The organism is Burkholderia sp. BCC0506 (genome assembly GCF_902833145.1).
Taxonomy (GTDB): domain Bacteria; phylum Pseudomonadota; class Gammaproteobacteria; order Burkholderiales; family Burkholderiaceae; genus Burkholderia.
Genome location: NZ_CADFEN010000003.1, coordinates 1 through 114030, shown reverse-complemented (window position 1 = coordinate 114030; position 114030 = coordinate 1). Strand labels below are relative to the sequence as shown.

Below are 114030 nucleotides of genomic sequence, written 5' to 3'. Positions count from 1 at the left end.
GGCCGCGAGCTACAGCGGCCCTGCCGCGATCCGCGTGCTGCGCGCCACTTGCGGGCAGGAGGCGCACGCGGACCTGTACAAGAGCGCGCCGCCGCAGTGCCACCTGTTCTCGCAACTGGCGGGCGCCGGCTACACGGTGCAGTCGCTGCTGAACCACGACGGCCATTTCGACAACTTCCTGCAGGTGATCCACGACAACATCGGCGTGGCCGATGCACCGATGATCTCGAACGCGGCCGCGCCCGTCGCGATGCACGCGTTCGACGGCTCGGCGATCAAGGACGACTATGCGACGCTCGCGAACTGGTACGCGCAGCGCGCGTCGGTGCCGGGGCCGGTCGCGCTGTACTACAACACGATCAGCCTGCACGACGGCAACCGCGTCGTCGGCAGCGCGCTGACGAGCCTCGACTCGTATCCGCAGCGCGCGACGAAGCTGATGACCGACTTCGATCGTCTCGCCGACCTGATCGCGCAATCGGGCCGCCGCGCGGTGATCGTGTTCGTGCCCGAGCACGGCGCCGCGTTGCGCGGCGACAAGAACCAGGTCGCGGGGCTGCGCGAGATTCCGACGCCGCGCATCGTGCACGGGCCGGTCGGCGTGCGGCTCGTCGGCTTCGCCGGCAACCACGGCGCGACGACCGTGATCGAGCAGCCGACCAGCTTCCTCGCGCTCGCGCAATTGCTGTCGAACCTCGTGTCGAACAGCCCGTTCAAGCCGGGCGCGACGCTCGCGCAATACGCGGCCGATTTGCCGGGCACGCGGATGATCGGCGAGAACGAGGGCACGGTGACGATGCAGACGGCCGCGGGTTACGCGGTGAAAACGCCGGATGGGGTATGGATCGACGAACAGTAACGATGGCAGGCGAAGGCGACGACGATCGCCTGTCGCAACCGAACGACGTGATCGGCCTCGCGCGGCATCTGCCCGCGCTCGATCCCGAGCGCTACGTCGACGAACAGGCGCGCCGCGCGTTCGACGCGTCGCTCGATCGCTGGCCGACGCTCGCGAAGCTGATGGGGCTGAAGCGGTAAACGCGCGGCGGCCGGCGCGATGGCCGGCCGTCGTCGCTGCGTCGGGCGAACCCGCTTATTGCGCTCTGCGTTCCGGCTGGCGTGTCCATTCGCCTTCTTCGCCCGGCACCTTGCCGAACGTCTGATCGGCCCACGCGGCACGCGCCGCGTCGATCTTCGCGCGCTCGCTCGACACGAAATTCCATTCGATGAAACGCTCGCCCGGCAGGTGCGCGCCGCCGAGCAGCATCGCGCGTGCACCGTGCGCGCTCGCGAGCGCGACGCTCGCGCCCGGTTCGAGCACGGCCATCGTCGCGGGGGCGAGCGGCGTGCCGTCGATCGTGAGGTCGCCGTCGACGAGATACACGCCGCGTTCCTCATGTTCGGCATCGAGCGTCAACGTGCCGCCTGCCGCGAATGCCGCAACCGCATAGAGCGTCGGCGAGAACACGGCGACCGGCGACGCGAGCCCGAACGCGGTGCCCGCGATCACGCGCACGGTTACGCCGTCGCGCGCGAACGACGGCAGCGTGTCGGCCGCATGGTGAACGAACGCGGGTGCGGTGTCTTCATGCTCGACCGGCAGCGCGACCCAGGTCTGGATCCCGTGCACCGGCTGCTCGCGCGGCCGGTCCTCGTCGGGCGAACGCTCCGAATGCACGATGCCGCGGCCGGCCGTCATCCAGTTCACGTCGCCCGGCACGATCTTCTGCCTGAAGCCGAGGCTGTCGTGATGCATCAGCGAGCCGTCGAACAGGTAGGTGACGGTCGCGAGCCCGATGTGCGGATGCGGCAGCACGTCGATGCCGCGGCCGGCCGGCAGCACGGCCGGCCCCATCTCGTCGAAGAAGATGAACGGGCCGACGAGGCGCGCGGCGCGAGCGGGCAGCACGCGGCGCACGACGAGGTTGCCGATGTCGCTTTCGCGTGGCGTGAGCAGGGTCTTGATCGAGGCGGACATGACGGGATTCTCGTGACGGTGGCGGTGGCGGTGGCGGGTGGCGCTCAGGCGATCGCCGTGTCGATCGCGATCGGATGCGTGAGGATCTTGTGCACCGGGCACGCGTTCGCGATCTGCAGCAGGCGCTCGCGCTGCTCGCCGGTCAGGTCGCCGTCGAGCGTGATGCGGCGCACGATCGTGCTGCCCGCGCTGCTCGATTCGTGCGCGAGCTTCACGTGTACTTCGTCGAGCGGCCAGCCTTTTCGTTGCGCAACCATCTTCAGCGTGATCGCGGTGCATGCGCCGAGGCTCGACAGCAGCAGCGCGACGGGCGTCGGCGCCGTATCGCCGCCGCCGAGCGACGCCGGTTCGTCGGCGCGCCACTGGTGGACGCCATCGGTGAAGTGGACGAGATAATCGACCGGGCCGATGCTCGCTTCGACGGTGAGTTCGCTCATGGCAGTTCCAGGAAAGGAGAGGGGACGGGCCGGCCGGGCATGGCCGGCAGGCCGGGCGTTACGGTTCGAGCAGGCGCTGCAGCCGCAGCTCCTCGAAATCGAGCTCCGATTCTATGCGGTGCAGCACCGCGTCGTCGACCCGCCCGTCGCGATGCAGGTCGAGCAGCGCGTCGCGCGACACGCCGACCAGCTCGAGCTCGACGCGCAGCATCCGCGCGCGCACGTCGGCGGGCGCCGCGCCGTCGCGGTGCGCGCGTTCGTTGAATGCGACGCGATTGCGGTATTCGGTTAGCAGCCGGTCGAGCGATTCACGTTCGAGGCCCGCGCCGCGCTGCCCGCGCGCGTCGAGCTCGGCGAGCGCCGCGCCGAACGTGTGCGCGCGCACCGCGTGTTCGGACATCGTGCGGCGCGCGGCCGGGCGCAGCTTCAGCACGCGGATCAGCGGCGCGAGCGTGCCGCCCTGCACGACGAGCGTCGCGATGATCAGCAGGAACGTGCTGAACAGGATCAGGTCGCGGCCGGGGAAGTTGGCCGGCAGCGCGATCGCGGCGGCGAGGCTCACGACGCCGCGCATGCCCGACCAGCCGAGCACGACGGCCTCGCGCCACGACCACGGCGAGCGGCCCGCCCGCCGTGCGCGCAGGCGGCCCGGCAGCCACATCGCGACGAACACCCACACGACGCGCGCGCCGATCGCGGCGGCGGTGGCCGGCAGCGCGACCCGCAGCCCGGCCATCAGCACCGCGCCTTCGTGGTTCACGCGCGCGAGGATCGCGTGCAGCGCGAGGCCGATCAGGATGAACACGAGCGCGTCGAGCACGAACACGATCGCTTCCCACGTCGCCTTCGCCTTGATCCGCATGTCGGCGCCGAACACGCGATGCTGGCGCACGCCGAGCACGAGGCCGCAGGCGACCACCGACAGCACGCCCGAGCCGCCGACCGCTTCCGCGATCCCGTAGCTGCCCCAGGCCATCGCGAACGTCACGACGATGCCGAGCATCGGCTCGCGCAGGCGTTGCAGCACCCAGCACATCGCATGGCCGCACGCGAGGCCGACCGCGATGCCGATCAGCGTGAGCGAGAAGAACAGGCCGGTGGCGCTCGCGGTCGTGATCGTGGCGGCGAGCGCGGCCGATACGGCCATCTGGTACAGCAGCAGGCCCGACGCATCGTTGACGAGGCTTTCGCCCTCGAGCACCGCGACGAGCCGCGCGGGCAGCGGGTGGCGCTGCAGGATCGCCTTCGCGGCGACCGCGTCGGGCGGCGACACGATCGCGCCAAGCGTGAAGCACGCGGCCCACGGCAGCGCGGGATTCGCCGCATGCACGGCGAGCGCGACCGCGACGGTCGTAAACGCGACGGCCCCGAGCGCGAGCGATGCGATCGACGCGAGCGCGTGCCGGAATTCCTTCCAGGCGGTGTAGAAGCCGCTCGACATCAGCAGCGGCGGCAGCACGGCCGCGAGCAGCAGCGCCGGGTCCATGTCGGGCACGCGCTTGCCGGCGACGGCGACCACGCAGCCGCCGAGCAGCAGCACGACGGCCGGCGGAATCGACACGCGCTCGGCGAGCCAGGTGAGGGCGCCCGCGCCGCAGATCAACAGCAGCAGGTAATGGAACAGCTCGACGTTGGTCATGCGCGGCAGGCGGCGATGGGGTGGATCAGGAAGGCTTGCGGTCGTTGGTGCCGCCCGGCAGCGTGCCGAACATGTGCCGGCTGCACTGCGCGTCGCGCCACGCGGTGTTCAGCCGATGGCCCGACAGCATCCGGCGCGCGACGGGCAGGATCTGTTCGCCGGCCAGCATGCCGAGCAGGCCCGTGAGCGCGATGATCGGCGGTGCGGGCGAATTCACGCCGAGCGCGCCGTAGATGACGCCCGCGAGGAGGCCGGCGAGCAGCGAGAAGACATACGGTTTCATGGGGGTGCGCCTCGTGATGGCCGAGCGGCACCGGAACGGCGCCGTCAGAGTCTTGAAAGCGTATCGGGTTTGCGTGAAGAAAAAAAGGGCGAACGGCCCCGAACGGGCATCCATTCGCGAATCGGATCGATTCCATTTCTTGGGTGTTCGCGCCGCGCGTTTGCGGCTTAAATATTTCGAGCCGGATGACGATCCGGCGCCGACACGCCACGCGCCTCCCGTTTGCACGGTCGAGGCAGGCTCCGCTTTTTTTCGTTCACAGGACCCATTCGCCATGAGCAACCCGAAGCTTGAAGTACTGACGCCGCAGAACAGCCAGCTGATCTTCATCGACCAGCAGCCGCAGATGGCGTTCGGCGTGCAGTCGATCGATCGGCAGACGCTGAAGAACAACGTCGTCGGGCTCGCGAAGGCCGCGAAGGCGTTCAACATCCCGACCACGATCACGACGGTCGAGACCGAGACCTTCTCCGGTCATACGTTCCCCGAGCTGCTCGACGTGTTCCCGAACCAGAAGACGCTCGAACGCACGTCGATGAACTCGTGGGACGACCAGAAGGTGCGCGACGCGCTCGCCGCGAACGGCCGCAAGAAGGTGGTCGTGTCGGGCCTGTGGACCGAAGTCTGCAATACGACGTTCGCGCTGTGCGCAATGCTCGAAGGCGACTACGAGATCTACATGGTCGCCGACGCATCGGGCGGCACGTCGCAGGCAGCGCACGATTTCGCGATGCAGCGCATGGTGCAGGCCGGCGTGGTGCCGGTCACGTGGCAACAGGTGCTGCTCGAATGGCAGCGCGACTGGGCGCGCCGCGACTCGTACGACGCGGTGATGGCGATCGCGAAGGAACATTCGGGCGCATACGGGATGGGCGTCGACTACGCGTACACGATGGTCCACAAGGCGCCGCAGCGCACCGCGACGCCGCACGAGTCGCTCGCGGCGGTGCCCGCGAAGTAACGGGGCCGCCGGCCGCGATCGCCGCGCCGGATGCGGCGCTCGCCTGCCGTCGGCCATGGCGCATTCAGGCAGCCGGCAGCGCCCACGGCGCATGCGCGAAGTGTTCCGCGAGGAAGTCGAGCAGCACCGTCACGCGCGCGGCGCGCAGCATGCCGGGCGGCGTGACGAGGTTCACGTTGATGTCCGCGATCTTCCAGTCGCTCATCACTTCCTCGAGCTCGCCGCGCTGCATCGCGTCCCACACGAGGAATTCGGGCTGCAGCGCCAGGCCGTGCCCGGCGACGAGCGCGGGGAGGATCACGTCCGCGTTGTTGGTGCGGATGCGCCCGTGTACGGACACGCCGACTTCGTCGCCCGACGCCGGGTGACGGAAGCGCCAGTGCTCGGGCGTCGGCAGGTTCGTGTACGTGAGGCACACGTGCTGTTCGATGTCGCGCGGATGCGTGGGGCGCCCGCGCCGGTCGAGATACGCGGGCGACGCGACGAGCGGCCGGCGCACCGCGCAGAGGCGGCGCGAGCGCAGCGTCGAATCGTTCAGCTCGGCGATGCGGATCGCGACGTCGAAGCCGCCCGACACGATGTCGACGATGTGGTCGGTGAGCACGAGATCGATGTCGACGCGCGGATAGCGCTCGAGAAACACGGGCAGCACCGGCGACAGATGGCGCAGCCCGAACGACATCGGCGCGTTCACGCGCACGAGGCCGTGCGGTTCGAGCGCCTGCGCGGACGCTTCGTTCTCGATCAGCTCCGCATCGGCGAGCAGGCGGATCGCGCGGTCGCGCAGCAGCTCGCCGGTCGGCGTGAGCGACAGCTTGCGCGACGTGCGGTACAGCAGCATCGCGCCGAGGCGCTTTTCGAGGCGGGCGATCGCCTTCGATACGGTCGGTTGCGACACGCCGAGCAGATCGGCGGCTTTCGCGAACGAACCGGTCTCCGCGACGCGCGCGAAGATGGCCCAGGCTTCGAGATCAGGAAGGTGTTGCATGGTCGGACGGGATGAAGGAAAGCGAAGTGGAGGCGAGGGCAGCCGAGCATGCGGCCGATGCGATGCGGATCATTCTAATCCGGCCGGGAGAAAAAACGTTATGGAATCTTATCTAATTTCACTGGGCGCCGGCGTGCTGATCGGCGTCGTGTACAGCGTGATCCGAGTGCGCTCGCCGGCGCCGCCGCTGATCGCGCTGGTCGGCCTCGCCGGCATGCTGGTCGGCGCGCAGGCCATCGCGCCGGTTCGTCACTGGCTCGGCTTCTGAGCACATCGAGGACATTTCATGAGCGCAACCGATACCTCACCCGATCTCATCCTGCACAACGGGCGCATCACGACGCTCGACCGTGCGAACCCCGTCGCCAGCGCCGTCGCGATCAAGGACGGCCGCTTCGTCGCGGTCGGCGGCAACGCGGAGATCGTGCCGCTCGCGGGCCGCGCGACGAAGGTCGTCGATCTCGGCGGCCGCACCGTGCTGCCGGGCCTGATCGACAACCACACGCACGTGATTCGCGGCGGCCTGAACTACAACCTGGAACTGCGCTGGGACGGCGTGCGCTCGCTCGCGGTCGCGATGGAGATGCTCAAGCGTCAGGTCGCGATCACGCCGGCGCCGCAATGGGTGCGCGTGGTGGGCGGCTTCACCGAACACCAGTTCGCGGAGAAACGGCTGCCGACGATCGACGAACTCAATGCAGTCGCGCCCGATACGCCCGTGTTCATCCTGCACCTGTACGACCGCGCGCTGCTGAACGCGGCCGCGCTGCGGGTGGTCGGCTACACGAAGGACACGCCCGAGCCGCCGGGCGGCACGATCCTGCGCGACGACGCGGGCAACCCGACCGGGCTGCTGCTCGCGAACCCGAACGCGACGATCCTCTACGCGACGCTCGCGAAGGGCCCGAAGCTGCCGTTCGACTACCAGTACAACTCGACGCGCCACTTCATGCGCGAGCTGAACCGGCTCGGCGTGACGGGCGTGATCGACGCGGGCGGCGGCTCGCAGAACTATCCGGACGACTACGAAGTGATCCGCAAGCTGCACGACGCGGGCGAGATGACGATCCGGATCGCATACAACCTGTTCACGCAGAAGCCGAATGCGGAGAAGGAAGACTTCGTGAACTGGACGAAGAGCGTCGTGTATCACGACGGCACCGATTACTTCCGCCACAACGGCGCGGGCGAGATGCTGGTGTTTTCCGCAGCGGATTTCGAGGACTTCCGCGTCGCGCGGCCGGACCTGCCCGCGCAGATGGAAGACGATCTCGAAGGCGTCGTGCGCGTGCTCGCGCAGAACCGCTGGCCGTGGCGCATGCACGCGACCTACGACGAAACGATCAGCCGCGCGCTCGACGTGTTCGAGAAGGTGAACCGCGACATTCCGCTCGACGGGCTGAACTGGTTCTTCGATCATGCGGAAACCGTCTCCGAGCAATCGATGGACCGCATCGCCGCGCTCGGCGGCGGCATCGCGGTGCAGCACCGGATGGCGTATCAGGGCGAGTACTTCGTCGAGCGTTACGGCGCGCAGGCCGCGGAGGCGACGCCGCCGGTGGCGAAGATGCTCGCCAAGGGACTCAAGGTGTCGGCCGGCACCGACGCGACGCGCGTGGCGTCGTACAACCCGTGGGTGTCGCTCGCGTGGCTCGTGAGCGGCAAGACGGTCGGCGGCTTGCGCCTGTATCCGCAGCGCAACCTGCTCGATCGCGAAACCGCGCTGCGGATGTGGACCGAGTACGTGACGTGGTTCTCGAACGAGGAAGGGAAGAAAGGCCGGATCGCGGTCGGGCAGCTCGCCGACCTGATGGTCCCGGATCGCGATTTCTTCACGTGCGCGGAGGACGATATCGTCGACACGAGCGCGTTGCTGACGGTGGTCGGCGGCAGGATCGTGTGGGGCGCGGGGCCGTTCGCATCGCACGACGCGCCGATTCCGCCGGCGATGCCCGACTGGTCGCCGGTGCGCGAATACGGCGGCTATGGCGGCTGGGGCGCGACGCAGCGCGACGGTGCGCCGTTGCAGCGCGCGGCGGCGCTCGCCGCGGCGTGCGGCTGTTCGAGCGCATGCAACGTACACGGGCATGCGCATGCGAGTGCGTGGGGCCGCGCGTTGCCGACGTCGGATGCGAAGGGCTTCTGGGGCGCGTTCGGCTGTTCGTGCTGGGCGGTCTGACATGACGACGCGCACCGTCTACGGCACCCCCGCGCGGGTCCGCGCGCTGCTCGCGCAGCCGTGGGTCCTGCCGCTCGCGCGCCTCGCGCTGGTGTCCGCCTATCTGCTCGGCGGCGTCGCGAAGGCGCTCGATTTCCAGGGCGCGGTCGCGGAGCAGGCGCATTTCGGCCTGCATCCGGCCGCGCTGTGGGCCGCGCTCGCGATCGCGGTCGAGATCGCCGGCTCGCTGTGCGTGGTGTTGCGCCGCTTCACGTGGCTCGGCGCCGGCAGCCTCGGCATGCTGACGCTGGTCGCGATGGTCGTGGCGAACGATTTCTGGAACCGTTCGGGCGCCGAGCACTTCATGGCGCTCAACAGCTTTTTCGAGCATCTCGGGCTGATCGCGGCACTCGTGCTCGCGACCGTGCTCGACGATGCGCGGCAACCGGCCGATGCTGGCCGCTCCATTCGATGACGATGCAACAATCAGGAAATCCCGTGATGAAATCCATTCGTTCCGTGCTGCTCGCCGCGATGCTCGCGGGCGGCCTTGCCGTCGCTCCCGTGACGTTCGCGAAACCGCCGGTGCCGCCGGCCGTCGCGCCCGCGGTGGCCGTCGGTCCGCAGTACGACACGACGCACGTGTGCGTCGCGCCCGAAGACTTCGACCGCTTCACCGACAGCTTCGTCGCGACTTTCGGCGGCAAGAAGTCGAAGCAGGGCGTGTTCCAGGTCACGCCGACGCCGAGCCAGACGATGTCGCAGCTCGTGCTCACGCCGGTCGGCACGATTTCGGTATTTGGCTTCAAGACGCCGATTCCATATCCGTTCTGCGCGGAGCGCACGGGTTATCTCGTGACCGACATGGACGTCGTCGTGAAGTCCGCGCGCGAGCACGGCGCCGACGTGATCGTCGACACGTTTCCCGATCCGATCGGCCGCGACGCGATCATCGCGTGGGCGGGCGACGTGAAGATGCAGCTCTACTGGCATACGCAGGCGCCGCAGTACGACGCGCTGCAGACCGTCCCCGAGAATCGCGTGTACGTGTCGCCGCAAAGCGTGCGCAAGTTCGTGCACGACTTCGTCAAGTTCTCGACAGGCAAGGTGGTGTCCGACGACCCGAAGGCGCCGGGCGTCGAAATCGGCCGGCCGGGCGATACGTATCGTCGCATTCGCATCGAATCGGGCTTCGGCAAGATGACCGTGCTGGTGACCGACGGCCATCTGCCTTACCCGTTCGGTCGCGAGATGACGGGCTACGAAGTGCCCGATCTCGCCGCGACGCTGAAGCAGGCCGAAGCCGCGGGCGTGACGGTGCTCGTGCCGCCGTTCAGGTCCGATGGCCGCGACGCGGCGCTCGTGCAGTTCCCGGGCGGCTACGTCGCCGAGATCCACGCGAGCGCGGCGCGATGAAGCACGAGGACACGATCCTTGCCGCGGTCGCCGGCTTCGTCGACACGCTGAGCTTCGTCGCGCTGTTCGGGCTGTTCACCGCGCACGTGACCGGCAACTTCGTGCTGATCGGCGCGGGCATCGCGGGCTTCGGCCAGGGCGTCGTGCTGAAGCTCAGCGTGTTTCCGGCGTTCGTGTGCGGCGTGATCGCGAGCAGCCTGATCGCGCGGTCGATGGCCGCGCGGCCGGCGTGGCAGGGCGCGCGCGCACTGCACGCGGTGCAGGCCGTGCTGCTGCTCGGCTTCTGCGCGGCCGGCGTGTGGGCGACGCCCGTCACGCAGCCCGACAGCCTGGCGGCGCTGGTGGCCGGCATCGTCGGGACGTTCGCGATGGGCGTGCAGAACGCGCATCCGCGCGTGATTGCGCGCGCGGGCGGCGTGCCGAACACGGTGATGACCGGCAACGTCACGCAGGCGATTCTCGATGCCGTCGACATGCTGTCGCCCGGCACGGCGGACAGCGTGCGCGCAACCGCGCGTGCACGCTTCGCGAAGATGCTGCCGGCGATCGTCGCGTTCGCGCTGGGCGCGGCATGCGGGGCGCTCGGCTTTCGCTACGTCGGGTTTCTCGCGCTGCTCGCGCCGGTCGGCGCGCTCGCGACGCTTGCCCTGTGCGCGGGGCAGGCGGCCGGCACTCGCACGCAGGAGCATGCATGATCGGCAGAGGGCAGGGCAGGCCTCACGGCCGTCGCTTCGAGCGGGCCGCGCGCGTGTCGATCATCGCGGGGCTGTTGTGCGCGGGCGCCGATGCCGCATTCGCGCAAACCGAGCCGACATCGGCTTCGGCCGCGTCGTCGGGTTCGGCTTCGACGTCGGCTTCGGCGATGCCATCCGGTTCGACGTCGACCTCGACATCGACGCCCGCATCCGCCACCGCATCGACCTGCACGGCCAAGCGGCCGGCGGTGCTGTTCAACCGCTGGCAGGAAGACTGGTCGGTACTCGCGAATCCTTGCGTGCCGCGTGCGCCGCTCGACGGATTGAAATACATCCCGCTCGGCAACGATCCGTCCTCCTATCTGTCGCTCGGCGTGAACCTGCGCGAGCGGCTCGAGACCAACGACGCACCGCTGTTCGGCATCGGCTCCGCGCAATCGGATACGTACCTGATCCAGCGCGTCGAAGTGCACGCCGATGCGCATCTTGGCCAGCATTGGCAGTTCTTCGCGCAGTTGCAGGACGCACGCGCATTCGGCAAGAACACGGTGTCGCCCGTCGACCGGAACCCGCTCGATCTCGAACAGGCATTCGCGACCTACACGGGCGCGCTCGGCAGCGGCACGTTCAAGTTCCGCGTCGGCCGGCAGGAGATGGCGTTCGACCTGCAGCGCTTCATCGCCACGCGCGACGGCCCGAACGTGCGGCTCGCGTTCGATGCGGTGTGGGCCGACTACGAATACGGCAAGTGGCGCTTCATCGGCTATGCGACGCAGCCGGTGCAGAACCGCAACGCGTCCGATTTCGACGACGTATCGAATCGCGATCTCACGTTCAGCGGCGTGCGCGTCGAGCGGCAGTCGGTCGGGCCGGGCGACCTGTCCGGCTACTGGTCGCGCTACAACCGCGGCAACGCACGGTTCCTCGATGCGAGCGGCCCCGAGCATCGCGACGTATGGGACGTTCGCTACACGGGCACGCACGGGCGTTTCGACTGGGATCTCGAAACGATGCTGCAGACCGGCACGGTCGGCCATGCGACGATCGGCGCGTGGGCCGTCGGTTCGATCGCCGGCTACAGGCTCGATGCGCCGTGGTCGCCGCGCATCGCGCTGCAGGTCGACGCGGCGTCGGGCGACCGGCATCCGCACGACGGCCGCATTGGCACGTTCAACCCGCTGTTTCCGAACGGCTATTACTTCACGCTGGCCGGCTATACGAGCTACGCGAACCTGATCCACGTGAAGCCGTCCGTGACGCTGAAACCGTCGCCGAACCTGTCGTTGCTCGGCGCGCTCGGTTTCCAGTGGCGCGAGACGACCGGCGACGCCGTCTATCAGCAGCCGAACATCCCGGTGCCGGGCACGGCGGGCAAGGGCGGGTCGTGGACGGGCATGTACGTGCAGTTGCGCGCGGACTGGACGATCGCCGCGAACCTGATCGGCGCGGTCGAGGCCGTGCATTTCCAGGTCGGTGACGCGATCCGGCAGGCGGGCGGGCACAACGCGGACTATGTCGGCGTCGAGCTGAAGTACGGGTGGTGACGCGGCCGCGCGGCAGCGCGTTCGGCATGAAAAAAGGACGGCCCCGCGGGGCCGTCCTTCGTTCGTCCGGGCCGGCCGTGCGACCGGCCCGTTCGAGTTGAGCGCGAGACGATTACAGGTTCGGCGACAGCGCGAGCGCGTTCGTCAGGTCGCCCATCGGCTGCGAACCGTTCGCCTTCAGCGCGTCGTCGCGTTGCTGCAGGCCCGCGAGGCGCGGCAGCGAGAAGCGGCGCGTGATGAAGCGCAGGATCGAGCCCGTGTCGTACTGCGTGTGGTCGACGAAGCCCTTCTTCGCGAACGGCGACACGATCAGCGCCGGAATGCGCGTGCCCGGGCCCCAGCGGTCCGCGGTCGGCGGCGCGGCGTGATCCCAGAAGCCGCCGTTTTCGTCGTACGTGACGACCACGACCATGTTCTTCCACTGCGGGCTGGCCTGCAGGTGCGCGATCACGTCGGCGATGTGCTGGTCGCCGGACGTGACGTCCGTGTAGCCCGGGTGCTCGTTCAGGTTGCCCTGCGGCTTGTAGAACGCAACTTGCGGCAGCGTGCCCGCATCGATCGCCTTGATGAACTCGGCCCCGTTCGCGCCGCCGTCGAGCAGGTGCTGCGCGCGGCTCGCGGTGCCCGGCGCCTGGTTCGCGAAGTAGTTGAACGGCTGGTGGTGCGGCTGGAAGTTCGGCGTCGACAGATCGGCGCCGTAGATCACGTTCGACGTGCCGTTCTGGCTCGCCTGCAGCGCCTGGCCCCATGCGCCGCCATACCATGCCCACGACACGCCGGCGTTGGTCAGCAGGTCGCCGATGTTGGTCGCCGTCTGCGGCGGCATCGTCGACGGATTGGCCGGGTCGGCGAGCAGCGGGTCGCCGCCCGCGGCCGCCTTGTTGCCGCTCGGCTGATACGCCGGCTGCATCGTGTTGACACCGTAGAAGTCGGGCGTCAGCGCGCCGTCGTTGACGAACTTCGGCGGGCCGCTCAGCGCGGAGGCCGGCGAATTCGTCGCGACCTTCAGCGACTTGCCGTCCGCGTTCAGCACCGCGATCTTGCCGGCCGCCGGGCTCTTGTCCGCGTTCGGGTAGTACGGCGCGCACGCGCAGATCAGGTACTGGTGGTTCAGGAACGAACCGCCGAACGCGCCCATGAAGAAGTTGTCGGCCAGCACGTACTGCTGCGCGATCTTCCACAGCGGCAGCTTCGACGGATCGGCCGTGTAGTGGCCCATCGTCAGGCCGCCCGCGTCGGTCCATGCGGCGTACATGTCGTTCTTGCCGCCGTTGATCTGCATCTGGTCCTGGTAGAAGCGGTGCACGATGTCGCGCGTCGCGATGCTCATCGACTGGTTGAAGCCGTTCGGATCGTCGATCGCGAACGGCGCGTTCGGCAGGTTCGCCGTCATCGCCTCGGTCACCGCCGGCGTGATGCCGGTCGCGGTCAGGCCGCCCCAGATCTTCGGCAGCGTCGCCATCGTCGAGCCGTCGCGATCCTTCTGCACCGAGTTCGCGGCCGTCGCGTTCTGCAGACCGTTCGCGCCGGGGAAGTTGCCGTACAGGTTGTCGAAGCTGCGGTTTTCCGCGTAGATCACGACGACGTTCTTGACGGCCGACAGGCCCTGCTGCGTGACGTCGTCGCCGCCGCAGGCGGTCAGGCTGAGCGCGGCCGCGAGGGCGATCGGCGTGTAGCGAATCCAGGCGTGCTTCTTCATGCGATGTTCTCTCTCATTCGTCGTTGGTCGCGTGTGGGAACCGGGTGGCGGGAGGGCCGGCGCACGAACCTCGCGGTCCCGCCCGGCTGCGCGCATTATCTGGAACCGATTTGACAGCGGGGTGTAGGGGCGCTTTCAATTGACTGTCGGTCGAACGTCATCCAGCGGTCACGGAACTGACATAAGCTCCGGCCGATTGCCCACCGCGACCAGAACAACGACGATGCACACCTTCCTGAAATCCTCCGCGTCCGCGCGCTCGCTGATCTCCTGCGCGGCGACGCTGGCGGTGGTCGCCGCGCTCGCCGGCTGCGATGCACGGCCCGGCACGAATGCGTCGGCCGTATCCGTCGTGCCGGCGGCCCAGGCCGCGCCGGCCGCCCCGGCGGTCGCGCCGGCCAACCAGCCGCAGACGCGCGCGCAGGTGCTCGAGGGCGTGAAGCAGATGACGGCGCTCGGCAAGCAGCTGTTCTTCGATCCGTCGCTGTCCGGGTCCGGCAAGCTTGCGTGCGCGTCGTGCCATAGCGCCGAGCATGCGTTCGGGCCGCCGAACGCGCTGTCCGTGCAGCTTGGCGGCGACGACATGCACCGTACCGGCTTTCGCGCGGTGCCGTCGCTGAAGTACGTGCGCGGTATCCCGCCGTTCAGCGAGCACTTCCACGATTCGCCGGACGAAGGTGACGAAAGCGTCGACGCGGGCCCGACCGGCGGGCTCACCTGGGACGGTCGCGTCGATACGCGCGATGCGCAGGCGCGCATTCCGCTCACGTCGCCGTTCGAGATGAGCAGTTCGCCGGCGCGGGTGGCCAAGGCGGTTCGCGCCGCGCCGTATGCCGACGCGTTCCGCAAGGCGTTCGGCGACCAGGTGCTCGGCGACGACCGGGCGACGTTCGATGCGGTGCTGCGCGCGCTCGACGCATTCCAGCAGCAGCCGGCGCTGTTCGATCCGTACACGAGCAAATACGACGCATATCTGGCCGGGCGCGCGCAGCTCACGCCTGCGGAGTTGCACGGGCTGCAACTGTTCAACGACGAGAAGAAGGGCAACTGCGCGAGTTGCCACATCAGCCAGCGCACGCTCGAAGGCGGCCCGCCGCAGTTCAGCGATTTCGGGCTGATCGCGATCGCGGTGCCGCGCAACCGCGCGCTGCCCGTCAATCGCGACCCGCGCTTTTACGATCTCGGCGCCTGCGGCCCGGAACGCACCGACCTGAAGGGGCGCGACGAATTCTGCGGGCTGTTCCGCACGCCGTCGCTGCGCAACGTCGCGCTGCGCAAGACGTTCTTCCACAACGGCGTGTATCACTCGCTCGAGGACGTGATGCGCTTCTACGTCGAGCGCGACATCCATCCGGAGAAGTTCTACCCGGTCGTGCACGGCAAGGTGCAGATCTACGACGATTTGCCGAAGCGCTACTGGCCGAACATCAACCGCGAGCCGCCGTTCGACCGCAAGCGCGGCGACCCGCCGGCGCTGAATGCGGCCGAGATCAAGGACGTGATCGCGTTCCTCGGCACGCTGACTGACGGATATCGGCAAACGGGTGCGCCGGCCGGGCACTAGTCTTACTGTGTCAATAAATTAATCTTTGGCGACGAACAAAACGGACATCGCTGGAGCCTGCGCGCGATGTATGCAGCGATACGCCAGCGCATCTTGGCGACATGAACCATACGTTCGAGCGTCGTGTCCGGGGGGCATAGTCGAAAGCCAATATTGGAGTGGCTCTGCATCACCTTCAGGCCATTCGATTAGCAGCCATTCCTCATCGCGCAGTGTGGACCGCCAGTAATCGCGGTGTGAAGCACACACACGCACGGCGGCAAAGCGGAGCCATCCTTTGTTATCAGGGGCACATCCTGATTGAAAACCGTTCGGGCTTGGTGGTTGGCGCTGTGGTCAACCATGCCGACGGTTTCGCTGAACGCGCAAGTGCGTTGAGCCTGCTCGATTGCGTACCGGGTCGTCGCGCCAAGCGGACGCGTCAACACCCTGTATGCGATATGGCGAGCAAGCGAGTCGGCACATCAGACCGAGAACCTTGCTGAATCCCTGACCGTTTGAACGATATCGCCGGACCTTGTCAGTTCGGCAATGGCGGCGGCAATTCTCTCGTTAGACCCGCGTCCGGCGCGTCGCGCGGGTCGTGTCTGGCTCTTCTTCGTGCTGACTCGTGACGGTGCCCCTCTTACAGAGGAAACACTACGCGCGGCACCAGTCAACCCGCAACCTGGAATGCTGCGGACCTCACGCCGCTTCTTCGCTCGGCCACCAAGGCTGCGGTACCCGGTCGATCCGGTAGTCGTCAAGGTTCTTGCCGACGAGCCACTTCGGCCGCGGGCCGCGCCCCGACCAGTTGCGACCCGACGGGTCGTAGAATTGGGCCGGCGCTCGACGGCGCTTCGGATGCAGATAGCCCAGCGCCGACAGCACTTCCTGCTGGGTAATGTCGTACAGCGCGACCTGTTCCTTGAAGGCGGCCAGCGCGGCCTTTTTCCTGCGCCCGGACGTGGGCCAGTTCGATATTCAGCGCATCGAGCTCGGCGCGGAGCTCGGGCAGGGTAGGGGCGTCCATGAATTTCAGTGGTGAACCGCGTTGGATCAAACGTCGATATACGAGACCGATTGCGAGGCGACCAGGCGAGGCGGTGTCGGGCACTGACACACGCACAGATCATCGCTCAACGCCGCTTCTCGTCCGTCCGGCCCCGTGGTGGATATCCGCGGACCGGTGCACTCGATTTTACCCAACGTCTTGCAGACAGGGCACCACACCGGATCGCGCTCGTAGGCCTGTTCGCGACCGCCGATCAGATCGGCACTATCGCCGCCTTGGACGATACCGCCGACGGTCGTCGTGTCACCTTTCACTATGTCGTATCGTCGCATGGCGGGCCCGCTTAGACTGCACCTGGTCGGAGACGTAGGCTGTTCAGCAACGTCTCCCACGTTTGCAGTGCGCCGGCTTCATCGACCGGTGACGTTGCCTCGTCGGGCTTCAAATCGGGGCTGCTCGCACCGAGCAGCAACTGAATAGCCGTATGCGGTTTCGCCAGTGTGCTCGGATCGCCCGGCGCGAGCAGGTAGAAGCGATAGGACGTAATCTCGCCTTCCTTCAGCGCGAACAGCACTTCCTCGGCATCCATCCCGGCCACCGTGCGCTTGCCTTGTCGCAGAATCCGGTAGCTGCCGCTCGAGATGCGATCCATCTTCGAGCGCAGCTCAGGAAGAGTCTTGGTCAGTGGCGACTTCTGGTCGACGTCGACGGCATCACGCATCTGGATCACCAGCAGCGCCGGTCGCCCTGGCATCAGCGCAAACGACTGGCTGACCTCCTCGGTGTAGGTTGACGACCCCGTGGCGATTCCGCCGTCGAAGCAGAATCCCGTTTCGGTTGGGACCGACCAGTTATCGCGTGTCTTGATGCGACGATAGAGGTCAGAATACACAGGCTCGAACTTGTCCAAGCCACCTGAGCCAAATGACCCAGTTGTATGGAACAAGGTGTTGTTTTCGTAAATATAACCATCCGTATCAAAAGGCAATTTCGCAGCCTTTGCGATTCCCTCTTGATAAGCGAAAACCTTTGAAGTCTTTGTCGGAGAAAATGCTTTCTCAAGCCAGGCAGGCCCCGATTGACTTCTTGGATTTGCAGGATCAAATCGTCTTTCAGTGCGATATTTCTTTTCCGCGGCGTCGACTTTGGCTTGATACTCGCCAGGAGATGCATTGTGCTGCGTCTCTAGTTTGTTCCCCCAAAATGCGTATCGTTGATTGGTAATTTTGCTTGCCACTGGCCGGTCAAATACGAAGCGCCCGATGCACCACGGGCGCGGCTTGGACAGCAAGGGATTCGTCATCGTTGGTTCACCTGAAAACGTTATCGAACAGGCGCACACGCCCGCCACTAAAACGAGGAGTCGGCCAATACGCGTCAGCATGCCGGTGCGTCCTTCGCGATTTGCACGATGCTGTAGAGCAGCGCCCAGCGCGCCCATGGATGTTTATAGCTGTCCTGATGCACATAGCCTCCTTGGTCAAAGACCATTTGTATTCCGCGGGCCGCGCCACCCTCCGCGCTGTGCGCGGGGGCTTCGGCCGACCAGACCGGCACAGTTCCATCACCCGGCACGATGCCATTTTTTTGGGGATCGGGCGCGTCGCTGCCTGGAGGGAGTTTCGCTACCTTCTGCACCTCGAATTCGATGGTGACATTGCGCGAGTCCAGGTGTACGCGCAGCGTGCCGGTGTGGGAGTCGTCGTGTTTCTCGCCCAAGAATCGCGCGGCGCGCAGTTCTTCCTCCGTCACGTCAGGCGGTATATTCCCTTTCCAGATCACCGTACCCCATGCCAACAGATCGTCGAGCTTCTCGCTTTTCTCCATCTTGGGTTTGGCGTTGCCCTCACTCGATGCGGTTGATGCCTTGGGTGTCAGTGCTCCATCCCCATATGCTACGTATGTTTTATCGTGGTATGTATCTTTTATTTTTTCCTGATTGCGCACTACAAAAAGCATCGTTTTCGCAAAGTTCTCAGAAAGGGACATTTTTACTGGCTGGTTATCGAGTCGCTTTTGGACGACGCCAGCCGGGTCGAGCAACGAAGTTGATTGCTCCGGTACTAAGCCGTACCATTTTTGGTTTATGTACACCTCGTTGTATGCGTCGCCCTGCTGGGGGAGCTTCATCACCGGGGTGCCATCGAGCCGGGCAAAGATCCACCACGGATCGCCATTGTGGTAGTCGGGCATCGGGAGCAATTCCAGCGGCCCTGGCGCATTCGCGGCCACTGCCACAAACTCGTCCGCATCACTTCCGAGCAGGGCGCCATTGATGAAACCGTTTATCCCGCCCTCGCTGCCGCCTCCGGTGCGGAACCGCTTCGCTGCAATCGGTGCGCCGGTCGCCGGCAGTACGTTATGGAAAACGCCGTGCATTAGGCCCGCTGCGCCGTGCATCGCAATTGCCATACGCGCGACTAGCCCGCCCATCGAGTGCGTCAGGATGATTGCCTTGCCGCTATGGTTTTCGGCGATGATCTCCTTGATGCCCATCAAGCGCATCTTCTTGCCGGTTTTCTTGTCCTCGACGTCCAATCCTTCGATCACGTCTTTTGCCGACTTCTCATTCGATTGCAGCCAGTTGTAGCCGATCGCATACACGCGGTACCGGTATTTCGCGAAGTGCTCGAACTCGGCACACTCTTCCGTGATCGCCTGGCCGCGTTTTTGCGCGCCGGCGTCGGTCGCCCCGTAGTCGGCCGGCTCGGTGCCGAGCACGGGCTTGAGCGTCCACTCCGTGCCGTCGGGGTCGGTTTCGATCCAAGCCCCCTTGTGCTTACCCATATACTTTGGCTCGTTCAGTTGCTCCTCGAGCCACGCCAGCATCGGTTGATAGCTCGATCGATACACCGAGCCCCAGCCGCGTCGACGTGCCTCTGCCTCGTCGACATACTGATCTTCCTTGTCATCCTTTTGGAGCTTGCCGGCGCGGATGGGACCAAACGGGGTCACCTGGGCTACGGTCGGATCGTACAGCGTTTCCCGTGTGGACGCGCCCCTGAACCACATGCCGAGCAGAGCCGGTAACGCGCCTGCTTTCCCGAGCATGCCGTCCGTGTTCGGCGGAAAAAAAATATCTTCGCCGGTGTCCTTGTTGACCAAGGGCGAGCCCATCACGCCCGGCAGGAAGATCACTGGAATGATCGGTCGTACGTCGCACAGCAGTTCCTTCTGCCGCGTGTCGCTCGCCGGCGTCAGCGTGAAGTGCCCGACCGACGCGCCGTCCTTGTCCGTGCGACCAACCTGTCGCACCACTTGTTCGGGGTCGTCGCTAAAGTCCGAGTTGCCGCCGGTTTGATTGGTGTTATCGCTCATTGTCGTTCGTCAAATTCGAGCATCGATTATCGGATTCATGCTGCAGGACCGGTCGGCGTCGGCCGCAACGCGCGCACCGCTAGCTTCTCGATATCCTCGCTCTTCTGCTCGGTGATTTGCCCCAGCTCGTTTGTCATCCCGGACAACTTTGTTCCATCGCCGCGGATCAGCTCGTACGGGTGGTTTTTCAGCACCTCGCCGCTGATGCGATCGCGCAGGACATACGGATCGTTGAACTTGGCCGTCGGCAAGCTATTCATGTGCTCGGCGACTGAGCTCGGTCCCTGTCGGCTGAACGATGCTGATTTGATGGTGCGGCCGCCGCGCGTGCCGTCCTCGATGCCATCCTTCGTGACTCGGATATACGAGCCGCCACACTTGAAGATCAGTTCCTCGGTCGCCTCGATCACGACCCGCTTTTTGCTGAACAGCGACGTATCCTTGGCCGAGTTCAGTTTGATTTCGTCGGTGTGCGCGGACACCTCGATCGGCCCCTTCGCAGCGAACAGCTTCATTCCGGCCTTCTGTACGAACAGGCTGATCTTCTCCGCAGCGGCCGCGATAAGCGACTTGCCACTCGCCAGGTGGGTGTTCTCGCCGCTGACCACGTTGATTTCCGCTTCCGCGACAACGTGCGCGGAACGATCCGCGAGGGCCGCAAAGTCCGCCGGCGTCGCGATCACGATCACGGGCTTCGCGAAGCTGTTCGCGTTGCCGGTGCCGCCACCGGCCGTGACGCCACCCGACGTCTGCCCTGACGCCGGCTTTTGTACCGCTGTCGCCAGGTCCTTCAGCGCATCCTGGCCCGCCTGTAGCGATTCGGCCTGCGCGGTCGTGCTGGCGCTCGACAGCGATTCCACCAGCATTCCGGCCTGCTGCAGCCGCGTGCGGGCTTCGTCGACGCAGAGCTGTTCGTCATCGTATCCTTTCGAGTGCGTGCTGATCGACAGGCCCTTGCTCGCACGCACTGCACCGTATTCGTCGGCGTGCAGTACGAACCCTTGGCCCAGGTACCGACCGCGCGTATTGCCGTCCTGCTGGATCAGGTAGCCCTGCGTGAGCGCCGCGTAGCTCTTGCCCGTATAGCTGATGAGCCGCGTTCCGCCCTGGTTCGTCGCGTCGTCGTGCACGAACGCGTTGTACGCGCCGGTGTTGCCGAAGCCCTGCGACTGGAACCCTGACAGCAGCACGTTCGTGTGCCATGGCGATGGTGTCGTGCCGCCGTTGACACGCCCCAAAATAAACGGCTTATCACAGTCATTGCTCCAGTAACCGATGAGCACCCATTCGCCCGCACGCGGCACGTGCACCGCGCCGTACCCGTTGCCCGTATCGGACTGCATCGACGACAGCAGGGGCGACGCATTGAACGCGCCGTCCGGATTTTTTCGGTCCCACGCAAAATGCACGCGGACCTGGTTCCTCTCGTTCGACCAGGCCTCGATGCCCTGCTGCGTAACGACGAGCGCATGCTCAATCGACATCGCCGGTTTCGGATGGTCGAACGGGCTGCGAAACTCGACCCGCGCGTCCTGCGCCTCGATCTCGAGCACGAAGAAGCCGGCCATACCGTCCTCGGCGTGGCCCGGCGTCGTGAAGCGCGCGCCGTGCGCCGCCTGTCGCTCGGCCAGCGTCGCACGCAGGCTGAGCGGAAATTCGGTTAGTGGCTGGCCGATCGGCACGTTGTTCTCGATGAAACAGCGCGCCTCGACGACCAGGAACGTTCTGTCGGCGTCGTCGCGTTCCGGATGGCGCGGGTGGTCGTTCAGCACGAAGCGCGACCCCGCATCGAGCCAACGCAGACCACCGATCCCAAAGTAGCGCCGGGCTCGCGCATCCCAGCCCTGGACACGCCGGCGCGCGCGGGCGCCGCCGCTGTCGGAATCGGGGTAGCCGTACGCGGTCGGCTCATAGACCGTCATCGGCGCATTCGGGATTCGGTTCTGCTGCGCCTGGTGCCGGCCGTCGTCCGTGACGTAACTGACCGACGCGAGCGTGCTCGCCGCTTCAAAGCGGGACGCGGGGCGTTTGTAGTCGAACGCGCTGGACTCGTACCGCAGGCTCTGCATCGTCTGCATTGCCGCCCAGTGCGTGAACCCGTTCACCGCCTCGTTGTCGCCGGCGCCGTGCACGAAGTCGGCCGGCTTCGCATCGGGCAGCGCCGCGACCTGGTCGACAATAACCAGCGTGGTCTTGGGTGTCTCGCCGTCCCGGACCGGCTCGTGTGCCCAGTAGCAATACCAGCCTTCGTCTTCGAGCAGGCGGTGAAAGAAATGAAGATCGGTTTCACTTTGCCGGCACCACGAGCGCACCGACGGCTCGCGATTCAGGTTGAAGCGGAATCTGCCCTGCAACTGCGGGTAGCGATTGAGGAGGTCGGATACGATGTCCTGCGCCGTCTGTTCGAGCCACCCCTCGTCATTACGCGTGCCGCCCAGGAACACCAGCGCCGACGAAAATTCGAGCTGGTAGGTTGAGAGCCCACCGTCCCCGCCCAGGTAGCCGACCCGGTGCACGAAGCCGTGGATTGGACGATAGACGGAATCGGCAAACGGGGCAGTGGCCTGCTGAATCCATAGCGTGACTGGCTGGTGCATCAACGACAGCAGGGCGGTGTCGTCACGCAGTGACGCGACATCGAGTGTCCAGTTATAGTCACGGCCGATCCGGGCCGTGCCTCGCGCACGCAGGGGAATCAGTGCGTTCTGGCCCAGCGGCGTGTCCAGCTTCAGCAGGCGGTTGCGCTGAAGCAAACCCCGATGAATCGCGTCGTACAGCTCGCGAAATTTGAGTTCCCCGAGCGCAGGTGGTTTGAGTACCATTTTTCTCTCAATATTGTTTGAGTTTTCCGCGCAGCGCGGAAGCGAAAGGGAACAGCTATGGCCATCGCCGTTCCCCCTCTGGGCATCGTGAACTCTATGGCTTGCTCCTAAAGCGAGCCGCAAGAACAAACCGGACGCCGATGCTTGACTCGATCGTAGCAGCCGGTATTGTAGCTGTCGTGCGCATTTAATGATCTTTCGTAATTAATTTTTTGAAAGAAAATAACGCTTGGATTCTCCAGAATGAGCGAACGCTCGAAAAGCGCATCATATGCTTCGATCGCAAATATCGGTTCGATTCGCGGTACATTCGGCGCAGCGTTGCGCGGGAGTAAGGGAAATATGGAACTGATGGACTGGATGCATGACGGTGACCGCTACGTTCGTCGGCTCGTTTGCGCATGCGGCCAGACGCGAGAGCAGCGATCTTCTGCGCGATGCGGCTCGTATGCACAAGTGAATGAGCTATTGGATCGAGCGGTCGCTGAGGAAAGTGGCGTGCCGGCCTCGCTCCAAAGTGCTTTTCAGGAAGGATCGATGGCAACGAGCACAGCGCTTGATCGGGCCATCGAGCACGGTGGGATGCCGCGTGCCGGCCGTCGGGTGCGCTACTCGATTCGTCGTTAATTGTTGCGTTGCTTGACGACTGGTTTCTACTGTGCGAATCCCGGCTGTGGGCATTGATCAGCCGTCGGCGAGACGCCGGAAAACGCAACACCGACAAACATACAAGTGTCAAAAAAAGGGGGGCGGCGGAATTCTTGGACTGTCTTGGACTGGTTTATGTCGTCATCCCGAGGCTTGCTCGATATTCGATCGGACTGAGCGAACCAAGCGAGATCTTGATCCGTTTCTCGTTGTACCAGCGAATGTACGAGTCAACGACCTCAATGAATTGGTCGGTGCTGACGGTCTGCCAGTCTCGAGGGTAAAACAGTTCCGTCTTCAGCCGTCCAAAGAAACCTTCGCACGCCGCGTTATCGGGCGAACAGCCCTTGCGCGACATTGAGCGCGTCAGATTGGACTCGCGTATCCGAGTAAGCCAGCCTGGCCAGCGATAGTGCGCGCCGCGATCTGAATGGACCACAGGCCGGCTGTCGCTACTCCCGATTGCTTCGATGGCGGCATCGAGCATCGTATTCACAAGTTCGGCGTCGGGGGCGTACCGATCGACCAGCTGATCACCAGTCCATCGAAGCAATCAATGACCGGAGGCAGATAGACTTTACCGGCAGGAATCTGGAACTCCGTGATGTATGTGAGCCACTTTTCATTCGGTGCTGCGGCCCGGAAATCCCGGTTGATCAGCCGCTCGTGAGCGGTCCAACTTCGACGATTCATCGGCAACTCAGCCGCCAAACGCATACGAATCCCTTTTAGACAGCGCCCTGGTCGTCAAAACGAGGCGCTTTTCAACAGCCTCCAGGACCTGTTCCCGCTAATAACGGAAACAGGTCCTGAAGGCGTTCATTGCAGCACGCATGCTATGCTCGCTCGCTGACGGGCGCGGTACGTGCCGGGGCGCCGGCCGCCGGAGCGCCGGCCGCCGGTTCGCCGGCATGCACCGCGCCGTTCGATCGAACATCCAAGGAGAAAAAACATGTCGATGCGTGCATCCCTTTCCGTCGTCACGCGTGTGCTGGCCGGCGCCGCGTGCGCAGCCGCGATGCTGCCCGCCCACGCGCAGAACAACCTGAACTTCCTGAACGACACGCCGATCAGCTATTTCAGCAAGGCCGACCGTGCGTCGCTCTCCAAGGCGGTCGTGCAGGCACGCGACGAAGGCAAGGACGGCGAAACCACGACGTGGCAGAGCAGCGGCCGCGGCACGCAGATCGACGCGAAGCTCACGCCGAGCACGACCGAGACCGACGGCAAGACCTGCCGCGAAGTCGCGACCGAAATCACCGCGAAGGGACAGACGATGACGCTCAAGCCCGTCTACTGCAAGACGGCCGCGGGCAAGTGGCAGCTGCAGAAGCGCTGAGCACGCACATGACGAAGCGGGGCGGCGCGCCGCGCACGGTGTCGTGCGGCGTCGTGATCCTCGATGCGGCCGGCCGCGTGTTCCTCGCGCACGCGACCGACACCACGCACTGGGACATCCCGAAGGGGCAGGGCGAACCGGGCGAGACGCCGGCCGACGCGGCGCTGCGCGAACTGCTGGAGGAAACCGGCATCGTGTTCGCGCCGGCACGCCTGCTCGACCTCGGCCGCTTCGCGTACCGGCACGACAAGGACCTGCACCTGTTCGCGGTGCAGGCGGCCGAAGGCGAGATCGATCCCGCGCAATGCACGTGTACGTCGTTGTTTCCGAGCCGTCGCGACGGCTCGATGATTCCCGAGATGGACGCGTACCGCTGGACCGTGCCGGGCGATGTCGATACCTACGCGAGCCGCAGCCTCGCGCGGCTGTTTCGCACGAAGCTGTCGCTCGCGGAACTGCATCGGCGCTTGTCGGGCGCGTGACGGGGCGCCGCGGCTTCCGCGCCGCCGCTTTCCGTCTTCAGGCGCACACCCATGAAAAAACCGGCCCTCGAGCCGGTTTTTTCATGGTCGGGCAACGGCGGCTTGCGCAGTCGCCCGCTGCCCGCGCGGCGCAGGCCGTCAGGCCGGCTTGCCCCAGCTGTCGCGCAGCCCGACGATCCGGTTGAACACCGGCTTGCCCGGCTTCGAATCGACACGGTCTGCCACAAAGTAGCCGTGGCGCTCGAACTGCAGACGCGTTTCCGGCGCGACGTCGCCGTTGCCCGGCTCGAGGTACGCGTGCACGATCTTCTTCGAATCGGGGTTCAGCGCCTCGAGGAAGTTCGCGCCGCCCGCGTCCGGGTGCGGCTCCTTGAACAGGCGATCGTAGATCCGCACTTCGGCCGGCTGCGCATGCTTCGCGCTGACCCAGTGGATGTTGCCCTTGACCTTGTACGTGTTCGCGCCTTCGGTGCCCGACTTGCTGTCCGGGAAGTAGTTGCAGTGCACGGCCGTCACGTTGCCGTCGGCGTCCTTGTCGAAGCCCGTGCACTCGACCACGTAGCCGTAGCGCAGGCGCACCTTGTTGCCCGGGAACAGGCGGAAATAGCCCTTCGGCGGATTTTCGACGAAATCCTCGCGCTCGATCCACAGTTCGCGCGAGATCGGGAACGTGCGCACGCCGCGGTCCGGATGATGCGGATGCACGGGCGCCGTGCACGCTTCCTCGAGGTCTTCCGGATAGTTGTCGATCACGAGCTTCAGTGGATCGAGCACCGCGACCGTACGCGCGGCCTTGTCGTCGAGATCGTCGCGCAGCGCGCCTTCGAAGACGCTCATGTCGATCCACGAATCGACCTTCGTCACGCCGATGCGCTCGCAGAACAGATGGATGCTCTCCGGCGTGAAGCCGCGGCGGCGGATGCCGACGATCGTCGGCATGCGCGGGTCGTCCCAGCCGTCGACGTGGCCTTCGGTGACGAGTTGCAGCAGCTTGCGCTTGCTGGTGATCGCGTACGTGAGGTTCAGCCGCGAGAATTCGATCTGTTGCGGCAACGGGCGCGCGAACACGCCGGCTTCCGCGAGTTCGTTCAGCACCCAGTCGTACAGCGGACGGTGATCCTCGAATTCGAGCGTGCACAGCGAATGCGTGATGCCTTCGAGCGCATCCGAGATGCAGTGCGTGTAGTCGTACATCGGATACACGCACCATGCGTCGCCGGTGCGGTAGTGGTGCGCGTAGCGGATCCGGTAGATCACCGGGTCGCGCATGTTCATGTTCGGCGACGCCATGTCGATCTTCGCGCGCAGCACGTGCTCGCCTTCCTTGAACTCGCCGGCCTTCATGCGGCGGAACAGGTCGAGGTTTTCTTCCGGCGTGCGCTCGCGGAACGGCGACGGCTTGCCGCCTTCGGTCAGCGAGCCGCGGTTCGCGCGCATTTCGTCGGCGCTCTGGCTGTCGACGTACGCCTTGCCGCGCTGGATCAGCAGCTCGGCGAATTCATACAGCTTGTCGTAGTAGTCGCTCGCGAAGTACTGGTGATCGACCGCGTCCTTGCGCCAGTCGAAGCCGAGCCAGCGCACCGCGTCGACGATCGAGTCGACGTATTCGACGCTTTCCTTTTCCGGGTTCGTGTCGTCGAAGCGCAGGTGGCACACGCCGCCGTAGTCGCGCGCGACGCTGAAGTTCAGGCAGATGCTCTTCGCATGACCGATGTGCAGATAGCCGTTCGGCTCGGGCGGGAAGCGCGTCTCGACGCGCCCGCCCCATTTGCCGGTGCGGTTGTCGTCGTCGATGATGTTGCGGATGAAATTGGAAGCCGCGGGGGCGTCGTTGCGTTCGGTGCTCATGCGGTTGGCGTCAGGGTTGTGTCGGCGCGTCGCGCCGGTTTAATCCTGCAATTCTACCTGACCGGGGTCCGTCCCGCGCGGCCCGGCGGTCGGGCGGCGTGCGTTCGCGATGCGTACCGCAATATATCCAGTGTGTGTCGGCTGTAACACGACGTAAATCGGATTGCCGGCGCCGTTCGGGTTTTCCTATGATGGCGTCACCGATTCAATGCCGCCATCCGCAATGTCTGCGTGGCGGGAGGAAGCCAATAATCATGATGAAGAAGACCACGTTTGTCGTTCGCACCGCGGTGATCGTCGCGGCCCTGTCGCAACTCGGCGCATGCGCGATGACGCATACGCAACGCAATGCCGGTATCGGCGCGGCCGCGGGCGGCGCGCTCGGCTACCTGATCACGGGCGGCCCGATCGGCACGGTGGCCGGCGCGGCGGCCGGCGGCCTGGTCGGCGCCGGCGTACGCTGATCCCCGCCGGCGGGCGCCCGCGACGCGGGCGCATCGGCCGCCGGCCCGGTCGTGACGCGTGACCCACCGCGTCACGACCCGCTCGAACGTCGCGCACATCCCCGGATTTTGACAGGCACCATCAGGGAGAGGCGGGTGTGCGACACTGCGTCGACGCTACAACACGATTCCATTCGTCGACGGTTCCCTTCATGAGCGATCCCCTCGTTTTCGTCTTGCCGGGCTACGCCAATTCGGGCCCGCTTCACTGGCAGAGCCGCTGGGAGCGCGCCGATGCGCGCTTCTCGCGGGTCGCGATGCCCGACTGGAGTCGCGCGGTCCGCAACGGCTGGTGTCTCGCGCTCGACCGCGCGGTCGAAGCCGCGCGCGGGCCGGTGCTGATCGCCGGTCACAGCCTCGGCACGCTGACCACCGCATGGTGGGCGACCCGCTACGCAAGGCCGGCCGCGCTCGCGAAAGTGCGCGGCGCGTTGCTCGTCGCGCTGCCCGACCCGGCCGGGCCGGCGTTTCCGGCCGACGCGCACGGCTTTGCCCCGGTGCCGCACGAGCGGCTGCCGTTTCCGACCTGCGTCGTCGCGAGCAGCGACGATCCGTACGGTTCGCTCGCGTTCGCACGCGGCTGCGCGCACGCGTGGGGCAGCACGTTCCATGACATCGGCCCGCGCGGCCACATCAACGCGGACAGCGGGCTTGGCGACTGGCCGCAAGCGCGCGGCTGGCTCGACGCGCTCGCGCGCTGACCGGTCCGTTCGCCGTCGTGCGCGCCCGACGCGTCAGATCGCCCGTTTCGCCTTCAACGCGGCAATCCGCGCGTCGTCGTAGCCGAGGATCTCGCGCAGCACGTCGTCCGTCTGCGCGCCGAGCAGCGGCGGGGCCGTGCGCGCGTCCGGCGGCGTCGCGCTCATCCGGATCGGGTTGCGCACGAGCTTCACGTCCGCGCCGCACGGGTGCGGCAGCGACACCTGCATCCCGCGCGCGATCACCTGCTCGTTGTCGAACACCTCGTCGAGATCGTTGATCGGCCCGCACGGCACGCCGGCCGCTTCGAGCGCGCCGATCCAGTCGGCCTTGCCGCGCGCCTTCACCATCTGCGCGAGGATCGGCACCAGCGTGTCGCGGTGGCGCACGCGCGACGGGTTCGTCGCGAAGCGCTCGTCGTCGGCCAGCTCGGGCCGCCCGCCGGCTTCGACGAACTTGCGGAACTGCCCGTCGTTGCCGACCGCGACGATGATCCAGCCGTCGCTCGTCTGGAACGTCTGGTACGGCACGATGTTCGGGTGCGCGTTGCCCCAGCGCACCGGCGGCTTGCCGCTCGCGAGGAAGTTGGTGTTCATGTTCGCGAGCAGCGCGACCTGCACGTCGAGCAGCGCCATGTCGATGTACTGGCCTTCGCCGGTGCGATCGCGGTGCGCGAGCGCGGCGAGCACGGCGATCGTCGAATAGAGGCCGGTCGCGAGATCGGCGATCGCGACGCCGGCCTTCTGCGGGCCGCCGCCCGGCTCGCCGTCGCGCTCGCCGGTGATGCTCATGAAGCCGCCGATCCCCTGCACGATGAAGTCGTAGCCCGCGCGGTGCGCGTACGGGCCGGTCTGGCCGAAGCCGGTGACCGAGCAGTAGACGAGATCGGGCTTCACCGCGCGCAGCGATGCGTAGTCGAGCCCGTATTTCTTCAACTGGCCGACCTTGTAGTTCTCGAGCACGACGTCGCTTTGCGCGGCGAGTTCGCGCACGATCCGCTGCCCGTCGGGCGTCGCGATGTCGATCGTCACCGAGCGCTTGTTGCGGTTCGCCGCGAGGTAGTACGCGGCCTCGGCGGTATCCGCGCCGTCCGCGTCCTTCAGGTACGGCGGCCCCCAGTGGCGCGTGTCGTCGCCGGCGCCGGGGCGCTCGACCTTGATCACGTCCGCGCCGAAATCGGCAAGGGTCTGCGCGCACCACGGGCCCGCGAGCACGCGGGTGAGGTCCAGTACGCGGATATGGCTCAGGGCACCCATCGTCGAATCGTCTCCTTTCATGGCTGGCCGGCCTTGCCGGGCAAGGCCGATTGGCATGCCGAGCATCTTAAGGCGAATCGGCCGCGCGGGTGGCCCGGGCCGGTCGTTCATCGCGGCGGGCCGCTGCCGCTTGGGCGGGCGGTCTGTATCGTATAATCGATCGTTTCCGAATCCATGCCGCCGCGCGCCCCGCCTGGGGCGCCGGCGTTTGAAGCCGTCTTTGCCAGACCGTCCCCGCACGCCATGAAAGCTGCCGAAATCCGCGAGAAATTCCTCAAATTCTTCGAATCGAAGGGCCACACGATCGTCCGCTCGTCGAGCCTCGTGCCCGGTAACGACCCCACGCTGATGTTCACGAACTCGGGCATGGTCCAGTTCAAGGACGTCTTCCTCGGCACGGATCCGCGCCCGTACTCGCGCGCGACGACCGCGCAGCGCAGCGTGCGCGCGGGCGGCAAGCACAACGACCTCGAGAACGTCGGCTACACGGCGCGCCACCACACGTTCTTCGAGATGCTCGGCAACTTCTCGTTCGGCGACTACTTCAAGCACGACGCGATCAAGTTCGCGTGGGAGCTGCTGACCACGGTCTACCAGCTGCCGAAGGAAAAACTGTGGGTCACCGTCTACCAGGAAGACGACGAAGCGTACGACATCTGGGCGAAGGAAGTCGGCGTGCCGACCGAGCGGATCATCCGGATCGGCGACAACAAGGGCGCGCGCTACGCGTCGGACAACTTCTGGACGATGGGCGACACCGGCCCGTGCGGCCCGTGTACCGAAATCTTCTACGACCACGGCCCGGACGTGTGGGGCGGCCCGCCGGGGTCGCCCGAAGAAGACGGCGACCGCTACATCGAGATCTGGAACCTCGTGTTCATGCAGTTCAACCGCGACGCGCAGGGCAACATGACGCGCCTGCCGAAGCAGTCGGTCGACACCGGCATGGGCCTTGAGCGTCTCGCCGCGGTGCTGCAGCACGTGCACAGCAACTACGAGATCGACCTGTTCCAGAACCTGATCAAGGCCGCCGCGCGCGTGACCGGGATCGGCGACCTCACGAACAACTCGCTGAAGGTGATCGCCGATCACATCCGCGCGTGCTCGTTCCTGATCGTCGACGGCGTGATCCCCGGCAACGAAGGCCGCGGCTACGTGCTGCGCCGGATCGTGCGTCGCGCGATCCGCCACGGCTACAAGCTCGGCCGCAAGGGCGCGTTCTTCCACAAGCTGGTGGCCGACCTCGTCGCCGAGATGGGCACGGCCTATCCGGAGCTGAAGGAAGCCGAGCAGCGCGTGACCGACGTGCTGCGCCAGGAAGAAGAGCGCTTCTTCGAGACGATCGAGCACGGCATGTCGATCCTCGAAGCGGCGCTCGCCGACGTCGACGCGAAGGGCGGCAAGGTGCTCGACGGCGAACTCGCGTTCAAGCTGCACGACACGTACGGCTTCCCGCTGGACCTCACGGCCGACGTGTGCCGCGAGCGCGGGATGACGGTCGACGAGCCGGCATTCGACGACGCGATGGCGCGCCAGCGCGAGCAGGCCCGTGCGGCCGGCAAGTTCAAGGCGACGCAGGGCCTCGAATACGCGGGCGCGAAGACCACCTTCCACGGTTACGAGGAAATCGCGTTCGACGACGCGAAGGTCGTCGCGCTGTACGTCGACGGCTCGGCCGTCAACGAAGTGAAGGCCGGCCAGGATGCGGTCGTCGTGCTCGACCACACGCCGTTCTACGCGGAATCGGGCGGCCAGGTCGGCGACCAGGGCGTGCTCGCGAACGCGGCGACGCGCTTCGCGGTGGCCGATACGCTGAAGGTGCAGGCCGACGTGATCGGCCACCACGGCACGCTCGAGCAGGGCACGCTGAAGGTCGGCGACGTGCTGCGCGCGGAAATCGACGCGCAGCGCCGCGCGCGCACGCAGCGCAACCACTCGGCCACCCACCTGATGCACAAGGCGCTGCGCGAAGTGCTCGGCTCGCACGTGCAGCAGAAGGGCTCGCTCGTCGACGCGGAAAAGACCCGTTTCGACTTCGCGCACAACGCGCCGATGACCGACGACGAGATCCGTCGCGTCGAGCAGATCGTCAACGACGAAATCCTCGCGAACGCGCCGGGCATCGTGCGCGTGATGCCGTACGACGAAGCGGTGAAAGGCGGCGCGATGGCGCTCTTCGGCGAGAAGTACGGCGATGAAGTGCGCGTGCTCGACCTCGGCTTCTCGCGCGAACTGTGCGGCGGCACGCACGTGCACCGCACCGGCGACATCGGCCTGTTCAAGATCGTGATGGAAGGCGGCGTCGCGGCCGGCATCCGCCGCGTCGAGGCGATCACCGGCGACAACGCGGTGCGCTACGTGCAGGAGCTCGACGCGCGCGTGAACGAAGCGGCGGCGGCGCTGAAGGCGCAGCCGTCGGAGCTCACGCAGCGCATCGCGCAGGTGCAGGACCAGGTGAAGTCGCTCGAGAAGGAGCTGGGCGCGCTGAAGTCGAAGCTCGCGTCGAGCCAGGGCGACGAGCTCGCGCAGCAGGCCGTCGAAATCGGCGGCGTGTACGTGCTGGCCGCGACGCTCGACGGCGCGGACGCGAAGACGCTGCGCGAAACGGTCGACAAGCTGAAGGACAAGCTGAAGAACGCGGCGATCGTGCTGGCGGCCGTCGAAGGCGGCAAGGTCAGCCTGATCGCGGGCGTCACGCCGGATGCGAGCAAGAAGGTCAAGGCCGGCGAGCTCGTGAACTTCGTCGCGCAGCAAGTGGGCGGCAAGGGCGGCGGCCGTCCGGACATGGCGCAGGCGGGCGGCACCGAGCCGGCGAACCTGCCGGGCGCGCTGGCCGGCGTGAAGGGCTGGGTCGAAGAGCGGCTCTGATCGTTGCACGACCGATGCGATGCCGTCGTGCCGACGGCCTCGCGTGAAGCGAAAAACGACCCGATCGGCGCAGGCCGGTCGGGTCGTTTCGTTTGTGCAGCTCATGCGCGTCGATCGATGCGGCGGCGCGCGAATACGGGTCAGGCCGGCACGGTCACCGTTGGCTTCGTCATGTCCCCAGGCTGCCGCGCGACGTCGGCGAGCGCATCGCGCAGCGCGGCGAGCGCCGCCGACGCATAACCGCGCCGCCACCCGAGCAGCGTGTCGATGCCTTCGAGTTCGGCAATCGTGTGCGCGGCGATGTTGCCGGTCTCCGGTTGCAGATCGAGCACCGAACGCGGCGCGACCGCGACGCCGGCGCCGGCCGCGACGCACGCGACGATCGCGTGATACGAGCCGAGTTCGAGCACGCGGGCCGGTTTCACGCCGTGCGCCGCGTACCACCGCTCGACGTACTTGCGATACGCGCAGCCGCGCTCGAACGCGATCAGCGTCGGCAGGATCACGTCGCGCGGCGTGCGCACCGGCGGATGGCCGCGCGGCGTGAGCAGCACGAGATCCTCGCGGAAGATCGGCACCGTCTCGAACGTGTCGGGCAGCGTGTCCGGCTCGGGCGGGCGCGCGAACAGCGCGGCGTCGATCTCGAAGTCGCGCACGCGGTCGATCAGGCACCCCGTCGTGCCCGTCAGCAATTCGAGCGACACGTCCGGCCACGCGTGGTGATAGCGCGCGAGGAGGGCCGGCAGCCGGCTCGCGGCCGTGCTTTCCATCGTGCCGAGCCGCAGCCGGCCGCGCGGCGTGTCCTCGCGCACCGCGTCGCGCGCCTCGTCGGCGAGCGCGAGCAGGCGCTCCGCATACGGCAGCAGCGTGTGCCCGGCCGGCGTCAGCACGAGCCGACGGCCGTCGCGCACGAACAGCGCCGCGCCGAGTTCCTCCTCCAGCTGCTTGATGCGCGTCGTGACGTTCGACTGCACGCGATTGAGCTTGGCCGCCGCGCGCGTCACGCCGTTCTCGCGCACGACCGCCCGGAAGATCGCCAGCGCCGCCAGATCCATGATTCTCTCCGAGGGATGAGTTGATTCTTGATTATTCATTTTTCGAGAACGTTTGGTCAAGCTAGGATGGACCCATTCCGATTTCCGATCCGCCGGCGCCCGACGCGCCGGCGCATGCCGCCATGTCCCGCTCCGATGCTTCGACCGCCGCTGCGCGCGTGTTTTCGTCCGACGAGGCTGGCCACGCCGGCCAGGCTGACCGCCGTGCCCGCGCGGCTGCGCTCGCCTGCATGGTCGGCCTGGCCGTCGTGCTCGGCGTCGGCCGTTTCGCGTTCACGCCGCTGTTGCCGCTGATGCTCGCGGACGGCTCGATCGGCCTGAAAACCGGCGGCTGGCTCGCGTCGGCGAACTACGCGGGCTACTTCGTCGGCGCGGTCAGTTGCGCGGCGCTGCACGTCGCGCCCGCGCGGATGGTGCGCTTCGGGCTCGTGGCGACCGTGTTGCTGACCGCCGCGATGGGCGTCGGTCAGTGGCTGCCGGGGTGGCTCGTCGTGCGTTTCGTCGCGGGTGTCGTCAGCGCGTGGACGTTCGTGTTCATGTCGCAATGGGGGCTGCGGCGCCTGGCCGAGCTGGCGGCGCCGGCGTGGAGCGGGGTGATCTACGCGGGGCCGGGCGTCGGCATCGTGGTGACCGGGCTGATCGGCAGTGCGCTGGCCGGCCAGCGCGCGGCGGTGGGTTGGCTCGGTTTCGCGGCGTTGTCGGCGGTGCTGTCGGTCGCGATCTGGCGCACGTTCGGTGCGGCGCCGGCCCCGGCGCACGCGCAGGCCGCGCCGCCGGTCGCTGCGCCGCAGGCGGCCGCCCGCGCGCCGGCCACCGCGACGGCACGGGCCGACACGCGAAGCCATCGCGCGGACGCCGCGTGGCTCGTCGTGCTGTACGGCGCACCGGGCTTCGGCTACATCGTCACCGCGACGTTCCTGCCGGTGATCGCGCGCGCCGCGCTGCCGGCCGCCTCACCATGGCCCGACCTGTTCTGGCCGATGTTCGGCGCGGCGCTGATCGTCGGCGCGATCGCCGCCGCGCGGCTGCCCGGGCACTGGGACAACCGGCTGCTGCTGGCGGCCGGCTGCGCGACGCAGGCGCTCGGCATCGCGGCCGGGATCGTGTGGCCGAACGCCGCGGGCTTCTCGGTCGGCAGCGCGCTGCTCGGGCTGCCGTTTACCGCGATCACGCTGTTCGCGATGCGCGAGGCGCGGCGCCTGCACGGCGAGCGCGCGGCCGGGCTGATGGGCTACGCGACCGCGTCGTACGGCGTCGGGCAGATCCTCGGGCCGCTCGTCGCGGCGCCGCTGGCCGCGCGCTTCGGATCGTTTACGCCCGCGCTGTGGGTCGCGGCGGCCGCGCTGCTGATCGGCGCCGCCGGCTTCGCGGCGACCGCCGTACGCGGGCGCCGGCCATCCTGACGCCGATGGGGCCGGATCGTCTCGGGCGCGGGCAAACTCGCTAGAATGAAGCCTTTCCCGCGCCGAGCGGGTGCGCGGACAGCCGGCAGACGGCCGTCCGGCGCCCGCCAGATCCCCATCGATGACCACCGCCGACTACCGCTTTTGCCCGCGCTGCGCGAGCACGCTGACCGAGCGCGCCGATCCCGACCATGAGGGCGGCCGCATCCGCCGGGCCTGCCCCGACGAATCCTGCGGCTACGTGCACTGGAACAACCCGCTGCCGGTCGTCGCGGCGATCGTCGAACTCGACGGCAAGATCCTGCTCGCGCGCAACGCCGCGTGGCCCGAAGGGATGTTCGCGCTGATCACCGGTTTCCTCGAAAACGGCGAGACGCCCGAGGACGGCATCGCCCGCGAGGTGTTCGAGGAAACCGCGCTGAAGGCCGAGCAGGTGTCGCTCGTCGGCGTGTACGAATTCATTCGCAAGAACGAACTGATCATCGCGTACCACGTGCGGGCGTCGGGCACGGTATCGCTGTCGCCGGAACTGCTCGAATACAAGCTCGTCGATCCGCCGCTGCTGCGCCCGTGGCGCGCCGGCACGGGCGTCGCGCTCGCCGACTGGATGCGCGCGCGCGGCCTCGATTTCGAATTCGTCGACCGGCCGGGGCAGTGACGGGCCGGCCGGCCCGCGGGGTATTGTCCTCGCCGTTTCCATCGTTCCCTTCGCTTTCCTCGTCCTGAGCGCCATCGCCATGTCCGACAAGCCGCAGCCGCGTCCGCGCGACGCCTATCGCCACTTCCTGCCGATCACGACCCGCTGGATGGACAACGACGTCTACGGGCACGTGAACAACGTCGTCTACTACAGCTACTTCGACACCGTCGTGAACGCGTACCTGATTCGCGCGGGCGTGCTCGACATCGAGCACGGGCAGACGATCGGGCTGGTCGTCGAGACGCAGTGCAACTATTTCGCGCCGCTCGTGTTCCCGCAGTCGGTCGACGCGGGGCTGCGCGTCGTGAAGCTCGGCACGTCGAGCGTGCGCTATGAAGTCGGGCTGTTCGCCCAGGGCGATGCGTCGCCTGCCGCGCAGGGGCACTTCGTGCACGTGTACGTCGATCGCGGCACGCGCCGCCCGGTGCCGCTGCCCGACGCGCTGCGCGCCGCGCTCGAACCGCTCGCCGCCTGACGAAACGCGGTGCACGCGTTCGCGCTCCAGGCCTTCAACGGCCTCAGCTACGGCTTGCTGCTGTTCATGCTGTCGGCCGGCCTCACGCTGATCTTCAGCGTGCAGGGCGTGCTCAACTTCGCGCACGCGAGCTTTTACATGCTCGGTGCGTATGTCGGCTACAGCATCGCGGCCTGGGCGGGCTTCTGGCCCGCGCTCGTGCTCGCGCCGCTGGCGGTCGGGCTGCTCGGCGCCGGCTGCGAGCGCGCGCTGCTGCGCCGCGTGCAGGCGCGCGGCCATACGAGCGAACTGCTGCTGACCTTCGGCCTCGCGTACCTGATCGGCGAGGGCGCGAAACTCGCGTGGGGCCTCGCGCCGCTGCCGGCGCCCGTGCCGCCGCTGTTCGACGGCGCGCCCGCGAGCGTGTTCGGTCTCGCATTGCCGCGTTACCGGCTGTTCATGATGGGGATGTCCGCGACGATGCTGGCCGCGCTCGGCGCGCTGCTGCGTACGTCGCGCATCGGGCTCGTCGTGCGCGCGGCGCTCACGCATCGCGCGGCCGTCGAGGCGCTCGGCTACGACGTGCCGCGCGTGATGACGGCGCTGTTCGGCGCGGGCACCGCGCTCGCGGCGCTGGCCGGCGTGATCGGCGCGCCGCTCGCGGTGATCGAGCCCGCGCTCGCCGAGACCGTCGGGTCGGTGGTGTTCGCGGTGGTCGTGATCGGCGGGCTCGGCTCGCTCGGCGGCGCGTTCGTCGCGTCGCTCGCGGTCGGCTTCGCGCAGACCTTCGCGGCCGCGAGCGACACGTCGCTGCGCGACCTCGCGCAATGGACGGGCATCGCGCTGCCCGACAGCGTGGCCGCGGTGTCGATCGCGCAACTGGCGCCGCTGGTGCCGTACCTGCTGCTCGTCGCGGTGCTGGTCGCGCGGCCGCGCGGATTGTTCGGCGAGCGTGTCGATGCGTAGCCGCACGCTGGCCGGATGCGCGCGCTGGGCGCTGTTCGTCGCGTGCTTCGCGCTGCCCGCGTGGCTGTGGCCGCACGGCGCGGTGCTCGGCTATCTCGCGCAGACGGCCGCGCTCGTCGTGCTCGCGCTGTCGTACAACCTGCAGCTCGGCACGACCGGGCTGCTGTCGTTCGGGCATGCGGCGTTTGCTGGCCTCGGCGCATTCGCGGCCGCGCACTGGTTCAACCACATCGGCGGCCCGCTGCCGCTGTTGCCGCTCGTCGGCGGCGCGGCTGGCGCGGGCTTCGGGTTCGTCGCCGGGCTGCTGGCGACACGCCGTTCCGGCACCGCATTCGCGATGATCACGCTCGGGCTCGGCGAATGCGTCGCGGCCGCCGCGTGGAGCGTGCCCGCGTGGTTCGGCGGCATCGGCGGCGTGCCGATCGATCGTGCGGGCGGCGCGCCGTGGGGCAACGGATATTTCGGCGCGCCGGCGCACGCGTATGCGCTGATCGCCGCGTGGTGCGTCGTGTCGGCGTGGGCGATGCATGCGCTGACGCGCACGCCGCTCGCGCGGCTCGCGAACGCGGTGCGCGACAACCCGGCGCGGGTCGCGGCGCTCGGCACCGATCCGCGCCGCGTGCGGCTCGCAATGGTCACCTGCGCGTCGTTCTTCGCGGGCGTCGCGGGCACGCTGACGCTGATCGACGTCGAAATCGCGACGCCCGACAGCGTATCGATGGCGCGCTCGGCGACCGTGCTGATCGCCGCGGTGATCGGCGGCACCGGCACGTTCTTCGGGCCGGCGGCCGGCGCGGCCGTGCTGACCGTGCTGAGCATCGTCGTCGCGGGCGTGTCGCGTGCGTGGGCGCTGTATCTCGGCGTGCTGTTCGTCGCGGTCGTCGTGGCCGCGCCGGGCGGGATCGCGGGCGTGGCGCGGACGCTCGCGCATGCGCTGCGGCGCGGCGCGCCGGCGGCCGAGCGGTGGCGCGTGCTGTGCGGCGTCGGCGCGTGCGTGTTCTGGGGCGTCGCGATCGTCTGCGCGGCCGAGCTCGGCTACGCGTGGCGCTTCGCGCAGGACGACGGCACGGGCTTCGCGTTCGGCGCATGGGGTATCGACGCCGATACGCCGATCGGCTGGGCCGTCGCATGCTCGGCGGCCGGCATCGGCGCGCTGCTGTGGGGCTGGCGCGCGCGCTTCGCGCATGGCGCGGCGGGCGCCACGCAGGAGGAGGGGCGATGAACGGCACCGCGATCGCGCTTCACGGCGTCGTGCACCGTTTCGGCGCGCAGACCGTGCTCGACGGCGTCGATCTGAGCATCGCGGCCGGCGAGCGCCACGCGCTGATCGGGCCGAACGGCGCGGGCAAGTCGACGCTGTTCGGCGTGATCGCCGGGGCGACCCGGCCCACGCGCGGGCGCGTCGTGCTGCACGGCGTCGCGTTGCGCGGGCGCGGGCCGGTCGCCGCGAGCCGCCTCGGCATCGGCCGCAGCTTCCAGCAGACGAGCGCGTTCGCGCGGCTGACCGTATTCGACAATCTGCGCTGCGCGGCGCTGCATGCGCCGGCCGAGCGGCGGCGCTGGTGGAACCGGCTGCGCGAATCGGCGTCGATCGATCGCGCGGCCGCGCGCGTGCTGCACGACATCGGTCTCGACGCGCGGCGCGATACGCCGGCCGGCGAACTGAGCTATGCGGAGCAGCGCGCGCTCGATCTCGGGATCGCGCTCGCGAGCGGCGCGCGCACGCTCTTGCTCGACGAGCCGACGGCCGGCATGAGCCGCGCGCAGGCCGCGCGGATGATCGCGCTGATCCGCGCGACGACACAGGGCCGCACGGTGCTGATGATCGAGCACGACATGGACGCGGTGTTCGGTTTCGCCGAACGCATCACGGTGCTCGTGCGCGGCGCGGTCGTCGCGACCGGCGCGCCCGACGCGATCCGGGCCGATCCGCGCGTGCGCGCCGCGTACCTGGGCGAGGGCGCGGCATGAGCGCGGCGCTCGACATTCGCGGGCTGCGCGCGTGGTATGGAAGGCAACCCGTGCTCGACGGCGTCGATCTCGCGCTCGCGCCGGGCGAGACGCTCGCGCTGCTCGGCCGCAACGGCTCGGGGCGCTCGACGCTCGCGAAGGCCGTGATGGGGCTCGTGCGTACGGCCGGCTCGGTGCGCATCGCCGGCGCCGAATGCGCGGGGGCGCGCACGTTCGAGATCGCGCGGCGCGGCGTCGCTTACGTGGCTGAAAGCCGCGACGTATTCCCGCTGCTGACCGTGCGCGACAACCTGCGGCTCGGTTTGCGCGGCACGAGCGGCGCCGCCGAACGGGCGGCGCTCGATCGCCTGTTCGTGCGTTTTCCGCTGCTGGCCGCGCGCGCGGACGTGAAAGCCGGGCGGCTGTCGGGCGGCGAGCAGCAGGTGCTCGCGCTGGTGCGCGCGCTCGCCGGTCGCCCGCGCGTGCTGATCGTCGACGAACCGGCCGAAGGGCTCGCGCTGCTCGCGGTCGACGACGTCGGCGCATGCCTCGCCGCGCTGCAGGCCGACGGCGTCGCGATCGTGCTGATCGAGCAGCGGTTGCAGCTCGCGCCGCGGCTCGCGCGGCGCGTGGCGGTGATGGGGCGGGGACGGATCGTCTACGACGGCGCGCTCGACGGGCTGGACGGCGAGGTCGCCCATGCATGGCTGAGCGCCGGCTGACGAAGTCCGCTCGATTGTTCGGCAAACGCCGCCAGTCAATTCGTGTCGAGCCGCTTTATCGCTGCGGTGCCGCACCGTACATTGCCAGTCAGGCCGGTCGCCATCGCAACGCGGCAACGCGGCAACGCCGCCACGCATCGTCGCGGCAACCGGCGCCATCCATCGAACGTCTTCGGACTGAGGAATGAAATCATGAGCAAGCTGGCAGGCAAGGTCGCGATCGTCACGGGCGCATCGAAGGGCATCGGCGCGGCCATCGCGAAGGCACTGGCCGACGAAGGTGCGTCGGTCGTCGTCAACTACGCGAGCAGCAAGGCGGGCGCGGACGCGGTCGTCGGCGCGATCACCGAAGCGGGCGGCCGCGCGGTCGCGGTCGGCGGCGACGTGTCGAAGGCCGCCGATGCGCAACGCCTCGTCGATACCGCCATCGAAACGTATGGCCGTCTCGACGTGCTGGTCAACAACTCCGGCGTGTACGAATTCGCGCCGATCGAAGCGATCACCGAAGAGCACTATCGCCGGCAGTTCGACACGAACGTGTTCGGCGTGCTGCTGACCACGCAGGCGGCGGTCAAGCATCTCGGCGAAGGCGCGAGCATCATCAACATCAGCTCGGTCGTGACGAGCATCACGCCGCCGGCCAGCGCCGTGTACAGCGGCACGAAGGGCGCGGTCGACGCGATCACCGGCGTGCTCGCGCTCGAACTCGGCCCACGCAAGATCCGCGTGAACGCGATCAACCCGGGGATGATCGTGACCGAGGGCACGCACAGCGCGGGCATCATCGGCTCCGATCTGGAGGCGCAGGTGCTCGGCCAGACGCCGCTGGGCCGCCTCGGCGAGCCGAACGACATCGCATCGGTCGCCGTGTTCCTCGCATCCGACGATGCGCGCTGGATGACCGGCGAGCACCTCGTCGTGAGCGGCGGGTTGAACTGAGCGGAATTGCCGTACGTACCGCGCGAACGGTGCGGGCCGTTCGCGCCGCTATGCGCTCATCGCCAGCGCGGTCGCGCCGACGTGCCACCGCAAGCATTCGACGACGAGCGCGTGATTGTCTTCGGAGCCGAGCCCCGCGATCGTCATCGCGCCGACGATCGCACCGCCGGCGATTCGCAACGGCACGCCGCCGCCGTCGAGCGCGTAGTCGTCGTCCGACAGGCCCTGCGAGCGCAGCGACCAGCCGGCACGGCGAAAGCGCGCGCCGACCGCGAGCGAACTCTGGCCGAAACGCAGCACCGTGTTCTGCCGGCGGCGGATCGCGTCGCTGTCGTGCGCGTCGCTGCCGTCGAGCGCGCAATAGAACAGCGGCGCCTGCTCGCCGACGATGCCGACCGCGATCGGCAGCCCGCGCCGCGACGCGAGGTTGACCGCGATTTCTCCGATCCGGCGAGCGACGGCCGCATTGAAGTGCGGCAGCGCGGGGTTCGACGCGTCGTCGTCGACGGCGTCGGGTTCGAGGCGAAAGAGGGGCGTCACCATGGCGGCTCCGTAGCGTTGCCGGCTCCGCAGGCGCGTGCCGGGCGTCGCATCGTCACGGGCCCGCGCGGGCCCGTCTTCCGTTCAGTGCTTCAGTGCGTCGGCGCTGCGGTACTTCGGCAGCTCAACGTTCAGGCGGCGCATCGAGCATCCACTCGTGCGCGGGATCGTTCTTGAACGCCCACGCGCGGCTGGGGCCCGCCATCACGTTCAGGTAGTACAGGTTGTAGCCGTGAGGCGCGACGACCGGGTGATAGCCGCGCGGCACCATCACGACGTCGTGGTTCTCGACCGCGCATGCCTCGTCGAGGCTGCGGTCGTCGGTGTACACGCGCTGGAACGCGAAACCCTGCGGCGGATCGATCCGGTGATAGTAGGTTTCCTCGAGCGAGGTTTCGTCGGGCGCCGCGTCGCGGTCGTGCTTGTGCGGCGGATAGCTGCTCGAATGGCTGGCCGGCGTGACGACTTCGACGACGAGCAGCCGGTCGGCGGCCGGGTTGTCGCCCATCAGGATGTCGCATACGTAGCGCGTGTTGGTGCCTTGCCCGCGCACCGAACGGCGCATCCGCTCGCCATCGAGGCGCTGCACGCGCTTGTCGCCGCTCGCGTACGGCGCGGTGCACAGCGCGATTTCCGCATCGCGCGTCGCGGCCAGCGTGACGCTCTTGCCGCCCGGCACGTACAGCGCGTCCGGCGACACGTCTTCGAACACGCTGTCGCGCTTGCCGAGCGCATCGTAGGTTTCGCCGTCGACTTCCGCGCGCACCGTGCCCGTCAACACGACGACGCACAGCTCGCGCGTACCGGTGTCGACCGTTTCCGAGTCGCCGGCCTTCAGGCGCAGCGCGCGAAAGCCGACGTGCTTCCAGCCGGCGGACTCGGGCGTGACGTTGCAGATTTCGCGGTCGGCGGACGCCTTGACCAGCAGGGGAGAAATCGTCATGAAGTGGGTCTCCGCAATGGGGTAGGACGCGAACGCTCGGGCGCCTTCGCGTGAGCTCACGCGCTCAACCGGTCGACGATCGCACGCAGCGAGTCGTAGCCCTTCTTCGCATACTGATAGCTCGGCGCGACGGCCGGATCCTGCTCGGCCTCGACGACGAGCCAGCCTTCGTAGCCGGCGTCCTTCAGCGTGCGCAGCGTCGCGTCGTAGTCGAGCGCGCCGTCGCCCGGCACCGTGAAGGTGCCGTTGATCACGCCGTTCAGGAAGCTCCAGCCGTCGTTGCGCGCCTGGCTCACGACCTGCGGCCGCACGTCCTTGCAATGCACGTGCGCGACGCGCGACACGTGCTTCTTCAAGAGCGCGACCGGGTCGGCCGCGCCGCCGAAATACGCATGGCCGGTGTCGAACAGCAGGAACACCTTGGCCGGATCGGTCAGCGCCATCAGGCGGTCGACGTCGTCCGGCGACTCGACGTACGCGCCCATGTGGTGATGGTAGGCGAGCTTGATGCCATACGTGTCGAGCAGGTGCGCGCCGAACGCGTCGAGGCGCGCCGCATAGCGCCGCCACGCTTCGTCGTCGACGAAACGCGGCCGCTTCGCGACCGGCGTGTCGATGCTGCCCTGGATCGTGCCCGCGCATTCGCCGTACACGACGACCTTCACGTCGTTGAACTGCAGCTTCGTCATGTGCGCGCGGCAGCGCTCGATCTCGGCCGCGACGGCATCGGCGTCGCTCATGCCCGGCGCGAGCTCCGCGAGGAAGCCCGAATACCAGCCGGATACGCAGACGAGCCCGAATTCGGCGAGCTTCGCCTTCAGTTCGGGGCCCGTTTTCGGAAACTTGTTGCCGAGCTCGAAGCCCGCATAGCCGATCTCGGCGCCTTCCTTCAGCGCCGTTTCGAGCGGCGTCTCGCCGCCGAGCGACGGCAGGTCGTCGTTCATCCACGACAGGGGGTTGATACCGATGCGAACGTTCCAGCTCATGACGTGCGTCCTTGGTTCGAATGTTGTTTGACGGGTGCGGCGGATGAACAGGGCACGCGCGTCAGCGCCGCTGCCGGGTTTTCTCGTCGAGATACGCGCGGTGCGCGCGTTCGACGTCCGCACGTTCGGACACCTGCGGCACCGCGACTTCCCACCACGCGCCGCCGTCGTCGGTCGTGCGGCGGTGCGTGGTGTCGATCACGAGCACCTGGCTCTTCGTCGCCGCGCGGGCACGCTTCATTTCGCGGCGCAGTTCGCCGATGTCGCGCACGTGCACGGCTTCGGCGCCCATCGCGCGCGCATGCATCGCGAAGTCGATCGTCGAGCGTTCGCCGCCTTCGGGCACGCAGTCGTCGAGCATGTTGTTGAAGCTCGCGCCGCCGCAATTGAGCTGCAACCGCTCGATGCAGCCGTAGCCGCGGTTGTCGAGGATCACGACGATGATCTTGCGCCCGAGCATCACGGAGGTCGCGAGCTCCGCGTTGAGCATCATGTACGAGCCGTCGCCGACGATCACGATCACTTCGCGCTCGGGCCGCGCGAGCTTCGCGCCGAGGCCGCCCGCGACTTCGTAGCCCATGCACGAATACGCATAGTCCATGTGGTAGTTGCCCGGCACGCCGCTGCGCCACAGCTTGTGCAGCTCGGCCGGCAGCGTGCCGGCCGCGCACACGACGAGATCGTCGCGCGCGCTGTCGCGCCCCGCGTCGGCCGCGGAGTCGCGCACCGCGCCGATCACTTCCGCGTCGTACGGCAGCGTGTCCTTCGGAATCCGCGTGGTCAGCTCCGTCACGCGCGCGTTCCATGCGGCGGCCTGGTCGCGGTTCGCGGCGGTCCACGCCGGATCGGCGCGCCAGCCGGCCAGCGCGGCCGACAGCTGGCCGAGGCCCGTGCGCGCATCGGCCACCAGTTGGCGGCCGCGTTTCTTGCCCGCGTCGAACGGCTGCACGTTCAGGCTCAACAGCGTCGCGCGGCCGTAGAGCGCGTGCGAACCGGTCGTGAAATCCTGCAGCCGCGTGCCGACCGCGAACACGACGTCGGCCTGCGCGGCCGCGCGGTTCGCGGCGGGCGAGCCCGTCACGCCGATCGAGCCGAGGTTCAGCGGGTGATCCCACGCGAGGCTGCCCTTGCCGGCCTGCGATTCGGCGACCGGCACGCCGTGCGTGTCGGCGAACGTGCGCAGCGCGTCCCACGCCTGGCTGTACAGCACGCCGCCGCCGGCGACGATCAGCGGCTTGTTCGCGGCTTTCAGCACGTCGAGCGCATCGGCGAGTTCGAGCGCGTCGGCCGGCGGCCGGCGCATCCGGATCACCGGCGGCGCGAAGAAGTCCTCGGGCCAGTCGTACGCGAAGGTCTGCACGTCCTGCGGCAGCGCGAGACACACGGGCCCGCACTGCGCGGGATCGGTCATCACCTGGATCGCGCGCGGCAATGCGACGAGCAGTTGCTCGGGCGTCGTGATGCGGTCGAAGTAGCGCGTGACGGGCCGGAAGCAGTCGTTCGCGCTGACGTCGCCCTGTTCGAAATCCTCGACCTGCTGCAGCACCGGGTCGGGCAGCCGCGACACGAACACGTCGCCGGGCAGCAGCAGCAGCGGCAAGCGGCCGACGTGAGCGAGCGCGGCGGAGGTCAGCATGTTGGTCGCGCCGGGGCCGATGCTCGACGTCGCGGCCATCATCCGCTGGCGGAAATTCGCTTTCGCGAACGCGACGGCCGCGTTGGCCATCCCTTGCTCGTTGTGCGCGCGAAACGTCGGCAGCCGGTCCTTCTCCGCATGCAGCGCTTCGCCGAGCCCGGCCACGTTGCCGTGGCCGAAGATCGCGAACACGCCGCCGCAGTACGGCAGGATCTCGGTGCGCCCGTCGGGCTGGACGACTTCGGCGCGCAGGGCGGCCAGGTAGCGCACGAGCGCCTGGCTGACGGTCAGTCTTACGGTGGTGGTCATCGTCGGTCGATAGAGAGAAGTCGGGTGGTCGTGACGAACACGGGCATCAGGCCGCTGCGGCGTCGCGCGCGGCGGCCCGGCGGCCCAGCCACGCGTCGACGAGTTGCGCGAAGTTGCCGGCCACTTCGTCGATCAGCGCCTGATCGTCGATCCGGCCCGCGAACCAGTTCAGCGACGCATCGGCCCACAGCGTGCGCCCGACCATGAAGCCCTTGACGATCGGGTTGGTCGCCGAGCGGAAGCTGTCGACCAGGTATTGCAGCGGCTGGTTCAGCCCGAGGATCACCGCGCCGCGGCAGTACGGGTCGCGCTCGGCGATCAGCGCGGCGAGCCGCGCCCAGCCGTCGGCGGTGAGCGGCGTCAGCTTCCACCATTCGGGCTTCACGCCGAGGTTGTAGAAGCGCGCGATCGTGCGCAGCACCGCGTCGTCCTCGGTGCCGGCCGGCGTGACCGCGCTTGGCGGAATCATTTCCAGCAGCAGCTCGTTGCCGCTCGCGCGCGTGGCTTCCCACAGTTCCAGCACGCGCTGCTCCTGCTCGACGCGCAGGTCGACGGGGTCGTCGGGGTGATAGTGAACGAGGCACTTCACGACCTGTTCGGTCGGCCAGTGCGTGAGCGACGAGCCGACCGAGCGCGTGTCGTCGAACCGCAGCGGGCGCGAGCCCGGCAGCTCGACCGGGCGGCCGACCCACCAGCCGCGCCCGGTGGCCGACGCGAGCGCGTCGCTGCCGTACGCGCCGCCGTCGATCAGCACGCCGACGTGGCCGGCGATGCCGCGCTCGCGCTCGACCTGTTCGACCGCGCGCACGAGCAGGCGCTTCAGCGTCTTGATCCGCGCTTCGTCCGCGCCGGCCTGCACCGCGAGCGCATAGAACTGGCTGCGATGGTCGAATGCCATCACGCAGAGGTCGTCCCATTCGCGGCGCGGCACCGTCACGCGATGCAGGTGCGCGAGCGTGCGATCGGCATCGACCACCGGATTGCGGCTGCCGTCGAACCAGTGCGCGAGTTCGGCCGGCGTCGGCATCGCGGCCGAGCATGCGTGGCGCGACACGACGATCGCGCCGCATGCGTTCGCGATGCGCGTCGATTCGGCCCAGTCGCGCCCGCGCAGCAACCCCGACAGCAGGCCCGACAGGAACGCGTCGCCCGCGCCGAGTACGTTCAGTACCTCGACGCGTTCGCCGACGAAGGTCGGCGCATCGTCGATGTGCGCGGGAATGTCGCCTTCGATCACGCAGCAGCCGAGCGCGCCGCGCTTGACCACCAGCGTCGCGTTCGCGATCGCGCGCACCGCCTGCAACGACGCGATCAGGTCGTGCGGCACGCCGCCCGCGATCAGGAATTCCTCCTCGGTGCCGACCAGCAGGTCGAATTCGCCGAGCACCTGCTGGAGCTGCCGCGTCACCTGCGCGTCGGGCACGTAGCGGTTTTCGCCGGCGCCGCGCGCGGTCAGCCCCCACAGCACCGGCCGGTAGTCGATGTCGAGGATGCGCACGACGCCGTGGCGGCGCGCGTAGCCGAGCGCGGTCAGCGACGCTTCGCGCGTGGCCGGCGTCGACAGGTGCGTGCCGGTGATCGCGAGCGCGCGGCACCCGGCGATGAAGTCCTCGCTGATCTCGTCGGCGCGCACGGCCATGTCCGCGCAGTTCTCGCGCACGAACAGCAGCGGGAACGTATCGCGATCCTTCAGCCCGAGCAGCACCAGCGCGGTGAGGCGCTCGCGGTCGGTCTGCAGCTGGCTCGTGTCGCAGCCTTCGCGCTCGAGCGTCTCGCGCAGGAAGCGGCCCATCTGCTCGTCGCCGACGCGCGAGATCATCGCGGTCTTCAGCCCGAGCCGCGCGACGCCGAACGCGACGTTGCCCGACGAGCCGCCGAGATACATCTGGAAGCTGCGCGCGTCCTCGAGGCGGCTGCCGTACTGCTGCGCATAGAGATCCACGGCCACGCGGCCGAGGCAGGCGAGATCGATGGGGCGGTCACTCGGAAAGTTCAGCTGGCTCATATCACGTGTCACGCTCGCGGCCGGCGATCGGCGCTGCCGGCAGATTAGGGGACCGATCCGGCGGGGCTGTCCGCGGCATGTGCCGCACGACGCAAGGCGGCCTGCCGCCGGGATTCGGGCTACGGACGCAGTCTAGACTTTTTGGAAATCCAGTTCCCTAGGTGAAATCACGTAGAAATAAATTTCCAAATTGTCGAGGAAGTGATCTACAGTTTCATCCGGATGCTTCAGTCCCGATCGGACCCGATCGGACTCGGCCCGGCGGCGCGCAACGCGCCGTCTTCCGCCCCCCGGAGATGAGGAGACAGATTGATCATGAAGACCAAGCTGATGGCCGTCGCGGCCGCCGCGATCCTGGCCGCGCCGCTCGCGCATGCCGAGAAGATCGGCGTGACGATGGCATCGTTCGACGACACGTTCCTGACCATCCTGCGCAACAGCATCGCCGATTCGGCGAAGAAGGACGGGGTGACCGTGCAGATCGAGGACGGCGGCAATGACGTCGGCAAGCAGTTGAGCCAGGTCCAGAACATGATCGCGCAGAAGGTCGACGCGATCATCGTGAATCCGGTCGATACCGACGCGACGCCGAAGATCACGAAGATGGTGGCCGCGGCGAAGATCCCGCTCGTCTACGTGAACCGCAAGCCGGTCGACTTCGACAAGCTGCCGGCCGGCGTCGCGGTCGTCGCATCCGACGAAAAGCAGTCGGGCACGCTGCAGGCGCGCCAGGTGTGCAAGCTGCTCGGCGGCAAGGGCGACATCCTCGTGCTGATGGGCGAGCTGTCCAACGAATCGGCGCGCGCCCGCACCAAGGACATCGAGGACGTGATCGCGACGAAGGATTGCTCTGGCATGAAGATCGTCGACAAGCGCGAGGGCAAGTGGAGCCGCACGCAGGGCCAGGACATTACGATGAACTGGCTGAGCTCCGGGACGAAGTTCGACGCGATCGTGTCGAACAACGACGAAATGGCGATCGGCGCGATCAACGCGCTGAAGGCCGCGCGCAAGCTGACGCCGAAGACGGTCGTCGCGGGGATCGACGCGACGCCGGACGGCCTCGCGGCGATGAAGGCCGGCGAGCTGAAGGTATCCGTGTACCAGAACGCGACCGGGCAGGGCGCGCAGGCCGTCGCGACCGCGCTGAAGCTCGCGAAGAAGCAGCCGGTCGATCGCTACGTGAACGTGCCGTTCGAGCTCGTGACGCCGGAGAACATGAACCAGTACGCGAAGCACTGACCGGTTTTTCCGCTGAACTGCGCGGGCCCGGCGCGGCCGGGTTCGCGCGCGACTTTCGAGGAACGTCCATGTTTACAGCCAGGATCGCGCGCTCGATGGCCAGCGAAAGTGCGCGGGCCGCGTCGTCCGCCGCGCCCGGTTCGTCCGGCGCACCCAGGGCCGATTGCGTGCTCGAGGTGCGCGGCGTCGGCAAGTCCTTTCCCGGCGTCGTCGCGCTCGACGGCGTGCAGTTCCGCGTGCGTCGCGGCACCGTGCATGCGCTGATGGGCGAGAACGGCGCCGGCAAGTCCACGCTGATGAAGATCATCGCGGGCGTCTACACGCCCGACCAGGGCGAAATCCTGATCAACGGCGAACCGGTCGTGCTGAACGGCCCGCTCGATGCGCTCGATCGCGGCATCGCGATGATCCATCAGGAGCTCAACCTGATGCCGTACATGACGGTCGCGGAGAACATCTGGATCCGCCGCGAACCGAAGAACCGCTTCGGCCTGATCGATCACGCCGAACTGCGCCGCCGCACGGCCGCGCTGTTCGAGCGGCTGTCGATCGACATCGATCCGGACACCGACGTGCGCACGCTGACGGTCGCGAGCCGCCAGATGGTCGAGATCGCGAAGGCCGTGTCGTTCGACTCGGACGTGCTGATCATGGACGAGCCGACCTCCGCGCTGACCGACAAGGAAGTCACGCACCTGTTCCGGATCATTCGCCAGCTGCGCGAGCAGGGCAAGGGCATCGTCTACATCACGCACAAGATGAACGAGCTGTTCGAGATCGCCGACGAGTTCTCGGTGTTCCGCGACGGCAAGTACATCGGCACGCATGCGTCGAGCGACGTCACGCGCGACGACATCATCCGCATGATGGTCGGGCGCGAGATCACGCAGATGTTCCCGAAGGAGGAGGTACCGATCGGCGACGTCGTGCTGTCGGTGAAGGATCTCTGCGTCGACGGCGTGTTCCGCGACGTGAGCTTCGAGCTGCGCGCGGGCGAGATTCTCGGCGTCGCCGGCCTCGTCGGCTCGGGGCGCTCGAACGTCGCGGAGGCGCTGTTCGGCGTCGTGCCGGCCACGTCGGGCGAGATCCGCATCGACGGCAAGCCGGTGCGTATTTCGACGCCCGCGCAGGCGATGAAGCACGGGATGGCGTTCCTCACCGAGGACCGCAAGGACTCCGGCTGCTTCCTGAATCTCGATCTGCTCGCGAACATGGAAGCGGCGGTGCTCAGCCGTCGCTACGTGAAGTTCAACTTCGTGCAGCACGCGCAACTGAAGCGCGACTGCGAGGAAATGAGCCGGATGCTGCGCGTGAAGTCGCCCGGGCTGCACGAGACGATCCAGAACCTGTCGGGCGGCAACCAGCAGAAGGTGCTGATCGGCCGGTGGCTGCTCACGCAGCCGCGCATCCTGATCCTCGACGAGCCGACCCGCGGCATCGACGTCGGCGCGAAGGCCGAGATCCATCGGCTCGTCAGCGCGCTCGCCGGCAAGGGCGTCGCGGTGCTGATGATCTCGTCGGAGATGCCGGAAGTGCTGGGAATGAGCGATCGCGTGATGGTGATGCACGAAGGGCGCATGACCGGCATCGTCGATCGCAAGGACGCCGACCAGGTCCGCATCATGGATCTCGCGTCGCGCTGAGCCGCAACAAGATTGGAGACAACTGAAATGGGCAACCTGAACCCGGTCGCGGATGCGCAGACCATGACCCTCAAGTCGCGGCATGCGAAGTGGCCGCCCGAACTGAGCATCTTCCTCGTGCTGGTCGGCATCAGCCTGTTCTTCGAGATCGTCGGCTGGGTCGTCGTCGGCCAGAGCTTCCTCTTCAATGCCGAGCGGCTCGAGATCATCGTGCTGCAGATGGCGGTGATCGGCATCATCGCGGTCGGCGTGAACCTCGTGATCATCACGAGCGGGATCGACCTGTCGTCGGGGTCGGTCGTCGCGGCGGCCGCCGTCGTGTCGGCGAGCCTCGCGCAGGTGTCCGACTTCCCGCGTGCGGTGTTTCCGCACCTCACCGACCTGCCGGTCATCTGGCCGGTGCTGGCCGGCGTGTGCGTCGGGCTGCTGGTCGGCCTCCTGAACGGCTCGCTGATCGCGATGACGGGCATCCCGCCGTTCATCGCGACGCTCGGCACGATGGTCGCCGCGCGCGGCTTCGCGAAGTGGTTCACCAACGGGATGCCGGTGTCGATGCTGACCGACCAGTTCGCGGCGATCGGCGCGGGCGCCAATCCGGTGATCATCTTCGTCGTGATCGCCGCGATCTTCCACGTCGTGCTGCGCTATACGCGCTTCGGCAAGTACACCTACGCGATCGGCGCGAACCGCCACGCGGCCGTCGTGTCGGGCATCAACGTCACGCGTCACCTGGTGTTCGTCTATGCGATCGCGGGCCTTCTGAGCGGGATCGCCGGCACCGTCACGGCCGCGCGCGCGATCTCCGGCCAGTCGGGCATGGGCGTGATGTACGAGCTCGATGCGATCGCGGCCGTCGTGATCGGCGGCACGTCGCTGTCGGGCGGGCTCGGCCGCGTGACGGGCACCGTGATCGGCGTGCTGATCCTCGGCGTGATGACGTCGGGCTTCACGTTCATCCGCATCGACGCGTATTACCAGGAGATGGTGAAGGGCGCGATCATCGTCGCGGCCGTGATCGCCGACCAGTACCGCAACAAGAAGTCGCGCCGCTGAGCTGCCGCGACGGAACACGCAACCTGACGGGAAGAAGATGAAAATCGCTCTGGATCCCTACATGATTCGCCATCTGCCGCTCGACCGGCTGCCGCACGCGGTGGCCGAGCTCGGCTACGACCAGATCGAGCTGTCGCCGCGCAGCGACTTTCTCGACTGGTGGGTGATGCCGCGCGCGACGCGCGAACGCATGGCCGCGTTCCGCCACGCGATGCGCGCGAGCGGCGTCGGCCTCGCGTCGCTGCAGCCGATGTACCGCTGGGCGAGCCCGTTCGAGGACGAGCGGCAATGGGCGGTGCGTTGCTGGAAGAAGGCGATCGAGGTCGCGCTCGAGATGGAATGCCGACTGATGGTGTCGGAGTTCGGGCGCGGCGCGTCGCCCGAGCGCTCGGTCGGCGAGCGGCCGGGCGCGAACCCGAAGGAGCTGTGCGAAGCCGCGTGGTTCCGGTCGATGGACGAGCTGCTGCCGATCCTCGAGCGCGAACGCATCGTGCTGTCGGTCGAGCCGCATCCGGAGGACTGGATCGAGCAGCTGCAGCCGGCGATCGACATCGTCACGAACCTCGCTTCGCCGTCGCTGAAGCTGTCGTATATCGCGCCGCACACGTTCTACTACGGCGACGACATGGCCGCGATGATCGCGCAGGCCGCGCCGATCCTCGCGCACGTGCGCGTGGCCGACACGTTCGACCACCGCAAGAGCAGCCAGCTGCGCTACATCGTGAACCCGCCGGGCTCGAACCAGATCCGCGTGCACCAGCATCTCGACATCGGGCAGGGCGAGATCGACTGGGACGTGTTTTTCGGCGCGCTTGGCAACGTTGGTTTCGACGGCGTGATGTCGTCGTGCGTATTCGCGTGGGAGGACCGCGCGGAAGCCTCGTCGCGCTACATGCGCGACACGATCCAGCGCTACGTCGATCGCCATTTCGAGCGGGCGGCCGCGCGCTGACCCGCTGTTGACCCATCGCTGACCGGCGCGGCATGGGGCCGCGCCGCTGATGAACGAACGACTGGAGACATCTGCATGACCTTGCAAATCGGCGTGATCGGCTGCGGCGCGATCGGCCAGGACCACATCCGCAGGCTCACGCGCACGCTGTCCGGCGCGCGCGTCGTGGCCGTCAACGACATCGATCCGCGGCAGGCGCGCGACGCGGTGACGAAGTACGGGCTCGACGCCGAGATCTACGGCGACGGCCACGAAGTCGTCGCGGCCGCCGACGTGCAGGCCGTGCTCGTCACGTCGTGGGGGCCGACGCACGAAGCGTTCGTGCTCGATGCGATCGCGCACGGCAAGCCGGTGTTCTGCGAGAAGCCGCTGGCCGTCACGGCCGACGGCTGCATGCGGATCGTCGAAGCCGAAGTCGCGCACGGCAAGCGGCTCGTGCAGGTCGGCTTCATGCGGCCGTACGACGAAGGCTATCGCGCGCTCAAGCGCGTGATCGACAGCGGCGCGATCGGCGCGCCGCTGATGCTGCATTGCGCGCACCGCAACCAGTCGGTCGGCGAGCGCTATACGACCGACATGGCGATCACCGACACGCTGATCCACGAACTCGACGTGCTGCGTTGGCTGCTCGGCGAGGATTACACGAGCGCGCAGGTCGTCTATCCGAAGAAGACGCGCCATGCGTCGGCGCATCTCGCCGATCCGCAGGTCGTGCTGCTGGAGACCGCGAGCGGCGTGCGCATCGACGTCGAGATCTTCGTGAACTGCCAGTACGGCTACGACATCCAGTGCGAGGTGGTCGGCGAGCAGGGCATCGCGAGGCTGCCCGACCCGCCGGCCGTCGGGCTCAAGCATGCGGCGCGGCAGTCGGTCGAGATCATGACCGACTGGAAGGAGCGCTTCATCGCGTCGTACGACGTCGAGCTGCAGGCGTTCATCGACGGCGTGCGGCAGGGCGCGCTCACCGGGCCGTCCGCGTGGGACGGCTACGCGGCGGCGGTCGCGGCCGATGCGTGCGTGCGCGCTCAGAAGAGCGGCGCGGTCGAGGCGATCGCGATGGCCGGCCGCCCCGCGTTCTATCGCGGCTGACCCGCGGCTGACCTACCGGAGCGACCGACATGACGATGAAGATTGGCTGCGCGCCATGCTGCTGGGGCGTCGACGACGTGAAGAACCCGCATCTGCCGCCGTGGCGGCACGTGCTCGCCGAGGCCGCGCAGGCCGGCTACTCGGGCATCGAGCTCGGGCCGTACGGCTATATCCCGCTCGAACTCGACGTGGTGAGCGCCGAGCTCGAGCGGCAACGCCTGAGCATCACCGCCGGCACGATCTTCGACGATCTCGTGTCGCCGGAGAACCTGCCGAACCTGCTGCGCCAGACCCGCGACATCTGCGCGCTGATCACGCGGCTGCCGAAGCTGCCGACCCAGGACGGCCAGCGCTACGCGGCGCCGTACCTGGTCGTGATGGACTGGGGCCACGAGGAACGCGACTACGCGGCCGGCCACGGCGATCGCGCGCCGCGGCTGTCCGACGCGCGCTGGGCGCGGATGGTCGACCATATCCGGCAGATCGCGACGATCGCACGCGATGAGTTCGGCGTGCGCGCGGTGATCCATCCGCATGCGGGCGGCTACATCGAGTTCGCGGACGAGATCGACCGGATCGTCGCCGACATGCCGGCCGACACGGCCGGCCTGTGTCTCGATACGGGCCACCTGTACTACTCGGGCATGGACCCCGAAGCGTGGCTGCGCCGCCATGCGGCGCGCCTCGACTACGTGCATTTCAAGGATATCGACGCGGCCGTGTACGACGCGGTGATGGGCGAGCACATCGCGTTCTTCGCCGCCTGCGCGCGCGGCGTGATGTGCCCGATCGGCACCGGCGTGCTCGACTACCCGGCGATTCGCCAGGCGCTCGTCGACATCGGCTATGCCGGCTACATCACGATCGAGCAGGAACGCGACCCGCGCAACGCCGGCACGAGCCTGCGCGACGTCGCCGCGAGCCGCGCGTTTCTCGCGTCGGCCGGTTTTGCATGATCCCCTGAACGCGCACCAGGAACACCACCATCATGATTGACGGACAGATTCTGCTTGGACATTCGATTCGCTGGGGCATGGTCGGCGGCGGCCTCGGCAGCCAGATCGGCTACAGCCACCGGTCGGCCGCGCTGCGCGACGGCAGTTTCCAGCTGGTTGCCGGCGCCTTCGACATCGATCCCGAACGCGGCCGCCAGTTCGGCGTGAAGCTCGGCGTCGCGGCCGAGCGCTGCTATCCCGACTACGCGACGATGTTCGACGCCGAGGCGCGTCGCGCGGACGGCATCCGCGCGGTGTCGATCGCGACGCCGAACAACACGCACTTCGAGATCTGCCGCGCCGCGCTGAACGCGGGGCTGCACGTCGTCTGCGAGAAGCCGCTGTGCTTCACGACCGAGGAGGCCGAGGCGCTGCAGCGCCTGTCGGTCGAGAAGAACCGGATCGTCGGCGTCGCGTACGGCTACTCGGGACACCAGATGATCGAGCAGGCGCGCGAGATGATCGCGCGCGGCGAGCTCGGCGAGATCCGCATCGTGCAGATGCAGTTCGCGCACGGCTTTCACAGCGAGGGTGTCGAGGCCGCGAGCGCGGCCGCGCGCTGGCGCGTCGACCCGAAGTTCGCGGGTCCGAGCTACGTGCTCGGCGACATCGGCACGCATCCGCTGTACATCTCCGAGGTGATGGCGCCGGACCTGAAGATCAAACGGCTGATGTGTTCGCGGCAGAGTTTCGTGAAGAGCCGCGCGCCGCTCGAGGACAATGCGTTCACGATCATGGAATACGACACCGGCGCAATCGGCTACGTGTGGTCGAGCGCGGTGAACGCCGGTTCGATGCACGGGCAGAAGGTGCGCGTGATCGGCTCGAAGGCGAGCATCGAATGGTGGGATGAACACCCGAACCAGTTGCGTTACGAAGTGCAGGGGCAGCCCGCGCAGGTGCTCGATCGCGGGATGAGCTACCTGCATCCGGCGGCGCTGCGCGAGGACCGGATCGGCGCCGGGCACCCGGAAGGGCTGTTCGAGGCATGGTCGAACCTCTACGCGCGCTTCGCGCTCGCGATGGATGCGGCCGATCGCGGCGACGCCGGCGCGTTGAAGGCCATCCGTTTCCCGGACGTCCACGCGGGTGTCGAGGGCGTGCGCTGGGTCGAGAATTGCGTGCGTTCGGCCGACGCGGGCGGTGTGTGGGTCGACTATCGTTGAACCGGCAGGCCGGTTGCGACACGCATCGGCGCGGCAGCCGGCGTCGGTAGACACCCTGATCTTTACGGCGCCGCGAGCGCGTTGGACAATCGCTCCCAGGCTTGCCGTGGAGCGTATGCCACCGATGATCGAGCGCGTGGGAGCGAGCGGGCGGCGCGGGCCGTGCCGCAAACGTGATTAAATTCGCCCTTCATGCATGTATCCAGTCGAGCCCCGGGCCGCGTCGGCCAGCATCGCGCGCGCATCGGGGCCGTCAACTTCGCGCTATCCGATGAGTTCATCCGAGAAACCTCCCGCCACCGTCGAGCAGTTCCTGCAGCACCTGACGCAGGAATACGACGGCCTCAGCAATCGTCTGAAGGTGATCGCGCGCCACGTGGAAACGCATCGGGACCAGCTTGGGCTGGAAGGTATCCAGTCGCTCGCGGAGGCCTGCGGCGTCCAGCCGTCGGCCGTCGTGCGCTTCGCGAAGCATTTCGGCTTCTCCGGCTTCTCCGAGATGCAGCGGCTGTTCCGCGAAGGGCTCGCGCAGCAGATCGCGCCGGGGCGCGCATACAACCTGCGGCTGCGCGACGTGATCGAGGCCGGCTCGTCGAGCCTGCAGCCCGAACAGATCGCCGACGAATTCATCAAGGGCAGCATTGCCGGGATGCAGCAGTTGCGGCAGACGCTCGACTCGCAGGCGCTCGCGCAGGCCGTCGACCTGCTCGCCGATACGCAGGCGATCTGGATCGCCGGGTCGCGGCGCGCGTTTCCGATCGCCGTGTATCTCGACTATGCGCTGCAGCACACCGACAAGCGCATCGGGCTGTTCAGCGCGCTCGGCAGCATGCATCTCGGCCAGATCCGCTCGGTGCGCAAGGGCGACGTGATGATCGCGATCTCGTTCATGCCGTATGCGGACGAGACCGTGCAGGTCGCGCAGCAGGCCGCGCAGCGCGGCGCGCGGCTGATCGCGATCACCGACAGCCGGATGAGCCCGCTCGCGCGGGAGGCGGAAGTCACGCTGATGGTGCAGGACAGCGCGACGTTCGGCTTTCGCGCGCTGACGGCCACGATGGGCCTCGCGCAGAGCCTGTTCGTCGCGCTCGCGTACCGGCTCGAGCTGTCCTACATGCCGACCGCCGACGGCGCGCACGGCAAGAAAGCCGGCTGATGCCCGCTGCCGGCGCGCCGCCCGCCGAACGGATCGGCGCACGGCGCGCCGGCCGGCTTACTTCGCGGTCGGCATCGCGAATTCGGCGCCCTTGCCGATGCTCGACGACCAGCGCTGCATCACCGACTTCTGGCGCGTGTAGAACCGCACGCCTTCCTCGCCGTACGCGTGCATGTCGCCGAACAGGCTCTTCTTCCAGCCGCCGAAGCCGTGCCATGCCATCGGCACCGGAATCGGCACGTTGATGCCGACCATGCCGACCTGGATGCGCCGCGCGAATTCGCGCGCGATGCCGCCGTCGCTCGTGAAGCACGACACGCCGTTGCCGAATTCGTGCGCATTGATCAGGTCGACCGCCTCGCCGAAATCCTTCACGCGCACGCAGCCGAGCACCGGCCCGAAGATTTCCTCCTTGTAGATCCGCATGTCGGGGCGCACGTGGTCGAACAGCGTGCCGCCGGTGAAGAAGCCGGCCTCGCGGCCCGGCACGCGCAGCCCGCGCCCGTCGACCACCAGTTGCGCGCCTTCGCTCACGCCTTGCTCGATATAGCCTTCGATGCGCTTCAACGCGTCGCCGGTGACGATCGGGCCCATCTCGACTTCCGGCGACATCCCGTCGCCGATCACCAGCTTGCGGGCGCGCTCGGCCACGGCCGGCACGATCTTGTCGGCCACGTCGCCGACCAGCACCGCGATGCTGATCGCCATGCAGCGCTCGCCGGCCGAGCCGTATGCGGCGCCGATCAGCGCGTCGACGGCCTGGTCGATGTTCGCGTCCGGCATCACGACGAGGTGGTTCTTCGCGCCGCCGAGCGCCTGCACGCGCTTGCCCGACTGCACCGCGCGCTGCTGCACGTAGGCCGCGATCGGCGTCGAGCCGACGAAGCTGACGGCCTGCACGTCCGGGTGGTCGAGGAGGGCATCGACCGCGCCCTTGTCGCCCTGCACGACGTTGAACACGCCGGCGGGCAGGCCTGCCTGCGTGAGCAGGTCGGCGATGAACAGCGCGGCCGACGGGTCGCGCTCGCTCGGCTTCAGCACGAACGTGTTGCCCGTCGCGAGCGCGACCGGGAACATCCAGCACGGCACCATGCACGGGAAGTTGAACGGCGTGATGCCCGCGACGACGCCGAGCGGCTGGCGCATCGTCCAGTTGTCGATGCCGGTGCTGACCTGGTCGGTGAAGTCGCCCTTGAGCAGTTGCGGCACGCCGCACGCGAATTCGATGATGTCGATGCCGCGCGCGACTTCGCCCTGCGCATCCGAGAACACCTTGCCGTGCTCGGCCGTGATGATCGCGGCCAGCGTGTCGCGGTGCTCGTTCATCAGCTGCAGGAAGCGGTGCAGTACGCGGGCGCGGCGAATCGGCGGCGTGTCGGCCCAGGCCGGGAACGCGGCACGGGCCGACGCGACGGCCCGTTCGACTTCGTCGTTGCCGGCGAGCGCCACGCGGCGCACCGCGCGACCGAGCGCCGGATTGAAGACGTCCTGGAAGCGGCCGCTGCGGCCGGCGACGGGCGCGCCGTCGATGTAGTGGCCGACGTCGGCATCGGACGTATAGGCGGGAACCGTGGTCATGCGTGTCTCCTAGGGATGTGGGGGTACAGCGCCTAGTCTAGGGAAGCCGGCAGCGCGGGAGAAGGCCGCGAAACTTGATTCACTGTTCAGAATTCTGAATAATCGGCGGATGAATCAGCAAAATGTCCAGGCGCTCTGGCCGCATATCCATTCGTTGACGGTGCTGGCCGCGGCGGGCAGTTTCACGGCTGCCGCGCAGCGGCTCGGCATCAGCAAGGCGGCGATGAGCCAGCGCATCGCCGATCTCGAGAAGGCGGCCGGCGTGCCGCTCGTGCGCCGCACCACGCGCAGCGTGCGGCTCACCGATGCGGGCCAGACGCTCGTCGACAGCACGCGCGACGCGTTCGAGTCGATCGGCCAGCATTTCGCGCGCGTGAAGGATCTCGCCGGCGAGCCGCGCGGGCTGCTGCGCCTGACGGTGCCGGTCGCCCTCGGGCGTCAGCAGGTCGTGCCGCACCTGCCCGATTTCCTGCGCCAGCATCCGGGCGTGCAGATCGAGCTCGACCTGTCGGACCGCCTGCATTCGCTGACGCAGGAGGGCTTCGACCTCGCGATCCGCCATACGACCACCGCGCCGCAGACTCACGTCGCGTGGAAGCTGTGCGACACGCGCTCGCTGCTGGTCGCGAGCCGCGACTATCTCGACGCGCGCGGCGCGCCGCGCCACCCGAGCGAACTCGTCGACCACAGCTGCCTGTGCTACCTGCGCGACAACGAGCCGGCCGCGTGGAGCTTCGAGCCGGACGGCCGCCGGCGCCAGCGCGTGAGCGTGCCGGTGCGCGGCAGTTTCGCGGCGAACAACAGCGAGGCGATGCGCGAGGCCGCGCTCGGCGGGCTCGGCATCGCGCTCCTGCCCGATTTCAGCGCGCGGCGCGATCTCGACGCCGGCCGGCTCGTCGCGCTGCTCGACGGCTGGCGGCCGTCGGGCGCGTTCGGCGACCACATTTTCGCGATCCGCCCGTACAGCCCGGTCGTGCCGAGCGCGGTGCGCGCGCTCGTGCGGCACCTGCGCGAACGGCTCGCGGGCGGCTTCTCCGGCGCGTAAGCGGGGCGCCGGCGGGCGTCCGAGCGTGGGCGGGCCGGGCAGGCGCGGCGGCGCTGCGGTAAAATCGCGGCTTCCTCCCGCGCCGTGTGTGGCGCGTCATTCGAAGGTCGACAGCCGATGCAGATTCACAAGGAAGTGGACGCGCGCGGGCTCAATTGCCCGTTGCCGATCCTGCGTGCCAAGAAAGCGCTAGCCGATATGGAAAGCGGGCAGATCCTCAAGGTGCTCGCGACCGACCCGGGCTCGCAGCGCGATTTCGCCGCGTTCGCGAAGCAGACGGGCAACGAGATCGTCGAATCGACGACGCAGGACAAGATCTTCGTGTTCCTGATGCGCCGCCGCTGAAGGCCCGCATCGCCCGTCCCGTCGCATCCCGCCGGCCGCGCCCGGCCGGCGCCCCTGGCAGGGCGCCCCTCCGCCGGGCGACCCTGAGCCGGGCGCTCCTCTCTGACAATTCTTAAACCTCGTTGCGCGACCGGCTGCGTATACTGGCCCGGCCGGTCGTCCGCTCCCAGCGGAGGCGCCGGCCACGGTACGTCGTACGGCGGGCTCGGGGGCCATGCCTGACGCTACCGTCGTACAACGGGGAGAGGACATGTCCTTCAGACCAGGGACGCTTCGAAGTCCGTCCGGAGCGAAAAGCATTGCGCCCGCGCGTACCTCGGAATTGAGCCGGATCGAGCTCGATCCGCGACAGGACCGCCACGCGCGTGCTGCGCTGGAGGCGTATGCGGACTCGGCCGCGGCCGAGATGCCGTGGCTGGCCGAATGGCTCGACGAACGGCTGCGCGACGCCGCGCGGGACGACGGCTCGGGCCTGACTTACTGCGGTGCGACGATCGAACGCGTGTTCGATCTGGCGCAGGCATGGGCGGCGGCCCAGCCCGATTACGCGGCTGGCGCGTGGGAGTCCGTGCGCGAGCAGCTGCAGCGGATGCTTGCGCAACCGCCGTTGGCGGAGCCGCAGCCACACATGCCGACCGACGAATTTGCCGCGCCGGTGGCCCGCGTCGCGGGCGCCGAGTAGGCGTCCGGTTGCGCGACAGAAAGGATTATTCGAAGAAAGGCCGATAGTCCGCGCAATTTCTTGGCGAATTTCATACTACTATGATGAAATCGCCGGTTCGTCCGTGCCCCGTTTTTGAGATATTGGCCGGGGCGCCGATTTGCGCAGGAGGCGCGAGCGGCGAACGACGGCTCGCCGGCCGGTATCCGGCGCCGCGTGCGGGTTGCGCGGCCGGGGCAGGTACGGGAGCCGAATGGACGAACCGACTTCGATTTGCGGGGTGCTATGAGAATTGCTGTACTGGATGACGATCCGGCCCAGACGGATTTCGTCAGTCAAACGCTGACGGCCGTCGGCCATACGTGCTATGCGTTCAAGGAAGGCAAGGCCCTGAAGAAGCGCCTGCAGCGCGAGACGTTCGATCTGCTGGTGCTCGACTGGAACGTGCCCGACATGTCCGGCGAGGAAGTGCTCAAGTGGGTGCGCGCCAACCAGACCGAGCACAGCCTGCCGATCATCTTCATGACGAGCCGCGACGACGAGGCGGGGATCACGCAGATCCTCAACGCCGGCGCCGACGATTACGTGGTCAAGCCGGTGTCGGGCCCGATCCTGCGCGCGCGCATCGGTTCGCTGCTGCGCCGCGCGTATCCGGTCAACGCCGAGGCGACCGTCCGCGAATTCGACCAGTTCCGTTTCGACGTGAACCTGAAGCAGGCGTACGTCGGCGACAAGGCCGTGAGCCTCACGCAAAAGGAATTCGAGCTCGCGCTGCTGCTGTTCCAGCACCTCGACCGGCCGCTGTCGCGCGCGCACATTCTCGACCTCGTGTGGAAGCAGGCGACCGACATCCCGTCTCGCACGATGGATACGCACATTTCGATGCTGCGCACCAAGCTCGGCCTGCGGCCCGAAAACGGCTATCGCCTCGCGCCGATCTACGGGTACGGCTACCGGCTCGAACGGGTCGGCCAGGGGGAATCGGAGTGACCACGCGAATCACGCAGCGCCCGGCGGGCGTGCGCACGGCGGCGCTGCGCGCGGCCTGCGCGGTCGCGTTGGCGTTCGCCGCGCAGCAGGCCGTCGCGCAGCCGCCCGCCGCGGCGGGCAAGATGGTCGTGTACCGCACGCAGGCGGGCGACACGCTGTACGACGTCGCCGCGCGCTACCTGCAGGGCGCGGACGACTGGCAACTGCTCCAGCAGATCAACGGCGTGCCGGCGCCGAAGCACCTGCAGCCCGGCGTCGCGCTGAAGCTGCCGGTCGCGCGCCTGCGCAAGGAAAAGCTCACCGCACGCGTGATCGCGGTGCAGGGCACGGCCGAGCGCGCGTCCGGCGGCGCCTTCGCGCCGCTCGTGAACGATGCGACGCTCGCCGAAGGCGACCGCGTGCGCACCGGCCCGAACGGTTTCGTGACGCTCGAGCTGGCCGACGGCACGCACATGAGCCTGCCGCCCGACAGCCAGCTCGACCTGAAGTCGCTGCGCCGCACGGTGCTGACCGGCACGCTCGATCGCGAGTTCGAACTCACGCGCGGCTCGGTCGACAGCGAAGTCACCCACCTGAAGAAACGCGACGACCGCTTCCAGATCCGCTCGCCGTCGGTCGTGGCCGGCGTGCGCGGCACGCGCTTTCGCGTGAACTACGACGCGGCCGGCAATGCGTCGACGCGCGTCGAGGTGCTCGACGGCACCGTCGGTGTCGCGGGCGGCCGGAAGCCGGCCGATGCGACGCTCGTGCATGCGAATTTCGGCAGCGTCGCGACGTCGTCCGGTACGGTCGGTGCGCCTGTCCAGCTGCTGGAGGCGCCCGCGCTCACGCATCCCGACAAGGTGCAGGACGAGCCCGACGTCGCGTTCGACATCGCGCCGCTCGAGCGGGCGCACGCGTATCGCGTGCAGCTCGCGCACGACGCGGGGCTGCTCGACCTGTTCCGCGAAACGCGCACCGGTTCGCCGCGCGCGGTGTTCCGCGACGTGCCGAACGGGAATTACTTCGTGCGGATCGCCGCGATCGACGAGAACGGCCTCGAGGGGCTGCCGCGCACCTATGCGTTCGAACGCCGCGTGATGGGACTCGACGCGAGCGCGTCGCAGGGCGCGGGCGGCTACGAGTTCCGCTGGTCGCCGAACGGCTCGGGCAAGAACGCGCGTTACCGGTTCGTGCTGTCGCGCTCGAAGGATCTCGGCGCGCCGGTCGTCGACCAGGTCGGCCTGCATGCGCGCCAGATCACCGTCGCGCACCTGCCGCCGGGCGACTATTTCTGGGCCGTGACCGTCGAGGAATTCGAAGGCGGCAAGTTCTACGAGAAGACCAGTCCGGTCAGCGCGTTCACGTTGTCGCGCTGATCCGCGGCGCATGAAACCCGACTCCGTTTCCCCGCGGCGGCACCTGGGGCGCCGCTTCCTGATCGAGTGGATCGCGATCGGCTGCCTCGGGATCGCGGTGATCCTCGCGTGCGCGCTCGGCCGCTTGTCGTCGAGCGTCGACGGGCTGATCTACGACCGGCTGCTGATGTTGCGCAGCCTGCCGCTGTCGCCCGACGTCGTCGTCGTCGACATCGACAACCAGAGCGTGTCCGCGCTCGGGCGCTGGCCGTGGCCGCGCGACGTGCATGCACGGCTGCTCGACACGCTGGCTCGCGCGCAGCCGGCCGCGGTCGTCTACGACGTGCTGTTTACCGAACCGTCGCAGCAGGATCGCGCGTTCGCGGACGCGATGAGCCGCGTGCCGACCTTCCTGCCGGTGCTGCTGAGTCCCGAGCAGGCGGACGGCACGCGATCGGTCGATCCGCCGGTCGCCGCGCTCGCCGCGCGCGCGACGGGGCTCGGCCACATCAATCTCGAAGTCGATCGCGACGGCATCGTGCGCAGCGTCGCGCTGTTCGAAAGCGACGGCCGCGTGCGCTGGCCGCAACTGATGGTGCCCGTGTACCGCGCGATCCAGGCCGGCCGGCTGCACCCGGTCGGCGGCATGCCCGGCGCGAATGCGCACGACCTGTCGCGCGATGCGGCCGGCGAGGGCCGCTACCTGATTCCGTTCAGCCGCAATACGCCCGCGTATCCGACGCTGTCGTTCGACGACGTGCTCGAAGGGCGCGTGAAGCCCGACGCATTGCGCGGCAAGATCGTCGTCGTCGGCGTGACCGCGTCCGGGCTGTACGATCGCTTCGCGACGCCGGTGTCCGGCGAGTTCGGCCCGCTGGCCGGCGTGTACATCCATGCGAACGTGCTCGACATGCTGGCGACCGGCAGTGCGATCTCGCCCGCGTCGAGCTTCGGGCTGTTCGTCGCGTCGCTGCTTCCGCTCGCCGTGTTGCTCGGCGGCTTCCTGATGCTGTCGCCGTGGCGTGCGCTGCTGCTGACGCTGAGTCTCGCCGCGCTCGCCGTCGTCGCGAGCGTGGCGCTGCTGTTCGAGGCGCGCATCTGGCTGACGCCGGCACCGGCGATCTTCGGGCTGATCGCCGTCTACCCGATCTGGAACTGGCGGCGGCTCGAAATGACGATGTCGTACCTGCGCCGCGAGCTGCAGCGCCTCGCCGACGAGCCGCACCTGCTGCCCGAGGCGCCGCGCACGCGCAGCGTCGGCGGCGACGTGCTGGAGCGGCAGATGGCGCTGATGGCGCAGGCCGCGCAGCGCGTGCAGGACATGAAGCGCTTCGTATGGGACAGCCTCGACAGCATGCCCGAGCCGATCTTCGTGACCGATCTCGCCGGTACCGTGCTGATCGCGAACCATGCGGCGAAACGCTACGGGTCGCGGCTCGCGCTGCCGCTGCCGGAAGGGCGGCCGCTGCGCATCGCGCTCGGCGAGCTGACGTTCATGAAGACGGTCGACGGCAACGCCGAGCACGACGCGGCGATCCGCGAGCGCTGGCCGGCCGCGCTCGACCCGACGCTCGAGGCCGAGCACGACGCGATGGCGCGCGGCATCGAGGTGCGCGATCGCGACGGGCTCGACCATCTGCTACGCTACGCGGCGTGTACGAATGCGCAGGGGCGCGTGACGGGCTGGATCGCCGGCCTCGTCGACGTGACCGAACTGCACGCGGCCGAGCGGCAGCGCGAGGAAGCGCTGCACCTGCTGTCGCACGACATGCGCTCGCCGCAGTCGTCGATCCTCGCACTGGTCGAGATCGAGCGCGAGCGCGTCGAGAGCGACGCGATGCGCGGGCTGCTCGCACGGATCGAGCGCTATGCGCACCGCGCGCTGTCGCTCGCCGACGAGTTCGTGCAGCTGGCGCGTGCGGAGTCGCAGGCGTACCAGCTCGAGATGACGAGCCTCGTCGACGTGCTGATCGATGCGAGCGACGAGGTATGGCCGCAGGCGCAGGCGAAACGCATCCGCGTCGAGACCGACGTGGGCACCGACATGTGCTGGGTGCGCGCGGACCGCTCGCTGATCACGCGCGCATTCGTGAACCTGCTGAACAATGCGGTCAAATACAGTCCCTCCGACACGCTGATCACGTGTACGCTGACGGTCGAGCACGCATCGAAGCGGATGTTCTGTACGATTCGCGATCAGGGGTACGGCATTGCGCCGGAAGATCAGCGGCATCTGTTCGAGCGTTTCAAGCGATTCCATGCCGGCGAGCGGCCCGAAATCTCGGGTTCCGGTCTCGGCATGGCTTTCGTGAAGACGGTCGTCACGCGCCATGGGGGCAGCGTGTCGGTCGACAGCGAAGTGGGTGTCGGCACCGCGGTGACGGTGTCGCTGCCCGCGATCGACGAGCCGTCCGCCTGACAGGGCCGGGCGCGACGGCAGGCATTTGGGGAAAGTCATGAGAAAGCAATGGGCAGCGACCGCGCTGGCGGCGTCGCTGTTGACGGGTTGCGCCGGCGTGACGAGCGGCGTGAGCGCGGTCGGGCAGCCGAATGCATTCGCGTCCGGCGCGCACGGCTACGATTTCGTGCGCACGGCCGCGCAGGCGGGCGACGCCGAGTACCGGCAGATCGAGACGCTCGTGCGCGACGAGCTCGCGCACCGCGGCTTCGATGCGCAACCGCTGAAGGATGCGCGTTACCGGTTGTCGATCGCCTACGCGACGCAGCCGGCGGCGGTCGCGGCAAGCGCCGCCGGCTGCGGCGCGGCGAGCAGCGCATGCGTGACGGTCGACGGCCCCGCGCCGTTCGCGCTGCCGTTCATGGGTCGCGTGTACCGTCACGTGCTGACGCTGCGCTTCGTCGATGCGAAATCGGGCGCCGACGTCTATCGCGTGTCGGCGTCGCTGCGCGATCGCGATCCGGGCACGCAGCAGGCCGCGCCGGCGCTCGTGAAGAGCGCGCTGGCGAAGCTGCCGTTCGGCGACGGCGGCGGCTGGCTGGTCAAGACGAAAAAAGACGACGCGGGCGGCATGCCGGGCGTCGTCTCGGTGAAGCCGGCCGACGCGCGCTGAAGCGGCGGCCGTGAGGTGAGGGCGGGCGCGCCGGGGCGCGCCCTTGCCGCGTTCAGACGGTCGGTTGGGCGCCGTCGCGCGTGCGCAGGTACGCGTCGAATTCCGCGCCGACTTCCGGGTGGCGCAGCGCGAATTCCACCGTCGCCTTCAGGTAGCCGAGCTTGCTGCCGCAGTCGTAGCGCGTGCCCTGATACTTGTAGGCCAGCACCTGTTCGTCGGCGAGCAGCGCCTGGATCGCGTCGGTGAGCTGCAGTTCGCCGCCCGCGCCCGGCTTCAGCGCGCGCAGGTGCTCGAAGATCCGCGGCTTCAGGATGTAGCGGCCGACCACGCCGAGGTTCGACGGCGCGACCTCCGGCGCCGGCTTCTCGACGATCGCCGACATCTTGACGATCGACTCTTCCCATTCCTTGCCGTCGACGATCCCGTACGACTTCGTCTCCGACGGCGGGATCTCTTCGACGCCGATCACCGAACTGTGATAGTGGTCGAACACGTCGACCATCTGCTTCATCACCGGCGGGTTGCCGTCGAGCAGGTCGTCCGCGAGGATCACCGCGAACGGGTTGTCGGCGACCAGCTTTTCCGCGCACAGCACCGCGTGGCCGAGGCCGAGCGCTTCCGGCTGGCGCACGTAGAAGCAGTCGACGTGGCTCGGCTTGATGCTGCGCACGAGTTCGAGCAACTTTTCCTTGCCGCGCGCCTCGAGTTCGGCCTCGATCTCGTACGACTTGTCGAAGTGGTCCTCGATCGCGCGCTTGCTGCGCCCGGTCACGAAGATCATCTCGGTGATGCCCGCTGCGATCGCTTCCTCGACCGCGTACTGGATCAGCGGCTTGTCGACGACGGGCAGCATTTCCTTCGGGCTCGCCTTCGTTGCCGGCAGGAACCGCGTGCCGAGACCGGCAACGGGGAATACCGCCTTGGTGACTTTCAACATGATCGAACCTTTATTCCTGTAATCGACTTGTCAGACAGTCTATGTTCACGTCCGCATTATAGTGAACGCAAACGACCTTACCCTTTGTTACGCAGGCAACCGATCGAGCTGCGCGCGCAGTTTTTCGAGCGTGCTCTGGAATTCCGCGACGCGTTTCTGCTCCTGTTCGACCACGGCCGGCGGCGCTTTCGCGACGAATGCCTCGTTGCCGAGCTTCGCGTTGCACTTCGCGATCTCGCCCGTCAGGCGCGCGATTTCCTTCGACAGGCGCTCGCGCTCGGCCGCGACGTCGATTTCCACCTTCAGCACCAGCTTGTTCGGGCCGACGATCGCGATCGGCGCGCCGTGCGCCTCCTTGTCGAGCGCTGCTTCGTCCGCGAGGATCTGGACTTCCGACAGGCGTGCGAGCGCCTGGACGTACGGCGCGAACGCGCGCAGGCGCTCGACGTCGCCCGCCGCGAGCAGCGGCACCTTGGTCGCCGGCGACAGGTTCATCTCGCCGCGCAGGTTGCGGCATGCGTCGACGATCGCCTTCAGGTCGGCCGCCCACTGCTCGGACGCCTCGTCGATCTTCTGCAGGTTCGCGACCGGATACGCCTGCGTCATCAGCGACGCTTCGCCCTCGGCCTTGCCTTGCGGATAGCGGCCGGCGAGCGGCGCGACCTTCTGCCAGAGCGCCTCGGTGATGAACGGGATGACCGGGTGCGCGAGGCGCAGCACCGTTTCCAGCACGCGCAGCAGCGTACGGCGCGTCGCGCGCTGCTGTTCCGGCGTGCCGTTCTGGATCTGTACCTTCGCGAGTTCGAGATACCAGTCGCAGTACTCGTCCCACACGAACTTGTAGATGCTGCTCGCGATGTTGTCGAAGCGGTAATCGGCGAAGCCCTTCGCGATGTCGGCTTCGGTGCGCTGCAGGAGCGACACGATCCAGCGGTCGGCCGCCGAGAAGTCGAGGTAGCCGCCCGGGCCGCAGTCGCCCGCGCCGCACACTTCCGGCTTGTCGTTGCCGCAGTCGTGGCCTTCGCAGTTCATCAGCACGAAGCGCGTCGCGTTCCACAGCTTGTTGCAGAAGTTGCGGTAGCCTTCGCAGCGCGCGAGGTCGAAGTTCACGTTGCGGCCGAGCGTCGCCATCGACGCCATCGTGAAGCGCAGCGCATCGGTGCCGAACGCGGGGATGCCGTCCGGGAATTCCTTGCGCGTCTTCTTCTCGATGGTCGCGGCCTGCTTCGGGTTCATCAGGCCCGTCGTGCGCTTCGCGACCAGCGTGTCGAGGTCGATGCCGTCGACGATGTCGATCGGGTCGAGCGTGTTGCCCTTGCTCTTCGACATCTTCTGGCCTTCCGCGTCGCGCACGAGGCCGTGCACGTACACGGTGTGGAACGGCACCTTGCCGGTGAAGTGCGTGGTCATCATCACCATCCGGGCGACCCAGAAGAAGATGATGTCGAAGCCGGTGACGAGCACCGACGACGGCAGGAAGTGCTGCAGTTCAGGCGTTTCGTTCGGCCAGCCGAGCGACGAGAACGGCACGAGCGCCGACGAGAACCACGTGTCGAGCACGTCCTCGTCGCGCTTGAGCGCGCCGGTATAACCCTTCGCCGCGGCCTGCGCACGCGCTTGCTCCTCGTCGCGCGCGACGAACACCTCGCCGTTCTCGCCGTACCACGCGGGAATCTGGTGCCCCCACCACAGCTGGCGCGAGATGCACCAGTCCTGGATGTTCTCGAGCCACTGGTAGTAGGTGGTCGTCCAGTTTTCCGGCACGAACTTGATCTGGCCGTTGCGCACGACGTCGAGCGACGTTTCGGTGATCGACTTGCCCGGATTGAACGTGCCTTCCGGCGCCGGCTTCGTCATCGCGACGAACCACTGGTCGGTCAGCATCGGCTCGATCACGACGCCCGTGCGGTCGCCGCGCGGCACCATCAGCTTGTGCGGTTTCACCGAATCGAGGAAGCCCTGCGCGTCGAGGTCGGCGACGATCGCCTTGCGCGCATCGAAGCGGTCGAGGCCGCGATACTGCTCGGGGCCGTTGTCGTTGATCTTCGCGTCGAGCGTCAGGATCTCGATCGGCGCGAGCTTGTGGCGCAGGCCGACCTGGTAGTCGTTGAAGTCGTGCGCGGGCGTGACCTTCACGACGCCCGTGCCGAACTCGCGGTCGACGTAGTCGTCGGCGATCACCGGGATCTCGCGGCCCGTCAGCGGCAGCGTGACCTGCTTGCCGATCAGGTGCGCGTAGCGCTCGTCTTCCGGATGGACCATCAGCGCGACGTCGCCGAGCATCGTCTCGGGGCGCGTGGTCGCGACGGTCAGCGAGCCGGAGCCGTCGACGAGCGGGTAGCGGATGTGCCACAGATGGCCGTTTTCTTCCTCGCTCACGACTTCGAGGTCCGACACGGCGGTCATCAGCACCGGATCCCAGTTGACGAGGCGCTTGCCGCGGTAGATCAACCCTTGTTCATACAGCGTGACGAACACGTCGCGCACGGCGGCCGACATCTTGTCGTCCATCGTGAAGTATTCGCGCGACCAGTCGGTCGATGCGCCCAGGCGCCGCACCTGGCCGGTGATCGTCGAGCCGGATTGCTGCTTCCATTCCCACACGCGCTCGACGAACTTCTCGCGGCCGAGGTCGTGGCGCGACACGCCCTGCGCATCGAGCTGGCGCTCGACGACGATCTGGGTGGCGATGCCCGCGTGGTCGGTGCCGGGCACCCACAGCGTGTTCTCGCCGAGCATCCGGTGGTAGCGGGCGAGGCCGTCCATGATCGTCTGGTTGAACGCGTGGCCCATGTGCAGCGTGCCCGTCACGTTCGGCGGCGGCAACTGGATCGCGAAATCGGGGCGGGACGGATCGAACGCCGGGGCGGCATAGCCGCGTTTTTCCCACTCCGGCCCCCATTGGGACTCGATGGTATGGGGCTCGAAGCTCTTCGCAAGCGTGTTGTCGCTCATGTTGGAAATCTGCCGAAAAATGCGTGAATTGGATGCCGAATCTGACAATTATAAATGGATGCCCATCGGCCAGCCATCGCCTGGCCGGCGCGGGCCCGTCGGCGCGCGCCGGCAACGCGCGAGCAAGGTGCGCGCCACGGGCGGCCGAACGGATCGGAAACGGCATCGCGCGGCCGACTTATAATGTCGGGTCCGCATTTTTCTCGCCCGTCAGCTGCCGCTCCATGCCCGATCTGCTCGCCAATCTGAACCCCGAACAACTCGCCGCCGTCACGTTGCCGAACGAACCGGCGCTGATCCTTGCCGGGGCGGGCAGCGGCAAGACCCGCGTGCTGATCACGCGCATCGCGTGGCTGATCCAGCAGGGCTATGCGTCGCCGCCCACCGTGCTCGCCGTCACCTTCACGAACAAGGCCGCGCGCGAGATGATGGCGCGCCTGTCGGCGATGATGCCGATCGACACGCGCGGGATGTGGATCGGCACGTTCCACGGCCTGTGCAACCGGATGCTGCGCACGCACTGGCGCGACGCCGGCCTGCCGCAGACCTTCCAGATCCTCGACACGGCCGACCAGCTGTCCGCGATCAAGCGGCTGATGAAGGCGGCGAACGTCGACGACGAAAAGTACCCGCCGAAGAACGTCCAGTACTTCATCAACAACGCGAAGGAGCAGGGGCTGCGCCCGGACAAGGTCGACGCGACCGACAACTTCAACCGCAAGTTCGTCGAGCTGTACCAGGCGTACGACCAGCAGTGCCAGCGCGAAGGCGTCGTCGATTTCCCCGAGCTGCTGCTGCGCTGCTACGAGCTGCTCGCGTACAACGCGCCGCTGCGCGCGCACTACCAGGCGCGCTTCCGGCATATCCTCGTCGACGAGTTCCAGGACACCAACAAGCTGCAGTACGCGTGGCTCAAGATGCTCGCGGGCGGCCAGAACGCGATCTTCGCGGTCGGCGACGACGACCAGTCGATCTACGCGTTCCGCGGCGCGAACGTCGGCAACATGCGCGACTTCGAAGACGAATTCCGCGTGCGCAACCTGATCAAGCTCGAGCAGAACTACCGGTCGCACGGCAACATCCTCGACGCCGCGAACCAGCTGATCTCGAACAACGCGCACCGGCTCGGCAAGAACCTGCGCACCGATGCCGGCCACGGCGAGCCCGTGCGCGTGTACGAAGCCAGCACCGATTCGCAGGAAGCCGGCTGGATCGTCGAGGAAATCCGTTCGCTGATCAATACCGGCATGGCGCGCAGCGAAGTGGCCGTCCTGTACCGCAGCAACGCGCAGTCGCGTTCGATCGAGCACACGCTGATGTCGTCGGGCATTCCGTACCGCGTGTACGGCGGCCTGCGCTTTTTCGAGCGGCAGGAAGTGAAGCATGCGCTCGCGTACCTGCGCCTGATCGACAACCCGAACGACGACACCGCGTTCGCACGCGTCGTCAATTTCCCGACCCGCGGCATCGGCGCGCGCTCGATCGAGCAACTGGCCGACGCCGCGCGGCTGTACGGCTGCTCGATGGCCGCCGCGATTCCGTACGTGACCGGCAAGGCCGGCACGAGCCTCGGCGGGTTCGCGAACCTGATCGCGAAGATGCGCGCCGACACGCAGCACCTGAACCTGCCCGACACCGTCGAGCACATCGTGCGCGCGAGCGGCCTCGCCGATTTCTACCAGGGCGAGCGCGAAGGCCAGGATCGCCTCGAAAACCTGCAGGAACTCGTGAACGCGGCCACCGCGTTCATCGCCGAGGAAGGCTACGGGCTCGACACGCCGGCCCGCTCGATCCCGCTGCGCGCGGGCGCGATCGCCGTGCCCGAGCTCGGCACGGACGCGGACGATCCGGCGGTCGACGTGCTGGATCCGGCGTCGCCCGCCGACCCCGCCCAGAACCCCGACACGATGACGCCGCTCGCCGGCTTCCTGTCGCATGCGTCGCTGGAGGCCGGCGACAACCAGGCGCAGGCCGGCCAGGACGCCGTGCAGCTGATGACCGTGCATGCGGCGAAGGGGCTCGAATTCTCGGCCGTGTTCATCACGGGGCTCGAGGAAGGGCTGTTCCCGCACGAGAACAGCGTGCTCGAATCGGACGGCCTCGAGGAAGAGCGCCGGCTGATGTACGTCGCGATCACGCGCGCGAAGGAGCGGCTCTACCTGTCGTTCGCGCAAAGCCGGATGCTGCACGGCCAGACGCGCTACAACGTGCGCTCGCGCTTCTTCGACGAACTGCCGGAGCACGTGCTGAAGTGGCTCACGCCGAAGGTCGAGGCCGGGTCGCGCTGGGGCGGGCGTTCGGACAATGCCGGCTACGGGCGCGACTGGTTCGCGCGGCCGGGCGGCGGCAGTCGCGAACAGATCGTCGATGCGGCCGTGACCGCGCCGCTGCCCGCGTTCGCGGACAAGCAGCGCGCGGCCGGCACCGGCTTCCGGGTCGGCCAGCAGGTGTTCCATACGAAATTCGGCGAAGGTACGGTCACCGCGCTCGAGGGCAACGGCACCGATGCGAAGGCGCAGGTGAAGTTCAAGCGCCACGGCGAGAAATGGCTCGCGCTCGCGGTCGCGAAACTGCAGGCGGTGGAATGATGGACGTCGACACGATGGTGACGCCCGCCGCCCGTCCGCTCGGCATTCTGGCCGCGCTGCCCGAGGAACTCGGCGACCTGATCGCCGAGATGCGCGCCGACGGCGCGATGAGGACGGTCACGCTCGGTCGCCGCGATTATCACGTCGGCACCGTGCACGGCGCGGCCTGCGTCGTCACGCTTGCGCGGATCGGCAAGGTCGCGGCCGCCGCGACGGTCAGCGCGCTGATCCACGTGTTCGGCGTGTCGGGCGTGGTGTTCACCGGTGTCGCGGGCGGCGTGTCGCGCACGGTGCGGGTCGGCGACGTGGTCGTGGCCGATACGCTTTTGCAGCACGATCTCGACGCGTCGCCGCTCTTTCCGCGCTACGAGGTGCCGCTGCTCGGCATCACGCGCTTCGCGACCGATGCGGCGCTGACGGCCCGCTTGCGGGCAGCGTGTGTGCGGTTCATCGAGGAAGAGGGGGCCCAGTTCGCCGAGCGCTTCGGGCTTGCCGGCGCGGCGCTGCACGCGGGGCTCGTCATCAGCGGCGACCGCTTCGTGTCGAGCGAGCGGGAAGTGCTCGCGCTGCGCGACGCGCTGCCGGACGCGCTCGCGGTCGAGATGGAAGGCGCGGCGATCGCGCAGGTATGCGCGGAACACGACGTGCCGTTCGCGCTCGTGCGCACGATTTCCGATACGGCCGACGATCACGCGACGCAGTCGTTCTCGCACTTCCTGTCGGCGATCGCGAGCAGCTATTCGTCCGGCATCCTCAAGCGTTTCCTGACGCTGCATGCGACGACGGCGGCCTGAAGCCGCCGTCGAACCATTCTCCATTCGCAGCATCCGACGGGCCGCGGCGTGCATGCCGCGGCTCGTCGTTCGTCATGCCCGCTTGCGCCGGCTGCTTTCGAGGTTCGGCAGGAACACCGTCAGCACGCCGATCAGCGGCAGGAACGAGCACACCTTGTAGACGAACGGGATGCTCGTCGCATCGGCGAGCTGGCCGAGCACGGCCGCGCCGACGCCGCCCAGGCCGAATGCGAAGCCGAAGAACAGGCCCGCGACCATCCCGACCTTGCCGGGCATCAGCTCCGTCGCATAGACGAGGATCGCGGCGAACGCCGACGCCAGCACGACGCCGATGATCACGGTCAGCACGCTCGTCCAGAACAGGTTTGCGTACGGCAGCAGCATCGTGAACGGCGCGACGCCGAGGATCGACACCCAGATCACGTACTTGCGGCCGATGCGGTCGCCGACGGGGCCGCCGATCAGCGTGCCGGCCGCCACCGCCGCGAGGAACACGAACAGGTGGATCTGCGCGGCCTGCACCGACAGGTGGAACTTGTCGATCAGGTAGAACGTGAAATAGCTGTTGATGCTCGCGAGATAGAAGTACTTCGAGAACACGAGCAGCACCAGCACGCCCATCGCGCCCATCACGCGGCCGCGCGACAGCGTCGGGTGGCCGGCCGAGGCGGCCTTCTTCTTCATCGACGGATGCTTCTTGTACCAGTGGCCGATCTGCGTGAGCACGATCATCGCGACGAGCGCGGCCGCCGAGAACCACGCGATGCTGTGCTGGCCGTGCGGAATGATCACGAGCGCGGCGAGCAGCGGCCCGAGCGCGGAGCCTGCGTTGCCGCCCACCTGGAACACCGATTGCGCGAGCCCGTGCTGGCCGCCCGACGCCATCCGCGCGACCCGCGACGATTCGGGATGGAACACCGACGAGCCGCAGCCGACGAGCGCCGCGGCCACCAGCAGCATCGGGAAGTTCGGCGCCACCGACATCAGCAGCAGCCCCGCGAGCGTGAAGCCCATGCCGACCGGCAGCGAATACGGCTTCGGACGCTTGTCGGTGTAGAGGCCGACGAGCGGCTGCAGCAGCGACGCGGTGATCTGGTACGTGAGCGTGATCAGGCCGATCTGCGCGAACGACAGCGCGAACTGGCTCTTGAGCATCGGGTAGATCGCGAGGATCAACGACTGGATCATGTCGTTGAGCATGTGCGAGAAGCTGATCGCGCCGAGCACCGGGTAGACGGTACGGGCGACGGTCGGTGCGGACGGCTGGGCGGCGGCTGCGCCGACGGATCCGGAGTCGAGGCGGGTTTCCATGTGAGCTGAACGAGTTGAGGTGACGGGCGCGCTCTGTTGGGGATCGGCGCGTTTTTTGATTCGTTGATGCGTCAAAGAAGTGTAATGTGGCGCATCGAGAATGTCAGGCCAAGTTTTGTCTTGAATCGGACATTCGTGTGACGGTTCGGCGGTGCATGCTTTTTTGGACGGGTATAACGCTGGCGGCGTGTCGGCCCGTCCGCGGGCGCGCGCCCGGGGCCGGGCGGTGTTTTACCGGACTCAAGAAATGGCGGCGATGGCCGTAGAACGACCCAATGACAACAGGCGCGCCGCGCCCGGCACCGGCTACCCGCCGGGCAGGGGGCAGGACGCGCGGCATGGCCAGCCGTCGCGGGAAGCCGGAACCGACCTTTCCGGCAGCGTGATCAATACGGGGATAGATCGATGAAAGCAGCATCTTTGCACCCACAGCCCGGTGCGGCAGCCGCCGCACCCGACGTCGCCGCCGGTCGCGCCGCTCGGCGTGCGCGCGCGGCGCGTCGCACGCGCCGGCCGTGGACCGTCAAGGCGACGTTGCGTGCCGCCTTCGCGATCCTGCTGGCCGGCACGCTTGCGATCGGCGTGTTTTCGCTGTGGCAGATCAGCCGGCTGAACGCGTCGATCGCGTCGGTCTACGAGCAGGGCCACGTCGCGAGCCGGGCGGCGGCGGAGGTGCGGGCCGAGGTGCTGCGCGCGAGCCGCGCGCAGAAGATGCTGCTGACCGCGACCACCGCGAAGGAGCGCGACGAACTCGGCGCCGACGTGAGCGCGGGGCTCGCGTCGATCGGCCAGGCGCTCGGCACGCTGCAGCGCTATGCGGATCCGGCCGACGCCGGCGATTCCGCGCGGCTGCACGCGTTCTCGACGGCGGTCGGTACGTGGAGCACGCATCTGCGCGATTTCGTCACGCTGGTGCGCGCGCAGCCGCTCGATCTGTCGCAGATGAACTGGCAGGTCGGCACGCAGGACGTGTCGCTGCTGGTCGAAACCGGCAAGCTCGAAAAGCTCGTCGCCGAACTCGTGAAGACGCGCGGAGAAAAGTCGAAGGCGACGCTCGATGCGTCCGCGACCATTTTTTCGTCGTCGTTCGCGATGATCGCGGCGATGACGGCCGCGCTGATCGTGCTGGCCGTCGCGATCGCCGAGCGCGTCGTGCGGCGCCTCGCGTCGCAGCTCGGCGGCGAGCCCGCGTATGCGAAGGAGATTGCCGCGGACATCGCGCGCGGCGACCTGACCCGGCCGATCGCGCTCGGCCGGCACGACCGCGACAGCATGGTGCGCGCGCTGGCCGAGATGCAGACGGGGCTCGCGGCGACCGTCGGCGAGATCGCGGTGAGCGCCGAGGCCATCGCGGCCGCGTCCGGCGAAATCTCGACCGGCAACCTCGACCTGTCGCGGCGCACGGAGCAGCAGGCGGTCGCGCTCGAGCGCACCGCGGCCAGCATGGAGCAGCTCACGTCGACCGTGCGGCAGAACGCCGAGAACGCGCGGCAGGCGAGCACGCTCGCGGCCAATGCGTCGGCGGTGGCGGAGACGGGCGGGGAGGTCGTCGGGCGCGTGGTCGCGACGATGAGCGAGATCGACGACAGCGCGAAGAACATCCGCGACATCATCGGCACGATCGAGGGGATCGCGTTCCAGACCAACATCCTCGCGTTGAATGCGGCGGTCGAGGCCGCCCGGGCCGGCGAGCAGGGGCGCGGTTTCTCGGTGGTCGCCGGCGAGGTGCGGCTGCTCGCGCAGCGCTCGGCGACCGCGGCCAAGGAGATTCGGGAACTGATCGGCGCGTCGGTCGAGCGCGTGGCCAACGGCGCCGCGCTCGCGCACGACGCGGGCCGCACGATGGATGACGTGGTGCGGGCGGTCAAGCGCGTGACCGACATCATCGGCGAGATTTCGGCGGCGTCGGACGAGCAGAGCGCGGGGATCGACGAGATCGGCCGCGCGGTCACGCAGATGGATGCCGGCACGCAGCAGAACGCCGCGCTCGTCGAACAGGCGGCCGCGGCCGCGAACGCGCTCGACGAGCAGGCGCAGGCATTGAAGGCGCTGGTCGGGCGTTTTCGCATCGCGCACTGAGCGTGCGGCGCGCCCCGGCGTTTACGACTTCTTCTGCTTGTCCGGATCGACGATGACCGTGCAGGTCGTGCCCGCCGACAGCACCACGTCGGCCGGCACTTCGTCGATCTTGATGCGCACCGGCACGCGCTGCGCGAGGCGCACCCAGTTGAAGGTCGGGTTCACGTCCGCGACGAGGTCGCGGCTTTGCGGGTTGTCGCGATCGTAGATGCCGCGCGAGATGCTCTCGACGTGGCCCTTCATCACGCCGCCGCTCATCAGCCGCATTTCGGCCGGCGCGCCGATCTTCACGCGCGGCAGCTTGGTTTCCTCGAAGTAGCCGTAGACCCAGAACGAGTGGCTGTCGACGATCGCGAGCTTCGCCTGGCCGGCCACCGCATAGTTGCCCTTGAAGGTCTGCAGGTTCGTGATGTAGCCGTCGACCGGCGCGACGACGCGCGTGCGCTCGAGGTTGAGCTTCGCGGCGTCGAGCGCGGCGAGGGCCTGCTGGTACTGCGCATCGGCGCTCGACGCGCTATGCGCCGCGTTCTCGCGGTTTTCCTTCGACACGACGAGCGCATCGAGGTCCGCGCGGCGGGCCGCGTCGTCGCGGCGCATCTGCAGTTCCGCGCGACGGGCGGCCACCGCCGCCTGCGCCTGCTCGACCGCGATCTGGTAATGCGACGGATCGATCTGCATGATCAGGTCGCCTTTCTTCACGAGCTGGTTGTCATGCACGGGCAGCTCGACGATCGCGCCCGACACGTCCGGCGCGACGTTGACGATCTCGGCGCGCACGCGCCCGTCGCGCGTCCACGGATCGTCCATGTAGTGCACCCACAGCGAGCGCCCGATCAGGATCGCGACGAGAAGGATGACGGCGGTCGCGACGAAGCCGAAGAGTTTTCTGAGCATCATGATGGTTCGGAATCAACGGTAAACGGCAAGACTCAGTCCGCCGCAAATGCAGACGAGAAGGCAGGCCCGGAACAGCGACGGGTGCCAGACGAGACGGTAGAGGCCCGTATAGGCGAGCAGGCGGTCGACAGCCCAGGTCGCGATCGCGCCGAGGACGAACATCAGCACCACCGTGGGCATGTAGGCATCGAGAATGGCGATTTCACGCGGCATCATGACGAGGCTCCTGGTTGGGGACGCACGGGGCGGTTGCGGTTGAGTGGCGCGAGCGGCGATTCCGGATCGAGCAGCGCGGTCCGCACGAAATGCAGGTAGCTCAGGATGCGCTGCAGCCGGTGGCGCTCGTCGCGCGACGGCTCGAACGCATCGAGCGTCTGCCGGGTCGCGTCGATCGCCGCATTCGTCGCGGCGAGCGTCGCATCGAACTGCGCGGCGCTCGGCTTCGAGAACAGCGCCGACAGCGCGGTGCGCATCGTGTCGATCGCGCGCCGCCACGGCATCGCGGGCGCGTAGCGCGGCTCGGGCGGCAGCGTCGCGAGCTCGTGACGCAGGTCGATCGTCGCGTTGCCGGTCTCGAGCACCGCGAACATCCAGCGCAGCGCGTCGCGCTGCACGTCCGGTTGGTCGGCCGACAGCGTGTGCGCCTGGTACATCAGGTCGCGCGCGCCGCTTTCGAAGCGCGTGCGCAAGCCCGCGAGCCGCGCATGGCCGGCCGCGACCACCTGGTGGCGCAGGTCCGCGAACAGCCGCTTCTTGAGCCACGGCGCGGTCGGCGGGAACAGCACCGCGAACGCGATCGCCGACGCCAGCATCGACAGCAGCAGCGCGAGCGCGTCGTTCATGAAGCTCATCGGGTCGTAGTGCGTGATGCTGTCGGGGCCGGCGAGAAAGCAGAAGAAGATCAGGTAGCCCATCCCGTAGCCCGCGAGCTTCGGCTTCAGCGTCATGTAGATGCCGATCGCGAGCAACGGCGCGAGCGCCGCGCACAGCAGCCAGAAGCCGTCGATTCGCGGGTAGATGCCGAACGTCAGCAGGAAGCCGGTGCAAACGGCCAGCGCCGTGCCCATCCCCATCTGCGCGGCCATCGCGGTCGGGCGTGGCGCCGACGACGCGAGCGCGCACGTCGCCGCGGCGTTCAGCACCAGCATCACGCCGCTCGGCCACGCGGTCTCGATCCAGAACCAACCCAGCGCGAGGATCACCGTCGCGGTGCGGATCCCGGCGATCGTGGCGGCCGTCCGGTTGGTGCGCGGCTCGTAGCGTTCGATCCAGCGTTCGCGCTCGTGCGTCGCGGTCGCGAGCGACGCATAGGTCGCCGCGTATTCCTGCAGGTCGGTGATGAAGCGGTACAGCAGCTCGGCGGCCGTGTCGAAGTCGAGCAGCGGGAAGTCCGGCTGCGTTTCGAGTTCCGCGCGCGTCGCACGGATGCGTCGCGGCAGCGCGTCGCGCCACGCGAGCAGTTGCTCGGCCGCATGACCGGCGTCGGCCGACGTGCGCACCGGTTCGCCGGCAGGCGTCAGCAGCAGCGGGGCGATCTCGCGAAAGTACGGCTCGATCGCGTCGATCGCGGCCTGCGCGCCGGCCGCATGCAGCCGGTTCATCAACTGGTGCAACGCGTGGAAGCGGCTCGATGCGCTCATGAATTCGCTGTTCAGTCGCGCGAGGCGGCCGCTGCGCATCCGCGTATCCGGATCCTCGAACACGGCCATGCTGCGCGCGGCTTCGAACCCGACCACGTCGGCGACGAAGCGCGTATGGATGGTTTCGATATGCGCGCGATCGAGCGTGCCCGACAGCGCCGCCGCGACGTAGTCGACGAAGTTGCCGAAGCGTTTGCGCACCGTCGTGCGCATCTGCTCGCCGGTGGTCTGCGGAAACACGAGTGCGCTGACCACGCCGGCCGACACGATCCCGACCATGATTTCGGCCACGCGCGTCATCGCGCTCATGAACGCGCCGTCCGGGTGCTGCGACGCGGGCAACCCGATCAGCGCGGTCGTGTAGCCGGCCAGCAGGAAGCCGTAGCTGCGGAAGTTGCGGTTGCGCGCGGCGCCGGCCGTGCACAGCGCGACCCACAGCGCGACCGCCAGCAGGAACAGCTGCGGCTGCTGCGGGAACAGCCCGACGAACGTGAGCGTCGCGATCAGCCCGAAGATCGTGCCGGCGACGCGGTAGAAGCTTTTCGCGAGCACCGCGCCGCTTTGCGGCTGCATCACGATGAACACCGTCGTCATCGCCGTTTTCGGTGCGGGCAGGTCGAGCCGCATCGACACGCCGGTCGCGATGAACGCGGCGAGCAGCGCCTTGAACAGATAGAGCCACGCGGCGCCGTCGGTGCGGGCCCAGTCGCCGAACGCGGCATACCAGGCCGCGAACGGGCCGCCGGCGGGCGTGGAAGCGGGGGAGGAGGCTGACATGGCGACGCTCCGCGTTACCGTGCGGCCGGCACGCCGGACGCGCCGATGGTGGCGACCTGCGCGGGCCGGGCGACGGCTGCCGCGGGCTGCGTGCCCGACGCGGCGGCTGGTGCGACGGCACCGGCGGCGGCCTCATTCTTCTGCGGTTGGCCGTCCGACGGATGGCTGTCCCGCACGTCCGTGCCCGTCTCGACCCCGCCGCCGAGCGCGGCCATCAATTGCGCGTGCGCGGCGAGGCGTTCCGCGTCGATCCGGGCGGCCGTCTCCTGCGCGCGCAGCAATTGCTGTTGCGCGACCAGCACGTTCACGTAATCGGTCAGCCCGCGGCGGAAGCCTTCGCGCGACAGCTGATAGCTGCGATCGTTGGCGGCCACCGAGCGCGCGGCGTCCTTCTTCTGCGTGTCGAGCGAGCGGATCCGCACGACCTGGTCGGCGATGTCCTTGAGCGCGCCGACGATCGTCTGGTTGTAGCGCTCGACCGCCTGGTCGTAGCCGGCATTCGCGGCGCCGAGCTGCGCACGCAGCCGGCCGCCTTCGAAGATCGGCAGCGACAGCGCGGGGCCGGCGGTCCAGCCGCCGTTCATCGCGCGCAGGAAGTCGGTGAACGGCGCGGTCACGCCGAAGCCGCCGACCGTCGCGAGCAGGTCGATGTTCGGGTAGAACGACGCCTTCGCGACGTCGATGCCGCGCGCCTGCGCGTCGACCGTCCAGCGTGCCGCGACGACGTCGGGGCGGCGGCCGAGCAGATCGGCCGGCAGCGCCGACGGCAGGCCGGCCGGCGCATCGAGCGCAAGCTGCGGCCGCTTGAGCGCGTCGCCGGCGCCCGGACCCTTGCCGGCCAGCGCGGCGAGCTGATGGCGCGCGAGCTGGATCGCTTCTTCATAGCTGTCGATCTGGCGCTCGTAGTCGGGCAGCGTCGATTCCGCCTGGCTGACTTCGAGCTGCGTGCCGATGCCGGCCAGCAGCCGCTTGCGCGCGAGATCGGCGAGCGCGCGCTGGCGTTCGAACGTTTCGCGCGCGAGATCCAGCAGCGCGTAGTTCATCGACATGCCGACATACGCGCGCACGACGTTGACCTCGAGTTCGAGCTTCGCCGCCCGTGCATCGGCGGCGGTCGCGTGCGCGGTGTCGAGCGCGCGCTCGGTCGCGTTCTTGTCCTTGCCCCACAGATCGAGGTGGTACGACAGGCCGAGCGTGCCGGTGTTGTTCCAGGTGTCGGTATCGGCGAGCGGCCCCGGGCCGTAGTACACGTTGTCGGGCCAGTGCTGGCGCATCAGCGACAGGTTGCCGTTGATCTGCGGCAGCTCGGCCGAACGGGCCACGCGCGCCATCGCCTGCGCTTCGCGCACGCGGGCCTCGGCGGCCGCGAGGGTCGGGTTGCCGGCCTGGGCGGCGGCGATCCACGCATCGAGCTGCGGGTCGCGGTACGCGCGCCACCAGTCGGCGGCGGGCCAGCCCGCGTCGCGGTCGGCCGCGCGGATGGCCGCGCCGGCGTCGAGCGCGTTCGCTTCGATGCGAGTGGACTGGGTGTGGTTGTCGCCCATGCTCGCGCAACCGGCCATTATTAATGAGACTGCAAGAACCGCCAGTGCGAGCGTCCCTTTTGTCGCCGGAGACTGCACGATTTTCTCCCTTTCGGATATAGATGAGTCGGAGGCGATTATATTTTTCAGCGATTCCTGAATAAACGGACAACGGTGCAAGTCATTTTTACGAATCTTGAGATAATATTGGTTGGCCCGTGTGCAACAATCCCTCCGGATTCACAGGGGTAATGGGATGGATACGTTACAAAACATGCGGGTATTCGTCCGCGTGGTCGACGCGGGAAGCTTTACCGCGGCGGCCCAGCAGATGAATTCGACCACCGCCTACGCGTCGCGCGCGGTGTCGGATCTCGAGGCCCATCTGCGCACGCGTCTCCTGAACCGCACGACGCGCCGGATCGCGCTGACCGAGGCCGGCGAGCGCTATCTGCAGCGCTGCGAACAGATCCTCGCTTACGTCGACCAGGCCGAAGCCGAGGCCGGCGACGCGCACGCGCGCCCGTCCGGCAAGCTCAAGGTCCATTGCTTCACGAGCCTCGGCCAGCACTATCTGGTGCCGGCCATCGCGCGCTACCGCGAGCGCTATCCGGACGTGCAGGTCGAGCTGACGCTCGCGCAGCGGATGCCCGACCTGCTCGACGAGGGCTACGACGTCGCGATCGTCGTCGGCCGCGATCTGCCCGATTCGGGGCTCGTGTCGCAGCGGCTCGGCGAGAGCTACAGCGTCGTGTGCGCCTCGCCCGGCTATGTCGAATCGCACGGCGTGCCGCAGCGGCCGGCCGATCTCGCGCAGCACGTGTGCCTCGGGATGATCGCGACGGGGTTTCACTTCGACGAGTGGGCGCTGACGGGGCCGAGCGGCGACGAGGTCGTGCCGATCACGGCGCCGCCGTTTCGCGTGAACGTCGCCGAGGCGCTCGCGGTGGCCGTGCGGGAGGGGATGGGGGTCGGCGGGCTGCCGATCTATTCGGCGATCGGCTGGCTGCGCAGCGGGCACATCGTGCGCGTGATGCCCGAGTACCGGTCGCAGGTGATGAATATCTACGCGCTCTATGCGTCGCGCCAGTACCTCGACGCGAAAATCCGGACCTGGGTCGATTTCCTGCGCGACGAGCTGCCGCTGACGCTCGAAGCGGACGAAGCCGCGCTCGAACGGTACACGCGTGCGACATGACAGCGCGCTCGCCCGCAATCTGACGAGATTTGTCCTTCACGCAACATTTTTTTACGAACGTGTGTCGGACAGTTTGATACTGTTGGAATTAACCAGATACACCACACCGGAGTAGCGATGGATACGCACCTGATGATCGGCCTTGGCGTCCTGCTGGGCGCGGCTGCCGCCGCGGCGGCGACCCGCGACCTGCTGCGTGCGATGAAGGCGAAGGCGCAGATGAAGCCCGTGCCGGTCCGTGTGCGCGCGCCGCGCCGCCCCGGCCGCTGATCCCGCCGTCACGCTTCAGGTCGGGAAGGCCGCGCGATGCGGCCGCCCGGGCCGGCGCTCAGCCGAGCTCGACGACCTTGTCCCACGCGAACGCGGGGTTTTCCCGTTCGCCGGTGCGCCGGTGAAGGTAGCCCCGCGGATTGCACACCACGCGCGTGCCGCCGTCCGCGACGTAATCGAATGACGTATGCGTGTGGCCGTGCAGCCACAGATCCACCGGCGGGCGCACCAGTTCCGCCATGTCCGTGACGAACCCCGCCGACGCCAGATCCTCCGCATAGCGTGCCGCCAGCGAGCGCCGGTGCGGCGCATGATGGGTGACGACGATCGTCTTGCCCGCGAACGGCGCCGCGAGCTGCGCTTCCAGCCATGCGCGGCCTTGCCGGTGCAGCGCGATCGCGTCGGCCGGCGAGAAATCCCGTTCCGGTGCGTCCGGCGCACCCGCTGCCGCATGCAGTGCCGCGTCGTGCGGCCAGGTTACCTGGATCAATCCCTTGAAATCGAGCATCACGCGCAGCGCGGCGTCGATCGCGCGCGCGACGCTGGCTTCGTCCCGACCGAACAGCGAAAAATCGGCCCAGAGCGTCGTGCCCAGCACGCGGAAGCGTTGCGCGGGATCGACATAGACGCCGTTGTTCAGGTAATGCAGGTTGTCGAGCGCATGCGCCGCGTCGCGCATCGCCGTCTCCAGCGCGCCGAATTCGCCGTCGTAGTACTCGTGGTTGCCCGGTACGTAGATCACCGGCACCGCCGGGTCGAACGTCTCGGCGGCCCAGCGCAGGCCTTCCGCGTGATTGTGGATGTCGCCGGCCAGCACGACGAGATCCGCGTCGGCATGCGGGATCGCGTCGGGCAGGTTGCTTTCGAGATGCAGGTCGGACAGGACGCGGACTTTCACGGGCTTGGCTCCGGAATGGACGGCTTCAGCGCAGGACCTTGCCGGGATTCATCAGGCCGCGCGGGTCGAGCGCGGTCTTCAGCGTGCGCATCAGCGACGTTTCGACCGGCGACTTGTAGCGTTGCGCGTCGTCGATCTTCAACTGGCCGATGCCGTGCTCCGCGCTGATCGTGCCGTGGTGGCGGTGCACGTTGTCGTACACGATCCGGTTGATCGGCGCCTGGAACGCGGCGAGGAACGCCTTCGCATCGCCGCCTTCGGGCATCTGCACGTTGTAGTGCAGGTTGCCGTCGCCGAGGTGCCCGAACGTGACCATGCGCGCGCCCGGCGCGGCCTGCTGGATCGCCGCGTCCGTCTCGTCGATGAAGCGGGCGATCGACGAGATCGGCACCGCGATGTCGTGCTTGATGTTGAGTCCTTCGTCGGCCTGCGCGAGCGGGATGTGCTCGCGCAGATCCCAGAACGCACGCGATTGCGCGAGGTTCTCCGCGACCACCGCGTCGACCACGAGCCCGGCCTCGAACGCTTCCTCCATCAGCTTCTCGAACAGCGCGCGCGCATGCGCTTCGCTTTCGTTGTCGGACAGTTCCAGCAGCACCGTTTGCGCATGGGCTTGCGCGAACGGGTAGCGCAGTTGCGGATAGTGCTTGCCGACCAGCTGCATGCAGAAATCCGACATCAGCTCGAAGCCGGTCAGCAGCGGCCCGGCCGCGCGCTGCGCGAGCGCGAGGAAATCGAGCGCCGCGTGCGGCGATTCGAGCGCGGCCAGCGCCGTGACCTGCGCGGCCGGCAGCGGATGCAGCTTCATCACGGCCGCCGTGATGATCCCGAGCGTGCCTTCGGCGCCGATGAACAGGTCGCGCAGGTCGTAGCCCGTGTTGTCCTTGCGCAGTCCGCGCAGCCCGTCCCAGATCTCGCCCTGCGGCGTCACGACCTCGAGCCCGAGGCACAGCTCGCGCGCGTTGCCGTAGCGCAGCACCGCGGTGCCGCCCGCATTGGTCGACAGGTTGCCGCCGATCGTGCAGCTGCCCTCGGCCGCGAGGCTCAGCGCGAACAGCCGGCCGCCTTCGCGGGCGCGCGCCTGCACGTCGGCGAGGATCACGCCGGCTTCGACGGTGATCGTGTTGTTGTGTGGATCGAGCGCACGCACGCGGTTCAGGCGCGCGACGCTCAGCACGGCCTGGCTGCCGCTCGCATCGGGCGTCGCGCCACCGGCCAGGCCCGTGTTGCCGCCCTGCGGCACGAGCGCGACGCCGTGCGCATTGGCGAGCTTCACGAGCGCGGCGACTTCGGCCGTGTTCGCGGGCCGCAGCACCGCGCACGCGGCGCCTGTGTAGCGGCGGCGCCAGTCGGTCAGGAACGGTTCGGTGTCGTGCGGATCGGTCAGCACGTGCTCGGCGCCGATCGCGTCGCGGCATGCGGAAACGAAAGCTTCGGAGGACATCATCACCTTGTCGCGTAAGGGTCAGGACGTGGCGCGCGGTTTTTTCGCCGCGCGCTTGAACGGCGCGACGTAAGCCAGCGCCGCCACGAAGAAGCCGACGGCAAGCGCGGTCTCGCCCCAGCCGAGCGTCGCGGACAGCCCGCGATCGGACATGCCGCGCACGATGCCTTCGGCGAAGTACACGAGAATCAGCATGCTCGCCCACTGCATCGTATAGATGTTACGCCGCCAGACGCCGGGCAGCGCGAGCGCAAGCGGCACGGCCTTGAGCATCAGCGCGGAGCCGCCGGGGCGCAGCGGCGCGAGCCACAGCTCCCAGGCGAGCGACAGCGCGATCAGCGCGACGAGGCACGCGGCGGCGGCCAGCGCGTAGCGCGGCCGGGCCGCGACGGCGGGGCGGGCGGGGGCGGTCATGCCGCCTCGGCTGCCTGCGCGGCGGACAACGCGGCTGCCGCGCGCGCCAGCCGTACGCCGAGCGCGGCCGCGAGCGCCTTCTCGTCCGCCGACAGCCCGCCGGGCGCCGCGCGATCGTGCTGCGCGACGTGCGACGCGCCGTACGGCGTGCCGCCGGTACGTGTCGTGCTCAGCGCGGATTCGGTGTACGGGATCCCGACGATCATCATCCCGTGATGCAGCAGCGGCAGCATCATCGACAGCAACGTCGACTCCTGGCCGCCGTGCAGGCTGCCCGTCGACGTGAACACGCTCGCGGGCTTGCCGGTCAGCGCGCCCGACAGCCATTGCGGCGTGGTGCCGTCGAGGAAATACTTGAGCGACGCGGCCATGTTGCCGAAGCGGGTCGGCGAGCCGAGCGCGAGGCCCGCGCATTCCTCGAGGTCGCGCAGTTCCGCGTACGGCGGGCCGTCGGCCGGGATGTCGGGGGCGGTGGCTTCGCAGACGGCCGACACGGGCGGCACGGTGCGGATGCGTGCCTGCATGCCCGGCACGCTGTCGATGCCGTTCGCGATCGCGAGCGCGAGATCGCGCGTGGCGCCGTGACGGCTGTAATAGAGGACGAGGATGTCTTTCATGGGCGACGGAGCCGCGTGCGGCCGCGCGCGTGCCCGGTGCAGTCGGCCCCTGCTGGAATCGAGCGGCTATTATAGGGGCTGAAGCCGTCGCGCTGCGCGGCGGCGCGCCATGACGCGCGCGGTATCAACAAGGAGAAGCCGTTTGCCGAAGTTGAGCGTCGATCTCGACACCATCAAGCGCCTCGCACGGTTCGCGGCCCGGCGCAGCGCCGAGGATCGCATCCCGCAAGTGGCGGGCAGCCTGACCTTCACGACGATGCTGGCGCTCGTGCCGCTCCTGACGGTCGCGTTCGCGCTGTTCACCGCGTTCCCGATGTTCGCGTCGTTCCAGATTTCGCTGCAGGGGTTCCTCGCGGATCACCTGATGCCCGCGCAGTTCAACATCCAGATCTTCAAGTACCTGAACCAGTTCGCGTCGAAGGCCAAGGGGCTGACGACGGCCGGCCTGATCGTGCTGGTCGTCACGTCGGTGATGACGATGATGACGATCGAATCGGCGTTCAACCTGATCTGGCGCGTGCGCAAGCCGCGGCCGTTCGCGCAGCGCGTGCTCGCGTACTGGGCGCTGATCACGCTCGGGCCGTTGCTGTTCGGCGTGAGCCTGTCGATCTCGTCGTACCTGTTCACGCAGTCGCTCGCGTTCACCGGCGCGGGGCCGTCCACGTCGATCGTCGAGTGGCTGCTCGCGCTCGCGTCGCTGCCGTTGACGGTGCTCGCGTTCACGCTGCTGTACGTGTACCTGCCGAATTGCGCGGTCGCATGGCGCGACGCGGTGATCGGCGGGCTGTTCGCGGCCATCGCGTTCGAACTCGCGAAGCGCGGCTTCGGCTACTACGTCCGGCGCATTCCGACCTATACGGCCGTCTACGGCGCTTTCGCGGCGCTCCCGGTGTTCCTGCTGTGGGTGTATCTGAGCTGGTTCATCGCGCTGCTCGGCGCGATGGTGGCGTCGGCGCTGCCGGCGATTCGCGTCGGCCAGTTCCACCGCATCCACTATCCGGGCAGCGACCTGCTCGACGCGCTGGAGCTGCTCGCGCGGCTGGCCGAAGGGCGGGCCGCCGGCAAGCGCGGCTACACGGCGATGCGGCTCGCGACGATGCTGCGCTGCGACATGGAAACCGCGCAGCGGTTGCTGACGACGATGGAGGAGCGCGAATGGGTTGCGCGGCTCGAAGGCGGCGAGACCGCACCGCGCTACATCCTGCTCGCGAACCCCGAACAACTGACGCTCGCGCAACTGTTCGACGTGCTGGTGATCGACCGTACGGAACTGACCTACCAGCTGGAGCGGCGCCGCAGCCACGTCGACGGGGCTGCGCTTCTCGACGTGCTGTCGAACGACCGGTTCGACGTGTCGCTCGCGTCGCTGATCGCCGCGCATCGGCTCGCGGGCGCGCAGCCGGCCGGGAGCGCCGGACCGGCGCCGGGCGCCGTGTCCGACCCGCACGCGCGGCCGCCGCGGCCTGCCTGACGGGCCCGCGGTTACAGCGGAATCTTGCCGGTGCAGATGTCCTTGAACATCACCCAGTCGCCCATCAGGCTGTAGATCGGGTGCCGGAACGTCGCCGGCCGGTTTTTCTCGAAGAAGAAGTGTCCGACCCACGCGAACCCGTAGCCGCAGGCGACCGCCGCCGGCAGCCACGGCCAGTGCCCGGTCGCGACCGCCATCGCGACGCAGCCGATCACGCCGAGCGAGCCGATGAAGTGCAGCCGGCGCGACGTCAGGTTCTGGTGTTCGTTCAGGTAATACGGGTAGAAGTCAGCGAAGCTGGCGAATTGCTCCGTGTGCGTATGCGTCATGGCCGTCTCCTCGGGCCGCCGTTCATGGGGCCATTGTGCGGCGGGCGGCCCGCGGCCGCAAGCGGTGGCGGGCCGCCGCGCCGGCCCGTGCTTTCCTTTTGACAGGCTTTCCGATAGGATCGAAAGAGATTTTGCATTCAAGCATGAGGGGACTACGATGCGCGTCAGCGATATTCTGAAAGTGAAGGGCAACACGCTGTTTACGGTGACGCCCGATAAGCCGCTGCGCGAAGCGGTCGATACGATGGCCGAACACGACATCGGTTCGCTCGTCGTGATGGAGTACGGCGATCTCGTCGGGATGCTGACGTTCCGCGAGATCATCCTGCGCCTGCGCGAAAATGGCGGCGCGATCGGCGACGTGCAGGTGCGCAAGGTGATGGACGAGCCGCTCACCTGTACGCCGGAAACCGACGTCAACGAAGTGCGCCGGATGATGCTCGAGCGTCATGCACGCTACATGCCGGTGCTCGACAAGAAGGTGCTGATGGGCGTCATTTCGTTCTACGACGTCGCGAAGACGGTCGTCGAGGCGCAGAGCTTCGAGAACCGGATGCTGAAGGCGTACATCCGCGACTGGCCGGAATCGGAAGCCGAAGCGCACAAGCCGTGAATCGCGCCGCGCCCGGCACGTCGTTGCATGGGCGCCGCCATCCGGCACGCGGCGGCGCAGGCATGTCCTGCGCCGCCGTTTTTTCAACAACCACACAAGGCCCGCGCAGCTTCGCCCAGACGACGCGCGCGTATTCCGCATGAGCGATCACACGCAAGCCACTTCCGGGCGGCGCGGCGAACGGCACGCGCACGCATCGCAGTTCGACCTGCTGCGCGAGCGCCGCTTCGCGCCGTTCTTCACGACCCAGTTCCTCGGCGCGCTGAACGACAACGTCTTCAAGATCGGCTTCACGTCGCTCGTCACGTATCACACCGCGCGGTTTGCCGGCGTCGATGCGAAGACGGCCGCGTTCCTGATTTCCGCGATCTTCATCCTGCCGTTCGTGCTGTTCTCGGCCACTTCCGGCCAGATCGCCGACAAATACGACAAGGCGACCCTCACGCGCTTCGTGAAGACCTTCGAGATCGTGCTGATGCTGATCGGCGCGGCCGGTTTCGTCACGCACAGCGCGACGCTGCTGTATCTGTGCACGTTCATGATGGGCATGCACTCGACGCTGTTCGGCCCCGTCAAGTATTCGTACCTGCCGCAGCATCTCGGCGAACATGAACTGGTCGGCGGCAACGGTCTCGTCGAGATGGGCACGTTCATCGCGATCCTGATCGGCACGATCATCGGCGGCGCGGCCGCCGGCATCGAAGGCAGCGGCGAGCGCGTGCTCGCGGTGAGCGTCGTCGTCATCGCGCTGGCCGGGCGGCTCGTCGCGCAGCGCGTGCCGCCCACGCCCGCGCCACAGCCCGACCTCGTGATCAACTGGAACCCGGTCAGCGAGACCTGGCGCAACCTCGGGCTCGCGCGCCAGAACCGCACGGTGTTCCTGAGCCTGCTCGGCATCTCGTGGCTGTGGTTCGTCGGCGCGACGTTCCTCACGTCGTTCTTCAATTTCGCGAAGGACGTGCTGTCCGCGAGCCCCGACGTCGTCACGATCCTGCTCGCGACGTTCTCGGTCGGCATCGGCCTCGGTTCGCTGCTGTGCGAGCGGCTGTCGCAGCGGCGCGTCGAGATCGGCCTCGTGCCGCTCGGCTCGATCGGCATCAGCGTGTTCGCGATCGAACTGTACTTCGCGAGCCACGCGCTGCCGTCGCCCGGCCATCTGCTGTCGGTCGGCGAATTCCTGGCCGGTGCGCGCCACTGGCGCATCCTGGCCGACCTGTTCCTGCTCGCGATGTTCGGCGGTTTCTACAGCGTGCCGCTGTACGCGCTGATCCAGAGCCGCAGCGCGCCGACGCATCGCGCGCGGATCATCGCCGCGAACAACATCCTGAACGCGCTCTTCATGATCCTGTCGGCCGTGATGGCGATGGGGCTGACCAAGGCCGGTGTCGACATCCCGGGGCTGTTCCTCGTCACCGCGCTGCTGAACGTGGTCGTCGCGACGTACATCTACCTGCTCGTGCCCGAGTTCCTGCTGCGCTTCGTCGCGTGGGTGCTCGTGCACACGTTCTACCGGATCCGCCTCGTGCACGCGGAGCGGATTCCGGCGGAAGGGGCGGCGGTGCTCGTGTGCAACCACGTCAGCTACGTCGATGCGCTCGTGCTGGCCGCCGCGAGTCCGCGCCCGATTCGTTTCGTGATGGATCACCGGATCTTCAAGACGCGTTTCGCGAGCTGGGTATTCCGGCATGCGAAGGCGATCCCGATCGCGCCGCGCCACGAGGATCCCGCGATGCTCGCGCGGGCATACGACCTGTGCGAGGCCGCGTTGAAGGACGGCGAGCTCGTGTGCATCTTCCCCGAGGGCAAGCTGACGAAGACGGGCGACATCAACACGTTCCATCACGGCATCACGGAGATCCTGAACCGCACGCCGGTGCCGGTGATTCCGATGGCGCTGCGCGGGCTGTGGGGCAGCTATTTTTCCCGGCATGCCGATGCGCGGATGCCGCGGCCGATCAAGCGCGGCGTGATGAGCCGGCTGACGCTGGCGGTCGGTGAGCCGATTCCCGCGTCGGTCGCGACGCCCGAGGCGCTGCAGGCGGCGGTGACCGAGCTGCGCGGCGCGCGGAAGTAGGCGGGTGCCGGGCGCGGCGCGGGATGATCGATCCGCGCACCGGGCCGGGATGGCGCCCCCGCTTCGGCCGGTCCCCGGCGCAACGCCGAGGGCCTGCGGGCGCCGCACTGCGTCGCGGCTGTCCTTGTCCGCGGCCGGCCCGTGTGGTCTGAATGGTTCACGCGGCCCGCGGTCACGGGACGGCTGGCATAATAGCGGTTTACTTCTTTTCTCGACCGGCAAACGATCGACTTGCCTGCGGCCCCGGCAGCGCATCGGTTTGCCCATTTCTCTTTGGGCGGTTCCATCATGTCCGGCAATACCCTCGGCACGCTTTTCACTGTCACGACCTTCGGCGAATCGCACGGTCCCGCGATCGGCTGCGTGATCGACGGCTGCCCGCCGGGGATGGGGCTGACCGAAGCCGACATCCAGGTCGAGCTCGATCGCCGCAAGCCCGGCACGTCGCGGCACGTGACGCAACGGCAGGAAGCCGACGAGGTCGAGATCCTGTCGGGCGTGTTCGAAGGCGTGACGACCGGCACGCCGATCGCGCTGCTGATCCGCAACACCGACCAGCGCAGCAAGGACTACGGCAACATCGTCGAGACGTTCCGCCCCGGCCACGCCGACTACACCTACTGGCAGAAATACGGCATTCGCGACTACCGTGGCGGCGGCCGCTCGTCCGCGCGCCTGACCGCGCCGATCGTCGGCGCCGGCGCGGTCGCGAAGAAGTGGCTGCGCGAGCGCTTCGGCGTCGAGGTGCGCGGCTACATGAGCGGCCTCGGCGAAATCGACGTGCCGTTCGTCGACTGGTCGCACGTCCGCGAGAACCCGTTCTTCTCGCCGAACGCGGCGATCGTGCCGGAACTCGAAGCCTACATGGACGCGCTGCGCAAGGACGGCGATTCGATCGGCGCGCGCATCGACGTCGTCGCGTCGGGCGTGCCGGTCGGCTGGGGCGAACCGGTATTCGACCGGCTCGATGCTGATATCGCGAAGGCGATGATGAGCATCAACGCGGTGAAGGGCGTCGAGATCGGCGCGGGCTTCGACAGCGTCGCGCAGCGCGGCTCGGTGCACGGCGACGAACTGACGCCGGCCGGTTTCGTCGGCAACCACGCGGGCGGCGTGCTCGGCGGGATTTCGACGGGGCAGGACATCACCGTGTCGATCGCGATCAAGCCGACGTCGAGCATCCGCACGCCGCGCCGCTCGATCACGAAGTCCGGCGAGGAGGCGACCGTCGAAACCTTCGGTCGCCACGATCCGTGCGTCGGCATTCGCGCGACGCCGATCGCCGAATCGATGCTCGCGCTGGTGCTGATCGACCATGCGCTGCGCCATCGCGCGCAGTGCGGCGACGTCGAGACGCCCACGCCGAAAATCGCAGGCAGCGCGACCTGATACGAAACGGGCAGGGCGCCGAGCGCGCCGTCCCGGCCGTCGGGCGATGAATGCAAGCGGGGCGCTGCGCGATGCAGCGCCCCGTTTTCGTGTGCGGCGGTTCGCAGTGACCCACGCAAAACGCGCCGCGCGTGGCGGCGCGTTCCGGCAGCTTACATGTTCGGGTAATTCGGCCCGCCGCCGCCTTCAGGCGTGACCCACACGATGTTCTGCGTCGGGTCCTTGATGTCGCAGGTCTTGCAGTGCACGCAGTTCTGCGCGTTGATCACGAGGCGATCGCCGCCGTCGTCGTTCTTCACGAACTCGTACACCGCCGCCGGGCAGAAGCGTGCCTCCGGCCCCGCGTACGTGCGCAGGTTCACGTTCACCGGCACGCTCGCGTCCTTCAGCGTCAGGTGCGCCGGCTGGTTCTCCTCGTGGTTCGTGTTCGAGATGAACACCGACGACAGCCGGTCGAACGTCAGCTTGCCGTCCGGCTTCGGATACTCGATCGGCGTGCATTGCGACGCCGGCTTCAGCATCTCGTGGTCCGCATGCTGGTGATGCAGCGTCCACGGCACGTTGCCGCCCATCACCTTCTGCTCGAGCCCGACCATCAGCGTGCCGAGGTACAGGCCCTTGGCCATCCACTGCTTGAAGTTGCGCGCGCGGTACAGCTCCGTGTACAGCCACGATTGCTTGAATGCATCGGGGTAGGCATTCAACTCATCGCTTTGACGGCCCGCCTGCACCGCGTCGAACGCGGCATCGGCCGCGAGCATGCCGGTCTTGATCGCCGCGTGGCTGCCCTTGATCCGCGATGCGTTCAGGAAGCCTGCGTCGTCGCCGATCAGCGCGCCGCCCGGGAACACCGTCTTCGGCAGCGACAGCAGGCCGCCTGCCGTGATCGCGCGTGCGCCGTACGACACGCGCTTGCCGCCTTCGAGGAACGCGCGGATCGACGGATGCGTCTTGTAGCGCTGGAATTCCTCGAACGGCGACAGGTACGGGTTCGTGTAGCCGAGGCCCACCACGAAACCGACCACGACCTGGTTGTTGTCCATGTGATACAGGAACGAGCCGCCGTACGTATCGGACTTCAGCGGCCAGCCGGCCGTGTGGATCACGAGGCCCGGCTTGTGCTTCGCGGGGTCGATTTCCCACAGCTCCTTGATGCCGATCCCGTACGCCTGCGGATCGGCGTTCGCGTCGAGCTTGAACTTCGAGATCAGCTGGCGGCCGAGATGGCCGCGGCAGCCTTCGGCGAACAGCGTGTACTTCGCGTGCAGCTCCATGCCGAGCTGGAAGTTCTCGGTCGGCTCGCCGTCCTTGCCCACGCCCATGTTGCCGGTGGCGACGCCCTTTACCGAACCGTCGTCGTTGTAGAGGATCTCCGCAGCGGGGAAGCCGGGGAAGATCTCGACGCCCAACGCTTCCGCCTGCTGGCCCAGCCAGCGCGTGACGTTGCCCAGCGAGATCACGTAGTTGCCGTGGTTCTTGAAGTTGTCCGGGAGCGCCCAGTTGGGCGTGGTGACTGCGCTTTTCTCGGACAGGAACAGGAAGCGGTCTTCCGTCACCTCGACGTTCAAAGGCGCGCCCTGTTCCTTCCAGTCGGGAAACAGCTCGGTGATCGCGCGCGGGTCCATCACCGCGCCCGACAGGATGTGCGCGCCGATCTCGGAGCCCTTCTCGAGCACGCACACGCCGATTTCGGTGCCTTTCTCGGCGGCCAGCTGCTTGAGCCGGATCGCCGCCGACAGCCCGGCGGGGCCGCCGCCGACGATCACGACGTCGTATTCCATCGATTCGCGCGGGCCGTACTGCTCGATGAGGCTTGCGGGGGTCATTGGCGTTCCTCTAACCGTTAGAATGCTTTTATTCGGGAGCGTATTGTCTGCGAAACGAAACGCTTGCCGCAACAACATGCAAGCAGATTAGCACGATCGTTCTATTTTTTGTGCTAGGGTAATGCCGGCCCGGGCTGTGCCGCCCGGGCCGGCGAAACGACATCGAAAGGGGATGTGCAAATGGGTCGATCGATCAATCTGGAAGGCAAGGTTGCGCTGGTCACGGGCGCGTCGAGCGGCCTCGGGCAGCGTTTTGCGCAGGTGCTGTCGCAGGCCGGCGCGAAGGTCGTGCTCGCGAGCCGTCGCGTCGAGCGCCTGAAGGAGCTGCGCGCGGAGATCGAGGCGGCGGGCGGCGCCGCGCACGTCGTGTCGCTCGACGTGACCGACGTGCAGAGCATCAAGGCGGCCGTCGCGCATGCGGAGACGGAAGCCGGCACGATCGACATCCTCGTGAACAATTCGGGCGTATCGACGATGCAGAAGCTCGTCGACGTGACGCCGGCGGATTTCGAGTTCGTGTTCGATACGAACACGCGCGGCGCATTTTTCGTCGCGCAGGAAGTCGCGAAGCGGATGATCATGCGCGCGAACGGCGGCGGCAACGGCAAGCCGCCGTGCCGGATCATCAATATCGCGTCGGTGGCCGGGCTGCGCGTGTTCCCGCAGATCGGGCTATACGCAATGAGCAAGGCCGCGGTCGTGCAGATGACGCGCGCGATGGCGCTGGAGTGGGGCCGCCACGGGATCAACGTGAACGCGATCTGCCCGGGCTACATCGATACCGAAATCAATCATTACCTGTGGGAAACCGAGCAGGGCCAGAAGCTGCAGTCGATGCTGCCGCGCCGGCGCGTCGGCAAGCCGCAGGATCTCGACGGGCTGTTGTTGCTGCTCGCGGCCGACGAGTCGCAGTTCATCAATGGTTCGATCATCTCCGCCGACGACGGCTTCGGCCTCGCGTGAGCGGATGACATCCAGCAACAAAGAAGACTGCAATGAGTGCGACAAGCGATTACTCCCCCGTTTTTGAGATGTCGATGCCGATCCGCTGGGGCGACATGGACGCGTTCGGCCATGTGAACAACACGGTCTATTTCCGCTACATGGAGCAGGTGCGGATTTCGTGGTTCGAGCAGCTCGGCATTGCCGGCGGCAACGGCGAGGGGCAAGGGCCCGTCATCGTCACCGCGTCGATGGAATTCCTCAAGCAACTGCACTATCCGGGCGACGTGATCGCGAAGATGTCGGCGGCGAAGCCCGGCCGGAGCAGTTTCGATACCGGGTTCGAGCTCACGCGCGCCGATGATCCGCAGCATGTCTACGCACGCGGCAACGCGCGCTGCGTGTGGGTCGACTACGCACTCGGCAAGTCGGTGCCGCTGCCGCCACTGCTGCGCGACACGATCGAGCACGCGCTCGCGACGAAAGTCGGCTGAGCGCGGACCCCGGCGGGCCGGCACCGGATCGCCGGTGGCGCGCCGTGTCCGCTGTGTCCCCGGGTCGGCCGCCGCGTGCGGCCGATCGTCATTCGAGCGCGGCCACGCGATGCGCGTTCACTGCCCGAGCAGACGCTGCAGCAGCTCCGGCGTATTGTTCGTCCCGTATTTGCGCATCAGCCGCGCGCGGTAGATATCGACCGTGCGCGAGCTGATGTCGAGCACGCGCCCGATCTGCTTGCTGGTCTTGCCGGTCGCGAGCTGGGCGGCGATCTCGCGCTCGCGCGGCGTCAGTTCGACCGCGACGCGGCGCGTCGCGCTCAGATCCTCGAAGGTCCACACCCCGGCCGCGAGCGGCGCGGTGCGGTCGAGCGCGCGGCCCGTCACGTGGCACCAGAACAGCTCGCCGTCCGCACGTTTCATGATTCTGTCGTCCGAGTACACGCCGTTGGCGACCATCACGCGCGCGATGCGCTCGCCGATCCGCTGGAATTCGTCCGTCGACGGGTAGAGCACCGCATACGATTTCCCGATCAGCTCGGCCCGCGCGCAGCGGAAGATCGACGCGAGCGCGTCGTTGCAGTCCTCGATCACGCGGTCGCGCGACAGCACGAGGCCGAGCGGCGCGAGGTGAAAGGCGGTCTGGTAATCGAGATCGGGCATGGCGCAGGAAGGCGGAGGGAAATGCTTATGTATTTTTGCGTATTGTGCCGCATCCGCGCCGCATCGTACCCTTTCAGGCATCTCGCGGCGGTGTGTCGCGACATAAAAAAGCGTGCCTCGACGCAGGCATCGCCGCGCATGCATAGAATGGTGCGGCGGGCCTGCGCCACGTGGCGCGTGAGCCGGTTTTGCTGGTTTCCATAGAGGAAGGGACAACAGATGAACAAAGTCTATCCAAGCGCGGCGGCCGCGCTGGAGGGGATCGTCCGCGACGGACAGACCTTCGCGGTGGGCGGCTTCGGCCTGTGCGGGATTCCCGAGGCGCTGATCGCGGCGTTGCGCGATTCGGGCGTCAAGGGCATCACCTGCATCAGCAACAACGCGGGCGTCGACGGTTTCGGCCTCGGCCTGCTGCTGGAAACGCGCCAGATCAAGAAGATGATTTCGTCGTACGTCGGCGAGAACAAGGAGTTCGAGCGCCAGTACCTGGCCGGCGAACTCGAGCTCGAATTCACGCCGCAGGGCACGCTCGCCGAAAAGCTGCGCGCGGGCGGTGCGGGCATCCCCGCGTTCTTCACGAATACCGGCTACGGCACCGTGATCGCGGAAGGCAAGGAAACGCGCCAGTTCGGCGATCGCCACTACGTGCTCGAGCCGTCGCTGACGGCCGACGTCGCGCTCGTCAAGGCGTGGAAGGCCGACAAATCGGGCAACCTCATCTACCGCCGCACCGCGCGCAACTTCAACCCGATGTGCGCGATGGCCGGCAAGATCACCGTGGCGGAGGTCGAGGAGATCGTCGAGAACGGCGCGCTCGATCCGGACCAGGTTCATACGCCGGGGATCTTCGTGCAGCGCATCGTGCTGAACGCGACGCCCGAAAAACGCATCGAACAACGCGTCGTACGCGCGAAAGGAGACTGACATGGCCTGGAATCGTGACCAGATGGCCGCGCGCGCGGCGAAGGAACTGCAGGACGGCTTCTACGTGAACCTCGGCATCGGCCTGCCGACGCTCGTCGCTAACCACATGCCGGAAGGCGTCGAGGTGTGGCTGCAGTCGGAGAACGGCCTGCTCGGCATCGGCCCGTCGCCGACCGAGGACGAAGTCGACGCCGATCTCATCAACGCCGGCAAGCAGACCGTCACGACGCTGCCGGGTTCGTCGATCTTCTCGTCGGCCGATTCGTTCGCGATGATCCGCGGCGGCCACATCAACCTCGCGATCCTCGGCGCGATGCAGGTCAGCAAGCAGGGCGACCTCGCGAACTGGATGATCCCGGGCAAGATGATCAAGGGGATGGGCGGCGCGATGGACCTCGTCGCGGGGGTGGGGCGCGTCGTCGTGCTGATGGAGCATGTCGCGAAGGGCGATCAGCACAAGATTCTCGACGAGTGCAACCTGCCGCTCACAGGCGTCGGCGTGGTCGACCTGATCATTACCGATCTCGGCGTGATCGAAGTGACGCCGGCCGGGTTGAAGGTGCTCGAACTCGCCGACGGCGTGAGCGTCGACGAGATCCAGGCGAAGACGGGCGCACCGCTCGACGTCAGCGCCGTGGCCTGAGCACTACCCTGGTGCGTCATCCTCGACGCCCCGCGTTCCTGACGGAGCGCGGGGCGTTTTGTCATGACCTTACGCAGTGGCGCCGCCGCCGTCGATCAGGACCGTCGAACCGGTTGCATAAGGCGTGGCCGCCACATGCAGGATCGCCTGGCGCGTGACGCCCCGTCATTCCGAAGCGGTTTACAATCGTTTGCATCGGGCGCCGCAAGCGTTGCCCCGCGCGTCGCCCCCGTTCGACAGGATGCCAACGATGCCACCGACCCCAGCGAATCCCGCGGTTCCCCGTCAGCGACGCGTGCAGTGCGCGAGCGCTGCTGGCCTTCACCACGTCGCCTATACCGAATGGGGCGATCCCGCGAATCCGCGCGTGCTCGTCTGCGTGCACGGCCTGACCCGCTCCGGGCGCGATTTCGACCGGCTGGCCGCCGCGCTGTCCGATACGTACCGCGTCGTCTGCCCCGATGTCGCCGGGCGTGGCCGGTCCGACCGGCTCGCCGATCCGCGGCTCTATGCGATTCCGCAGTACGTGGCCGACATGGTGACGCTGATTGCGCGGCTCGACGTCGAATCGGTCGACTGGTTCGGCACGTCGATGGGCGGCCTGATCGGCATGGCGCTCGCCGGGCTGCCCGGTTCGCCGCTGCGCCGGATGATCGTCAACGACGTCGGCCCGCGCATCGAGCCCGATTCGCTGACGCGCATCGGCGAGTACCTCGGCGTGCAGCCGCGCTTTGCGACCGAGCAGGAGGGGATCGACTATCTGACGTCGCTGTCGCTGCCGTTCGGTGCGCTGAGCGCCGACGAGTGGCGCGAGATCAACGGGCCGCTGCTGCGCGAACTGCCCGAGGGCGGCTGGACGATGCGCTACGATCCGCGCATCGCCGAGCCGTTCAAGGCGACGACGCCGGAACTGGCCGCGCTCGGCGAGGCCGCGCTGTGGCGCGCGATCGAGACGACGGACGCCACGCTCCTCGTCGTGCGCGGCGAGACGTCCGACTTGCTGTCGCGCGAAACGGCGGCCGAAATGGTCCGTCGCGGCCGGCATGTGACGCAGGTCGAGATTCCGGGCGCGGGCCACGCGCCGGCGTTCGTCAGTGCCGACCAGATCGCGCTCGCGCGGCGGTTTTTCGTCGAAGGCGACGCATAAACGCGTCATAATATGCGGTTCGGCGGCGTGCTGCCGCCCGATCCTTACCCATTCACGACCGGAACATTTCATGGCAGTCATTCGTCACCACGTCGGGGCCCGTCTTTCCGAAACCGCGATCCACAACGGCACCGTGTATCTGGCCGGCCAGATCGCCGAAGACACGACGCAGGACATCCGCGGCCAGACGCGCGAAGTGCTCGGCCACATCGACCGCCTGCTCGCCGAAGCGAACAGCGACAAGGCGCATCTGCTGTCGGTGCAGATCTACATCTCGGATCTCGCGAACTTCGAAGGCATGAATGCGGAGTGGGACGCATGGGTCGCGCAGGGCAACACGCCGCCGCGCGCCACCGTCGAGGCGAAGCTCGCGGATCCGGCGCTGCTCGTCGAGATCGTGGTCGTCGCCGCGCAGCGGAGCTGAGCGTTATCCGACGATGACCGTATTCCGGCAGGCCGTGCAATGACCGAATCCGTTTCCGCTTCTCCCGTCGCGGCGCCGTCGTTCGACGACGTGCTCGCGTTCGTGCGCGAGCGGGCCGGCGACGCGCGCCTGTCCTCCGGCGAGTTGCTCGCCGATCACTCGGCCGGCACGGCGGCGATCATGCGCACGCTGAACGTCGATCCGTCCGCGATGCAGGCCGCCGCGCTGTTCGCGCTGACACCGCACCTGAGCGACCCCGAGCGCGAACTGACCGAGCGTTTCGGCGACGAAGTCGCGCGGCTCGTGTCCGACGTGCGCAAGCTGTTGCGGCTCGGCACCGTCAGCCTGCGCGCCGCGCAGAGCGCGAAGCCCGACGCCGGGCGCGACGCGGCGCAAGAGCGGCGCGCGCAGATCGAAGCGCTGCGCAAGATGCTGCTCGCATTCGCGCAGGACATCCGCGTGGTGCTGATCCGGCTCGCGTCGCGGCTGCAGTCGCTGCGCTACTACGCGGCCGCGAAGCTCGATCCGCCGCCCGACGTCGCGCGCGAGACGCTCGAGATCTATGCGCCGCTCGCGAACCGTCTCGGGATCTGGCAACTGAAGTGGGAGCTCGAGGATCTCGCGTTCCGCTTCGAGGATCCGGTCACCTACAAGCGGATCGCGAAGCTGCTCGACGAGAAGCGCATCGAGCGCGAGGCGTACGTCACCCAGGCGATCGCGCGGCTGCAGCACGAGCTCGCGGAAGCGAACATCCAGGCCGACGTGAGCGGCCGGCCGAAGCATATCTACAGCATCTGGCGGAAGATGCGCGGCAAGGAGCTCGATTTCTCCGAGCTGTACGACGTGCGCGCGTTCCGCGTGATCGTGCCCGACATCAAGGATTGCTACGCGGTGCTCGGCATCGTGCATCACCTGTGGCAGCCGGTGCCGAAGGAGTTCGACGACTACATCTCGCGGCCGAAGCCGAACGGCTACAAGTCGCTGCATACGGTCGTGATCGGCGACGACGGCCGTGCGTTCGAGGTGCAGATCCGCACGCAGGAGATGCATCGTTTCGCCGAGTACGGCGTCGCCGCGCACTGGCGCTACAAGGAGGCCGGCGCGCGCGGCTACGGCGGCCAGTTCTCGGCGAGCGACAAGTACGACGAGAAGATCGCGTGGCTGCGGCAATTGCTCGCGTGGAAGGACGACGTCGAGGATGGCACCGAGGCGTCGGGCGACCAGGCGTGGGCGCAATTGCGCGAGACGTCGCTCGACGACGACCACATCTACGTGCTGACGCCGCAGGCGCGCGTGATCGCGCTGCCGCAGGGCGCGACGCCGGTCGATTTCGCGTATCACCTGCACAGCGAGCTCGGCCATCGCTGCCGTGGCGCGCGCGTCGACGGCGTGATGGTACCGCTGAACACGCCGCTCGCGAACGGCCAGACGGTCGAGATCGTCGCGGTGAAGGAGGGTGGGCCGTCGCGCGACTGGCTGAACCTGCAGCTCGGTTACCTGAAGAGCTCGCGCGCGCGGCAGAAGGTGCGTGCGTGGTTCAACTCGATCGAGCAGGAAGAAAACATCGCGCACGGCCGCGCGCTCGTCGAAAAGACGCTGCAGCGCGAGGGCAAGACGTCGGTCAATCTGGACAACCTCGCCGCGAAGCTCGGCTTCAAGTCGCCCGAGGAGTTGTTCTCGGTCGTCGGCAAGGAAGAATTCAGCCTGCGCAACGTCGAGCACGCGCTGTCCGATGCGCCGCCGCCCGAACCGGCGCCCGAGGCGCCGGCCGATTTCGAGAAGCGCAGCAGCGGCGCGAGCGTCGCGCATGGCGCGTCCACCGGCGTGCTGGTGGTGGGCGTCGACGCGCTGCTGACGCAACTGGCGCGCTGCTGCCGTCCGGCGCCGCCCGATCCGATCAGCGGTTTCGTCACGCGCGGCAAGGGGATGTCGATTCACCGCACCGACTGCCCGACGTTCCGCCGGATGGTCGAGCGCGCGCCGGAACGCGTGCTGCAGACGACCTGGTCGGCCGATGTGCTCGGCGGGCGCGGCGCGTCCGTGTATCCGGTCGACCTGATGATCGAGGCGAGCGACCGGCAAGGATTGCTGCGCGATATTTCCGAAGTATTCGCGCGCGAAAAGATGAACGTCGTCGGCGTGAAGACGCAGAGCCGCCGCAATGCGGCATTCATGCAGTTCACCGTCGAGGTCTCGAATTCGGCGCAGGTGCAGCGCGCGTGCACGCTGCTCGGCGAGGTGCAGGGCGTCGTGCGGGCAGGGCGGAAGTCGTGATGGGGTTGGAACAGCGTTATTTTGCTGCGGTTGCATAAAACACTTGCCAACCCCGTAACGGCTCCCTATAATCTTAGCTTCTCTAGGCTCGTAGCTCAGCTGGTTAGAGCACCACCTTGACATGGTGGGGGTCGTTGGTTCGAGTCCAATCGAGCCTACCAACGAATTGAGAATACCCGGCCTCCGGGTGTTCGATGCAGTACACAACTCAACGCGAACAAGGCGAATACGGTTATGACACCGCGAACGTTGACCGAAACCACTTCGGAGCGACGCTAGTCGAGGAACGTTTTCGCCCTTTCAGTTTGAGTGAAGTATCGAATGCGGCCCCTCGAAAGCGGGGCCGCATTTTTTTTGTCGCGAATTTTTGCGCGCGAGTTTGATCTCGCGTACCTGGTCTGCCGCCCACTGTCGGCATCACGGAGAGTGCTATGGTTTCGATACGCTTGCCCGACGGCTCAGTTCGACAATACGAGCATCCGGTGACAGTTGCCGAGGTTGCGGCCTCGATCGGTCCCGGCCTTGCGAAGGCTGCGCTTGGTGGCAAGCTCGATGGCGAGCTCGTCGATACGTCGACGGTGATCGACCGCGACGCGTCGCTCGCGATCGTCACGGACAAGGACGCCGACGGCCTCGACATCATCCGTCACTCGACCGCCCACTTGCTCGCGTACGCGGTGAAGGAGCTGTATCCGGACGCGCAGGTGACGATCGGCCCGGTGATCGACAACGGTTTCTACTACGACTTCTCGTACAACCGCCCGTTTACGCCGGAAGATCTCGAAAAGATCGAAAAGCGCATGCAGGAACTCGCGAAGAAGGACGAGCCGGTCACGCGCCGTGTCGTGTCGCGCGACGAGGCGGCCGGTTACTTCCGCAGCATCGGCGAGAAGTACAAGGCCGAGATCATCGAATCGATTCCGCAAGGCGACGAAATCAAGCTGTACTCGCACGGCGGCTTCACCGATCTGTGCCGCGGCCCGCACGTGCCGTCCACCGGCAAGCTGAAGGTCTTCAAGCTGATGAAGGTCGCGGGCGCGTACTGGCGCGGCGATTCGAAGAACGAGCAGCTGCAGCGCATCTATGGCACCGCCTGGACGAAGAAGGAAGACCAGGATCAGTACCTGCACATGCTCGAGGAAGCGGAAAAGCGCGACCACCGCAAGCTGGGCAAGCAGCTCGACCTGTTCCACATGCAGGAAGAGTCGCCGGGCATGGTGTTCTGGCATCCGAAGGGCTGGGCGCTGTGGCAGCAGGTCGAGCAGTACATGCGCCGCCGCGTCAACGAAGCCGGCTATCTCGAGATCAAGACGCCGATGATCATGGACCGTTCGCTGTGGGAAGCGTCGGGCCACTGGCAGAACTATCGCGAGAACATGTTCACGACGGAGTCGGAGAAGCGCGACTACGCGATCAAGCCGATGAACTGCCCGGGCCACGTCCAGGTGTTCAAGCACGGCCTGCGCTCGTACCGCGACCTGCCGCTGCGTTACGCGGAATTCGGCTCGTGCCACCGCAACGAGGCGTCGGGCGCGCTGCACGGCCTGATGCGCGTGCGCGGCTTCGTGCAGGACGATGCGCACATCTTCTGTACGGAAGACCAGTTCATCTCGGAATCGATCGCGTTCAACACGCTGGCCATGAGCGTGTACAAGGACTTCGGTTTCGATCACATCGACATCAAGCTGTCGCTGCGCCCCGACCAGCGTGCCGGTACGGACGAGACGTGGGATCGTGCCGAGCAAGGCTTGCGCGATGCGCTGACGGCTTGCGGTCTCACGTGGGAAGAGTTGCCGGGTGAGGGCGCGTTCTACGGCCCGAAGATCGAGTACCACATCAAGGACGCGCTCGGCCGCTCGTGGCAGTGCGGCACGCTGCAGCTCGACATGGTGCTGCCCGAGCGCCTGGGCGCCGAATACGTCGCGGAAGACAACAGCCGCCGCCGGCCGGTGATGCTGCACCGCGCGATCGTCGGTTCGATGGAGCGTTTCCTCGGCATTTTGATCGAGCACCATGCTGGTGCAATGCCGGTCTGGCTCGCGCCGTACCAGGCAATTGTGCTCAATATCGCCGAAAGTCAGGCCGACTATGCGCAGTCTCTGGCCCAATCGTTGCAAAAACAAGGGGTTAGAGTGGCGGCCGATTTGCGCAACGAGAAGATTAGCTATAAAATACGCGAGCACACGCTGGAAAAGGTGCCTTATCTCCTCGTCGTGGGCGATAAGGAGCGTGATGCACAAACGGTAGCCGTGCGTGCCCGTGGCGGCGTCGATCTTGGCGTAATGCCGGTCGAAGCCTTCGTTGAGCGTCTGCAGGAAGACCTGCGCTCGTTCAAGTAACCGCCCTGGCAGCGCGGCTCGTTTTTTTAATTTTTAGAGGAAACGTAACATCGCTACTGATAAGTCGTCGCACCGCATCAACGGTGAAATCACTGCGCCGGAAGTGCGCCTGGTCGGGATCGAGAACGAACCGCTCGGTATCGTAAAACTCGCTGACGCTTTCCGTAAATCGGAAGAACTGGATGTTGACCTGGTGGAAATCGCGCCGCAAGCGGTGCCGCCGGTTTGCCGTCTGATGGATTACGGCAAGTTCAAGTACCAGGAATCGAAGAAGCAGCACGAAGCGAAGCTGAAGCAGAAGGTCATCCAGGTCAAGGAAGTCAAGTTCCGCCCGGGTACCGATGACGGGGATTACAACGTCAAGCTCCGCAATCTCGTGCGTTTCCTCGAAGAGGGCGACAAGACGAAGATCACGTTGCGTTTCCGCGGCCGCGAAATGGCTCACCAGGAAATCGGTATGCGGATGCTCGAGCGTCTGCGCACGGATCTCGAGGAAGTCGGCCAGGTCGAGCAGATGCCGAAGATGGAAGGGCGCCAGATGATCATGGTGCTCTCGCCGAAGAAAAAGAAGTAACGGGCCCGCGCGCATCGCGCGCAGGTTCGACAGTGGTTCGGCGCGTTGCCCGGTCAGGGCGGCGCGCCAGCAATGACGGCGGCTGCGCAAGCGGGTCGCCGTACACAAGTGGACTGGGTTTCGAAGGGCGGGTCAAGGGCGCAAGCCAACCGCACACCCATCGCCATCTAATAAACTGGAGTTGTTCGTCATGCCTAAGATGAAGACCAAGAAGAGCGCTGCAAAGCGCTTCGTGGTGCGTCCGGGCGGTACCGTCAAGCGCGGTCAAGCCTTCAAGCGCCACATCCTGACCAAGAAAACCACGAAGAACAAGCGCCATCTGCGCGGCGCAACGGCAGTTCATGATTCCGATCTGAACTCCGTCCGCGCGATGCTCCCGTTCGCGTAACCCCTCAACTGATACTCCAAGGAGAGAAACATGCCTCGAGTCAAACGTGGGGTAACCGCACGGGCCCGCCACAAGAAGATCATCAACCTGGCCAAGGGTTATCGCGGCCGCCGCAATAACGTCTATCGCATCGCCAAGCAGGCGGTGATGCGCGCTGGTCAGTATGCGTACCGCGATCGCCGCAACAAGAAGCGTGTGTTCCGCGCACTGTGGATCACGCGTATCAACGCGGCAGTTCGCCAGCACGACATGACCTACAGCGTGTTCATCAACGGCCTGAAGAAGGCGTCGATCGAACTCGACCGTAAGGTGCTGGCCGACATGGCGGTGTTCGACAAGGCTGCTTTTGCTGCGATCGTCAAGCAGGTGAAAGCCGCCGTTGCAGCCTAATTGCGAAATTAGCACTGCGTGGTTAGTTGCAGCGAGGTTCCGGTAGTCTCGGCCGCTGCAGCGAAAACGGGGCTCTTCCGAGCCCCTTTTTTGTTTGGTGGGCAGTTTTGCTCACCAAGACCGAATGACGTTGGAAATGATGGGATCTATGGATCTGGACCAGATTGTCGCCGACGCGCAGCAGTCCTTCGAACAGGCTGCCGACATCACCACGCTCGAAAACGAGAAAGCACGATTTCTCGGCAAATCGGGTGCGCTGACCGAGTTGCTGAAGGGCCTCGGCAAGCTCGATCCCGAAGCACGCAAGACCGAAGGCGCGCGCATCAACGTCGCGAAGCAGCAGGTTGAAGCCGCGCTCACCGCCCGTCGCCAGGCACTGGCCGACGCGCTGCTGAACCAGCGCCTCACCGCCGAAGCGATCGACGTGACGTTGCCGGGCCGCGGCGCCGGTGCGGGCAGCCTGCACCCCGTGATGCGCACGTGGGAGCGCGTCGAACAGATTTTCGGCTCGATCGGTTTCGACGTGGCCGACGGCCCCGAAATCGAGACGGACTGGTACAACTTCACGTCGCTGAACAGCCCGGAGAACCATCCGGCGCGTTCGATGCAGGACACTTTCTACGTCGAAGGCAAGGATGCCGACGGCCGTCAGCTGCTGCTGCGCACGCACACGAGCCCGATGCAGGTGCGTTATGCGCGCATGAACCGTCCGCCGATCAAGGTGATCGCACCGGGTCGCACGTATCGCGTCGACAGCGATGCAACGCACTCGCCGATGTTCAATCAGGTCGAGGGGCTGTGGATCGACGAAAACATCAGCTTCGCCGACCTCAAGGGCGTCTATACCGACTTCCTGAAAAAATTCTTCGAGCGCGACGACATCCTCGTGCGCTTCCGTCCGTCGTATTTCCCGTTCACGGAACCGTCGGCCGAGATCGACATGATGTTCGAGCAAGGCAAGAACGCCGGCAAGTGGCTCGAAATTTCCGGCTCGGGGCAGGTGCATCCGACCGTGATCCGCAACATGGGCCTCGACCCCGAGCGCTACATCGGTTTCGCGTTCGGCAGCGGCCTCGAGCGCCTGACGATGCTGCGCTACGGCGTCCAGGATCTCCGGCTGTTCTTCGAGAACGACCTGCGTTTCCTGCGCCAGTTCGCATAACGCCGCTCGCCGCGCCGACCTGTGCCCGCGCACGCCCCGACGGACGCTTCCGACGGAGCCCGGGCGTCGATCTAACCCGTTTCGAACGTAGACATCCATGCAATTCCCTGAATCCTGGTTGAGAACCTTTGTCGACCCGCAGCTGACGACCGACGAGCTGTCGCACGCGCTGACGATGGCGGGGCTCGAAGTCGAATCGCTGAGCAAGGCTGCGCCGCCGACGTCGAAGATCGTCGTGGGCCGCGTGCTCGAAGTCGTCAAGCATCCGGATGCGGACAAGCTCAATGTCTGCCAGGTCGACGCCGGCACCGGCGCGACGCTGAACATCGTCTGCGGCGCGCCGAACGTGGCGCCCGGCATCAAGGTGCCCGTCGCGCTGGTCGGCGCGGAACTGCCGCCGGCGGAAGAGGGCGGCAAGCCGTTCGCGATCAAGCTGTCGAAGCTGCGCGGCGTGGAGAGCCAGGGGATGCTGTGCTCGGCGCGCGAGCTGAAGTTGTCCGAGGATCACAGCGGGCTGCTGATCCTGCCGGAAGACACGCCGGTCGGCCAGGACATCCGCGAAACCCTCAATCTCGACGACACGATCTTCGAAATCAAGCTGACGCCGAACAAGGCCGACTGCCTGTCGGTGTTCGGTATCGCGCGCGAGACGGCCGCGATCACCGGCGCGCCGCTGACGCCGGTCGACATCCGCCCGGTGAACGTCGAGCTCGACGAAACGCTGCCGGTGCGCATTGCCGCGCCCGATCTGTGCGGCCGCTTCTCGGGTCGCGTGATCCGCGGCGTGAACGCGCGTGCGAAGACGCCGCAGTGGATGGTCGAGCGCCTCGAGCGTTCGGGGCAGCGCAGCGTGTCCGCGCTCGTCGACATCTCGAATTACGTGATGTTCGAACTCGGCCGCCCGTCGCACGTGTTCGATCTCGACAAGATCCACGGCGGCATCGAAGTGCGCTGGGGCAAGCGCGGCGAATCGCTGAAGCTGCTCAACGGCAACACGGTCGAACTCGACGAAACGGTCGGCGTGATCGCGGACGACCGTCAGGTCGAAAGCCTGGCCGGCATCATGGGCGGCGACAGCACGGCCGTCACGCTCGATACGACCAACATCTACCTGGAAGCCGCGTTCTGGTGGCCGGACAGCATCCGCGGCCGCGCGCGCAAGTACAACTTCTCGACCGATGCGGCCCATCGCTTCGAGCGCGGCGTCGATTACGCGACGACCGTCGAGCACGTCGAGCGCATCACGCAACTGATCCTCGAGATCTGCGGCGGCAAGGCCGGCCCGGTCGACGATCAGGCGGTGAACCTGCCGCAGCGCGCGCCGGTGAAGATGCGCGTGTCGCGCGCGAACCGCATCATCGGCGTGAAGATCGACGCCGACGCCATCGCGGATATCTTCACGCGCCTCGGCCTGACGTTCGAACGTGAGGAGGACGCGTTCCTCGTCACGCCGCCGTCGCATCGCTTCGACATCGAGATCGAGGAAGACCTGATCGAGGAAGTGGCGCGCATCTACGGCTTCGAGAAGATTCCGGCGCGGCCGCCGGTCGCGACGAGCGAGATGCGCGCGACCCACGAGACGCGGCGTTCGATCCACGACATCCGTCACGCGCTTGCGGCGCGCGACTACGCGGAAACCGTCAACTTCAGCTTCGTCGATGCGGAGTGGGAGCGCGATTTCGCGGGCAACGACAACCCGATCCGTCTGCTGAACCCGATCGCGAGCCAGCTTTCGGTGATGCGTACGACGCTGTTCGGCAGCCTGATCGCCGTGCTGCGCCACAACCTGAACCGCCGCGCCGATCGCGTGCGCGTGTTCGAATCGGGGCGCGTGTTCGTCGCCGATCCGTCGGTGAAGGCCGGCGAGCTGGCGGTCGAAGGTCATGCGCAGCCGAAGCGCGTCGGCGCGCTCGCGTACGGTCCGGCAGTCGACGAGCAGTGGGGCGTGGCGACCCGCGCGGTCGATTTCTTCGACGTGAAGGGCGATCTCGAGGCGCTGCTCGCGCCGGCGGTTGCACGTTTCGTGAAGGCCGAGCATCCGGCCCTTCATCCGGGCCGCAGCGCACGCATCGAAGTCGACGGCCGCGCGGTCGGCTGGATCGGCGAACTGCATCCGCGCCTGATGCAGAAGTACGAGCTGCCGCACGCGCCGGTGATGTTCGAAATCGACGCGGATGCGCTGATCGCACGGGCGCTGCCCGCGCCGACCGACGTGTCGAAATTCCCGCCGGTCCGTCGCGATATCGCCGTTGTCGTCGATCAGGCGGTCGAGGTTCAGGCACTTTTCGACGAAATGAAGAAGGCGCTTGCGGAAGACGCCTGCCGATTCGTTCAGAAGGTTGTACTCTTCGACGAATTTCGTGCAAAATCAAATACTTCCGGTGGTCTTGCCGCGAACGAGAAGAGCCTTGCCTTCCGCGTGACGCTGCAGGACGCGGCAGGCACGCTGCAGGACGAGGTCGTCGACCTGGCGATCCAGACGCTGGTCGAGCGGATGGCTCGTACCGGTGCGCGCCTGCGCGGCTAAGGAGAGGGCCCGCCCGTTCGCGGGCGGCTTTTTTCCATCGTAAGTTTTGATTCAACGCGCTGTATGGCAGATATGAACGACATGACCTCGAGTGAATTCGAAGCCCTCCTGACGGCGCAACGCAGCGCGATGAACCGCGACGCTTCGGCGCCGGCGTCCACCGAGACGCCGACGCTGACGAAGGCGGAACTGGCGGAGCTGCTGTTCGACAGCGTCGGGCTGAACAAGCGTGAAGCGAAGGACATGGTCGAGGCGTTTTTCGAAGTGATCCGCGACGCGCTCGAAAACGGCGAAAGCGTCAAGCTGTCGGGGTTCGGCAATTTCCAGCTGCGCGACAAGCCGCAGCGTCCGGGCCGCAATCCGAAGACGGGCGAGGCGATTCCGATCGCGGCCCGCCGGGTGGTAACCTTCCACGCGAGCCAGAAGCTGAAGGCGCTGGTCGAAAACGGCGCGGAGTAATACGCGCGCCTACGCCCCGCGCGGCCGCCGCGCACCCTTTACCGACGGTTAACCGACGATGACCACCACGGTTGAGAAAGTCGTCTTGCCTCCGATTCCCGCGAAGCGCTACTTCACGATCGGCGAAGTCAGCGAACTGTGCGGGGTCAAACCACATGTGCTGCGTTACTGGGAACAGGAATTCACGCAGCTGCGGCCGGTGAAGCGGCGCGGCAACCGACGGTACTACCAGCATCACGAAGTGCTGCTGATCCGGCGAATTCGCGAGTTGCTGTACGAGCAGGGCTTCACGATCAACGGCGCGCGCAACCGGCTCGATTCGCCGGGCAGCGAGCGGGCCGCGGCGGAGCCGGTCGAATCCGGCGCGCAGCCCGCCGATGCGCGCGGGGCGGTCAAGCCGGGCGCAAGCGTCGACGTCATCGCGTTGCGACAGGCGTTGCTGGACGTGCTCGACGGACTGAAACGCGACTGAGCGCACGGCGCGCAGGCTGCATGGAAAGCCCGGTTGGCGACCCGCCACCGGGCTTTTTTCATGCGGGTCGCGCGTGGGGATCAGCGCGACGCGAGCGGATTCTTCTGCCCCATGTCGACGACCAGCGTGCCGTCCGGCAGCATCCGCACCGAGCCTTGGGCGACCTGATCGCGATACCCGTACAGGTCGAACCGCATCGGGCCGGCCTCGGCCGAATTCCGGATCAGCGCGCGCACGTTCAGTTCGAGCACGTTGAACATCTTCATGTCGCCGCCTTCCATCCACATGTAGCTCGGCGCATCGATCTGCGGGCGCTTCGGCGCGGGCGCGCTCGCTACGCGCCGGAACGTGAGGCGCAACCCGTCGCGCTCGACCGTCGCCTGGCCGAGCTTGCCGTTCAGCAGGGGCGGCGGGAAGACGGTGTACTGGTCGAGCACGAGCGTGTCGCCGCGCAGTTCCGCGCCGCGCCGCCGCAACGGCGTCAACGACGCGAGCTCGATGCCGAGCGAGCGCAGCAGCGTCGCCTGCGGGATGCCGAGCACCGACACCTGCGATGGCCTGAAGGCGAGATGGCGGTCGTCGAGTACCGTCAGCGTGCCGTTCATGTCGGTCGGCAGCCAGACGCCCGGTACGTGGTTCCACAGCTTGATGCCGCCCTGGACGCGCAGGTTCTGCCCGTCCGCGCTCAGTTGCAGATCGTTCAGCGAACGCGGCGAATAGTCGAGCAGGTAATTGTTGAACAGCGCCGACATCGCCTTCCACGACTCGACGACCGTGCCGCCGAGAATGTGGATGTCGTACTGGTTCGGGTCATCGAGATCGACGGGTTCGCCCGGGCGCTTCGACACGAGTTCCACGTCGAGATCGTCGACATGAAAGCCGATGTCGCCGGACAGGTTGAAGTCGACGTTGCGCAGGTGGATCGTCGGGTTGCGGTTCGACACGTGCCGTTCGTTGAATGGCGTCGTCGACGTGCGGCGTATCGCGACCTTCTGCATGCCGGGCCGCACGGCGTCCGCCGCGAGCGCGTAGGCTTCCCAGTGTTGGCGCACGTCGCGCAGCGCACTTTGCTGCGCGGCGAGGAAGCTGTCGTTCAGGCGCGCCGCCGCGTTGCCCAGCAGCGCGCCGCTGGCCGGGCCCGCATACGAAGGCATCCGGATCGTCATCGCGCCGCTTTCGTCGAAGTTGAAGTAGCCGGCCGACACCTGGTCGCGATAGTGATACAGGTCGAACACGAACGCCTGGTCGCGCTTCGATGCGTCGAGCGGGCCGATCAGGATGTCCGCATTCATCGGCATCGAGCGCATGAACTTCACGTCGCCGCCGCGGATGACCATCGCCTGCTGCGGTGCGTTCGCGGGCATCGCGAAGCCGGCATGCGTGCCGTCGTCGAGCTTCAGGTCGAGGCCCGCCGGCGTCACGCGCACGGCGGTGATCGTGAGCTTCAGGCGCGGCGGCGGCATCAGCTTGTCGACCGCCATCACGAGATCGTCGCCGGCGAGTTGCGCGATCGGTGTCTGCACCTTCAGCAGGTCGGCCATTTTCACGTTGGCCGCGCGCATCACCGGCTGTGCGTCGATACCCGACACGCGTACGCCGGTCGGGTGGAACACGAGCTGGCTGCCGTCGCGGATCGCGAGCGTGCCGGTGAGCGAGAACGGCACCCAGCCGTCGCGCTGCATCTCGCCTTGCAGATGGATCACGCCGTCGCCGGCCGATACCGCGAGCTTGCGCAGCGGCGCATTGCGATAGCCGAAGATGTAGGTGTTGAAGAGGGCGGTCAGCTTCGCGTTGTCGAGCGTGACCGTGCCTTCGTGCACGTCGATCTCGAAGCTCGTCGGATCGTCGAATACGATCGGCGCGCCGGCCTGCGTGGGCACGAGCGTGGCCGACAGCTGATGGATGAAGAAGCCGAGATTGTTGACGACGCGGAAATCGACGTCCCGCAGGAACGTCATCGCGCCGTTCTGGCCCGAGTCGCGCAGCGTGAACGGGCGCGGCTGCGTGAGGCTGATCGATGCGAGCGACGGCACGGTACGGGCGATCTGCTGCTCGCGCGCGAGCTGCGCGGCCTTGATGCGTTCGATCTTCGTCGAGGCGATGGACGTGCCGCCGTCGCGCTGGGCTGCCGATTCCGCGCAGCCGGCGCAGAGCAAGGCGAGCGCCAGCGCGCCGCAGCCGAATAAGCGGGATGTCGAGTGCGACCCCGACGCGGCCGTGCGTCGCAGGCCGGAACACCAGTCGAAAATTGCCAAAGGCGAGCGATGGCCGCGCCGGACCGCATTCCGCATCGTCTGTCTCCATGTCTTGTCTTGATCGACGGCGGCGCGCGTCGCTGCACGGGCGCGAGCGTCGATGCCGTGCAGTGTGTCATAGCGCGCTAGAGCGGCGTTACCAAACAGCGGGCGCCCGGACGCGGTGCGCCGGCGGGCTGCCGGACAATGGATTCGCGGTGGATGGGCGGGCGGATCAAACGGTCGTTTGGTTTGCGCGGACCGTCGGTCGACGTCTTTCGGGGCGCCCCTGAAAACCGATGGTCGGCCTTGACCGGCGCGGGTTTCACCCGACGCCGGAGCGGCGCGGCCCCGGGCATCGACGGATACGATCGGCGATGGCGGCGAGGTAAGATCGGCATCAATGGCGGATTCGATTTCACAACACGGCAGCCATCACGGGGAAGCGCCATGGACCTGAAGGAAGTCGACGTACTCGGTGCGGGGGTAGGCCAACACTGGTACTACGCGTCGAAGGCGAACGCGATCCGCCGGTTCCTGGGCGCGTCGGACGCGAACCGGATACTCGACGTCGGGGCGGGCTCCGGTTTTTTCTCGAAGCATCTGCTCGAGCGCACGCGGGCGACGGAAGCCTGGTGCGTCGATACGAGCTATGCCGACGACAGCGACGGCGAGGCGGCCGGCAAGCCGATTCACTTTCGGCGCGCCGTCGATCGATTCGACGCCGATCTCGTGTTGCTGATGGACGTGCTCGAGCATGTCGACGACGACGTCGGCCTGCTGGCGCAGTACGTGAAGGGCGCGCCTGCAGGCAGCCGGTTCCTGATCACCGTTCCCGCGTTCCAGTTCCTGTGGAGCGGCCACGACGACTTCCTCGAGCACAAGCGCAGGTACACGCTCGGCGGCCTCGAGGACGTGGTCCGGCGTGCGGGGCTCGACGTCGAACACGGCGCCTATTATTTCGGCCTCACGTTTCCGCTCGCGGCCGCATTGCGGCTGGGCGAGCGAGTGCGTTCGCATCCACGTGAGCCTCAGTCGCAATTGCGCCGTCATCATCCGTTCGTCAACGGTTTGCTCAAGACGATCTGTCGTATCGAGCTGCCGATGTTTCGCTTCAATCGCGTGGCCGGCCTGACGGTCATCTGCGTCGCGCGCAAGCGATGACGGCGTCGCGGGATCGGTGCCGCAGATTGCCTGCATCGGCGCCCGCGCGCCAGAAAATTTCACGGGAACGTTCACAAAATGCATGCGACCCGTTCTAAATCGGCAAACTGTCTGTTATAATTTTTTTCTTTCGGGGCGTAGCGCAGCCTGGTAGCGTACCTGCATGGGGTGCAGGTGGTCGGAGGTTCAAATCCTCTCGCCCCGACCAGACAAAGAACCCGCGTCAGCTCAGGCTGACGCGGGTTTTTTCTTGGCCGTCGCTTTTTTGCACATCGCAGCGCGGCCCCGGTAAAATGCAAGGTTGATCCACGGAAAGCGCCGTGATTTAGCGGAAGAGGATTCCCCGAACATGACTGATCTTCGTCTTACCATGCGGTTCGCTGCAGTGCTCGCCACCGGTGCGCTCGTCGCCGGTTGCGGTACGTCGTCGCCCACGAAAGTGGACTACAAGAGCGATTCGAAATCGAAGGAAGCGTCGCTCGCAGTGCCGCCCAACATGCTCGACGAGACGGCCGATCAGCGTTCGCTGCCGCCCCAGGGCGGCGCGACTTCCCTGTCCGCGCTCCAGCAGGTCCAGCAGGCCGCGCCTGCGCTGGACACCGTCGCGCCGGCCGTGGCCGGCATGCATATCCAGCGCGACGGCACCGAAAGCTGGCTCGTGATCGACGGCAAGCAGCCGGCCGCGATCTGGCCGCAGGTTCGCCGTTTCTGGCAGGAGCAGGGCTTCCTGCTCGTCGTCGACCAGCGCGACAAGGGCGTGATGGAAACCGACTGGAACGAAACCCATCCGCAGATCAACGACGGTCTGATCCGCAGCGTGATCTCGAAGGCGATGGGCAATTCGTACGTGACGGCCGAGCGCAACAAGTACCGCACGCGTCTCGATTCGGCGCCGAACGGCGGCACTTACGTGTTCATCAGCCAGAAGGGCATGCGCGAGGCGATCACCGGCGCGAACAACGATTCGAGCAAGTGGGAACCGAAGCCGAACGATCCGGCGCTCGAGACGGAATACCTGAAGCGGCTGATGGCCGTGCTCGCGCAGAACGAGCAGCGCGCGAAGAACGGCGAGCCGCCGATCGCGAACATCAAGGACAACACGGTACCGAAGGACAAGAAGGCCGATACCGACGCGTCGTCGAAGGCGGCCGCAGCGATCGCCGCGCAGAACGTGTCGCGCACGTCGGCGCAAGGCAACGACGCGGCTGACGCGTCCGTGCCGTCCGAAGTCACGCTCGGCGAGCCGTACGACCGGTCGTGGCTGCACGTCGGTCTCGCGCTCGATCGTGCGAACTTCACGGTCGACGATCGCGATCGCACGAAGGGCCTGTATTTCGTGCGCTATGTCGATCCGAAGGATCTGAGCGCGGCCGAGCAGGGCTTCTGGAGCCAGCTGTTCCACGGCAAGAAGGAAAAGCAGGCGAAGCAGTATCGCGTCAACGTGAAGGCGCTGACGGCCGATCAGACGCGCGTCGCGGTCGTCGACGATTCGGGCGCGATCGATACGTCGTCGCCGGCTCGCCAGATCATGGGGTTGCTCGTGAATCAGCTTCGCTGATCCCGGCGTTTCCCGCACCGTGAAAAGCCCGCCATTCGGCGTAATGCCGTTCAGTTAAGAACTGAACGGCATTTTTGTTTTTAGGGTTGGAGTTGTAAACAAAGCGGCAAGCTGTTAACTTGGTCAGCGATGCTGAAC

99 protein-coding genes, 2 tRNA genes and 5 pseudogenes (1 of these 106 only partly in view) are annotated in these 114030 nt (G+C 67.4%); 68 read left to right on the top strand and 38 right to left on the bottom strand.

Annotated elements, in window-relative coordinates:
- Together bcsG and HWX62_RS07945 are read left to right on the top strand one after the other, a co-directional pair.
- Positions 1-859, top strand: the 3' portion of a protein-coding gene (bcsG, locus tag HWX62_RS07950; protein ID WP_175929379.1) for a cellulose biosynthesis protein BcsG. Its footprint begins 698 nt before the window's first position; 859 of the gene's 1557 nt are visible here — the last part of the coding sequence; the start codon falls outside the window, past its left edge; it ends in the stop codon at positions 857-859.
- A complete protein-coding gene (locus HWX62_RS07945; protein WP_175929378.1) occupies positions 841-1038 on the top strand; it encodes a hypothetical protein in 198 nt (65 codons plus the stop codon). The genes bcsG and HWX62_RS07945 overlap by 19 nt, the downstream gene beginning before the upstream one ends.
- A gap of 55 nt (positions 1039-1093) precedes the next feature.
- On the opposite strand, the gene HWX62_RS07940 is transcribed toward HWX62_RS07945, so the two are convergent.
- The 4 genes from HWX62_RS07940 to HWX62_RS07925 are packed head-to-tail and all read right to left on the bottom strand — an operon-like array spanning position 1094 to position 4337.
- Positions 1094-1978 (bottom strand): pirin family protein, encoded by an 885-nt coding sequence (locus HWX62_RS07940; protein WP_175929377.1) that lies wholly within the window; start codon positions 1976-1978, stop codon positions 1094-1096.
- 44 nt (positions 1979-2022) lie between these two features.
- Positions 2023-2415: an OsmC family protein gene (locus tag HWX62_RS07935; protein WP_175929376.1), complete on the bottom strand. Its 393-nt coding sequence runs from the start codon at positions 2413-2415 to the stop codon at positions 2023-2025.
- Positions 2416-2473: 58 nt separating this feature from the next.
- Positions 2474-4054, bottom strand: a complete 1581-nt coding sequence (locus HWX62_RS07930; protein ID WP_175929375.1) for a sodium:proton antiporter — start codon at positions 4052-4054, stop codon at positions 2474-2476.
- Positions 4055-4079: 25 nt separating this feature from the next.
- Positions 4080-4337 carry a XapX domain-containing protein gene (locus HWX62_RS07925; RefSeq protein WP_175929374.1) on the bottom strand — a complete coding sequence of 86 codons (258 nt, stop codon included), beginning with the start codon at positions 4335-4337 and terminating at the stop codon, positions 4080-4082.
- A 274-nt stretch (positions 4338-4611) separates the two neighbouring features.
- Here HWX62_RS07925 and HWX62_RS07920 point away from each other — a divergent pair, with 274 nt between their 5' ends.
- Positions 4612-5298 carry a hydrolase gene (locus HWX62_RS07920; protein WP_175929373.1) on the top strand — a complete coding sequence of 229 codons (687 nt, stop codon included), beginning with the start codon at positions 4612-4614 and terminating at the stop codon, positions 5296-5298.
- Between the two features lie 64 nt (positions 5299-5362).
- On the opposite strand, the gene HWX62_RS07915 is transcribed toward HWX62_RS07920, so the two are convergent.
- Complete coding sequence (locus HWX62_RS07915; protein ID WP_175929372.1) at positions 5363-6286, bottom strand: LysR family transcriptional regulator; 924 nt, start codon at positions 6284-6286, stop codon at positions 5363-5365.
- 100 nt (positions 6287-6386) lie between these two features.
- On the opposite strand from HWX62_RS07915, the gene HWX62_RS07910 reads away from it, so the two are divergent.
- From HWX62_RS07910 to HWX62_RS07885, 6 genes are read left to right on the top strand one after another with little or no spacing between them, the layout of a single operon-like run.
- On the top strand, positions 6387-6554 hold the full coding sequence (locus tag HWX62_RS07910; protein WP_175929371.1) for a DUF1427 family protein: 168 nt from the start codon (positions 6387-6389) through the stop codon (positions 6552-6554).
- Between the two features lie 18 nt (positions 6555-6572).
- On the top strand, positions 6573-8465 hold the full coding sequence (locus HWX62_RS07905; RefSeq protein ID WP_175929370.1) for an amidohydrolase: 1893 nt from the start codon (positions 6573-6575) through the stop codon (positions 8463-8465).
- Position 8466: 1 nt separating this feature from the next.
- The gene (locus tag HWX62_RS07900; RefSeq protein ID WP_175929369.1) at positions 8467-8919 is read left to right on the top strand and encodes a DoxX family protein; all 453 of its coding nucleotides are present in this window, start codon (positions 8467-8469) and stop codon (positions 8917-8919) included.
- 26 nt (positions 8920-8945) lie between these two features.
- A complete protein-coding gene (locus HWX62_RS07895; RefSeq protein ID WP_175929368.1) occupies positions 8946-9860 on the top strand; it encodes a glyoxalase in 915 nt (304 codons plus the stop codon).
- Positions 9857-10555 (top strand): YoaK family protein, encoded by a 699-nt coding sequence (locus HWX62_RS07890; protein ID WP_175929367.1) that lies wholly within the window; start codon positions 9857-9859, stop codon positions 10553-10555. The genes HWX62_RS07895 and HWX62_RS07890 overlap by 4 nt, the downstream gene beginning before the upstream one ends.
- Positions 10552-12099 (top strand): alginate export family protein, encoded by a 1548-nt coding sequence (locus tag HWX62_RS07885; RefSeq protein ID WP_175929366.1) that lies wholly within the window; start codon positions 10552-10554, stop codon positions 12097-12099. Before HWX62_RS07890 ends, HWX62_RS07885 begins: the two co-directional genes overlap by 4 nt.
- A gap of 112 nt (positions 12100-12211) precedes the next feature.
- On the opposite strand, the gene HWX62_RS07880 is transcribed toward HWX62_RS07885, so the two are convergent.
- Positions 12212-13798, bottom strand: a complete 1587-nt coding sequence (locus HWX62_RS07880) for an acid phosphatase (RefSeq protein ID WP_175929365.1) — start codon at positions 13796-13798, stop codon at positions 12212-12214.
- A 223-nt stretch (positions 13799-14021) separates the two neighbouring features.
- On the opposite strand from HWX62_RS07880, the gene HWX62_RS07875 reads away from it, so the two are divergent.
- Positions 14022-15362, top strand: coding sequence for a cytochrome c peroxidase (locus HWX62_RS07875; RefSeq protein ID WP_175929364.1), 1341 nt, complete (start codon positions 14022-14024; stop codon positions 15360-15362).
- Between the two features lie 80 nt (positions 15363-15442).
- Here the strand turns inward: HWX62_RS07875 and HWX62_RS07870 are convergent.
- Positions 15443-15629 (bottom strand): annotated as a pseudogene (locus HWX62_RS07870) (IS701 family transposase); the annotation flags it as partial.
- On the opposite strand from HWX62_RS07870, the pseudogene HWX62_RS07865 reads away from it, so the two are divergent.
- Positions 15620-15775 (top strand): annotated as a pseudogene (locus HWX62_RS07865) (IS5/IS1182 family transposase); the annotation flags it as partial. The pseudogenes HWX62_RS07870 and HWX62_RS07865 sit on opposite strands and share 10 nt — an antisense overlap.
- A 271-nt stretch (positions 15776-16046) precedes the next feature.
- Here the strand turns inward: HWX62_RS07865 and HWX62_RS07860 are convergent.
- The 5 genes and pseudogenes from HWX62_RS07860 to tssI all read right to left on the bottom strand — a co-directional run bounded on the left by HWX62_RS07860 (position 16047) and on the right by tssI (position 22496).
- A pseudogene (locus HWX62_RS07860) lies at positions 16047-16374 on the bottom strand (H-NS family nucleoid-associated regulatory protein).
- 26 nt (positions 16375-16400) lie between these two features.
- On the bottom strand, positions 16401-16688 hold the full coding sequence (locus HWX62_RS07855; RefSeq protein ID WP_175929363.1) for a PAAR domain-containing protein: 288 nt from the start codon (positions 16686-16688) through the stop codon (positions 16401-16403).
- An 11-nt stretch (positions 16689-16699) separates the two neighbouring features.
- The gene (locus HWX62_RS07850; RefSeq protein WP_175929727.1) at positions 16700-17659 is read right to left on the bottom strand and encodes a T6SS immunity protein Tli4 family protein; all 960 of its coding nucleotides are present in this window, start codon (positions 17657-17659) and stop codon (positions 16700-16702) included.
- A 74-nt stretch (positions 17660-17733) separates the two neighbouring features.
- Positions 17734-19674, bottom strand: coding sequence for an alpha/beta hydrolase (locus HWX62_RS07845; protein ID WP_175929362.1), 1941 nt, complete (start codon positions 19672-19674; stop codon positions 17734-17736).
- A 35-nt stretch (positions 19675-19709) separates the two neighbouring features.
- Complete coding sequence (gene tssI, locus HWX62_RS07840) at positions 19710-22496, bottom strand: type VI secretion system tip protein TssI/VgrG (protein WP_175929361.1); 2787 nt, start codon at positions 22494-22496, stop codon at positions 19710-19712.
- 243 nt (positions 22497-22739) lie between these two features.
- Here tssI and HWX62_RS07835 point away from each other — a divergent pair, with 243 nt between their 5' ends.
- Positions 22740-23123, top strand: a complete 384-nt coding sequence (locus tag HWX62_RS07835; protein ID WP_175929360.1) for a hypothetical protein — start codon at positions 22740-22742, stop codon at positions 23121-23123.
- A 154-nt stretch (positions 23124-23277) separates the two neighbouring features.
- On the opposite strand, the pseudogene HWX62_RS07830 reads toward HWX62_RS07835, so the two are convergent.
- Positions 23278-23804, bottom strand: a pseudogene (locus HWX62_RS07830) (IS3 family transposase); the annotation flags it as partial.
- A 292-nt stretch (positions 23805-24096) separates the two neighbouring features.
- Between HWX62_RS07830 and HWX62_RS07825 the strand changes: the two are divergent.
- Complete coding sequence (locus HWX62_RS07825; protein WP_175929359.1) at positions 24097-24483, top strand: hypothetical protein; 387 nt, start codon at positions 24097-24099, stop codon at positions 24481-24483.
- 8 nt (positions 24484-24491) lie between these two features.
- The gene (locus tag HWX62_RS07820) at positions 24492-24965 is read left to right on the top strand and encodes an NUDIX hydrolase (RefSeq protein WP_175929358.1); all 474 of its coding nucleotides are present in this window, start codon (positions 24492-24494) and stop codon (positions 24963-24965) included.
- 138 nt (positions 24966-25103) lie between these two features.
- Here HWX62_RS07820 and HWX62_RS07815 read toward each other — a convergent pair whose 3' ends face one another.
- Positions 25104-26813 (bottom strand): glutamine--tRNA ligase/YqeY domain fusion protein, encoded by a 1710-nt coding sequence (locus HWX62_RS07815; protein WP_175929357.1) that lies wholly within the window; start codon positions 26811-26813, stop codon positions 25104-25106.
- A gap of 254 nt (positions 26814-27067) precedes the next feature.
- Here HWX62_RS07815 and HWX62_RS07810 point away from each other — a divergent pair, with 254 nt between their 5' ends.
- Together HWX62_RS07810 and HWX62_RS07805 are read left to right on the top strand one after the other, a co-directional pair.
- Complete coding sequence (locus HWX62_RS07810; protein ID WP_175929356.1) at positions 27068-27277, top strand: ornithine acetyltransferase; 210 nt, start codon at positions 27068-27070, stop codon at positions 27275-27277.
- A gap of 191 nt (positions 27278-27468) precedes the next feature.
- Positions 27469-28017 carry an alpha/beta hydrolase gene (locus tag HWX62_RS07805; RefSeq protein ID WP_175929355.1) on the top strand — a complete coding sequence of 183 codons (549 nt, stop codon included), beginning with the start codon at positions 27469-27471 and terminating at the stop codon, positions 28015-28017.
- Positions 28018-28050: 33 nt separating this feature from the next.
- Here the strand turns inward: HWX62_RS07805 and HWX62_RS07800 are convergent, their stop codons facing one another.
- Positions 28051-29271, bottom strand: a complete 1221-nt coding sequence (locus HWX62_RS07800; RefSeq protein WP_175929354.1) for a CaiB/BaiF CoA-transferase family protein — start codon at positions 29269-29271, stop codon at positions 28051-28053.
- A gap of 243 nt (positions 29272-29514) precedes the next feature.
- Here HWX62_RS07800 and alaS point away from each other — a divergent pair, with 243 nt between their 5' ends.
- Positions 29515-32139 (top strand): alanine--tRNA ligase, encoded by a 2625-nt coding sequence (alaS, locus tag HWX62_RS07795; RefSeq protein ID WP_175929353.1) that lies wholly within the window; start codon positions 29515-29517, stop codon positions 32137-32139.
- Between the two features lie 140 nt (positions 32140-32279).
- Here alaS and HWX62_RS07790 read toward each other — a convergent pair whose 3' ends face one another.
- Complete coding sequence (locus HWX62_RS07790) at positions 32280-33194, bottom strand: LysR family transcriptional regulator (RefSeq protein ID WP_175929352.1); 915 nt, start codon at positions 33192-33194, stop codon at positions 32280-32282.
- A 122-nt stretch (positions 33195-33316) separates the two neighbouring features.
- Here HWX62_RS07790 and HWX62_RS07785 point away from each other — a divergent pair, with 122 nt between their 5' ends.
- The 8 genes from HWX62_RS07785 to HWX62_RS07750 all read left to right on the top strand — a co-directional run bounded on the left by HWX62_RS07785 (position 33317) and on the right by HWX62_RS07750 (position 40328).
- Complete coding sequence (locus HWX62_RS07785) at positions 33317-34597, top strand: YbfB/YjiJ family MFS transporter (protein ID WP_175929351.1); 1281 nt, start codon at positions 33317-33319, stop codon at positions 34595-34597.
- Between the two features lie 121 nt (positions 34598-34718).
- A complete protein-coding gene (locus tag HWX62_RS07780) occupies positions 34719-35255 on the top strand; it encodes an NUDIX domain-containing protein (protein WP_175929350.1) in 537 nt (178 codons plus the stop codon).
- A gap of 79 nt (positions 35256-35334) precedes the next feature.
- Positions 35335-35772 (top strand): thioesterase family protein, encoded by a 438-nt coding sequence (locus HWX62_RS07775; protein ID WP_175929349.1) that lies wholly within the window; start codon positions 35335-35337, stop codon positions 35770-35772.
- 9 nt (positions 35773-35781) lie between these two features.
- Positions 35782-36717 (top strand): branched-chain amino acid ABC transporter permease, encoded by a 936-nt coding sequence (locus HWX62_RS07770; protein WP_175929348.1) that lies wholly within the window; start codon positions 35782-35784, stop codon positions 36715-36717.
- Positions 36710-37939 carry a branched-chain amino acid ABC transporter permease gene (locus HWX62_RS07765; protein ID WP_175929347.1) on the top strand — a complete coding sequence of 410 codons (1230 nt, stop codon included), beginning with the start codon at positions 36710-36712 and terminating at the stop codon, positions 37937-37939. Before HWX62_RS07770 ends, HWX62_RS07765 begins: the two co-directional genes overlap by 8 nt.
- Positions 37936-38688, top strand: coding sequence for an ABC transporter ATP-binding protein (locus tag HWX62_RS07760; RefSeq protein WP_175929346.1), 753 nt, complete (start codon positions 37936-37938; stop codon positions 38686-38688). The genes HWX62_RS07765 and HWX62_RS07760 overlap by 4 nt, the downstream gene beginning before the upstream one ends.
- Complete coding sequence (locus HWX62_RS07755; protein ID WP_175929345.1) at positions 38685-39389, top strand: ATP-binding cassette domain-containing protein; 705 nt, start codon at positions 38685-38687, stop codon at positions 39387-39389. Before HWX62_RS07760 ends, HWX62_RS07755 begins: the two co-directional genes overlap by 4 nt.
- Positions 39390-39581: 192 nt before the next feature.
- Positions 39582-40328 (top strand): glucose 1-dehydrogenase, encoded by a 747-nt coding sequence (locus HWX62_RS07750; protein ID WP_175929344.1) that lies wholly within the window; start codon positions 39582-39584, stop codon positions 40326-40328.
- A gap of 48 nt (positions 40329-40376) precedes the next feature.
- Here HWX62_RS07750 and HWX62_RS07745 read toward each other — a convergent pair whose 3' ends face one another.
- The 5 genes from HWX62_RS07745 to iolC all read right to left on the bottom strand — a co-directional run bounded on the left by HWX62_RS07745 (position 40377) and on the right by iolC (position 46747).
- Complete coding sequence (locus HWX62_RS07745; RefSeq protein ID WP_175929343.1) at positions 40377-40871, bottom strand: heme-degrading domain-containing protein; 495 nt, start codon at positions 40869-40871, stop codon at positions 40377-40379.
- 121 nt (positions 40872-40992) lie between these two features.
- A complete protein-coding gene (gene iolB / locus HWX62_RS07740; protein ID WP_175929342.1) occupies positions 40993-41811 on the bottom strand; it encodes a 5-deoxy-glucuronate isomerase in 819 nt (272 codons plus the stop codon).
- Positions 41812-41867: 56 nt separating this feature from the next.
- Positions 41868-42797 (bottom strand): myo-inosose-2 dehydratase, encoded by a 930-nt coding sequence (gene iolE, locus HWX62_RS07735; protein WP_175929341.1) that lies wholly within the window; start codon positions 42795-42797, stop codon positions 41868-41870.
- Positions 42798-42858: 61 nt separating this feature from the next.
- Positions 42859-44742, bottom strand: coding sequence for a 3D-(3,5/4)-trihydroxycyclohexane-1,2-dione acylhydrolase (decyclizing) (gene iolD, locus HWX62_RS07730; protein WP_175929340.1), 1884 nt, complete (start codon positions 44740-44742; stop codon positions 42859-42861).
- 46 nt (positions 44743-44788) lie between these two features.
- Positions 44789-46747 carry a 5-dehydro-2-deoxygluconokinase gene (gene iolC, locus HWX62_RS07725; protein WP_175929339.1) on the bottom strand — a complete coding sequence of 653 codons (1959 nt, stop codon included), beginning with the start codon at positions 46745-46747 and terminating at the stop codon, positions 44789-44791.
- Between the two features lie 315 nt (positions 46748-47062).
- Here iolC and HWX62_RS07720 point away from each other — a divergent pair, with 315 nt between their 5' ends.
- The 8 genes from HWX62_RS07720 (at position 47063) to HWX62_RS07685 (ending at position 56043) form a co-directional block, all read left to right on the top strand.
- Positions 47063-47989 (top strand): sugar ABC transporter substrate-binding protein, encoded by a 927-nt coding sequence (locus HWX62_RS07720; protein ID WP_175929338.1) that lies wholly within the window; start codon positions 47063-47065, stop codon positions 47987-47989.
- A 68-nt stretch (positions 47990-48057) separates the two neighbouring features.
- Entirely contained in the window at positions 48058-49632 is a 1575-nt protein-coding gene (locus HWX62_RS07715; protein ID WP_175929337.1) for a sugar ABC transporter ATP-binding protein, read from the top strand.
- Between the two features lie 27 nt (positions 49633-49659).
- Positions 49660-50685 carry an ABC transporter permease gene (locus HWX62_RS07710; protein ID WP_175929336.1) on the top strand — a complete coding sequence of 342 codons (1026 nt, stop codon included), beginning with the start codon at positions 49660-49662 and terminating at the stop codon, positions 50683-50685.
- A gap of 37 nt (positions 50686-50722) precedes the next feature.
- Positions 50723-51637 (top strand): sugar phosphate isomerase/epimerase, encoded by a 915-nt coding sequence (locus HWX62_RS07705; RefSeq protein ID WP_175929335.1) that lies wholly within the window; start codon positions 50723-50725, stop codon positions 51635-51637.
- A 75-nt stretch (positions 51638-51712) separates the two neighbouring features.
- Positions 51713-52726, top strand: a complete 1014-nt coding sequence (locus HWX62_RS07700; RefSeq protein ID WP_175929334.1) for a Gfo/Idh/MocA family oxidoreductase — start codon at positions 51713-51715, stop codon at positions 52724-52726.
- A gap of 29 nt (positions 52727-52755) precedes the next feature.
- A complete protein-coding gene (locus HWX62_RS07695; protein ID WP_175929333.1) occupies positions 52756-53682 on the top strand; it encodes a TIM barrel protein in 927 nt (308 codons plus the stop codon).
- A 32-nt stretch (positions 53683-53714) separates the two neighbouring features.
- Positions 53715-54887 carry a Gfo/Idh/MocA family oxidoreductase gene (locus HWX62_RS07690; protein ID WP_175929332.1) on the top strand — a complete coding sequence of 391 codons (1173 nt, stop codon included), beginning with the start codon at positions 53715-53717 and terminating at the stop codon, positions 54885-54887.
- Between the two features lie 271 nt (positions 54888-55158).
- Complete coding sequence (locus HWX62_RS07685) at positions 55159-56043, top strand: MurR/RpiR family transcriptional regulator (protein WP_175929331.1); 885 nt, start codon at positions 55159-55161, stop codon at positions 56041-56043.
- Between the two features lie 57 nt (positions 56044-56100).
- Here the strand turns inward: HWX62_RS07685 and HWX62_RS07680 are convergent, their stop codons facing one another.
- Positions 56101-57621 carry a CoA-acylating methylmalonate-semialdehyde dehydrogenase gene (locus HWX62_RS07680; RefSeq protein WP_175929330.1) on the bottom strand — a complete coding sequence of 507 codons (1521 nt, stop codon included), beginning with the start codon at positions 57619-57621 and terminating at the stop codon, positions 56101-56103.
- Between the two features lie 109 nt (positions 57622-57730).
- Between HWX62_RS07680 and HWX62_RS07675 the strand changes: the two genes are divergently transcribed.
- The 7 genes from HWX62_RS07675 to HWX62_RS07645 all read left to right on the top strand — a co-directional run bounded on the left by HWX62_RS07675 (position 57731) and on the right by HWX62_RS07645 (position 65070).
- Positions 57731-58666 carry a LysR family transcriptional regulator gene (locus tag HWX62_RS07675; protein WP_126361009.1) on the top strand — a complete coding sequence of 312 codons (936 nt, stop codon included), beginning with the start codon at positions 57731-57733 and terminating at the stop codon, positions 58664-58666.
- Positions 58667-58783: 117 nt separating this feature from the next.
- Positions 58784-59011, top strand: a complete 228-nt coding sequence (locus HWX62_RS07670) for a sulfurtransferase TusA family protein (RefSeq protein ID WP_059505660.1) — start codon at positions 58784-58786, stop codon at positions 59009-59011.
- Positions 59012-59261: 250 nt separating this feature from the next.
- A complete protein-coding gene (locus HWX62_RS07665) occupies positions 59262-59693 on the top strand; it encodes a peptidase (protein WP_175929329.1) in 432 nt (143 codons plus the stop codon).
- 264 nt (positions 59694-59957) lie between these two features.
- A complete protein-coding gene (locus tag HWX62_RS07660; protein ID WP_175929328.1) occupies positions 59958-60662 on the top strand; it encodes a response regulator transcription factor in 705 nt (234 codons plus the stop codon).
- Entirely contained in the window at positions 60659-62020 is a 1362-nt protein-coding gene (locus HWX62_RS07655; protein WP_175929327.1) for a FecR domain-containing protein, read from the top strand. The genes HWX62_RS07660 and HWX62_RS07655 overlap by 4 nt, the downstream gene beginning before the upstream one ends.
- Positions 62021-62030: 10 nt before the next feature.
- The gene (locus HWX62_RS07650; RefSeq protein ID WP_175929326.1) at positions 62031-64418 is read left to right on the top strand and encodes a CHASE2 domain-containing protein; all 2388 of its coding nucleotides are present in this window, start codon (positions 62031-62033) and stop codon (positions 64416-64418) included.
- A 37-nt stretch (positions 64419-64455) separates the two neighbouring features.
- Positions 64456-65070, top strand: a complete 615-nt coding sequence (locus HWX62_RS07645) for a DUF4136 domain-containing protein (protein ID WP_175929325.1) — start codon at positions 64456-64458, stop codon at positions 65068-65070.
- Positions 65071-65122: 52 nt separating this feature from the next.
- On the opposite strand, the gene galU is transcribed toward HWX62_RS07645, so the two are convergent.
- Together galU and HWX62_RS07635 are read right to left on the bottom strand one after the other, a co-directional pair.
- The gene (galU, locus tag HWX62_RS07640; protein WP_175929324.1) at positions 65123-66007 is read right to left on the bottom strand and encodes a UTP--glucose-1-phosphate uridylyltransferase GalU; all 885 of its coding nucleotides are present in this window, start codon (positions 66005-66007) and stop codon (positions 65123-65125) included.
- A gap of 87 nt (positions 66008-66094) precedes the next feature.
- Positions 66095-68962 (bottom strand): valine--tRNA ligase, encoded by a 2868-nt coding sequence (locus tag HWX62_RS07635; RefSeq protein ID WP_175929323.1) that lies wholly within the window; start codon positions 68960-68962, stop codon positions 66095-66097.
- 224 nt (positions 68963-69186) lie between these two features.
- Between HWX62_RS07635 and HWX62_RS07630 the strand changes: the two genes are divergently transcribed.
- Complete coding sequence (locus HWX62_RS07630; RefSeq protein WP_175929322.1) at positions 69187-71550, top strand: UvrD-helicase domain-containing protein; 2364 nt, start codon at positions 69187-69189, stop codon at positions 71548-71550.
- Positions 71547-72344, top strand: coding sequence for a 5'-methylthioadenosine/adenosylhomocysteine nucleosidase (locus HWX62_RS07625; protein ID WP_175929321.1), 798 nt, complete (start codon positions 71547-71549; stop codon positions 72342-72344). Before HWX62_RS07630 ends, HWX62_RS07625 begins: the two co-directional genes overlap by 4 nt.
- Positions 72345-72416: 72 nt before the next feature.
- Here the strand turns inward: HWX62_RS07625 and HWX62_RS07620 are convergent, their stop codons facing one another.
- Complete coding sequence (locus HWX62_RS07620) at positions 72417-73655, bottom strand: MFS transporter (protein WP_175929320.1); 1239 nt, start codon at positions 73653-73655, stop codon at positions 72417-72419.
- A gap of 405 nt (positions 73656-74060) precedes the next feature.
- On the opposite strand from HWX62_RS07620, the gene HWX62_RS07615 reads away from it, so the two are divergent.
- Positions 74061-75734 carry a methyl-accepting chemotaxis protein gene (locus tag HWX62_RS07615; RefSeq protein ID WP_175929319.1) on the top strand — a complete coding sequence of 558 codons (1674 nt, stop codon included), beginning with the start codon at positions 74061-74063 and terminating at the stop codon, positions 75732-75734.
- A 21-nt stretch (positions 75735-75755) separates the two neighbouring features.
- Here the strand turns inward: HWX62_RS07615 and HWX62_RS07610 are convergent, their stop codons facing one another.
- Genes HWX62_RS07610 through HWX62_RS07595 form a run of 4 tightly spaced genes read right to left on the bottom strand, consistent with a single transcriptional unit; the run spans position 75756 to position 80670 of the window.
- Entirely contained in the window at positions 75756-76631 is an 876-nt protein-coding gene (locus tag HWX62_RS07610; RefSeq protein ID WP_175929318.1) for an HlyD family secretion protein, read from the bottom strand.
- A 12-nt stretch (positions 76632-76643) separates the two neighbouring features.
- On the bottom strand, positions 76644-76847 hold the full coding sequence (locus HWX62_RS07605) for a DUF1656 domain-containing protein (RefSeq protein WP_006476212.1): 204 nt from the start codon (positions 76845-76847) through the stop codon (positions 76644-76646).
- On the bottom strand, positions 76844-79048 hold the full coding sequence (locus HWX62_RS07600; protein ID WP_175929317.1) for an FUSC family protein: 2205 nt from the start codon (positions 79046-79048) through the stop codon (positions 76844-76846). Before HWX62_RS07600 ends, HWX62_RS07605 begins: the two co-directional genes overlap by 4 nt.
- Before the next feature lie 14 nt (positions 79049-79062).
- Positions 79063-80670, bottom strand: coding sequence for an efflux transporter outer membrane subunit (locus tag HWX62_RS07595; protein ID WP_175929316.1), 1608 nt, complete (start codon positions 80668-80670; stop codon positions 79063-79065).
- Between the two features lie 157 nt (positions 80671-80827).
- On the opposite strand from HWX62_RS07595, the gene HWX62_RS07590 reads away from it, so the two are divergent.
- Entirely contained in the window at positions 80828-81769 is a 942-nt protein-coding gene (locus HWX62_RS07590) for a LysR family transcriptional regulator (protein ID WP_175929315.1), read from the top strand.
- Between the two features lie 117 nt (positions 81770-81886).
- Entirely contained in the window at positions 81887-82039 is a 153-nt protein-coding gene (locus HWX62_RS07585) for a hypothetical protein (protein ID WP_175929314.1), read from the top strand.
- 58 nt (positions 82040-82097) lie between these two features.
- On the opposite strand, the gene HWX62_RS07580 is transcribed toward HWX62_RS07585, so the two are convergent.
- Genes HWX62_RS07580 through wrbA form a run of 4 tightly spaced genes read right to left on the bottom strand, consistent with a single transcriptional unit; the run spans position 82098 to position 85412 of the window.
- The gene (locus HWX62_RS07580) at positions 82098-82937 is read right to left on the bottom strand and encodes a metallophosphoesterase (RefSeq protein WP_175929313.1); all 840 of its coding nucleotides are present in this window, start codon (positions 82935-82937) and stop codon (positions 82098-82100) included.
- A 25-nt stretch (positions 82938-82962) separates the two neighbouring features.
- Positions 82963-84384 (bottom strand): FAD-binding oxidoreductase, encoded by a 1422-nt coding sequence (locus HWX62_RS07575; protein ID WP_175929312.1) that lies wholly within the window; start codon positions 84382-84384, stop codon positions 82963-82965.
- An 18-nt stretch (positions 84385-84402) separates the two neighbouring features.
- The gene (locus tag HWX62_RS07570; RefSeq protein WP_175929311.1) at positions 84403-84795 is read right to left on the bottom strand and encodes a DUF2069 domain-containing protein; all 393 of its coding nucleotides are present in this window, start codon (positions 84793-84795) and stop codon (positions 84403-84405) included.
- Complete coding sequence (wrbA, locus tag HWX62_RS07565) at positions 84792-85412, bottom strand: NAD(P)H:quinone oxidoreductase (protein WP_050018172.1); 621 nt, start codon at positions 85410-85412, stop codon at positions 84792-84794. The genes HWX62_RS07570 and wrbA overlap by 4 nt, the downstream gene beginning before the upstream one ends.
- A 142-nt stretch (positions 85413-85554) precedes the next feature.
- Between wrbA and HWX62_RS07560 the strand changes: the two genes are divergently transcribed.
- A complete protein-coding gene (locus HWX62_RS07560) occupies positions 85555-86883 on the top strand; it encodes a YihY family inner membrane protein (RefSeq protein WP_175929310.1) in 1329 nt (442 codons plus the stop codon).
- 11 nt (positions 86884-86894) lie between these two features.
- On the opposite strand, the gene HWX62_RS07555 is transcribed toward HWX62_RS07560, so the two are convergent.
- Entirely contained in the window at positions 86895-87212 is a 318-nt protein-coding gene (locus tag HWX62_RS07555) for an Mpo1-like protein (RefSeq protein WP_175929309.1), read from the bottom strand.
- A gap of 157 nt (positions 87213-87369) precedes the next feature.
- Between HWX62_RS07555 and HWX62_RS07550 the strand changes: the two genes are divergently transcribed.
- The 3 genes from HWX62_RS07550 to aroC all read left to right on the top strand — a co-directional run bounded on the left by HWX62_RS07550 (position 87370) and on the right by aroC (position 91288).
- A complete protein-coding gene (locus tag HWX62_RS07550; protein WP_034207093.1) occupies positions 87370-87825 on the top strand; it encodes a CBS domain-containing protein in 456 nt (151 codons plus the stop codon).
- Between the two features lie 139 nt (positions 87826-87964).
- Positions 87965-89899 (top strand): MFS transporter, encoded by a 1935-nt coding sequence (locus HWX62_RS07545; protein WP_175929308.1) that lies wholly within the window; start codon positions 87965-87967, stop codon positions 89897-89899.
- Positions 89900-90187: 288 nt separating this feature from the next.
- Positions 90188-91288, top strand: a complete 1101-nt coding sequence (aroC, locus tag HWX62_RS07540) for a chorismate synthase (protein ID WP_044846064.1) — start codon at positions 90188-90190, stop codon at positions 91286-91288.
- A 152-nt stretch (positions 91289-91440) separates the two neighbouring features.
- Here aroC and HWX62_RS07535 read toward each other — a convergent pair whose 3' ends face one another.
- Positions 91441-93114, bottom strand: a complete 1674-nt coding sequence (locus tag HWX62_RS07535; protein ID WP_175929307.1) for an electron transfer flavoprotein-ubiquinone oxidoreductase — start codon at positions 93112-93114, stop codon at positions 91441-91443.
- 180 nt (positions 93115-93294) lie between these two features.
- On the opposite strand from HWX62_RS07535, the gene HWX62_RS07530 reads away from it, so the two are divergent.
- Positions 93295-94077: an SDR family oxidoreductase gene (locus HWX62_RS07530; RefSeq protein WP_011545236.1), complete on the top strand. Its 783-nt coding sequence runs from the start codon at positions 93295-93297 to the stop codon at positions 94075-94077.
- A 32-nt stretch (positions 94078-94109) separates the two neighbouring features.
- On the top strand, positions 94110-94550 hold the full coding sequence (locus tag HWX62_RS07525; protein ID WP_175929306.1) for a thioesterase family protein: 441 nt from the start codon (positions 94110-94112) through the stop codon (positions 94548-94550).
- Between the two features lie 117 nt (positions 94551-94667).
- Here the strand turns inward: HWX62_RS07525 and HWX62_RS07520 are convergent, their stop codons facing one another.
- On the bottom strand, positions 94668-95213 hold the full coding sequence (locus tag HWX62_RS07520) for a LuxR C-terminal-related transcriptional regulator (RefSeq protein ID WP_175929305.1): 546 nt from the start codon (positions 95211-95213) through the stop codon (positions 94668-94670).
- A 219-nt stretch (positions 95214-95432) separates the two neighbouring features.
- On the opposite strand from HWX62_RS07520, the gene HWX62_RS07515 reads away from it, so the two are divergent.
- Positions 95433-96137 carry a CoA transferase subunit A gene (locus HWX62_RS07515; protein WP_011884535.1) on the top strand — a complete coding sequence of 235 codons (705 nt, stop codon included), beginning with the start codon at positions 95433-95435 and terminating at the stop codon, positions 96135-96137.
- 1 nt (position 96138) lies between these two features.
- Entirely contained in the window at positions 96139-96780 is a 642-nt protein-coding gene (locus tag HWX62_RS07510; RefSeq protein ID WP_175929304.1) for a CoA transferase subunit B, read from the top strand.
- A 69-nt stretch (positions 96781-96849) separates the two neighbouring features.
- Here the strand turns inward: HWX62_RS07510 and HWX62_RS33290 are convergent.
- Positions 96850-96927: pseudogene (locus HWX62_RS33290) on the bottom strand (short chain dehydrogenase); the annotation flags it as partial.
- Positions 96928-97030: 103 nt separating this feature from the next.
- Between HWX62_RS33290 and HWX62_RS07505 the strand changes: the two are divergent.
- From HWX62_RS07505 to HWX62_RS07450, 12 genes are all read left to right on the top strand, one after another.
- Entirely contained in the window at positions 97031-97927 is an 897-nt protein-coding gene (locus HWX62_RS07505; RefSeq protein WP_175929303.1) for an alpha/beta hydrolase, read from the top strand.
- 70 nt (positions 97928-97997) lie between these two features.
- Positions 97998-98351, top strand: coding sequence for a RidA family protein (locus HWX62_RS07500; protein WP_027784253.1), 354 nt, complete (start codon positions 97998-98000; stop codon positions 98349-98351).
- 39 nt (positions 98352-98390) lie between these two features.
- Entirely contained in the window at positions 98391-100625 is a 2235-nt protein-coding gene (locus HWX62_RS07495) for a bifunctional (p)ppGpp synthetase/guanosine-3',5'-bis(diphosphate) 3'-pyrophosphohydrolase (RefSeq protein ID WP_175985116.1), read from the top strand.
- Between the two features lie 84 nt (positions 100626-100709).
- A tRNA-Val gene (locus tag HWX62_RS07490) sits at positions 100710-100786 on the top strand.
- 270 nt (positions 100787-101056) lie between these two features.
- Entirely contained in the window at positions 101057-102964 is a 1908-nt protein-coding gene (gene thrS, locus HWX62_RS07485; protein ID WP_175929301.1) for a threonine--tRNA ligase, read from the top strand.
- A gap of 49 nt (positions 102965-103013) precedes the next feature.
- Positions 103014-103538: a translation initiation factor IF-3 gene (gene infC / locus HWX62_RS07480; protein WP_071734130.1), complete on the top strand. Its 525-nt coding sequence runs from the start codon at positions 103014-103016 to the stop codon at positions 103536-103538.
- 190 nt (positions 103539-103728) lie between these two features.
- Complete coding sequence (gene rpmI / locus HWX62_RS07475; RefSeq protein WP_004191477.1) at positions 103729-103926, top strand: 50S ribosomal protein L35; 198 nt, start codon at positions 103729-103731, stop codon at positions 103924-103926.
- Positions 103927-103956: 30 nt separating this feature from the next.
- Positions 103957-104316 (top strand): 50S ribosomal protein L20, encoded by a 360-nt coding sequence (gene rplT, locus HWX62_RS07470; RefSeq protein ID WP_004192938.1) that lies wholly within the window; start codon positions 103957-103959, stop codon positions 104314-104316.
- Between the two features lie 148 nt (positions 104317-104464).
- Positions 104465-105478 carry a phenylalanine--tRNA ligase subunit alpha gene (gene pheS / locus HWX62_RS07465; protein WP_006486107.1) on the top strand — a complete coding sequence of 338 codons (1014 nt, stop codon included), beginning with the start codon at positions 104465-104467 and terminating at the stop codon, positions 105476-105478.
- A gap of 97 nt (positions 105479-105575) precedes the next feature.
- The gene (gene pheT / locus HWX62_RS07460; RefSeq protein ID WP_175929300.1) at positions 105576-108005 is read left to right on the top strand and encodes a phenylalanine--tRNA ligase subunit beta; all 2430 of its coding nucleotides are present in this window, start codon (positions 105576-105578) and stop codon (positions 108003-108005) included.
- A 72-nt stretch (positions 108006-108077) separates the two neighbouring features.
- Positions 108078-108464 (top strand): integration host factor subunit alpha, encoded by a 387-nt coding sequence (locus HWX62_RS07455; RefSeq protein ID WP_006486093.1) that lies wholly within the window; start codon positions 108078-108080, stop codon positions 108462-108464.
- 58 nt (positions 108465-108522) lie between these two features.
- Positions 108523-108936: a MerR family transcriptional regulator gene (locus HWX62_RS07450; protein WP_175929299.1), complete on the top strand. Its 414-nt coding sequence runs from the start codon at positions 108523-108525 to the stop codon at positions 108934-108936.
- An 80-nt stretch (positions 108937-109016) separates the two neighbouring features.
- Here the strand turns inward: HWX62_RS07450 and HWX62_RS07445 are convergent, their stop codons facing one another.
- Positions 109017-111227, bottom strand: coding sequence for a hypothetical protein (locus tag HWX62_RS07445; protein ID WP_175929298.1), 2211 nt, complete (start codon positions 111225-111227; stop codon positions 109017-109019).
- Between the two features lie 393 nt (positions 111228-111620).
- Here HWX62_RS07445 and HWX62_RS07440 point away from each other — a divergent pair, with 393 nt between their 5' ends.
- From HWX62_RS07440 to bamC, 3 genes are all read left to right on the top strand, one after another.
- Positions 111621-112334, top strand: a complete 714-nt coding sequence (locus tag HWX62_RS07440) for a methyltransferase domain-containing protein (RefSeq protein WP_175929726.1) — start codon at positions 111621-111623, stop codon at positions 112332-112334.
- Between the two features lie 131 nt (positions 112335-112465).
- A tRNA-Pro gene (locus HWX62_RS07435) sits at positions 112466-112542 on the top strand.
- 141 nt (positions 112543-112683) lie between these two features.
- Entirely contained in the window at positions 112684-113892 is a 1209-nt protein-coding gene (gene bamC / locus HWX62_RS07430; protein ID WP_175929297.1) for an outer membrane protein assembly factor BamC, read from the top strand.
- The last annotated feature ends 138 nt before the right edge of the window (positions 113893-114030 follow it).

Coding starts and splice junctions, on each gene's coding strand:
- HWX62_RS07815 (WP_175929357.1), bottom strand. CDS start 26,813: ATGAGCACCGAACGCAACGACGCCCCCGCGGCTTCCAATTTCATCCGC.
- pheS (WP_006486107.1), top strand. CDS start 104,465: ATGGATCTGGACCAGATTGTCGCCGACGCGCAGCAGTCCTTCGAACAG.
- HWX62_RS07715 (WP_175929337.1), top strand. CDS start 48,058: ATGTTTACAGCCAGGATCGCGCGCTCGATGGCCAGCGAAAGTGCGCGG.
- HWX62_RS07585 (WP_175929314.1), top strand. CDS start 81,887: ATGGATACGCACCTGATGATCGGCCTTGGCGTCCTGCTGGGCGCGGCT.
- HWX62_RS07760 (WP_175929346.1), top strand. CDS start 37,936: ATGAACGGCACCGCGATCGCGCTTCACGGCGTCGTGCACCGTTTCGGC.
- HWX62_RS07755 (WP_175929345.1), top strand. CDS start 38,685: ATGAGCGCGGCGCTCGACATTCGCGGGCTGCGCGCGTGGTATGGAAGG.
- HWX62_RS07845 (WP_175929362.1), bottom strand. CDS start 19,674: ATGAGCGATAACACCAATCAAACCGGCGGCAACTCGGACTTTAGCGAC.
- HWX62_RS07590 (WP_175929315.1), top strand. CDS start 80,828: ATGGATACGTTACAAAACATGCGGGTATTCGTCCGCGTGGTCGACGCG.
- HWX62_RS07875 (WP_175929364.1), top strand. CDS start 14,022: ATGCACACCTTCCTGAAATCCTCCGCGTCCGCGCGCTCGCTGATCTCC.
- iolD (WP_175929340.1), bottom strand. CDS start 44,742: ATGACCACCACCGTAAGACTGACCGTCAGCCAGGCGCTCGTGCGCTAC.
- HWX62_RS07495 (WP_175985116.1), top strand. CDS start 98,391: ATGACCGAATCCGTTTCCGCTTCTCCCGTCGCGGCGCCGTCGTTCGAC.
- HWX62_RS07450 (WP_175929299.1), top strand. CDS start 108,523: ATGACCACCACGGTTGAGAAAGTCGTCTTGCCTCCGATTCCCGCGAAG.
- HWX62_RS07895 (WP_175929368.1), top strand. CDS start 8,946: ATGAAATCCATTCGTTCCGTGCTGCTCGCCGCGATGCTCGCGGGCGGC.
- HWX62_RS07685 (WP_175929331.1), top strand. CDS start 55,159: ATGAGTTCATCCGAGAAACCTCCCGCCACCGTCGAGCAGTTCCTGCAG.
- HWX62_RS07855 (WP_175929363.1), bottom strand. CDS start 16,688: ATGCGACGATACGACATAGTGAAAGGTGACACGACGACCGTCGGCGGT.
- HWX62_RS07920 (WP_175929373.1), top strand. CDS start 4,612: ATGAGCAACCCGAAGCTTGAAGTACTGACGCCGCAGAACAGCCAGCTG.
- HWX62_RS07440 (WP_175929726.1), top strand. CDS start 111,621: ATGGACCTGAAGGAAGTCGACGTACTCGGTGCGGGGGTAGGCCAACAC.
- HWX62_RS07720 (WP_175929338.1), top strand. CDS start 47,063: ATGAAGACCAAGCTGATGGCCGTCGCGGCCGCCGCGATCCTGGCCGCG.
- HWX62_RS07900 (WP_175929369.1), top strand. CDS start 8,467: ATGACGACGCGCACCGTCTACGGCACCCCCGCGCGGGTCCGCGCGCTG.
- HWX62_RS07530 (WP_011545236.1), top strand. CDS start 93,295: ATGGGTCGATCGATCAATCTGGAAGGCAAGGTTGCGCTGGTCACGGGC.
- HWX62_RS07675 (WP_126361009.1), top strand. CDS start 57,731: ATGAATCAGCAAAATGTCCAGGCGCTCTGGCCGCATATCCATTCGTTG.
- HWX62_RS07510 (WP_175929304.1), top strand. CDS start 96,139: ATGGCCTGGAATCGTGACCAGATGGCCGCGCGCGCGGCGAAGGAACTG.
- HWX62_RS07825 (WP_175929359.1), top strand. CDS start 24,097: ATGTCGATGCGTGCATCCCTTTCCGTCGTCACGCGTGTGCTGGCCGGC.
- HWX62_RS07575 (WP_175929312.1), bottom strand. CDS start 84,384: ATGATGTCCTCCGAAGCTTTCGTTTCCGCATGCCGCGACGCGATCGGC.
- iolE (WP_175929341.1), bottom strand. CDS start 42,797: ATGAGCTGGAACGTTCGCATCGGTATCAACCCCCTGTCGTGGATGAAC.
- HWX62_RS07935 (WP_175929376.1), bottom strand. CDS start 2,415: ATGAGCGAACTCACCGTCGAAGCGAGCATCGGCCCGGTCGATTATCTC.
- HWX62_RS07615 (WP_175929319.1), top strand. CDS start 74,061: ATGAAAGCAGCATCTTTGCACCCACAGCCCGGTGCGGCAGCCGCCGCA.
- pheT (WP_175929300.1), top strand. CDS start 105,576: ATGCAATTCCCTGAATCCTGGTTGAGAACCTTTGTCGACCCGCAGCTG.
- HWX62_RS07775 (WP_175929349.1), top strand. CDS start 35,335: ATGTCCGACAAGCCGCAGCCGCGTCCGCGCGACGCCTATCGCCACTTC.
- HWX62_RS07905 (WP_175929370.1), top strand. CDS start 6,573: ATGAGCGCAACCGATACCTCACCCGATCTCATCCTGCACAACGGGCGC.
- HWX62_RS07445 (WP_175929298.1), bottom strand. CDS start 111,227: ATGCGGAATGCGGTCCGGCGCGGCCATCGCTCGCCTTTGGCAATTTTC.
- HWX62_RS07555 (WP_175929309.1), bottom strand. CDS start 87,212: ATGACGCATACGCACACGGAGCAATTCGCCAGCTTCGCTGACTTCTAC.
- HWX62_RS07745 (WP_175929343.1), bottom strand. CDS start 40,871: ATGGTGACGCCCCTCTTTCGCCTCGAACCCGACGCCGTCGACGACGAC.
- alaS (WP_175929353.1), top strand. CDS start 29,515: ATGAAAGCTGCCGAAATCCGCGAGAAATTCCTCAAATTCTTCGAATCG.
- wrbA (WP_050018172.1), bottom strand. CDS start 85,412: ATGAAAGACATCCTCGTCCTCTATTACAGCCGTCACGGCGCCACGCGC.
- iolC (WP_175929339.1), bottom strand. CDS start 46,747: ATGAGCCAGCTGAACTTTCCGAGTGACCGCCCCATCGATCTCGCCTGC.
- HWX62_RS07690 (WP_175929332.1), top strand. CDS start 53,715: ATGATTGACGGACAGATTCTGCTTGGACATTCGATTCGCTGGGGCATG.
- tssI (WP_175929361.1), bottom strand. CDS start 22,496: ATGGTACTCAAACCACCTGCGCTCGGGGAACTCAAATTTCGCGAGCTG.
- HWX62_RS07650 (WP_175929326.1), top strand. CDS start 62,031: ATGAAACCCGACTCCGTTTCCCCGCGGCGGCACCTGGGGCGCCGCTTC.
- HWX62_RS07705 (WP_175929335.1), top strand. CDS start 50,723: ATGAAAATCGCTCTGGATCCCTACATGATTCGCCATCTGCCGCTCGAC.
- HWX62_RS07455 (WP_006486093.1), top strand. CDS start 108,078: ATGAACGACATGACCTCGAGTGAATTCGAAGCCCTCCTGACGGCGCAA.
- HWX62_RS07525 (WP_175929306.1), top strand. CDS start 94,110: ATGAGTGCGACAAGCGATTACTCCCCCGTTTTTGAGATGTCGATGCCG.
- HWX62_RS07700 (WP_175929334.1), top strand. CDS start 51,713: ATGACCTTGCAAATCGGCGTGATCGGCTGCGGCGCGATCGGCCAGGAC.
- HWX62_RS07930 (WP_175929375.1), bottom strand. CDS start 4,054: ATGACCAACGTCGAGCTGTTCCATTACCTGCTGCTGTTGATCTGCGGC.
- aroC (WP_044846064.1), top strand. CDS start 90,188: ATGTCCGGCAATACCCTCGGCACGCTTTTCACTGTCACGACCTTCGGC.
- thrS (WP_175929301.1), top strand. CDS start 101,057: ATGGTTTCGATACGCTTGCCCGACGGCTCAGTTCGACAATACGAGCAT.
- HWX62_RS07630 (WP_175929322.1), top strand. CDS start 69,187: ATGCCCGATCTGCTCGCCAATCTGAACCCCGAACAACTCGCCGCCGTC.
- HWX62_RS07515 (WP_011884535.1), top strand. CDS start 95,433: ATGAACAAAGTCTATCCAAGCGCGGCGGCCGCGCTGGAGGGGATCGTC.
- HWX62_RS07520 (WP_175929305.1), bottom strand. CDS start 95,213: ATGCCCGATCTCGATTACCAGACCGCCTTTCACCTCGCGCCGCTCGGC.
- HWX62_RS07710 (WP_175929336.1), top strand. CDS start 49,660: ATGGGCAACCTGAACCCGGTCGCGGATGCGCAGACCATGACCCTCAAG.
- HWX62_RS07620 (WP_175929320.1), bottom strand. CDS start 73,655: ATGGAAACCCGCCTCGACTCCGGATCCGTCGGCGCAGCCGCCGCCCAG.
- HWX62_RS07605 (WP_006476212.1), bottom strand. CDS start 76,847: ATGATGCCGCGTGAAATCGCCATTCTCGATGCCTACATGCCCACGGTG.
- rpmI (WP_004191477.1), top strand. CDS start 103,729: ATGCCTAAGATGAAGACCAAGAAGAGCGCTGCAAAGCGCTTCGTGGTG.
- HWX62_RS07910 (WP_175929371.1), top strand. CDS start 6,387: ATGGAATCTTATCTAATTTCACTGGGCGCCGGCGTGCTGATCGGCGTC.
- HWX62_RS07505 (WP_175929303.1), top strand. CDS start 97,031: ATGCCACCGACCCCAGCGAATCCCGCGGTTCCCCGTCAGCGACGCGTG.
- HWX62_RS07570 (WP_175929311.1), bottom strand. CDS start 84,795: ATGACCGCCCCCGCCCGCCCCGCCGTCGCGGCCCGGCCGCGCTACGCG.
- HWX62_RS07820 (WP_175929358.1), top strand. CDS start 24,492: ATGACGAAGCGGGGCGGCGCGCCGCGCACGGTGTCGTGCGGCGTCGTG.
- rplT (WP_004192938.1), top strand. CDS start 103,957: ATGCCTCGAGTCAAACGTGGGGTAACCGCACGGGCCCGCCACAAGAAG.
- HWX62_RS07645 (WP_175929325.1), top strand. CDS start 64,456: ATGAGAAAGCAATGGGCAGCGACCGCGCTGGCGGCGTCGCTGTTGACG.
- HWX62_RS07940 (WP_175929377.1), bottom strand. CDS start 1,978: ATGTCCGCCTCGATCAAGACCCTGCTCACGCCACGCGAAAGCGACATC.
- HWX62_RS07925 (WP_175929374.1), bottom strand. CDS start 4,337: ATGAAACCGTATGTCTTCTCGCTGCTCGCCGGCCTCCTCGCGGGCGTC.
- HWX62_RS07750 (WP_175929344.1), top strand. CDS start 39,582: ATGAGCAAGCTGGCAGGCAAGGTCGCGATCGTCACGGGCGCATCGAAG.
- HWX62_RS07835 (WP_175929360.1), top strand. CDS start 22,740: ATGAGCGAACGCTCGAAAAGCGCATCATATGCTTCGATCGCAAATATC.
- HWX62_RS07600 (WP_175929317.1), bottom strand. CDS start 79,048: ATGTCAGCCTCCTCCCCCGCTTCCACGCCCGCCGGCGGCCCGTTCGCG.
- HWX62_RS07660 (WP_175929328.1), top strand. CDS start 59,958: ATGAGAATTGCTGTACTGGATGACGATCCGGCCCAGACGGATTTCGTC.
- HWX62_RS07915 (WP_175929372.1), bottom strand. CDS start 6,286: ATGCAACACCTTCCTGATCTCGAAGCCTGGGCCATCTTCGCGCGCGTC.
- HWX62_RS07785 (WP_175929351.1), top strand. CDS start 33,317: ATGTCCCGCTCCGATGCTTCGACCGCCGCTGCGCGCGTGTTTTCGTCC.
- HWX62_RS07500 (WP_027784253.1), top strand. CDS start 97,998: ATGGCAGTCATTCGTCACCACGTCGGGGCCCGTCTTTCCGAAACCGCG.
- iolB (WP_175929342.1), bottom strand. CDS start 41,811: ATGACGATTTCTCCCCTGCTGGTCAAGGCGTCCGCCGACCGCGAAATC.
- HWX62_RS07800 (WP_175929354.1), bottom strand. CDS start 29,271: ATGGGTGCCCTGAGCCATATCCGCGTACTGGACCTCACCCGCGTGCTC.
- HWX62_RS07610 (WP_175929318.1), bottom strand. CDS start 76,631: ATGATGCTCAGAAAACTCTTCGGCTTCGTCGCGACCGCCGTCATCCTT.
- HWX62_RS07550 (WP_034207093.1), top strand. CDS start 87,370: ATGCGCGTCAGCGATATTCTGAAAGTGAAGGGCAACACGCTGTTTACG.
- HWX62_RS07790 (WP_175929352.1), bottom strand. CDS start 33,194: ATGGATCTGGCGGCGCTGGCGATCTTCCGGGCGGTCGTGCGCGAGAAC.
- HWX62_RS07670 (WP_059505660.1), top strand. CDS start 58,784: ATGCAGATTCACAAGGAAGTGGACGCGCGCGGGCTCAATTGCCCGTTG.
- HWX62_RS07535 (WP_175929307.1), bottom strand. CDS start 93,114: ATGACCCCCGCAAGCCTCATCGAGCAGTACGGCCCGCGCGAATCGATG.
- HWX62_RS07635 (WP_175929323.1), bottom strand. CDS start 68,962: ATGAGCGACAACACGCTTGCGAAGAGCTTCGAGCCCCATACCATCGAG.
- HWX62_RS07805 (WP_175929355.1), top strand. CDS start 27,469: ATGAGCGATCCCCTCGTTTTCGTCTTGCCGGGCTACGCCAATTCGGGC.
- HWX62_RS07885 (WP_175929366.1), top strand. CDS start 10,552: ATGATCGGCAGAGGGCAGGGCAGGCCTCACGGCCGTCGCTTCGAGCGG.
- HWX62_RS07765 (WP_175929347.1), top strand. CDS start 36,710: ATGCGTAGCCGCACGCTGGCCGGATGCGCGCGCTGGGCGCTGTTCGTC.
- HWX62_RS07890 (WP_175929367.1), top strand. CDS start 9,857: ATGAAGCACGAGGACACGATCCTTGCCGCGGTCGCCGGCTTCGTCGAC.
- HWX62_RS07680 (WP_175929330.1), bottom strand. CDS start 57,621: ATGACCACGGTTCCCGCCTATACGTCCGATGCCGACGTCGGCCACTAC.
- HWX62_RS07665 (WP_175929329.1), top strand. CDS start 59,262: ATGTCCTTCAGACCAGGGACGCTTCGAAGTCCGTCCGGAGCGAAAAGC.
- HWX62_RS07850 (WP_175929727.1), bottom strand. CDS start 17,659: ATGACGAATCCCTTGCTGTCCAAGCCGCGCCCGTGGTGCATCGGGCGC.
- HWX62_RS07545 (WP_175929308.1), top strand. CDS start 87,965: ATGAGCGATCACACGCAAGCCACTTCCGGGCGGCGCGGCGAACGGCAC.
- HWX62_RS07880 (WP_175929365.1), bottom strand. CDS start 13,798: ATGAAGAAGCACGCCTGGATTCGCTACACGCCGATCGCCCTCGCGGCC.
- HWX62_RS07625 (WP_175929321.1), top strand. CDS start 71,547: ATGATGGACGTCGACACGATGGTGACGCCCGCCGCCCGTCCGCTCGGC.
- HWX62_RS07810 (WP_175929356.1), top strand. CDS start 27,068: ATGATGAAGAAGACCACGTTTGTCGTTCGCACCGCGGTGATCGTCGCG.
- HWX62_RS07945 (WP_175929378.1), top strand. CDS start 841: ATGGATCGACGAACAGTAACGATGGCAGGCGAAGGCGACGACGATCGC.
- HWX62_RS07780 (WP_175929350.1), top strand. CDS start 34,719: ATGACCACCGCCGACTACCGCTTTTGCCCGCGCTGCGCGAGCACGCTG.
- HWX62_RS07695 (WP_175929333.1), top strand. CDS start 52,756: ATGACGATGAAGATTGGCTGCGCGCCATGCTGCTGGGGCGTCGACGAC.
- bamC (WP_175929297.1), top strand. CDS start 112,684: ATGACTGATCTTCGTCTTACCATGCGGTTCGCTGCAGTGCTCGCCACC.
- galU (WP_175929324.1), bottom strand. CDS start 66,007: ATGTTGAAAGTCACCAAGGCGGTATTCCCCGTTGCCGGTCTCGGCACG.